The organism is Nonomuraea sp. B5E05, from assembly GCF_039880665.1.
In the GTDB taxonomy this organism is placed as follows: Bacteria; Actinomycetota; Actinomycetes; order Streptosporangiales; family Streptosporangiaceae; genus Nonomuraea.
The window spans coordinates 56,598-144,301 of sequence record NZ_JBDPMJ010000025.1 but is presented as its reverse complement, the minus strand read 5'-3'; the positions used below and the strand labels follow the sequence as shown (position 1 = coordinate 144,301).

Annotated in this window: 83 protein-coding genes (1 of these 83 only partly in view); 38 read left to right on the top strand and 45 right to left on the bottom strand. The window is 70.6% G+C overall.

Annotated features, from left to right (window positions below; all coding sequences use genetic code 11):
* Nucleotides 1–122 precede the first annotated feature (122 nt).
* Entirely contained in the window at nt 123–479 is a 357-nt protein-coding gene (locus ABGB01_RS35785) for a hypothetical protein (RefSeq protein ID WP_347778009.1), read from the bottom strand.
* 88 nt (nt 480–567) lie between these two features.
* Here ABGB01_RS35785 and ABGB01_RS35780 point away from each other — a divergent pair, with 88 nt between their 5' ends.
* Complete coding sequence (locus ABGB01_RS35780; protein WP_347778004.1) at nt 568–1,416, top strand: helix-turn-helix transcriptional regulator; 849 nt, start codon at nt 568–570, stop codon at nt 1,414–1,416.
* Nucleotides 1,417–1,815: 399 nt separating this feature from the next.
* Here the strand turns inward: ABGB01_RS35780 and ABGB01_RS35775 are convergent, their stop codons facing one another.
* A complete protein-coding gene (locus tag ABGB01_RS35775) occupies nt 1,816–2,667 on the bottom strand; it encodes a HAMP domain-containing sensor histidine kinase (protein WP_347778003.1) in 852 nt (283 codons plus the stop codon).
* A gap of 476 nt (nt 2,668–3,143) precedes the next feature.
* On the opposite strand from ABGB01_RS35775, the gene ABGB01_RS35770 reads away from it, so the two are divergent.
* Nucleotides 3,144–5,990: an AAA family ATPase gene (locus tag ABGB01_RS35770; protein ID WP_347778002.1), complete on the top strand. Its 2,847-nt coding sequence runs from the start codon at nt 3,144–3,146 to the stop codon at nt 5,988–5,990.
* Nucleotides 5,991–6,211: 221 nt separating this feature from the next.
* Nucleotides 6,212–10,249, top strand: a complete 4,038-nt coding sequence (locus ABGB01_RS35765) for a S8 family serine peptidase (protein ID WP_347778001.1) — start codon at nt 6,212–6,214, stop codon at nt 10,247–10,249.
* A gap of 37 nt (nt 10,250–10,286) precedes the next feature.
* On the opposite strand, the gene ABGB01_RS35760 is transcribed toward ABGB01_RS35765, so the two are convergent.
* Together ABGB01_RS35760 and ABGB01_RS35755 are read right to left on the bottom strand one after the other, a co-directional pair.
* Nucleotides 10,287–10,454 carry a helix-turn-helix domain-containing protein gene (locus ABGB01_RS35760; protein ID WP_347778000.1) on the bottom strand — a complete coding sequence of 56 codons (168 nt, stop codon included), beginning with the start codon at nt 10,452–10,454 and terminating at the stop codon, nt 10,287–10,289.
* Between the two features lie 202 nt (nt 10,455–10,656).
* Nucleotides 10,657–11,295 carry a helix-turn-helix domain-containing protein gene (locus ABGB01_RS35755; RefSeq protein WP_347619633.1) on the bottom strand — a complete coding sequence of 213 codons (639 nt, stop codon included), beginning with the start codon at nt 11,293–11,295 and terminating at the stop codon, nt 10,657–10,659.
* Between the two features lie 68 nt (nt 11,296–11,363).
* Here ABGB01_RS35755 and ABGB01_RS35750 point away from each other — a divergent pair, with 68 nt between their 5' ends.
* From ABGB01_RS35750 to ABGB01_RS35740, 3 genes are all read left to right on the top strand, one after another.
* Nucleotides 11,364–12,128 carry an SDR family oxidoreductase gene (locus ABGB01_RS35750; RefSeq protein WP_347777999.1) on the top strand — a complete coding sequence of 255 codons (765 nt, stop codon included), beginning with the start codon at nt 11,364–11,366 and terminating at the stop codon, nt 12,126–12,128.
* A 732-nt stretch (nt 12,129–12,860) separates the two neighbouring features.
* Nucleotides 12,861–13,220: a DoxX family protein gene (locus ABGB01_RS35745; RefSeq protein ID WP_347777998.1), complete on the top strand. Its 360-nt coding sequence runs from the start codon at nt 12,861–12,863 to the stop codon at nt 13,218–13,220.
* Nucleotides 13,221–13,278: 58 nt separating this feature from the next.
* Nucleotides 13,279–13,854 (top strand): TetR/AcrR family transcriptional regulator, encoded by a 576-nt coding sequence (locus ABGB01_RS35740; protein WP_347619637.1) that lies wholly within the window; start codon nt 13,279–13,281, stop codon nt 13,852–13,854.
* Between the two features lie 133 nt (nt 13,855–13,987).
* Here ABGB01_RS35740 and ABGB01_RS35735 read toward each other — a convergent pair whose 3' ends face one another.
* A complete protein-coding gene (locus ABGB01_RS35735) occupies nt 13,988–14,704 on the bottom strand; it encodes a DNA alkylation repair protein (protein WP_347777997.1) in 717 nt (238 codons plus the stop codon).
* Nucleotides 14,705–15,021: 317 nt separating this feature from the next.
* Between ABGB01_RS35735 and ABGB01_RS35730 the strand changes: the two genes are divergently transcribed.
* Entirely contained in the window at nt 15,022–15,189 is a 168-nt protein-coding gene (locus tag ABGB01_RS35730; RefSeq protein WP_347777996.1) for a hypothetical protein, read from the top strand.
* A 14-nt stretch (nt 15,190–15,203) separates the two neighbouring features.
* Here the strand turns inward: ABGB01_RS35730 and ABGB01_RS35725 are convergent, their stop codons facing one another.
* Nucleotides 15,204–16,643: an NAD(P)/FAD-dependent oxidoreductase gene (locus tag ABGB01_RS35725; protein ID WP_347777995.1), complete on the bottom strand. Its 1,440-nt coding sequence runs from the start codon at nt 16,641–16,643 to the stop codon at nt 15,204–15,206.
* A gap of 1 nt (nt 16,644) precedes the next feature.
* On the bottom strand, nt 16,645–17,202 hold the full coding sequence (locus tag ABGB01_RS35720; protein ID WP_347777994.1) for a hypothetical protein: 558 nt from the start codon (nt 17,200–17,202) through the stop codon (nt 16,645–16,647).
* A 159-nt stretch (nt 17,203–17,361) separates the two neighbouring features.
* Here ABGB01_RS35720 and ABGB01_RS35715 point away from each other — a divergent pair, with 159 nt between their 5' ends.
* Nucleotides 17,362–17,961 (top strand): TetR family transcriptional regulator, encoded by a 600-nt coding sequence (locus tag ABGB01_RS35715; protein WP_347777993.1) that lies wholly within the window; start codon nt 17,362–17,364, stop codon nt 17,959–17,961.
* Nucleotides 17,962–18,064: 103 nt separating this feature from the next.
* On the opposite strand, the gene ABGB01_RS35710 is transcribed toward ABGB01_RS35715, so the two are convergent.
* Nucleotides 18,065–18,658 (bottom strand): TetR/AcrR family transcriptional regulator, encoded by a 594-nt coding sequence (locus ABGB01_RS35710; protein ID WP_347777992.1) that lies wholly within the window; start codon nt 18,656–18,658, stop codon nt 18,065–18,067.
* 235 nt (nt 18,659–18,893) lie between these two features.
* The gene (locus ABGB01_RS35705; protein ID WP_347777991.1) at nt 18,894–19,208 is read right to left on the bottom strand and encodes an Ohr family peroxiredoxin; all 315 of its coding nucleotides are present in this window, start codon (nt 19,206–19,208) and stop codon (nt 18,894–18,896) included.
* A gap of 217 nt (nt 19,209–19,425) precedes the next feature.
* Between ABGB01_RS35705 and ABGB01_RS35700 the strand changes: the two genes are divergently transcribed.
* Entirely contained in the window at nt 19,426–20,841 is a 1,416-nt protein-coding gene (locus ABGB01_RS35700; RefSeq protein WP_347777990.1) for an MFS transporter, read from the top strand.
* A gap of 34 nt (nt 20,842–20,875) precedes the next feature.
* Here the strand turns inward: ABGB01_RS35700 and ABGB01_RS35695 are convergent, their stop codons facing one another.
* Nucleotides 20,876–21,553, bottom strand: coding sequence for a response regulator transcription factor (locus ABGB01_RS35695; RefSeq protein ID WP_347777989.1), 678 nt, complete (start codon nt 21,551–21,553; stop codon nt 20,876–20,878).
* Nucleotides 21,554–22,738 (bottom strand): histidine kinase, encoded by a 1,185-nt coding sequence (locus ABGB01_RS35690; RefSeq protein WP_347777988.1) that lies wholly within the window; start codon nt 22,736–22,738, stop codon nt 21,554–21,556.
* A 176-nt stretch (nt 22,739–22,914) separates the two neighbouring features.
* Between ABGB01_RS35690 and ABGB01_RS35685 the strand changes: the two genes are divergently transcribed.
* Nucleotides 22,915–24,348: an alpha/beta hydrolase gene (locus ABGB01_RS35685; protein ID WP_347777987.1), complete on the top strand. Its 1,434-nt coding sequence runs from the start codon at nt 22,915–22,917 to the stop codon at nt 24,346–24,348.
* Nucleotides 24,349–24,376: 28 nt separating this feature from the next.
* Here ABGB01_RS35685 and ABGB01_RS35680 read toward each other — a convergent pair whose 3' ends face one another.
* The 3 genes from ABGB01_RS35680 to ABGB01_RS35670 form a co-directional block, all read right to left on the bottom strand.
* Nucleotides 24,377–24,829 carry a DUF1801 domain-containing protein gene (locus tag ABGB01_RS35680; RefSeq protein ID WP_347777986.1) on the bottom strand — a complete coding sequence of 151 codons (453 nt, stop codon included), beginning with the start codon at nt 24,827–24,829 and terminating at the stop codon, nt 24,377–24,379.
* A gap of 143 nt (nt 24,830–24,972) precedes the next feature.
* Entirely contained in the window at nt 24,973–25,584 is a 612-nt protein-coding gene (locus tag ABGB01_RS35675) for a glyoxalase (RefSeq protein ID WP_347777985.1), read from the bottom strand.
* Nucleotides 25,585–25,661: 77 nt separating this feature from the next.
* The gene (locus ABGB01_RS35670) at nt 25,662–26,021 is read right to left on the bottom strand and encodes a VOC family protein (RefSeq protein ID WP_347777984.1); all 360 of its coding nucleotides are present in this window, start codon (nt 26,019–26,021) and stop codon (nt 25,662–25,664) included.
* Nucleotides 26,022–26,198: 177 nt separating this feature from the next.
* Between ABGB01_RS35670 and ABGB01_RS35665 the strand changes: the two genes are divergently transcribed.
* Together ABGB01_RS35665 and ABGB01_RS35660 are read left to right on the top strand one after the other, a co-directional pair.
* Nucleotides 26,199–29,039, top strand: a complete 2,841-nt coding sequence (locus tag ABGB01_RS35665) for a LuxR C-terminal-related transcriptional regulator (protein ID WP_347777983.1) — start codon at nt 26,199–26,201, stop codon at nt 29,037–29,039.
* Complete coding sequence (locus ABGB01_RS35660) at nt 29,036–29,344, top strand: hypothetical protein (protein WP_347777982.1); 309 nt, start codon at nt 29,036–29,038, stop codon at nt 29,342–29,344. Before ABGB01_RS35665 ends, ABGB01_RS35660 begins: the two co-directional genes overlap by 4 nt.
* Nucleotides 29,345–29,497: 153 nt before the next feature.
* Here ABGB01_RS35660 and ABGB01_RS35655 read toward each other — a convergent pair whose 3' ends face one another.
* The 4 genes from ABGB01_RS35655 to ABGB01_RS35640 form a co-directional block, all read right to left on the bottom strand.
* On the bottom strand, nt 29,498–30,139 hold the full coding sequence (locus tag ABGB01_RS35655) for a class I SAM-dependent methyltransferase (RefSeq protein WP_347777981.1): 642 nt from the start codon (nt 30,137–30,139) through the stop codon (nt 29,498–29,500).
* A gap of 223 nt (nt 30,140–30,362) precedes the next feature.
* Nucleotides 30,363–30,569, bottom strand: coding sequence for a hypothetical protein (locus ABGB01_RS35650; RefSeq protein ID WP_347777980.1), 207 nt, complete (start codon nt 30,567–30,569; stop codon nt 30,363–30,365).
* Between the two features lie 48 nt (nt 30,570–30,617).
* Nucleotides 30,618–31,055, bottom strand: a complete 438-nt coding sequence (locus ABGB01_RS35645) for a glutaredoxin domain-containing protein (RefSeq protein ID WP_347777979.1) — start codon at nt 31,053–31,055, stop codon at nt 30,618–30,620.
* A gap of 115 nt (nt 31,056–31,170) precedes the next feature.
* A complete protein-coding gene (locus ABGB01_RS35640) occupies nt 31,171–32,040 on the bottom strand; it encodes an alpha/beta fold hydrolase (RefSeq protein ID WP_347777978.1) in 870 nt (289 codons plus the stop codon).
* Between the two features lie 95 nt (nt 32,041–32,135).
* On the opposite strand from ABGB01_RS35640, the gene ABGB01_RS35635 reads away from it, so the two are divergent.
* Together ABGB01_RS35635 and ABGB01_RS35630 are read left to right on the top strand one after the other, a co-directional pair.
* On the top strand, nt 32,136–32,642 hold the full coding sequence (locus ABGB01_RS35635) for a CGNR zinc finger domain-containing protein (protein ID WP_347777977.1): 507 nt from the start codon (nt 32,136–32,138) through the stop codon (nt 32,640–32,642).
* 323 nt (nt 32,643–32,965) lie between these two features.
* A complete protein-coding gene (locus ABGB01_RS35630) occupies nt 32,966–34,501 on the top strand; it encodes a polysaccharide lyase family 1 protein (RefSeq protein WP_347777976.1) in 1,536 nt (511 codons plus the stop codon).
* Nucleotides 34,502–34,643: 142 nt separating this feature from the next.
* On the opposite strand, the gene ABGB01_RS35625 is transcribed toward ABGB01_RS35630, so the two are convergent.
* From ABGB01_RS35625 to ABGB01_RS35590, 8 genes are all read right to left on the bottom strand, one after another.
* Complete coding sequence (locus ABGB01_RS35625; RefSeq protein ID WP_347777975.1) at nt 34,644–34,895, bottom strand: hypothetical protein; 252 nt, start codon at nt 34,893–34,895, stop codon at nt 34,644–34,646.
* 73 nt (nt 34,896–34,968) lie between these two features.
* Nucleotides 34,969–36,354 carry a tannase/feruloyl esterase family alpha/beta hydrolase gene (locus tag ABGB01_RS35620; RefSeq protein WP_347777974.1) on the bottom strand — a complete coding sequence of 462 codons (1,386 nt, stop codon included), beginning with the start codon at nt 36,352–36,354 and terminating at the stop codon, nt 34,969–34,971.
* 151 nt (nt 36,355–36,505) lie between these two features.
* On the bottom strand, nt 36,506–37,174 hold the full coding sequence (locus tag ABGB01_RS35615) for a TetR/AcrR family transcriptional regulator (RefSeq protein WP_347777973.1): 669 nt from the start codon (nt 37,172–37,174) through the stop codon (nt 36,506–36,508).
* 522 nt (nt 37,175–37,696) lie between these two features.
* Nucleotides 37,697–38,305 carry a TetR/AcrR family transcriptional regulator gene (locus tag ABGB01_RS35610; protein ID WP_347777972.1) on the bottom strand — a complete coding sequence of 203 codons (609 nt, stop codon included), beginning with the start codon at nt 38,303–38,305 and terminating at the stop codon, nt 37,697–37,699.
* Nucleotides 38,302–38,982, bottom strand: a complete 681-nt coding sequence (locus ABGB01_RS35605; protein ID WP_347777971.1) for a DUF4166 domain-containing protein — start codon at nt 38,980–38,982, stop codon at nt 38,302–38,304. Before ABGB01_RS35605 ends, ABGB01_RS35610 begins: the two co-directional genes overlap by 4 nt.
* Nucleotides 38,979–39,674 carry a hypothetical protein gene (locus ABGB01_RS35600; RefSeq protein ID WP_347777970.1) on the bottom strand — a complete coding sequence of 232 codons (696 nt, stop codon included), beginning with the start codon at nt 39,672–39,674 and terminating at the stop codon, nt 38,979–38,981. Before ABGB01_RS35600 ends, ABGB01_RS35605 begins: the two co-directional genes overlap by 4 nt.
* Before the next feature lie 107 nt (nt 39,675–39,781).
* Nucleotides 39,782–40,465, bottom strand: a complete 684-nt coding sequence (locus ABGB01_RS35595) for a response regulator transcription factor (protein ID WP_347777969.1) — start codon at nt 40,463–40,465, stop codon at nt 39,782–39,784.
* Entirely contained in the window at nt 40,462–41,646 is a 1,185-nt protein-coding gene (locus ABGB01_RS35590) for a histidine kinase (RefSeq protein ID WP_347777968.1), read from the bottom strand. Before ABGB01_RS35590 ends, ABGB01_RS35595 begins: the two co-directional genes overlap by 4 nt.
* Nucleotides 41,647–41,772: 126 nt before the next feature.
* Here ABGB01_RS35590 and thyX point away from each other — a divergent pair, with 126 nt between their 5' ends.
* A complete protein-coding gene (gene thyX, locus ABGB01_RS35585; protein ID WP_347777967.1) occupies nt 41,773–42,555 on the top strand; it encodes an FAD-dependent thymidylate synthase in 783 nt (260 codons plus the stop codon).
* Nucleotides 42,556–42,657: 102 nt separating this feature from the next.
* Here thyX and ABGB01_RS35580 read toward each other — a convergent pair whose 3' ends face one another.
* The 3 genes from ABGB01_RS35580 to ABGB01_RS35570 form a co-directional block, all read right to left on the bottom strand.
* Complete coding sequence (locus tag ABGB01_RS35580) at nt 42,658–44,049, bottom strand: hypothetical protein (RefSeq protein ID WP_347777966.1); 1,392 nt, start codon at nt 44,047–44,049, stop codon at nt 42,658–42,660.
* Nucleotides 44,050–44,165: 116 nt separating this feature from the next.
* A complete protein-coding gene (locus ABGB01_RS35575; RefSeq protein ID WP_347777965.1) occupies nt 44,166–44,954 on the bottom strand; it encodes a MerR family transcriptional regulator in 789 nt (262 codons plus the stop codon).
* Nucleotides 44,955–45,058: 104 nt separating this feature from the next.
* Nucleotides 45,059–45,919 (bottom strand): SDR family oxidoreductase, encoded by an 861-nt coding sequence (locus tag ABGB01_RS35570; protein WP_347777964.1) that lies wholly within the window; start codon nt 45,917–45,919, stop codon nt 45,059–45,061.
* 135 nt (nt 45,920–46,054) lie between these two features.
* Here ABGB01_RS35570 and ABGB01_RS35565 point away from each other — a divergent pair, with 135 nt between their 5' ends.
* The gene (locus ABGB01_RS35565) at nt 46,055–46,666 is read left to right on the top strand and encodes a TetR/AcrR family transcriptional regulator (protein WP_347777963.1); all 612 of its coding nucleotides are present in this window, start codon (nt 46,055–46,057) and stop codon (nt 46,664–46,666) included.
* On the opposite strand, the gene ABGB01_RS35560 is transcribed toward ABGB01_RS35565, so the two are convergent.
* From ABGB01_RS35560 to ABGB01_RS35545, 4 genes are all read right to left on the bottom strand, one after another.
* A complete protein-coding gene (locus ABGB01_RS35560; protein WP_347777962.1) occupies nt 46,660–46,995 on the bottom strand; it encodes a hypothetical protein in 336 nt (111 codons plus the stop codon). The two genes, ABGB01_RS35565 and ABGB01_RS35560, sit on opposite strands and share 7 nt — an antisense overlap.
* A gap of 626 nt (nt 46,996–47,621) precedes the next feature.
* Nucleotides 47,622–48,950 (bottom strand): alpha-L-fucosidase, encoded by a 1,329-nt coding sequence (locus ABGB01_RS35555; RefSeq protein ID WP_347777961.1) that lies wholly within the window; start codon nt 48,948–48,950, stop codon nt 47,622–47,624.
* A gap of 59 nt (nt 48,951–49,009) precedes the next feature.
* Nucleotides 49,010–50,398: an alpha-L-fucosidase gene (locus ABGB01_RS35550; protein WP_347777960.1), complete on the bottom strand. Its 1,389-nt coding sequence runs from the start codon at nt 50,396–50,398 to the stop codon at nt 49,010–49,012.
* 1,141 nt (nt 50,399–51,539) lie between these two features.
* Entirely contained in the window at nt 51,540–52,253 is a 714-nt protein-coding gene (locus tag ABGB01_RS35545) for a TetR/AcrR family transcriptional regulator (protein ID WP_347777959.1), read from the bottom strand.
* Nucleotides 52,254–52,371: 118 nt separating this feature from the next.
* Between ABGB01_RS35545 and ABGB01_RS35540 the strand changes: the two genes are divergently transcribed.
* From ABGB01_RS35540 to ABGB01_RS35520, 5 genes are all read left to right on the top strand, one after another.
* Nucleotides 52,372–53,106 carry an SDR family oxidoreductase gene (locus ABGB01_RS35540; RefSeq protein WP_347777958.1) on the top strand — a complete coding sequence of 245 codons (735 nt, stop codon included), beginning with the start codon at nt 52,372–52,374 and terminating at the stop codon, nt 53,104–53,106.
* 31 nt (nt 53,107–53,137) lie between these two features.
* On the top strand, nt 53,138–53,647 hold the full coding sequence (locus ABGB01_RS35535) for a DUF1097 domain-containing protein (protein WP_347777957.1): 510 nt from the start codon (nt 53,138–53,140) through the stop codon (nt 53,645–53,647).
* A gap of 67 nt (nt 53,648–53,714) precedes the next feature.
* Nucleotides 53,715–54,890, top strand: coding sequence for a PQQ-dependent sugar dehydrogenase (locus ABGB01_RS35530; protein WP_347777956.1), 1,176 nt, complete (start codon nt 53,715–53,717; stop codon nt 54,888–54,890).
* 27 nt (nt 54,891–54,917) lie between these two features.
* Nucleotides 54,918–55,832: an SDR family NAD(P)-dependent oxidoreductase gene (locus ABGB01_RS35525; RefSeq protein ID WP_347777955.1), complete on the top strand. Its 915-nt coding sequence runs from the start codon at nt 54,918–54,920 to the stop codon at nt 55,830–55,832.
* Between the two features lie 147 nt (nt 55,833–55,979).
* Nucleotides 55,980–57,422, top strand: a complete 1,443-nt coding sequence (locus tag ABGB01_RS35520) for a S41 family peptidase (RefSeq protein WP_347777954.1) — start codon at nt 55,980–55,982, stop codon at nt 57,420–57,422.
* A gap of 32 nt (nt 57,423–57,454) precedes the next feature.
* On the opposite strand, the gene ABGB01_RS35515 is transcribed toward ABGB01_RS35520, so the two are convergent.
* Nucleotides 57,455–58,060 (bottom strand): cysteine hydrolase, encoded by a 606-nt coding sequence (locus tag ABGB01_RS35515; protein ID WP_347777953.1) that lies wholly within the window; start codon nt 58,058–58,060, stop codon nt 57,455–57,457.
* Between the two features lie 308 nt (nt 58,061–58,368).
* Here ABGB01_RS35515 and ABGB01_RS35510 point away from each other — a divergent pair, with 308 nt between their 5' ends.
* Entirely contained in the window at nt 58,369–58,713 is a 345-nt protein-coding gene (locus ABGB01_RS35510) for a hypothetical protein (protein WP_347777952.1), read from the top strand.
* 12 nt (nt 58,714–58,725) lie between these two features.
* On the top strand, nt 58,726–59,169 hold the full coding sequence (locus tag ABGB01_RS35505) for a YbaB/EbfC family nucleoid-associated protein (RefSeq protein ID WP_347777951.1): 444 nt from the start codon (nt 58,726–58,728) through the stop codon (nt 59,167–59,169).
* 209 nt (nt 59,170–59,378) lie between these two features.
* Here ABGB01_RS35505 and ABGB01_RS35500 read toward each other — a convergent pair whose 3' ends face one another.
* On the bottom strand, nt 59,379–60,641 hold the full coding sequence (locus ABGB01_RS35500) for a hypothetical protein (RefSeq protein ID WP_347777950.1): 1,263 nt from the start codon (nt 60,639–60,641) through the stop codon (nt 59,379–59,381).
* Nucleotides 60,642–60,804: 163 nt separating this feature from the next.
* Nucleotides 60,805–61,809 carry a LacI family DNA-binding transcriptional regulator gene (locus ABGB01_RS35495; RefSeq protein ID WP_347777949.1) on the bottom strand — a complete coding sequence of 335 codons (1,005 nt, stop codon included), beginning with the start codon at nt 61,807–61,809 and terminating at the stop codon, nt 60,805–60,807.
* Nucleotides 61,810–62,034: 225 nt separating this feature from the next.
* Between ABGB01_RS35495 and ABGB01_RS35490 the strand changes: the two genes are divergently transcribed.
* Genes ABGB01_RS35490 through ABGB01_RS35475 form a run of 4 tightly spaced genes read left to right on the top strand, consistent with a single transcriptional unit; the run spans nt 62,035 to nt 66,778 of the window.
* Entirely contained in the window at nt 62,035–63,522 is a 1,488-nt protein-coding gene (locus tag ABGB01_RS35490; protein WP_347777948.1) for an extracellular solute-binding protein, read from the top strand.
* A 5-nt stretch (nt 63,523–63,527) separates the two neighbouring features.
* Nucleotides 63,528–64,460 carry a sugar ABC transporter permease gene (locus ABGB01_RS35485; RefSeq protein WP_347777947.1) on the top strand — a complete coding sequence of 311 codons (933 nt, stop codon included), beginning with the start codon at nt 63,528–63,530 and terminating at the stop codon, nt 64,458–64,460.
* Nucleotides 64,457–65,311 (top strand): carbohydrate ABC transporter permease, encoded by an 855-nt coding sequence (locus tag ABGB01_RS35480; RefSeq protein ID WP_347777946.1) that lies wholly within the window; start codon nt 64,457–64,459, stop codon nt 65,309–65,311. Before ABGB01_RS35485 ends, ABGB01_RS35480 begins: the two co-directional genes overlap by 4 nt.
* Nucleotides 65,312–65,335: 24 nt before the next feature.
* Nucleotides 65,336–66,778 carry a sulfatase-like hydrolase/transferase gene (locus ABGB01_RS35475; RefSeq protein WP_347777945.1) on the top strand — a complete coding sequence of 481 codons (1,443 nt, stop codon included), beginning with the start codon at nt 65,336–65,338 and terminating at the stop codon, nt 66,776–66,778.
* A 32-nt stretch (nt 66,779–66,810) separates the two neighbouring features.
* Here ABGB01_RS35475 and ABGB01_RS35470 read toward each other — a convergent pair whose 3' ends face one another.
* Nucleotides 66,811–67,704: an alpha/beta hydrolase gene (locus ABGB01_RS35470; protein ID WP_347777944.1), complete on the bottom strand. Its 894-nt coding sequence runs from the start codon at nt 67,702–67,704 to the stop codon at nt 66,811–66,813.
* A gap of 382 nt (nt 67,705–68,086) precedes the next feature.
* On the opposite strand from ABGB01_RS35470, the gene ABGB01_RS35465 reads away from it, so the two are divergent.
* Both ABGB01_RS35465 and ABGB01_RS35460 read left to right on the top strand, forming a co-directional pair.
* Nucleotides 68,087–69,241 (top strand): histidine kinase, encoded by a 1,155-nt coding sequence (locus ABGB01_RS35465; protein ID WP_347777943.1) that lies wholly within the window; start codon nt 68,087–68,089, stop codon nt 69,239–69,241.
* Nucleotides 69,238–69,897, top strand: a complete 660-nt coding sequence (locus tag ABGB01_RS35460; RefSeq protein WP_347777942.1) for a response regulator transcription factor — start codon at nt 69,238–69,240, stop codon at nt 69,895–69,897. Before ABGB01_RS35465 ends, ABGB01_RS35460 begins: the two co-directional genes overlap by 4 nt.
* Before the next feature lie 38 nt (nt 69,898–69,935).
* Here the strand turns inward: ABGB01_RS35460 and ABGB01_RS35455 are convergent, their stop codons facing one another.
* Complete coding sequence (locus tag ABGB01_RS35455; RefSeq protein ID WP_347777941.1) at nt 69,936–70,754, bottom strand: alpha/beta hydrolase; 819 nt, start codon at nt 70,752–70,754, stop codon at nt 69,936–69,938.
* Nucleotides 70,755–70,811: 57 nt separating this feature from the next.
* On the bottom strand, nt 70,812–71,486 hold the full coding sequence (locus ABGB01_RS35450; protein WP_347777940.1) for a TetR family transcriptional regulator: 675 nt from the start codon (nt 71,484–71,486) through the stop codon (nt 70,812–70,814).
* A gap of 86 nt (nt 71,487–71,572) precedes the next feature.
* Here ABGB01_RS35450 and ABGB01_RS35445 point away from each other — a divergent pair, with 86 nt between their 5' ends.
* On the top strand, nt 71,573–72,967 hold the full coding sequence (locus ABGB01_RS35445) for an MFS transporter (protein ID WP_347777939.1): 1,395 nt from the start codon (nt 71,573–71,575) through the stop codon (nt 72,965–72,967).
* Nucleotides 72,968–72,989: 22 nt separating this feature from the next.
* Here ABGB01_RS35445 and ABGB01_RS35440 read toward each other — a convergent pair whose 3' ends face one another.
* Complete coding sequence (locus ABGB01_RS35440; protein ID WP_347777938.1) at nt 72,990–73,568, bottom strand: NAD(P)H-dependent oxidoreductase; 579 nt, start codon at nt 73,566–73,568, stop codon at nt 72,990–72,992.
* Between the two features lie 356 nt (nt 73,569–73,924).
* Here ABGB01_RS35440 and ABGB01_RS35435 point away from each other — a divergent pair, with 356 nt between their 5' ends.
* Both ABGB01_RS35435 and ABGB01_RS35430 read left to right on the top strand, forming a co-directional pair.
* The gene (locus ABGB01_RS35435) at nt 73,925–74,734 is read left to right on the top strand and encodes an SAM-dependent methyltransferase (protein ID WP_347777937.1); all 810 of its coding nucleotides are present in this window, start codon (nt 73,925–73,927) and stop codon (nt 74,732–74,734) included.
* A 252-nt stretch (nt 74,735–74,986) separates the two neighbouring features.
* A complete protein-coding gene (locus ABGB01_RS35430) occupies nt 74,987–77,593 on the top strand; it encodes a heparinase II/III family protein (protein ID WP_347777936.1) in 2,607 nt (868 codons plus the stop codon).
* A gap of 20 nt (nt 77,594–77,613) precedes the next feature.
* On the opposite strand, the gene ABGB01_RS35425 is transcribed toward ABGB01_RS35430, so the two are convergent.
* Nucleotides 77,614–78,537, bottom strand: coding sequence for an RNA polymerase sigma-70 factor (locus tag ABGB01_RS35425; RefSeq protein WP_347777935.1), 924 nt, complete (start codon nt 78,535–78,537; stop codon nt 77,614–77,616).
* A 133-nt stretch (nt 78,538–78,670) separates the two neighbouring features.
* On the opposite strand from ABGB01_RS35425, the gene ABGB01_RS35420 reads away from it, so the two are divergent.
* The 3 genes from ABGB01_RS35420 to ABGB01_RS35410 all read left to right on the top strand — a co-directional run bounded on the left by ABGB01_RS35420 (nt 78,671) and on the right by ABGB01_RS35410 (nt 81,286).
* Nucleotides 78,671–79,414 (top strand): SDR family NAD(P)-dependent oxidoreductase, encoded by a 744-nt coding sequence (locus tag ABGB01_RS35420; protein WP_347777934.1) that lies wholly within the window; start codon nt 78,671–78,673, stop codon nt 79,412–79,414.
* A gap of 110 nt (nt 79,415–79,524) precedes the next feature.
* Nucleotides 79,525–80,004, top strand: coding sequence for a MarR family transcriptional regulator (locus tag ABGB01_RS35415; protein WP_347777933.1), 480 nt, complete (start codon nt 79,525–79,527; stop codon nt 80,002–80,004).
* A gap of 808 nt (nt 80,005–80,812) precedes the next feature.
* Nucleotides 80,813–81,286, top strand: coding sequence for an aldo/keto reductase (locus ABGB01_RS35410; protein ID WP_347777932.1), 474 nt, complete (start codon nt 80,813–80,815; stop codon nt 81,284–81,286).
* An 87-nt stretch (nt 81,287–81,373) separates the two neighbouring features.
* Here ABGB01_RS35410 and ABGB01_RS35405 read toward each other — a convergent pair whose 3' ends face one another.
* From ABGB01_RS35405 to ABGB01_RS35390, 4 genes are all read right to left on the bottom strand, one after another.
* Nucleotides 81,374–82,378 (bottom strand): MBL fold metallo-hydrolase, encoded by a 1,005-nt coding sequence (locus ABGB01_RS35405; protein ID WP_347777931.1) that lies wholly within the window; start codon nt 82,376–82,378, stop codon nt 81,374–81,376.
* A 194-nt stretch (nt 82,379–82,572) separates the two neighbouring features.
* Complete coding sequence (locus ABGB01_RS35400) at nt 82,573–82,734, bottom strand: hypothetical protein (protein WP_347777930.1); 162 nt, start codon at nt 82,732–82,734, stop codon at nt 82,573–82,575.
* Between the two features lie 77 nt (nt 82,735–82,811).
* Nucleotides 82,812–82,988, bottom strand: coding sequence for a hypothetical protein (locus tag ABGB01_RS35395; RefSeq protein ID WP_347777929.1), 177 nt, complete (start codon nt 82,986–82,988; stop codon nt 82,812–82,814).
* On the bottom strand, nt 82,985–84,022 hold the full coding sequence (locus tag ABGB01_RS35390; RefSeq protein WP_347777928.1) for a DUF5994 family protein: 1,038 nt from the start codon (nt 84,020–84,022) through the stop codon (nt 82,985–82,987). Before ABGB01_RS35390 ends, ABGB01_RS35395 begins: the two co-directional genes overlap by 4 nt.
* A 377-nt stretch (nt 84,023–84,399) precedes the next feature.
* Here ABGB01_RS35390 and ABGB01_RS35385 point away from each other — a divergent pair, with 377 nt between their 5' ends.
* From ABGB01_RS35385 to ABGB01_RS35375, 3 genes are all read left to right on the top strand, one after another.
* Nucleotides 84,400–85,920, top strand: a complete 1,521-nt coding sequence (locus tag ABGB01_RS35385; RefSeq protein ID WP_347777927.1) for a PQQ-dependent sugar dehydrogenase — start codon at nt 84,400–84,402, stop codon at nt 85,918–85,920.
* A gap of 407 nt (nt 85,921–86,327) precedes the next feature.
* Nucleotides 86,328–86,945, top strand: a complete 618-nt coding sequence (locus ABGB01_RS35380; RefSeq protein ID WP_347777926.1) for a hypothetical protein — start codon at nt 86,328–86,330, stop codon at nt 86,943–86,945.
* A 75-nt stretch (nt 86,946–87,020) separates the two neighbouring features.
* On the top strand, nt 87,021–87,704 hold the beginning of the coding sequence (locus ABGB01_RS35375; RefSeq protein WP_347777925.1) for a DUF4331 domain-containing protein. 693 nt of this gene lie beyond the right edge of the window; only the first 684 of its 1,377 coding nucleotides appear in the window; its start codon is at nt 87,021–87,023; the stop codon falls past the right edge of the window.

Genomic DNA, 87,704 nt, shown 5'->3' with positions numbered 1-87,704 from the left:
GAACGATTGACGCTCACGTTGTCGCCGGGCACGAACCAGGCCAACCCCAAGACCAGCCCTGAAGATCATGGACATCATCCATGTCGCCCATCAGGCCCTACGTGCTCAGAAAGAACGTCGTCCTACAACAGTGCGGCGAACGTCGCACGGCCGGCCGGACCCGTCGCGGACACCGATATCGGCTGATATCCCTGCGCGAGGTAGTCGTCGAACCGCGCCTTGAAGGCCGCTTCGGACATCGCGCTCCGGGAGATCCAGGCTCCACCCCCGCCCTTGACCCAGACAGCCGCATACCTCGGCCCTTCCGAGACGCTCACCGTGATCGGCCGGTAACCCCGGCTGCGCAGGCTCTCGAAATGGGCCTGGTGCGCGCTCTGGCTCGCGCCGGAATATGCGCGGAAGGCCACCCCCGTGGCGGCGTGTGCCGGCGCCACGACACCGCAACTCCCCATGGCGACCGCAACCACCGCCGCGAACATCCTCTTCACTCGTGCCTCCTCAGACGGCTGACTTGTCCAGCACGGCTCATCCTTGTCACGCTTTGATTGATCACCACCGATCAGATGTTTGATCAACAAGGCAGGGCAAATGGGCAGGCCAGAACGGAAACTCGATCCTGACAGCGGGTTGATCGAACGCTTCGCGCATGACTTACGCCAGCTGCGCGTCGCGGCAGGGCAGCCGACCTACCGGATCATGGGCTCACGGGTCGGTTGCTCGCCGAGCAAGCTCTCAGAAGCCGCGAAAGGGCTCCGGCTGCCCAGCCTGGCGGCGACCCTCGATTACGTACGTGCCTGCGGCGTGACGGACACGGCCGAGTGGGAGCAGCGCTGGCACGAGATCAACGGCCAGGTCCAGCAGCATGCCCAGACCACCGGCGAACCCCGGCCCAGCGAGTCAGCCATAGCGGACGAAGCCCATGGCCAGGGGCAGAGACCACGCGCTCTCTGGAAGGTCGCGGCGGTCGTCGGTACGGCGCTGGCACTCGTCACGGCCAACGCGGCGTTCATCTGGGCCTCGGGCGATGCCGTACCTGACGTACCCACGCGGTGCCGCACGCCCCTCGTGACGGCGCGCGTGCCGATATCGATGCAACCGTGTGTCGCGGTGACCGACGGCGCCGTGGTCGCATCCCTCGACCTGCGCACGGTCGGCGCGGTCGACGGCGCGGTCGCCTACGTCTGGTTGCACAACGTCAAGTCCCGCGCACCGCTGGCGAAAACCCTCCGTACGTGCGAACTCAGTGCGTTGGCAGCAGGTCAGGCGCGTACGTGCGGACCGTTCCCGCACGAGGTGCCGCCTGGACGCTACACCACCGCGGTCGCGGTGGAGCTGGGCCCGCGGCAGAGCGAACCGCCGCACTGGCGCCGCGGCGCCACCGGAACGCAGAGCCAGCAGGTCGACACCGAGCCCTGAGACCGCCACGCATTGCCAGCACGGCCATGGTGCGGTCACGGGCGCGCAGGGAGCCGCCGGTCTCGCCGAAGACGGTGGGAATGTGCTGGTAGGCGGGGGTGGTCGAGGGCCGAGGGAGGAGGCTGGGCGGCCGGTTCGCTGGGACAGGATCCTCCCCGGCGAGGGCGATGAGAGTCTTGCGGCTGATCCGCAGGTGCTCGATCGCCTCGCTGAGCTCGCCCAGAGGCGCGGTAAGAGCCTCGATCTCCGCCTGGGCCTGCTCGATTTGAGGTGTCCCGCGTCCTCCGGACGGTTTCCATCACTTCATGATGCGAGCTGTCGGCTCAGGTACTCGTGTTGACCTCAAGTGGGCGAAAGGACCCGTGAAGCGCGCCAGCCCTTGAGACCGCCACGGGATGCTCAGGTTCCTGGTCTCGAGGGAGGCACGAGGGGCAACTGAACGACGAAGCAGGCGCCGCCGCTCGGGGCGGATTCGACCCATGCGGTTCCGTGGTGCGCTCTGGCGATTTCCCGGACGATGGCCAGGCCAAGGCCGGTGCTGGTACTGCCGGGCTGGGGGATGGTTCTCAGCCGGTACAGCCGGTCGAAGATGCGTTGCCTGTCCTTTTCCGGCACGCCGGGGCCGTCGTCGCGGACCGCCAGGTGTGCCATGCGGTCGGTGTGGTCGACTTGGATCTGCACCTGCTGTATGGCGTAGCGTTGAGCGTTGTCCAGCAGGTTGGTCACGATTTCGCAGATCTGAGTGGGCATCGCCTTGACCAGCACGCCGGGAGTGCAGATCACTTCGACCGGGATGGGGTCGGTCCGAGTCGCGACTTCTCGTCTGACCAGCCGGCACAGGTCGACCTGTTCCCACCCTATTTCGCCGGCGCGGCTGCGAGCGATCAACAGCAGATCAGCGGTCAGTGCCTCCACCCGATCCACCCCGCGTAGCACTCCTTCGAACACCCTGGAATAGTCGACCTGGTCAGGATCGGCAAGCGCGTCTTCCACCACCAGGCGTATTCCGGCCAGCGGAGAGCGGATCTCGTGGGCGATGGTGGAGGCGAACCGCCGCTCACGCTCTAGCATGTCCAAACTCACGTTGATGTTCCCGACCAGTTGCGCCACCTGTGCCAGGTCACGCTGCTGGACGATCTGGCCGTACTCATCGCTGACGTTGATCTTAGCGAGGTCACCGGAGATGCTGCCCACCCGTCGCAGCAGCCGGACCGTTATCCGGCCGGCCGCCATAGCGGCCAACATGCTCATCCGATTGCGCAACCGCTTCCAAAGACCGCTGACCCGTGAGCCCGCCCGATTAACCCCCCTGCGCAGTGTCGACATACCTATCGCATGTCCTGGATAAGGGCCCTAATAACCACTCTGGCTGCGGCGCTGTACAACAACCCATGCAAATCTACGATTTTTAGATCCCCTCAAGGGAGCCACGCGCCGTTCGTTTGGCGCTCGTTTGCATTTGGGCGGAGGAGGAAAACGTTGATCAAGCCTGCAGTGCCATGTTGAACGCATTTCAACGCGGCGGCCTCCGACGGGAGTGGCCTGTCGGCGTACCGGATCGTCCAGGAGGCGCTCACCAACACGCTCGAGCACGACGGCCGACCGAGGTCGCGGTGACGGCCGCGCAAGCTCATCCTGGAGGCCGTGGACGCGGGGCCGGCCGTCTTCCCGCCGCGGCCGGGGGGGGTGGCGTTGATCTGTGAGTTCGTGTGCAGTTGAATGAGCGGGTGCGTGCTGGGCGGGTGGTCTCCCCGGTTCTGGTGGGGCGGGAGAAGGAGCTCGCCCGGCTCGTCGCGCTGGTCGAGAGGGCTCCCGCCGTCGCCGTCGTCGAGGGCGAGGCCGGCATCGGGAAGTCGCGGCTGGCCGCCGAGCTGCTCGGCGGTCCCGCGGTGGCGGGCCTGCGGGTGCTGGCCGGGGCCTGTGTGCAGATCAGGGAGCCGTTCCCGCTGGGCCCGATCGTCGAGGCGCTGCGCGGTCGCGCGGCCGAGCTGTCCGGGGCGGCGCTGTCGCCGGTCGCGGGGGCGCTGCGCGAGCTGTTGCCGGAATTGGCCGGGGAGCTGCCGGAGACGCCGCCGCCGCTCGACGACCGGGCGGCCGAGCGGCACCGGGTGTTCCGGGGGCTCGCCGAGGTGCTGACCGCGCTCGGTCCCGCCGTCCTGGTGGTGGAGGACCTCCACTGGGCCGACGGCCAGACGGTGGAGTTCCTGACGTACCTGATGTCCGTGCTGCCGGACACGTTGCGGGTGGTGCTGACGTACCGGGGCGAGGAGGCGTCGGAGGCGGTGCGGGCGATCACGGCGCGCGCCCCCGACACGATCAAGGCCGAGCATCTGGTGCTGCCGCCGCTCGACGCCGCCCTGACGCGGGTGATGGCCTCGGCGATCCTCGAGGCGGAGGAGGTGACGGCCGAGTTCGCCGAGCACCTGTGCCTGCGGGCGTCCGGCCTGCCGCTGGCCGTGCAGGAGTTGCTGGCGCTGCTGCGCGACCGCGGCACGCTTATCCGGTGGGAGGGCGGCTGGGCGCGGCGGGCGCTGGAGGAGCTGGACGTGCCGAGCGGCGTGCGCGCCTCGGTGCGTGAACGCGTGGCCCGGCTGTCCCCCGGCGCCAAGGAGGTGGCAGAGCGCGCCGCCGTGCTGCAGCTCCCGGTGCCGGTCTCCCTGCTGTCGGGGCCGGATGTCGGGGCGATCGACGAGGTGCTCGGCTCGGGGCTGTTCGCCGACACGGGCGGGCTGGTCGGGTTCCGTCACGTGCTGGCGGCGCAGGCGGTCTACGAGGCGATCCCGCTCGGTCGCCGGCAGGTGCTGCACGCCGCCGCCGCCGACACCGTACGCGGCCTGCGCCCGGTGCCGCTGGGCCGCCTGGCTCACCACCTGCGCCAGGCGGGCCGGGCCGGGCAGTGGGTCGAGGCCGCCATCGAGGCGGCCGAGCAGGCGTCGCGGCTGGGCGACGACGCCGAGGCCGCGCGCCTGCTGGAGGAGGTGCTGCGCGACGCCGACCTGCCGGCGGCGCGGCGGGCGGAGCTGACGGTGAAGCTCGGCTGGGCCGCCCTGGAACTGCTGCGCCCGCCGCCGGTCGCCGACCTGGTCACCGGCGCGCTGGAGCAGGACGTGCCGCCGTCGCTCCGGGGTCACCTGCGCATGCTGCTCGCACTGCACCTGGAGCGCACCCGCACCGACAGCGCCCGCATCGGCGAGGCCTTCGCCCGGGCGGCCGAGGACCTGGCCGGCGAGCCGGGGCTGGCCGCGTGGGCCATGGCCGGGGTGGGCCGCCCGCCGAGCGGCCTGCCGCCCGAGGAGAGCAGGTCGTGGCTGGAGCGGGCGCTCGCGACCCTGCCCGCCGTGGCCGATCCGGCCATGCGCATGCTGGTGCTGGGCAAGATCGCGATGATCTTCGTGGTGATGGGCGACCCGCGCTGGGCCGCCCTGGCCGGCGACCTGCTGCGGGAGACCGGCGGGCGGCGGCTGCTGCGCCGCGAGGTCAACGCCTACCGCTCGATCGGGGGCGCGGCCCTGTTCAGCGGGCACCACCGCGAGGGCCGCCGCCTGCTGACCGCTGCCGTCGAGGAGGGCGCCGAGCCCGACCTGCGCGAGCGGCTCGAACTGCGCTGCCTGGTCAACCTGGCCGCGGCCGACTACTTCGAGGGCTCCTGGCGCGGGCTGCCGGCCAGGATGCAGGAGCTGCGCGATCAGTTCGGCGACGAGCCGCACGAGCGCATCCTCGTCGACATCGTGACCGCCTGCCTGGCCGCGGTGCAGGGCCGCCAGGAGGCCGCGCTTCCGCCGCTGCTCGACGCCGCCGCCGAGGCCCGTGCCCGCGGGCAGTTCGACGATCTCGTGCTGCCGCTGACGATGCTGCTCAGGCTGGCCGCCGCGCGGGGCGAGCCGGAGCCGGCGATCGAGACGGCCGTCGAGGCGGGCCGCCACTGGGAGGCGAGCGAGCTGTGGCCGGTGGCGGTCCGGGCGCTGCCCGCGCTGACCGAGGCGCTGCTGGCGGCGGGCCGTCCCGGCGAGGCCGCCGACGTCGTCGCCCGGCACGCCGCCCGGCTGGCGGAGCTGGACGCGCCGCTGGCCGCGCCCGCGCTCGCGCACGCCCGCGGGCTGCTGGCCGCGGCGGACGAGCAGTGGGGGCGGGCGGCCGCGGAGTTCGCCGCCGCCGCCGACGCCTTCGAGCTGATCCCGGCACGGTACGAGGCCGCGCAGTCCGCCGAGCGGGCGGCCGCCTGCCTGTTCGCCCTCGACGACCCGGAGGCCGCCGTCCGGCTCGGCCGGGCCGTCGCGACGTACGCGGACCTCGGGGCGCGCTGGGACCTGGACCGCGCTACCGGGCTGGGCCGCAGGTGGGGCGTCCGCCCGGCGGCGCAGAGCGCGCCCGCGCCGGCCGGCAACGACCACGCGCTGTCGGCCCGGCAGGAGCAGGTGGCCCGGCTGGCGGCCGAGGGGCTGACGAACCAGCAGATCGCCAGGGAGCTGTTCCTGTCGCCGAAGACGGTGGACAAGCATGTGAGCGCGGCCATGCGGAAGGTCGGGGCACGGTCGCGGACGGAGCTGGCCCGCCACCTCCTCCCCAGCGACTAAATCCCCAGATTGGGGATTTCTCCCCATGGGGCACCCCATACCCCACCCCATGCGGCTGCACGACACTTTCGGCATGTCCGAAACCACCGACGAACCCGGGCAGCCGGACCCGGACGACCCCTCCCTTCCCCCCGAGCTCGAGGAGCCCCCTGAGCCTCCTCGCCCGCCGGACGGCTTCCAACCCGTCTGACCGCCTCCCCTCCCCCGCCAGAAAGGCCACCATGGCACTGCCCCGCCCCCCGCTGGCGCGCCGGACAGCAGTCCTGCTGACCGCGCTCACCACGCTCGCCGGCGTGCTGACCGCCGGACCGGCGACAGCCGCGACGCCGGACACCCCCGCCGCCTCCACCGCGCAGGCCACCAAGGACGTCACCCTCTCCGGGTTACGCGCCCAGAAGGTCGCCGTCACGCTGATCACCGGCGACAAGGTCCAGCTCACCCGGTCCCCCGCCGGCCAGTACCGCGTCGAGGCCGCCCCCGGCACCCGCCAGGACGGCCGCCGCGTCAACCTGTTCACCCAGTTCACCCCGGACGGCGTCTTCGTGCTGCCGGACGACGCGATCGCCGCCGTCCAGGCCGGACTCGTGGACAGACGGCTGTTCGACGTCAAGTACCTGGCCGAGAACGGCTACGCCGACGACGTGGCCAAACGGCTGCCGGTGATCGTGCAGTACCCGGGCGACCAGGCCGAGGCCGCCGTCAAGCGCTCGGCCGCCGCCGTCCCCGCCAGCGAGCCCACCCGGACGCTGGAGAGCATCCACGCCTCCGCCCTCGACGTCACCAAGGCGGAGGCGGGCGCGTTCTGGGAGGCCGTACGCGGCGGGCAGAGCGCCGGACAGGGCACCGGGCAGGGCCTGGCGAAGGCGCCCGGCACGCTGCGCGGCGGCATCGCCAAACTCTGGCTGGACGCCAAGGTCAAGGCGGACCTGGACGTGAGCGTTCCGATGATCGGCGCCCCCCAGGCGTGGGAGCGCGGCCAGGACGGGTCCGGCGTGAAGATCGCCGTCCTGGACACCGGCGCGGACACCGGCCATCCCGACCTGGCCGGGAAGATCGCCGACAGCAGGTCGTTCGTCCCCGACCAGGCCGTCCAGGACGGGCACGGGCACGGCACGCACGTCGCCTCGACCATCGCCGGCACCGGCGCGGCCTCGGGCGGCAAGCGCAAGGGCGTCGCCCCCGGCGCGCAGCTCGTCGTCGGCAAGGTGCTCGACGACACCGGCTCCGGCCAGGAGTCGTGGATCATCGAGGGCATGGAGTGGGCCGCGCGCAGCGGCGTCAAGGCCGTCAGCATGAGCCTCGGCGGCTCGCCCAGCGACGGCACCGACCCGCTCAGCCAGGCCGTGAACGACCTGACCGCAGAGACCGGCACGCTGTTCGTGATCGCCGCGGGCAACCTGTACGAGGCCGAGACGATCAGCACGCCAGGCGCGGCCGACGCCGCGCTGACCGTGGGCGCGGTGGACAAGCAGGACCAGCTCGCCGGATTCTCCAGCCGCGGACCGCGCCCCGGCGGCGGCCTCAAGCCCGACATCGCCGCGCCCGGCGTGGACATCGTGGCCGCGCGGGCCGCCGGCACCGCCATGGGCGCCCCGGTGGACGAGCACTACACGGGCTCCTCCGGCACCTCCATGGCCACGCCGCACGTCGCCGGCGCCGTCGCGATCATGGCGCAGCGGCACCCGGACTGGACGGCGCAGCAGCTCAAGGCCGCCCTGATGTCCACCGCCAAGGACGACGGCTTCACCGTCTACGAGCAAGGCGCCGGCCGGGTCGACCTGGATCGCGCGACCCGGCAGCAGGTGTTCGCCGACAGCGGCGGCGTGGACTTCGGCCTGCTGGAGGGCGGCAGCGCGCCGAAGACCGGCCAGATCTCCTACCGCAACCTGGGCGACCAGCCCGTCACGGTGACGCTGGAGGCGGCGATGAGCGGCGGCGCGAAGCCGGTGCTCGCCGACGCGACGCTGACCGTCCCCGCCGGCGGCACCGCCGGCACCACCGTCACCCTCGACCCGGCCGAGCTCCCCATCGGCACCTACAGCGGCGCCGTGACGGCCGAGGCCGACGGCGTACGGCTCACCACGCCGCTCGGCGCGGTGCGGGACGTCCCCAAGTACGACCTGACCGTCCGCACCCTCGACCGGGACGGCAAGCCGCGCACCCCCACGGCCATGAGCGTCCTGGACGTCGAGGGTGGCAAGGGTGAACTCGGCCCCCACCGCATCGACGACGTCGGCGTGATCGTCACCCGGGTCCCTGCGGGCACCGTCAGCCTGCTGCAGGTGCTCGACTGGGTGGACGGCGACGACCGCGCCAACCGGGCCTGGCTGTTCGAGCCCGAACTGACCGTCACCGGCGACACCGAGGTCACCATCGACGCCCGCAAGGCCACCGAGATCAGCTTCAGCGCTCCGAAGACCGCGCAGCCGCTGAACAACACCTACGAGCTCTTCTTCCAGCGCACGCTGGCCAACGGCAAGGTCTTCGGCGGCACGCTGCTGTCGAACCGCCCGCTCGGCGGGTGGGAGAAGGTGTGGGCGCTGCCCACCGAGAAGGTCACCAAGGGCGCCTTCCGCTTCACCGGCCAGTGGGAGCTGGGCGTCCCCGAGGTCACCATGACCATGCGCGCATCGGGCCGCGCGTCAAAGCGCACGACCCTGCACCCGGTCTCCCGGGTCCACATGATCGACTCGGGCGAGCTGCATCCCGGGTACGTCCCGTTCGACGGCGTCAAGAACCTGCGGGTGGTCGACGCCGGCAAGGGCCGCCCCGAGGACCTCGCGGGCAAGGACCTGCGCGGCGCGCTCGTCCTGATCGACGCCGAGCCCGCGGAAGGGCTCTTCGGAACGGCGTGCGGCCTGCAGATCGAGCGCGTGGGCCCCATCAGGGACGCGGGCGCCGCCGGCATCCTGGCCTTCAACGAGAAGGCTTCCGTCTGCCCGATCCCGCTGCCCATCACGCAGAAGCCGTTCAGCGGCCCGTACCTGCCGGTCAACATCCCCGTCGCCTACGTCTCCAACGCCGAGGGCACGAAGATCCGTGAGGCCGCCGGCCGGGGCGAGGTGACCGTACGGGCCGAGGGCACGCCGAACACGCCGTACTCCTACGTGTTCAAGCCGTACGCCGACGGGCGCATCCCGGCGTCGATGCGCTACAAGGTGACCGAGCGCCAGCTCCACCGGGTCGACTTCGACGTGCACGCCGGCCCGTACACGAAGTACGCGAACTGGCGCAGCACCTGGAAGACCGACGACATCACCTACACGGGCACCGGCACCAACATGCTGCACTGGTCGTCCCCGATGCCGGAACGCAGGTCGCAGTGGGTCTGGCCGCTCGATCCCGAGATCGTGAGCGTCGCGGGCATGTCCGCGCTCGTCTCGTCCGAGCCCGGCGCCGAGGTCCAGGAGACCCGCTACCGCCACGACGTCTTCGACCGGCCGGGACGCACCCGGCAGAAGTGGTTCGCCACCCCGAGCACGCCGGGCGCCTCGACGGCCTCCGGCAAGCTGTACGCGCTCGGCGGCGACCCGGACGCGACCCCGCTCCAGCAGCTCGTGATCGGGGTGCCGTGCGCGATCTGCGTGCACGACGGCAACCTGTGGGTGACTCCGTCCATGGTCAACGGGGTCCGTGAGCAGCGCGACGACGGCACAGGGTTCGGCGACCTGGCGCCCCAGTACGACCTGCACCTCTACCGCGACGGCAAGGAGATCCCGAACGCCCCCGTGGAGTGGTTCGACAAGCTGCCGCGTTACCCGCTGCCCGAGGAGCAGGGCGTCTACCGGCTGACGGCCAAGAACGCGCTGCATGACATCGAGTGGACGTTCACCGCCCCGCCGGCCAGGGAGCAGGTGAGGCCGGGCGTCAACTGCTACGCCTGGTTCATCGACGGACCGGTCGAGCAGTGCCGCACCACCCCGGCGGTCTACGTCAGCTACGACCTCGGTCGCAGCCTGTCCTCCGCGAACACGGTCGCGGCCGGGCGCCGGCACACGTTCGAGCTGGAGGCCTACCACGGGCCGTCGGCGGCGAAGATGCCGAAGATCGCGGGCGTGCGGCTGTGGACCAGCACCGACGACGGCGCCACCTGGCAGCCCGCCGACCTCAAGCGGGGCCCGGACGGCGTCTACACCGCCCGGGCGAAGTACCCGGCCTACCACGCCACCAAGGGCGCGGTGAGCCTGAAGGCGGAGGCGTGGGACGCGGCGGGCAACCGCGTCAAGCAGACCACCCTGCGCGCGTTCAACCTCCGCTGACCGACGTGACCGCGGCCGCCCCGCCCAGCGGCCGCGCTCAGTCGCCGGCCAGGCTCTCGCCCAGAGGGGTGCGCTCGTAGTGCACGGATCGGCCGGTCCGCGTCCGCGTGACCAGGCCGGATTCGCGCAGCACGGCCAGGTGGCCGCCGACCGCGCCCAGGCTGAGACCCAGCTGGCGGACCAGCTGCGTGGTCGTCGCCGGCACCGCGAGCGCCCGCACGCTGGACGCGGCGCGGGGTCGTCGGCGCGGCGGGCGCGGCGTCCCTGCTGACCGTACTGGGTCTCTGGCGCGTGCTCGCGTCGCCGAGGGCGTAGCAGCGAGTCCGGATCGGGCAGGGCGAGAGGCGATGCGGCCACCCACTCCTCGACGAACTGGTCGAGGTATCTGATCTGCCGGTTGAGGGTGATCAGTCCCCGGGCGAGCCGGGCGTTGGTGCGGGCCCGACGATGTCGTCGCCGAAGACGGCGGCGAGCGCCTTGCCGATCAGGCGGGGCAGGTCGGTCCGCCCGTCGTCCGCGGCCCAGCGCACCAGCGCCGTGTGCAGGGCCGCAAGGCAGGCACTGGCCGCCGCCTGAGCCTGGAACGCCGCGTCGGGATCGGTGGCGTCGTCCCCCAGGGCGCCGATGATGGCCTGCTGGAGGGCGTACTGGTTGTCCAGGTGTCTGGCCCGCAGCGCGGGCGTCGAGATCATGAGCTGGAGGCGGACGAGCACGAACTCCCGGTCCGCCGTCACGTCGTCGCCGCTCAGCACCGCTGCCGCGTCGATGAGCGCGCCGCCGATGCGGCGGACCAGGGGTTGCCCGGTGGACGAGGCGACGATCCGCTCGGCGATGAGCTCACCGTACTGGTCGACCAGCACGAGGTCTTCCTTGGTGGGGAAGTGCCGGTAGACGGTCATGGGCGACACGCCGGCCGCCTCGGCGACGTCGTTCATGGTCGTGGCGTCGTATCCGCGCTCGCTGAACAGCCGTATCGCGTGCGCCTGGATCGTGCGCTGCGTCTGTGCTCGTCGTCGCGCTCGCAGGGTTGAGTGCTGGTCGGGCATGTGATAGACACTATCACCTTGATAGTGACTACCAGATCGGTAGTGTCTACCAGTTGGGAGTGGCGAACATGAGCGATCTGACCGGCAGGGCGGCCCTGGTGACCGGAGCGTCCCGCGGCATCGGGCGGGCGATCGCGACCCGGCTGGCGGCCAGGGGAGCGATGGTGATCGTGCACTTCGGCGTGGACGAGGACGGCGCGATGGCGACGGTAGGCGAGATCGAGCGCGGCGGCGGGACCGCCTTCGCCGTCCAGGCGCAGCTGGGTGTGGACGGCGATGTCGAGAAGCTCTTCGCGGGAATCGAGGCGGGCCTGGCCGGACGGCCGCTCGACATCGTCGTCAACAACGCGGCGGCTCAGCCCGCCGGCCCGCTCGGAGCCACGACCCGGGCCGGGTTCGACCACCTCTTCGCGGTGAACGTGCGGGCACCGTACTTCATCATCCAGCGAGCGCTGCCTCTGCTGCGCGACGGCGGCCGCATCATCACGATCTCGTCCGTCGCGACCCGCATGGCCAACCCCGCCCAGACGTCCTTCGCCATGACCAAAGGCGCGATCGAGACGATGAGCCTGACCTTGGCCAACGAACTCGGAGTCCGGGGGATCACGGTGAACGCGGTCGCCCCCGGCGCCACCCGGACTCCCGCCAACGCCTCCTTCTTCGAAGCGCCGGGCCTGGCCGAATTCATCGCCGGATCGACGGCGCTCGACCGTCTCGGCGGCGCCGACGACGTCGCCGACGTGGTCGCGTTCCTCGCCTCCGACGCCGCCCGCTGGATCACCGGCCAGGTCATCGACGCCAGCGGCGGCCTGTTCCTGGGGCCGCGCACATAACGCGAACCCTTGTCGCCAGGGCCGTCCGTCGTCGGCCGTGGGGTTAGAGAGCTCGCTGGGATGTTCGGTCAACGTCCTGCGGAGGCTCTGGGACGGTCACCGGGCTCGCTCCTGGATGTCCATGTGATTCATGCGATGTCCCCCGACCCGTCATCGCGACGCTTCAACACGCTGGGAGCACTGCGGTTCGGCGTGCTCGGAACGCTGGCCATCTGGCGCGGTCCTGCCCGCGGGCGGGCTCGACGTCCTGAAGTTCGAGAGGTCGGTCGACATCGCGCGCGTCGCGCTCCACGCCGGCGCGTCCGAGAGCGCGGTCGGCGAGCTGACCCGGGCGCTCAACCTGTGGCGCGGGCCGGCTTTCGACGGCGGCCTGAATGCCGTGCCCGAAGACACGATGCGAGGTCACGACCTTCCACGGCCAGCCGGCGCGCCGGACGGCTGCGCGTCGCGTTCGAGAAGGTCTTCCGCGCGAACGGCCAGGTCTATTTCCAGCAGGACCGAGGGTGGTTGGGAGACCGCGCCTACGGCTATGTCTGGAGCCCCTTGAGAACTGACCTTTCGGATAGCCAGGGTTGCAGTTCTTGAGCTGCCTGGAACCATGATTTCCCGCTGACCCGCGAGACACGTGTGGGTCACTTCGTCAGGCCGCCATGGCGCAGCACTAGCCTCCATACCATACGGTATAGTACGGTTACTCCGACATCGTGCACCATTGATCGACCAAGGGAAAACATGTCAGCCTTACCCGATCCGGTCTGGCCGGTTGTCGCCCTGGCGATCATTCAGGCCGGCGACGCCGTCATGTGCATCAAGCCAGTTCCGTTCATCGCCCAGTGCTTCGAAGACGTGAACTGGCCGCGACGTTACTGGTGGATCATGCCACCGGTGAAGTTCGCCGCCGCGGCCGGTCTGATCCTGGGCATCTGGCTGCCGTATCTCGGCGCCGCGACCTGCGTGGCGCTCGTCCTCTACTTCATGGTCGCCATCGCGATGCACATCGCGGCCCGGGACTTCGGCCGCAACCTCTTCCTCAACGCCACCGCCATGCTGCTGATCTGCGTCGCGGTCGGCGTCTACAGCTTCGTGACATGAGGCTCGCCTGCGCCTCGGCGCGTGCCGGCCGCTCCATACCCGATGGTACGTTCGTCGGATGAGCACGGCACGAGACCGGTGGCTGAACGAAGGTTTGAAGGTCCTTGCGGAAGAGGGTGCGGCAGGGATTCGAATCGACCGGATCGCCGCACGGCTCAACCTGTCGAAAGGATCGTTCCATCATCACTTCGATGGTGCCGAAGGATATAAGAAAGCGCTTCTCGCCTATTTCGAGCACCTGTCGGTCGAAGCGCTCGAGAATGCCATTGCCGAAATAGGGGAATCGGCCGGTGCCCGGGTGGTCCTCGCACGGCTGACGGAACTCGTCCGCCCTGGCGGCACTGGGCTCTATCGCCCAGAAATCGACACCGCACTGCGGGCCTGGGCGACTTGGGATGCGGATGTGCGTGCCGTGCAGGCTCGCCTGGACGAGGCCAGAGTGTCCGCACTCCAGCGGGTGTGGAGATCAGCCGTCGACAGCGACGAGGAGGCCCGGACGGCGGCTCTGTTGCCCTACCTGCTGGCGGTTGGAGCAACCGTCGTCTTTCCCCCCGTCGAAGCCGACCAACTTCGCGACCTCTACGAAATCCTCCTACCACTCGTACCGGATGGCTCCGGCCAGGCACAGGGGTGAGCGCGACCGCTGGCGTGGTGGCCGTCCGAAGCCCGGCTCATCTGGCAGGGCGTACGCCCTGCCGCATGGCCCCCGCACCGCCCGCCAGTGACATCATCCTGGTCGGCCAGGGGACGTAGCGACGGCCCGCCCTTCATGGGAGCGGGCCGTCAGGTCCGGGAGACTGCCGTGCCAGGCCCATGTAGTGCGCCTTGAGGTCACCGTCGAGATGTTCGACGGCGTAGCGCAGGGCCGTGCGGGGCATGGTGGCGGCGTACCGGTCCAGGAAGCCGAGCAACAGCGCCCGATCCCGCTTTCCTGCCTCACGGATCCAGCCGCCATAGGCCTTCTGCACCAGGGCAACCGGATCATCCACCAGGATCTCAGCGATGCCGAAGGTGTCGGCGAGATCGTTCTGGCGGATGAAGTAGGAGGTTGCGACGATGGCGGTGCGCCGCTCCCACCAGTGGGCAGAGCGGCCCAGCTCATACAGCGTGGAGCGGGATCTGCCGTACAGGTGGCCTCCCACGACGTACGGCGCGGCCAGGTCCACCAGGTCCCAGGTGTTGATGCGGTCGTGGCGGCCGAGGTAGAGGTCGTACAACTGCGCTCGGCGGGCGTCCGGTGTGCGCTTGCGGCGGGCCTGCTTGTCCATGATGCTGCACGCGCCGACCCTGATCTCGTGCACATCGTTGTCGAGCAGCTTGGCGATCTCGCCCGGCTCCATGTCGATGGATTCCTTGGCCAGTGCGAAGATGTCCCGCATGCGCAGGCCCAGCACGGTGCCAGGCCCGGACGGGCGGTACGTGCGTGTCTCCGGCACCGGCAGGGCCATCAACCGTTCGGTGAACGCGGCACTGGTGGGGGTCATCTCTTGGTTCCTCTCCCTTCTCCGGGGTGGCGGGCGGTCCTAAGGGCGGCATGTGCATGGCATGGGTTGCGGCCCTGCCTGCCGACCGATGTGGGCTGAGTCAGGACGGCCATGCCGACACAGGCGTTCCGTGTGCACCGTGATCTATGGTAGGGCCAGGAACAGCCCACCAGATCGGCCGCGCCGAGGCCCTCACCCCAGAGGAGATGGACAGCGTTCTGGACGAGCAGGAGACCCGTGGTCATCCCGCGCAGCCAGCCCCTGTGGGAACGGTCCCGGGCCACCGCGGAGACAACGCTGTCCTGGAACGAGCCGGCGTGGAGGCCGGCACCGCGCCGGACCAGGCGCCGGCGATGGCACGCGCCCTGTGCTGGATGATCGAGCGGAGTTTCTACCACGCCTCGCAGGAGTCCCGCGAGAAGTTGCAGCAGGTGTCCTCGACCTGCGAGCACATCCGGCTGATCAGCGCCGGCCTGACCGCCTGACAGGTCCGGCCCCTTCAGCGGCCGTAGGCTTCCAGCAGCCGCAGCCAGACCTCGCTGACGGTGGGATAAGCCGGAACCGCGTGCCACAGCCGGTCCAGCGGAATCTCGCCGACGACCGCGATCGTCGCCGCGTGCAGCAACTCCGCGACGTCCGGGCCGGCGAGGGTGAAGCCGACGACGACCTTCCGGTCCTCGTCGACGACCATGCGGGCGTGGCCGCGGTATCCCTCGGCCTGCAGAGCGGCCCCGGCGACGGCACCCAGGTCGTGGTCGACGACCCTGATGCGCAGCCCGGCGGCCTCGGCGGCGGCCGCGGTCAGCCCCACCGAGGCGATCTCCGGTTCGGTGAACACCACCTGGGGCACCGCACGCTCGTCGGCCGTCGCCGCGTGCCGCCCCCACCGGCCGTCCTCGACGGTTTCCCCCTTCGCGCGGGCCACGATGACGTCCCCCACGGCGCGGGCCTGGTACTTGCCCTGGTGGGTCAGCAGCACGCGCCGGTTGACGTCGCCGGCGGCGTACAGCCACCCGTCACCGATCGGCGCCCCGTCGTCCCCGAGGACCCGCAAGGTGTCGTCGACCGCGAGCCAGGAACCCGGGGTCAGGCCGACGGTGTCCAGCCCGAGGTCCTGGGTGTTCGGTGTCCGGCCGATCGCGACGAGGAGTTCGTCGGCCTCGATCCGCCCGCCGTCGGTGAGGGTGATGTGCACGGTCCCGTCGCCGGCGCGCTGCACGGCTCCGGCCTCCGCACCGAGGTGCACCGACACACCGGCGTCCCGCAGCGACTCGATGACCCGCTCGCCGGCGAACGGCTCCGCGTGCGGCAGCACGCCGTCGCGGGCCAGCATCGTCACCGACGCGCCGAGGCCGGCGAACGCGGTGGCCATCTCCGAGGCCACCACGCCACCGCCGATGATGGCGAGGCGGCGGGGGACTTCGTTCGCGGCGACCGCTTCCCGGCTCGTCCACGGCGCCGCCTCGCGCAGGCCGGCGATGTCCGGGACCAGCGCGCCGCTTCCTGTCGCGATGACGACGGCGTGCCGCGCGGTCAGCGAGGTCCTGACGGCGTCGCCTCCGGTCACCTCGACGGTCCGGGTGGACGTGATCCGCCCCTGTCCCCGGTACAGCTGAACCCCCGCCTGCTCGAGCCAGGCGGCCTGCCCGTCGTCCTTCCAGTGCGAGGCGAAGGCGTCGCGACGGCTGAGGACGGCGGCCACGTCCAGGTCGCCCGTCACGGCCTCACGTGCGCCGGGCACCTGGCGGGCCGCCCGAAGCGCCGCCGCGCTCCGCAGTAATGCCTTCGTCGGCATGCAGGCCCAGTAGGAGCACTCGCCTCCGACAAGCTCCCGCTCGACGATGGCGGCGCTCAGGCCGCCCCGCACCACCCGGTCGGCGACGTTCTCCCCGACCGGGCCCGCGCCGACGACGATGACGTCGTACGTGGTGGCGTCCATATCAGTTCCCCTTGGCGGCGCGGCCGAGGCGCAGTGCCGAGACGAGGAAGAACACACCGCCGAGGACGGCGTAGCCGGCCACGTTGGTCAGCATGGGGTTCGGCGCGGAGGCCCCCAGGAAGAACGACGTCCCGGCCAGCACGGAGATGCCCCCGCTGAGGATCATCGCCCACTGGCCACCCATCTTGCGACGGCCGACACCCACGATCAGCTGGACGAGCCCGGAGACGACCGCCCAGACACCCCACACGCGCAGGATCGCCGGGGCGCCGGAGGCGCCGGCGACCGCCAGGCCGACGGCGGCGAGAAGGCTGATCGCGATGTTCACGTAGAGCCCGTGAGGCGCTCCGGCGACACGGGAGGAGCGGGCGTCCACGATCGCCGCGGCGACGTCGAACAGGGGATAAAGGACGATCAGGGCGATACTGAGCGGCCCGAGCTGCGCCATGGTGGCGAACAGCAAGGCCGCCCAGACGATGGCGAACGCGAACCGCACGAAGTAGAGCCGGCGCAGCGCCAGAGCGATCCCGCTGGTGGAAAGTGTGTCAACGGTGGTCACGATGATCCTTTCAATGGTGTACGGCGGGCGCCGCGATCGTTTCCTCGACCGGGTACGCCCCACGCCGAACAATGAGACCGAACGTTCTATCGCGACTCAGCATGGCAACGAGACGCCGAACTGTCAAGACAGAACGTTCTATCTGATAGCTTGGCCACCATGGAGCGCAGCGAATCCGGAGGGCGACCGTCCGAAGCGCGGGCCCGCCTGCTCGACACGGCGACCAGGCTCTTCTACACGGAGGGGATTCACGCTGTCGGCATCGACCGCATCGTCGCCGAAGCGCAGGTCACGCGAGCCACTCTCTACCGGCACTTCCCCGGCAAAGAAGACCTCATCCTCGCCTACCTCAACGAGACCGACCAAGCCGTGCGAGGGGTGACCGACGCCGCCATCGCCGCCGGGCTTCCCGCCGCCGACACCGTTCGAGCCATCGGCAGATCCATCGCCCAGAGCATCCAGTCCCCCGGCTTCCGCGGGTGCGCCTTCCTCAACGCCGTCGCCGAATACCCCGACCCCGACCACCCGGTGCACCAGGCCGTGATCGCGCACCGGCAGTGGTTTCTGGACACCGTCACGGAACTGCTGGCCCGCATCCGGGAGACGCCCGCCGAGCCGGCCGCCCGGCACTTCGTGATGCTGCGCGACGGCGCCATGACCGCCGGCTGCCTGTCCGACCCGGCGCTGGTCGGCGACACCCTTCTACGCGGAGTCGAGGGACTCCTGCACGCTCACGTTTCACCGGCCGCAGGCGACTGACGGGACCGCCGCCACAGCCCCGGCACGACCGGTCTCGCAGGGGGGGGTCAGCGGCGCTTTGGCCCGCGGCGCCATCCTGGCCCGAGACGCCGAGACGTTGTCCCTAGGCCGACGCGGAAGTGATGCGGAACTGCAGGATCCCCTCGACCCCCTGCAGGAACGTGTCGCAGATCCCCGCCGGATCGGTCAGGCAACCCGATGCCATCGCACCGTCGCGGAGCATCACGAAATGCCGGCCCGCGAGCTCCGGCGGCGTCTGCCCGACTTGTGCGAGCAGGTCCGTGACGGTGCGCAGGAACCACTCGCGGTGGGCGAGAACGGCTTGGTGCACGGGATGCTCGGGGTCGGGATATTCCGCGACCGCGTTGAGGAAGGCGCATCCGCGGAAATCGGCCGACCCGATGCCCTCGGCGATCGACCTGGCGATGGCCCGCAGGACGTCGACCGCCGGCAGGCCGCCGGCCAGGGCTTCGCCGACCTGGTCGCGAACGGCCTGGTCGATTCCCTGCAGATACGCGACGACGAGCGCGTCCTTGCTGGGGAAGTGCCGGTAGAGCGTGGCACGGGTGACCTTGGCCTCCGCGACGATCCGGTCGATCCCGACGGAGTGCAGGCCTTCCGCGTAGAAGATCCGAGTGGCCGTCGCGAGCAGCCTTGATCGTGCTTCGGAGACCTGAACGCGAGTGTTGTCCACCATCCCGGCGAGCGTACCAGATAGAACGGTCAGTCTTCCTGCTGCGCGGCATCCGATGTGTTCGTCACTTCGCCGCCTCCGCCCTGTTCCAGGCGTCAGTGACCGGCGGTCGCACGCCGCCGAGAACCACGCTTCGAGGCGATCGAGCGGCGCCAGATCGTCGTACCCTCTTTCGCCGATGAGGGTGGCGCCGGACGGAAGGCCGGGCCGACGGTCCGCATCGGCCCGGCCACCGAGGTCAGGCGACGGTCGCGTCCACGGTCACCGGAATGTTGCCGCGTGTCGCGTTGGAGTACGGGCAGATCGCGTGCGCGGCGTCGACGAGCTTGTCGGCCGTCGCCTGCTCCACACCGGACAGTTCGACGTGCAGTGCGGCACTGAGGCTGAACCCGCCTTCCGGCGTCGAGTGCACCCGCACCTCGGCGATGACCGCGGAGTCTGCGATCTGGGTCTTCCGCTGTGCCGCGACAGCCTTCAGCGCCGAGTGGAAGCACGCGGCCCAGCCCGCCGCGAACAGCTGCTCCGGGTTGGTCGCGCCACCAGGGCCACCCATGTCCTTCGGGCGGCAAGGGATCACCTGCCGTCGGCTTCGGTAGTATCGGCGGCATGTCTGCAGCTTCGTGCGCGGCCGCCTGTGCCGCGGTGACGAGGACGCTCCGCTAGCGGCGGGGCGTTCGTCTCTCTTCTGGTGAACGGTCCGTCGCTCCGTGGTCGTAGCGGAGCGGCACGTTCGTGCTGCTCGGAACTTCTTCTGAGCAACGGAGCACTCGATGCTTTCAGGCATTCTCTTCTCGCGCCGGGACGGCTCGTCCCCGGTGCGCGCGTGGCTGGTGCTGTGCTGCATGGCCATGCTGCAGTTCTTCATCGCGGTTGACGTGACCGTCGTCAACGTCGCCCTGCCCTCGATCGGCGCCGCCTTCCACGTCGACGGTCACGCGCTGACCTGGGTAGTGGTCGGCTACACGATCACGGGTGGCGGGCTGCTGATGTTCGGGGGGCGACTGGGCGACATGCTCGGCAGGCGACGGGTCCTCCTGCTCGGCACGGCCCTTTTCGGCGCCGCGTCCCTGCTGGCCGGGCTCGCGCCCTCCTTCGCTCTCCTGGTGACGGCCCGGCTGCTGCAGGGAGCCGGAGAGGCGATCGCGCTTCCGGCGGCGATGGCAGTGATCGTGCTCATGTTCCCTGAGGGACCGCGCAGGTCGCGGGCGCTCAGCGTCTGGGCGGCCGTCGCGAGCTGTGGCCTCGTTCTCGGGTTCGTACTCTCCGGAATTCTCGTCGAGCTGCTGGACTGGCGGTGGATCTTCCTGGTGTCCGTGCCCTTCGTCGCGGTCGTGCTCGCCGCAGTGGTCTTCCTCGTGCCGGGTGAACGGCCGGCCGAGCCCTCACCTGTGGACCTTCTCGGTTCGCTTTTGCTGGTCGCCGCTCCGCTGCTGTTCACGTTCGGGGTCGTCGAGGGGGGAAAGACGGACGGCACGCTGCCATGGCTGCCGGCGGTGGCGCTGGCCGGTGCGGTAGCGGCCGGGGTCCTGTTCGTCAGGGTCGAGCGCCGTTCGCGGAACCCGCTCGTGCCGCTGCGGTTCTTCCGCAGCCGGCCTCGAGTCCTGGCCAACCTTGCCACCGCTCTGCTGAGCGCGGCACTGTCCACCTCGTTCCTGCTGTTCACCTACTACCTGCAGGACCGGTTGGGCGCCGGTCCGTTCCAGGCCGGCCTGATGATGCTGCCTCTGGCGGTGTTCCTGATCGCGGCCTCGGTGCTGCTTTCTCGGCTGCTCGGCCGGTGGGGCGCCCGGGCCTGCGTTCTGGCCGGGATCGGCTGCACCGTGCTGGCGATGGCGACCATCGCCCTGGTCTCCTCCCTCCAGGCCGGCGCCTTGGCGATGGTTCCGGCGATGATGCTCATCGCCGCCGGGATAGGGTTCGGGATCGTCGGGCTGCAGTACGTCGCGGTGACCGGCGTGACCGAAGACGACGCCGGCATCGCCTCTGGTGTCCAGCGAGCGGCCGACCAGCTGGGCGGTTCCACCGGGATCACGATCTACGTCGGTATCGGGTTCGCTCCCGCCTTGGACGGCATTGACCCGTTCCTCGCCAGTAGCTCCCTGGCCGTCGCCGGGCTCGCCGCAGCCGGCTTCGTCACCTGGCGGATCTCCATGCCCACCGCGGTGCTGGAAGAAGAAGCCGTGTGATCCCGGACAAGGCGTCCCCGCTGCGCCAGGCTGGTCATTCCTCCGCGTCGCGGACCAGGAGTGCGATCTGCACCCGATTCTCGACCGCCAGCTTGGCGAACAGGTTGCCCGTGTGCGCCTTGACGGTCGCGATGCTGATGTGCAGCCGCTGGGCGATCTCCGGGTTGCCCAGCCCGTCGGCGATGGCCCGAGCCGTATCGAGTTCTCGCTCGGTCAGTCTTGACAACCGTTGCCGAGCGGCTTCGCGGGAGGAGTCGCGAGCGGCAGAGGACTGTGGCCCGGTGGCTACGGCGATCACCCGTACCGTGGCCGCCGGAGACAGCGCGGGGTTCCCGTCCGCGACCGTCCGCACCGCGTCGGCGATCTTCGGCGGCGGGGTGTCCTTGAGGACGAACCCGAGTGCTCCGGCGCGCAGCGCGCCGAGCACCAGATCGTCGGAGTCGAACGTGGTCAGCATGAGCACCCGCGGCGGCGCCGGTCGGGTGAGAATTTCCCGGGTCGCGCTGAGACCGTCACGGCCGGGCATGCGCACGTCCATCAGCACGACGTCCGGCCGCTGCTCGTCCACCACAGTGATCGCGGCGTCCCCGTCGGCCGCCTCCGCGACGACGGTCAGGTCCGGCTCGCCGTCGATGACAAGTCGCAGCGCCATCCGTACCAACTGGTCGTCGTCGACGATGACGACACGCACCGGCGCCCGCTCGCTGTCCACTCACGTTCCCTTTTCGTGGTCGTCCCTTGGCCAGGGTAGTTGTGCCGTGAGGAGGTATCCGTTGTCGGGTGTCGGGTGGTGGTTGAGTCTTCCGCCGGCGAGAGTGATCCGCTCGGAGAGACCCAGCAGGCCGAATCCTGACGTCGGTGGTCGTGCGATGGTCGTGGTGGCCGGCGAGTTGTGGACGCTGACGTGCAGTTCGTCGCCGGCTGTTCCTGTGAGGGTGATGTGTGCGTGCGCGCCTGGGGCGTGTTTGGCGGCGTTGGTCAACCCTTCCTGGACGATCCGGTAGCAGGTTCGTCCCACGACGTCGGAGGGTGTTCCCGTCACGGTGGTGGTGAGCGTGACGTCCAGTCCGGATGCGCGGGCGTCGGCCACCAGGTCGGGGATGCGGTCGAGGGAGGGTTGTGGTGGCTCCGGGCGGCCAGGGTCGGCTCGAAGCACACCGAGGACGCCCCGTAGCTCTTCCAGTGCTTGGTGGGAACTGTCGGCGATGCCGCGGATCAGCACGCGGTTTTCCTTGGCCGTGAGGTCGCTGCGGTGGTCCAGCACTCCGGCTTGCATGGCGACCAGGGAGATGCGGTGTGCGAGCACGTCGTGCATCTCGCGGGCGATCCGGTTCCGTTCCAGGGCCCGTGCCTGCGCCGCTCGTGCGGTCTGCTCCCGTTCCGCGCTCTCCGCCCGGTCTCGCAAGGACCGCACTTCGGCGCGCCGCGCGCCGACGGCCATGCCCATGGCCACCGCGATGCCCGCGGTCAGCGCAGGAAACGCGAGTTCGGTCCACATCGGGCCGGGCGGGCTCTGGATCGAGTAGAGCCCGACGGTGAACTGTGACGCGGTCACGTACGCCAGCACGACGGCCCCGATCTCCGCCGGACGGCGGCGCGTGGAGATCGAGCCCAGCGCCAGCAGCGCGGCGCCGGTGGCGAGTGTGGACACGGTCGAGGCGATCGCGACCGTCATGGAGACGGCGAGCGGGAACCGCCGCCGCAGCAGCAGCACCGTCAGGCAGCCGATAGCCACCAGCGGATCGCCGGTGACGAACCAGGAGCCCGTTTCGGTGGCCTGCCCCCGCGGCAGCAGCACACCGGTATAGAGCCAGACCGGTATGCCCAGTAGGGCTGCCGCCGCCAGCCGCCATGCCTGTTGCCACCCCCCGAGGCGTGGCGCGACGTCTGCATTCACCTGGTCATTATCGCGAGGCCGTGCGGCCGGTACAGCAGACCGAGGGCTGCCGCGCCCTCGACCAGGGTCGAATCACCGCCTCGACTTCGGTCGGAGGTGATGCGAGCCGCCGGGCCGATGTGCCTGCGACGCCGAGTGGACAGACTCGTTCGCGTCGACCCTCAGGAGGACATCAGATGCACAGAGCCTTGTCCCTCGCCCTCGCCGCGGTGGCCACGATTGCGGGAGCGTCGCCGGCGGCGACGCCGGACACCGTACGGTGGGGCCCGTGCCCGCAGGAGGTCACCTCACCCCGTCTCGAGTGCTCGACGCTCAAGGTCCCGCTGGACTACCGGGACCCCGACGGCCGGAAGATCGAGATCGCGATCTCCCGGCTGGCGAGCGAGAAACCCGCGCGGCGCCGTGGCGTGCTGCTGACCAATCCAGGCGGCCCCGGCGTCTCAGGGCTCGACCACCCGGCCGCTCTCGCCGTCTCAGGGCTGCCGCGTGACGTGCTGGACTCCTACGACGTGATCGGCTTCGACCCGCGTGGTGTCGGCCACAGCACGCCGGTGACCTGCGATCTGACGCCGGAGCAGCAGGCACGCGGCCTCTTCCCGCCCTACGCGCACACCGCCGGCGAGGTCGCGCGGGAGGCGCGGAACGCGCGGACCGTGGCCGGCAAGTGCGCCGCCTCGCCGACATCGTGGATGTCGCCGCACACCACCACCGCGAACATCGCCCGCGACATGGACCGGATCCGGGCGGCGCTGGGCGAGCCGAAACTCTCGTATCTCGGTCACTCCTACGGCACCTACCTCGGTGCGGTGTACACGACGATGTTCCCGGAGCGCAGCGACCGGATCGTGCTCGACAGCAGCCTGGGCCCCGGCGGTTACGACGTCACGGCCATGCGGCTGTTCGCTCGTGGGATGGAGGAGCGGTTCCCGGACTTCGCGCGGTTCGCGGCGGCGCACCCCGAGTACGGTCTGGGCACCACATCGGCGCAGGTGACCGCGACGTTCTTCGATCTCTCGAAGCGGTTGGAGGCGAAACCGGTGCAGGGCATCGACGGGACGTTGTTCCGCGGGATCACGTTCGACCTCCTCTACAGCGATGCCCTCATGCCCCTGCTGGCCAAGACCTGGCAGGCACTCGACACAGACCGGCCGCTACCGCCCAGACCGCCGATGGCGAACCTGGAGAACGCCATGTCCGCCCGTCTTTCGGTGATATGCAGTGATACGCGCTGGCCGGGGACGGTTCGGGAGTACCAGCGGAATGTCGCGGTCGACCGGGTGAAATATCCGATGATGGGCGGGTCCACGGCCAGCATCGGACCGTGCGCGTTCTGGCCGGGCAAGCGCGTCGAGCCGCCGGTGCGCATCCGTGACCGGGGCCCGTCGAACGTGCTCATGGTGCAGAACGAGCGCGACCCGGGGACGCCGCTGGCCGGTGCCCGGAAGCTGCGGCGGGCGTTCGGGAAGCGAGCCACGATGGTGACGGCCGACCAGGGCGGGCACGGCGTCTATCCGTTCGGCCGCAACACGTGCGCGAAAGACACGGTGACGGCGTTCCTGGCCACCGGGCGGCTGCCGTCGCAGGACCTCGCCTGCGCGGCGGGCCAGTAACCGGCAGATGTGGGTCTTCACGAAGGTGCTAGCTCATCGCCTGCTCCACCAACGCTCCGACCCGCGCCTCCACCTCGGCCGTCACCTCGGTCAGGGCGAATGCGGCCGCCCACATGGGGCCGTCGTCCAGGTTCGCCAGATCACTGAATCCGAGCGTCGCATAACGTGTCCCGAACTTCGCCGCGGGCTGGAAGTGGCAGACGATTTTGCCGTCCAGCGCATAGGCGGGCATCCCATACCAGAGCTTCGGCGCGAGGGCCGGGGCGCCGGCCGTGATGACGGCATGGAGGCGCTCAGCCATGATCCGGTCCGATTCCGGCATCTCGGCGATCTTCGCGAGCACGTCCCGCTGGTCTTGCGCCGCCTTGTCGGCGCGTGAGCTGCGACGCGCCGCCTTCTTCCGCTCTTGGGCGTGCTCCTTCATCGCGGCCCGCTCCTCGGCCGTGAATCCCTCGTACGTGCTGTTGCCGGTGCTGCTCATGACGGGTCTCTCCTTCGTGGATCTTGACGTTCGGGATGGTGGAAAGGGCCCCGATGGCCCGCTGTTCGGTGGCGCCATGGGGCCGGGGCGGGCGGCATACTCGACCGCAGGCGTCGGACGACCAGGCGGGGCCGTCGCCTGTTTCAGGCGGACGAAGCCTCCCAGACGAAGCCGTCGGGGTCGGTGAAGGGGCCGGCGTCGCTGCCGATCACGATCCGGTGCGATCCGGCGCCCTCCTGGGAGAGGCCGGTGTCCTTGGCGAGGGCACGGCGCGGATAGAGCGCCAGCGTCACGGGCGCCGACGGGGTGTCGAACTCGACGTACTTACCGCCGAAGCTCTTGGCCACGGCCAGGCCGCGGTCGGCGTAGAAGCGCTTGCTCGCCTTGACGTCCGCCACTCCCAGCAGGAGCGCGATCTGGTCGACGTGCCGGGCGGCAGGGCCGGTGTCCTTCTTCTTCGACGTCGCGATCTTGCAGATCGTCCCGTCAGGGGCGCGTACGACGCCGCCGTAGCCCCAGAAGCTCTTCGTGGCCGGCTTCAGCAGCGTGGCGCCGGCGTCGAGGGCGGCGTCGATGAACGCGTCGACGTTGCCCGGCTGGGACACCACGAGGGACAGCGCGAACCCGCGGAAACCGGTCGTCGGCGCGTCCGTGGCCCGTACGTTCACGTACGAGCTCAGGCCGAAGGCTCGGTAGAAGGCGTCCGCGGCCGAGGGGTCGGGCACTTCCAGGGTGACGGATTCGAAGGAGGTCATAGCAGATCCTTTGAGCGAGGTGGGGTGGTCGTCGTGCCGGCGGCCGCTACGCCGCGGGCATGGCAGGGGCGTTCGCGCTACTCACCGTCCTGGATCAGCCCGAGGACGTTGCCATCGGGATCGATGACGGTGGCCACCAGGCGGCCGCCGCCGACCTCGTGCGCGGCCTCCTTCACGGTGGCTCCCGCGGCGACCACCTCGGCCAGCTTCGCCTCGATGTCCGCCACGTGCCAGTAGGCCACCGGCGAGGTCATGCCCTGCGGCCCACCGCCGGGCACCAGCCCGATGTGCTGGCCACCGGCTTCGAAGCCGACGTAATAGGGCGAGTCGTTCTGCGGAGGCACACCGAGCAGGGCCGCGTACACGGCCGTGGCCTTGCCCAGGTCGGACACCGGGTGCAGCACGGTCCTGATCGCCTGGGGGGAAGAACCGGTCATGGTCACTCCTGTGGTCGCGGGTCCTTCATGACCCGGTCTGTGTCACAGCATGACCTCCGGCACGGCAGACACGGATCCGTAGCGACCACGGACCCGGCCACGGAACCGACCACGGGCCCCGCGCACGGAGCCGAGGGCCGGGGCGGACGTGGAGGAGATTTACGACAGAATGGGACAGTGGTAGCAGCAGCGGATATCTCTCCTCGCGAGGCTGAAGTGCTGGCGCTGGTCGGCGAGCATCTCAGCAACGCCGAGATCGGGGCACGGCTGTTCATCGGGGTACGTACCGTGGAGACTCATGTCTCCTCGCTGCTGCGCAAGCTGCAGGTGCCGGATCGGCGGGAGCTCGCCCGCCGGGCGCCCGAGGTGACCGGCTCCGGTCCGTCGCACCCCGCACCAGTGTTGCCGGCCCCGCTGACGTCCTTCGTCGGTCGGGCGCGCGAGCGGACCGAGCTGGCCAGGATGCTCGATGCCCACCGTCAGGTGACCGCTGCCGGGCCGGGCGGAGTGGGCAAGACCCGTCTGGCGCTGGCGGTGGCCTCGGAAACGGCAGGCGAGTACGGCGACGGCGTGTGGTTCGTCGACCTGGTGCCGGTCACCGATCCTGGCATGATCGCCACCGCGGTCGCCGGGGCTCTCGGCCTCGGTGAGCAGCCGGGCCGCGACATCACCGAATCCGTGCTGACCGCGCTCGCCGACCGTCACGCGCTGCTGGTTGTGGACAACTGCGAGCACGTCGTGGACGGGGTGGCGCTGTTTCTCGAGCGGCTGCTGGGGGCGTGCCCCGGAGTGACGGTGCTGGCGACCAGCCGGGCACGGCTGATGGTGCCGTTCGAACGGGTGTATCCGGTCCCGCCGCTGTCGCTGGCCGCCGATGACGATTCGGATGCGGTCACGCTGTTCATGGAGCGGGCTGCCGCGGTCGGCCGGCCGCCGGATCCGCTGCCGCGTGAGACGATCGCCTCGATCTGCGAGCGGCTGGATGGCATGGCGCTGGCGATCGAACTGGCCGCGGCCCGGTATCCCGCCCTTGGGCTGGACGGCATCACCGCCGCCCTGTCCCACCCGCTCCGTATGCTCACCGGCGGCTCCCGCGCCGACGAACGGCACCGTTCGGTGCGGGCGGCCCTGGACTGGAGCCATGCCCTGCTGGAGCCGGACGATCGGGCGCTGCTGCGCCGGGTGTCGGTGTTCGTGGCGCCGTTCACCGCTGCCGCGGCCGCGCAGGTGACCGGGACGGGCGCGGAGGTTGCCGGGGAGTGGGAAGGCATCGTCGCCGACGGGCTGGCCCGGCTCGCCGAGCAGAGCCTGCTGGTGGTGACGGCCTCTCCGGGCGGGACCGAGTACCGCGCGTTGGAGACCATCCGCCAGTACGGCACGGAACGGCTCGCCGAGGCCGGCGAGCTGGTCGACATCCGGTCCCGGCACCTGCGCTGGTGCCTGGCCAAGGCCGCCGGTCTGGCGGAGGTACGAGCGGACTGGCGGGCCCGGTTCGACCAGGTGGCCGACGACCTCCGCGCGGCCCTGGCGTGGGCGGCCGACCGGCCGGAGCAGCGCACGGACGCGTACGATCTCGCCCGGCGCCTGGCCGAGCTGACCTTCACCCGTAACCTCACCGGCGAGTCCCAGCGGCGCTACGAGCAGGCGGCCGCGCTCGCGTCCGACCCCGCCGCCGGCGCGTCGATGCTCCGGCAGGCCGCGGCCGTGGCCGGCTGCCGGACGGCAGGTGATGACATGTACCGCCTCCGCCGGGAGGCCGCGGATGCCGCCCGCAGCGCAGGCGACACCGCCGGCGCCGCCGCCGACCTGGCGAGCGCCGCCACCATCGCGTTCCGGTTCTCGACCACGTTCGTACGGCTCCCGCCCCCGGAGGAGGCGCTCGCGCTGATCACAGAGGCGCGGGAGCCGGCCGGCGACGATCCGGCCGCGCAGGCAGCGGTGGCGCTGGCCGAGGCAGCGGTGCTCACCGACGCGTTCGGCGCCGCCCAGGGCCCGCCCGGCAACGCCGTACCGGAGACGATCGCGCGCGCCGAGCGGGCGGTCGAGCTCGCCCGCCGGACCGGCGACCCGCTCGCCGAGTCGGCCGCACTCGACGCCCTCACCGGCGCTCAGAGCTGGGCCGGCGACACGTTCGCCACCGCGACCACGACCCGGTGCCGGATCACGCTCCTGTCGTCCTCGCCGATCTCGCCGGCGGTAACCCACGAGCTGATCGACGCGCTCGGCATAGCCACCGAGGCGGGCCTCGGTGCGGGGGATGTGCCGGGCGCCCGCCGATGGGCACGCCAGCTGGCCGACCATCCATCGCTGGCGGAGGCCGGCCACCGCGCCACGTGCAGGCTGCTGATGGTGGACGCGCTGGCGGGCCACGTCGACGAGGTGCTCACCGGCAGCGTCCGGTTTCTCGAGGCGTGGCGGCGGGCAGGCAGCCCCGCCCTGTCGCTCCTCTGCCCGGCGGCGGCCGCTGTGGCGATGATCCATGGCCTCCGCGATGACCATGACGCCCAGCGCGAATGGCAGGAGATCCTGCATCAGCTCGGCACCCCACCGGAGCGTACCTACGGCTACGGGGCGGTCTTCGACGCGATCCTTCTGCTGCACCGCGGGCAGGCGCCGCAGGCTCTGGAGCGGATGGCCCCCGAGCCCAGGCAGGTGTGGAAGTGGGTCACCTGGATCTGGCACCACTGGTACGTCGCCCTGCGCGCCGAAGCCGCCGTGCTCGCCAGGAGCTCCGATGCCGGCGCCACCGTGGCCGAGGCCCGGACCGTCGTGGCCGGCAACCCGGTCGCCACCGCCCTGGTGGAGCGGGCCCAAGCGCTGCTCGACAACGATCAGGAGCGGCTGCTCGCCACGGCGGACGCGCTCGGCGCCGCCGGCTGCCGCTATCAGTCGGCGCGGACCCTGGCGCTCGCCGGAGGCGACCAGACCGCCCGCGGCGCCGCCGCGCTCGCCGGCCTCGGCCTCGGCCCGATGGGCCCCGATGACCTCGGCGCCGTGCGCATTACGCTGCACACGTGAACGCCGACGAAGTGCTCGCCGTTCACAACGGCTCCGCCGCCGAGGGCGTCCCCGTCTGGATCGATGGCGGGCAAGAGGCGCGGTGCATCGCTGCTGCCCCGACACAGGCCGTCCATGCCGCCGAAGTAGGTGTAGACGGCCATGGTCGACACGCCGGTTCCGGCCACCAGGGAGCGGAGCGTGACCGGCTGCCGGGCGGCGAAGCTGGGCGTCGACCCGGTCAAGCCGATCAACTGCTGGGCGTTGCGGCGCTAGGAGAGCCCGATCTGCTGGTCGAGATCGAGGCCACTGCCGTTCTCGACTGAGTCCGGAGCCTGGAAGGCCTCCGAGGCCAAGGCCGCGTGATCGGCTTCCAGGAAGTGCGCGGGAGCGCGGGTCCCGTAACCGCCGGCCCTGAGTGACGTCCTCCCTCAGGGCCGCGGTTTCTCAGGCTCGAAGGCCGGGCGCCGCGAGGCCGATCACCGGCGGTGCAGGGTGAACCAGTACGTCGGCACGGCGTTGGTGCCGGGCGTGACGTCGGTCAGATCCCAGCCGGTGAAGCGGGTACGCAGCTCATCGGCGGTGACGCCGCTCCAGCCGTCGTCGAAGCCCTCAGGGCCGTACCCGAACATCAGCAGCCGCGCTCCTGGCACGGCACGACGGGTGATGCCGGCGGCGTAGGCATCCCGGCGGTGGCGGGGAATGCCGCAGTAGCAACTCAGGTCGAAGAACAGGCTGAACCCGTCACCGACGGCGATCTCGTCCAGCCGGGTCACGTCGCCGCAGAGCAGCTTCGCCTGCTGGCCGGCGGCGTCGGCCTTGGTCCTGGCCTGCTCGATGGCGCGGTCGATCAGGTCCACGCCCACCACGTCCCAGCCGTGGCGGGCGAGGTAGACGGTGTTCGTGCCGGTGCCGCAGCCCAGGTCGAGCGCCCGCCCGGGCGGCAGCGCATCCTGCCCCTCCACCGTGTCGACGAGCTCGGGAGCCGGAACGCCGTTGTCCCACGGCGGCCTGCCGGACATGTAGTAGGCCTGCAACATCTCCTTGACGGCGACCTCCCTGCCATCGTCGTCGTCCCTTCCCTGGCTGAAGTGCAGCCACGCCGCGCGTTCCAGATCCATCACTGTCCCCCATTGCTAGAGTTGATTACTAGAGACGACATCTAGATATACAGTCCAGCACGACGGTTGTCCAGCCTGGAGTTCACGGGGAGAGCGGCGATCCTTGCCGTATCGACGCCGCCGGGGACGGAACCGGCGGCCTACAACTGCGGGTAGGCCCGGGGACGTTATCGGCCGATCGCCGTGCGGGATCCGGTGGCGGGTCCCGCCACCGATGCTCACGTCACGATGAGGCGGGCCCGCGCCCGAGCGTGCGAGCGAGGGCGATGCGGGTGAGCCGGCCCAGGCCGGCCGTGAAGAGCGGCGGCCACACGATCGGCCCGAAGGTGTAGCCGACCAGCACGGCGAGGGGGATCCACACGCGGTGCACGGCCCGGTGGGGAGCGCCCGGCGGGCGGATGCCCGCGAGCCGCGTCACATCGGGGAACACGAAGAAGCCCGCAGGCCTCGGCGATCGCCCTGACGGCCTCGCCACCGATCAATCAGGTGGGGAGAGCTGCCCGCGCAGCCATGCAGGATCGGGGTTGACGTGCACCTGGCCCGCCACCACAACGGTCGGCACGGTCTCATCGCCGTTGGTGGCCGCCCTCACCGCCGCCGCGCCGACCGGGTCACGCCAGATGTCGACCCAGTGCACCCGGCGTGCGCGGCGGCCCAGCCGGATCCGCAGTCGCAGGCAGTACTTGCACCCCGGTCTCCAGTAGACGATCGGCCGGCCGTCGACCGCGCTGCGGCGCTCCGCCTCCGCCGCAGCGATCGGCCGTGGGAAGGCCAGCGACGAGTTCAGCACGGCGAGGAGCCCGAACAACACCAGCGACAGTGCGACGGCCGCGCCGGGAGCACCCCTCGACACTTGGACGACCGCCACCAGCGAGCCGCAGACCGCGAGCACCACCGGCAGGACCCAAGCGCGCATGTGACGCAGGCTATCGGTGACGCGAATCAGGCTGACGGCCAGGGAGGCAGGTCGGGCACGTCCATCGCTCACATCAAGCGCACGGTGCAGCCCGTGTCCGGCGTGCCGGCGGGTCTCAGGCGTGGAGTTTCCGGCCGAGGAAATCCCTGATCAGCCGGGCCACTTCGTCGAGGGCGCTCTCCAGGAGGAAGTGGCCGCCTTCGAGGAGGTGGATCTCGGCCTCGGGCACGTCGGCGGCGAAGGCGCGGGCGCCGTCGGGACCGAAGATCTCATCGCCCTTGCCCCAGACGGCGAGCAGCGGTGGCTTGCGTTCGCGGAGGACTTCGTGCAGGCGGGGGTAGAGCGGCGGGTTGGTGGCGTAGTCAAGGAACAGGGCCAGTTGCACGCGGTCGTTGCCGGGGCGGGAGACCAGGGCGACGTCGTGGTGCCAGGTGTCGGGGCTGACGAGGGTCTCGTCGGGCACGCCGGTGAGGTACTGCCAGCGGATCGCGTCGAGGGTGAGCGCCTGCCGGACGGCCTTTTCGGTCTCGGGTGTCTGTTCGCGGTGGTAGTCCCAGACGGTGGTCCAGAAGCCGGGGACGAAGCCGGCTTCGTAGGCGTTGCCGTTCTGGGTGATGATCGCCGTGATCGCGTCCGGATCGTCCAGGACAAGCCGCCAGCCGATCGGGGCGCCGTAGTCCTGCACGTAGATGACGTAGCGGGAGACGCCGAGCTGGTCCAGCAGGCCCGACGTCAGCCCGGTGAGCGCGTCGAAGGTGTAGGCGAAGTCTTCGGCGGGCGGCGCGTCGGACAGCCCGAACCCCAGGTGGTCGGGAGCGATGACGTGGTAGCGGTCGGCCAGCGCCGGGATGAGTTCGCGGAACATGAACGAGCTGGTCGGGAAGCCGTGCAGCAGGACGATGGCGGGCGCGTCCTCGGGTCCGGCTTCGCGATAGAACAGCCGCCGGCCTTGCACGGTCGCGTAACGGTGGTGGACGTTCACCATGACTAACCCCTTCACTCCGAATGAATGGTTAGACTGAAACAGAAGAGGCTCTAACCTGTCAAGCACCGATCAGAGGTTAGGTAATGTTCGAGACGATGACATGGGCGGATGAAGACGTGCTGTTGGACCTGCTCAACAGCACTCCGGTCGTCGACGGGATCCAACAGGACCTCCTGGCCGACCCGGCCGAGGCGCGCACCTGGCTGCGGCAACGCGGAGGCGACGGGTCATCGCAGGAACGCGACGCCGTCCGGCAGGTCAGGGACACGTTGCAGCAGATCCTCCACGGCGACCTGCCGGGGAGCGCATTGGAGCCTTTCCTCGAAGGCGCCACCTACCGCCCGGCCATGTCGGAACAGGGCGTGGAATGGTCACTCGACGTAGCACCCGGGCGGGCGATGAGCGTCAGGGTGATCCTGGCCTGGGACGCGCTGGAGCGGACCCGGCCCGGGCGGCTGAGGCCCTGCGCCAACAGCGAGTGCGGGCTGTTCCTCCTCGATCGCAGCAAGACCAACAGGGCTCGCTGGTGCTCGATGGCCGTGTGCGGGAACCGGATGAAGGCCCGGCGGCACTATCAGCGCACGCACCAGCCGCCGGCCTGACAACGGACCCACGCGCATGTCGGCCCGCCCGGCCTCAGCGGCCTCACCCGTTCGAGCTTCGCGGCGGGCGACGAGATCCCGGCGCGGGGTTCCTGCGCATTTCGACGAACGTTTCTACACCTTCCTGCACAACACCATGTCCGATGCCGAGAGCGATGGCGTCGGCGTCTATGGGCCGGTCTTCGCTACCACGGGCATCGCCCGCCGCCCCGGTCACGACCGGGCGCCTCAGCCGGTACGGCGTGAAAGTTTCAGCGTTGATTGACAGGTGGAAAGCGCTTTCCTACGGTGTGGGCGTCCACGACGACGAAGGTGGTACGACAATGAGACGAGCAGTCGCGTTGCGACTCCATGCGGCGCTGGCCGCGCTGGCCACCGCGGCCGCGGTCGGTGTGACCTTACCGGTGACCCAGGCCTCGGCGGCGGCCGGCAGCGCCACCGGCTACGCGACCGGCAACGGCGGGACCACCGGCGGTGCGGGCGGGCAGACGGTGAGAGCCACCACCGGCACCGCGATCCACGCGGCCCTGTGCGGCCGGGCCAGCAGCAGCACCCCGATCACCATCGAAGTTGAAGGCACCATCAACCACGGCAACACCTCCAAGGTGTCGGGCGACAGCTGCAACACCGCCGCCGGCGTGATCGAGCTCAAGCAGATCAGCAACGTCACGATCATCGGCGTCGGCAACGGGGCCGTCTTCGACCAGCTGGGCATCCACATCCGCGAGTCCCGCAACATCATCATCCAGAACGTGACCGTCCGGAACGTCAAGAAGTCGGGCTCGCCCACGTCCAACGGCGGCGACGCCATCGGCATGGAGAGCAACGTCCGCAACGTCTGGGTCGACCACGTCACCCTGGAGGCCTCGGGCGGGGAGTCGGAGGGCTTCGACGGCCTCTTCGACATGAAGAACGACACCCAGTACGTGACCCTGTCCTACAGCATCCTGCGCAACTCCGGCCGCGGCGGGCTCATCGGGTCCAGCGAGAGCGACCGCTCGAACGGCTACGTCACCTTCCACCACAACCGGTACGAGAACATCGACTCCCGCACCCCCCTGCTGCGGGGCGGCATCGCCCACATCTACAACAACCACTACGTGGACCTGCACGAGTCGGGCATCAACTCCCGGGCCGGAGGCCGCGCCAGGGTGGACAACAACTACTTCGAGGACTCCAAGGACGTTCTCGGCACCTTCTACACCGACGAGGCCGGCTACTGGCAGGTCGGCGGCAACATCTTCGACAACGTGACCTGGTCGAGCCGCGGCGACGAGAACAACCCCGCCGGCCCCGACCCGCAGTCCAACACCTCGGTCAGCATCCCCTACTCCTACAGCCTCGACCAGGCCGGTTGCGTACCGGACGTCGTCCAGCAGACGGCCGGCGCCAACAAGGGCCTGCTGGTGTCGCCCGGCAACTGCTCCGACCCGCAGGAGCCCACGACGCCCCCGACCGATCCCACCGACCCGCCGACCACGCCGCCGCCCAGCGGGACCAACCTCAGCATCGGGGCCGGCTCCGACGGCTCCAGCAAAGCCGGCGGGACGAGCTACGGCAACGTGCGGGACGGCGACATGAGCACCTACTGGTCGCCTTCCGGCTCGACCGGCGACATCTCGGTCAAGTGGGGCTCCGCCACGACGGTCTCCAGGGTCGTCATCCGTGAGGCGTCGGGCTCCGCGGGCGCCATCGGATCCTGGCAGCTGCTCAACCACGACACCGGGGCCGTCCTGAAGTCCGGCAGCGGGGCGGGCACCATCACCTTCACCCCGACCTCACTGAGGAAGATCACTTTCAGGATCACCGGCGCGAGCGGCACGCCGCGGGTCGCCGAGTTCGAGACCTACGCCTCGTAGCTCCGTCTGCTGATCCGCGGGAACGTCCCGGAACCGCAGGCCGCTCCGTACACCGAACGCGAAGCGTGTCCCCCTCGTGCCGTGACCTTCCGGCACCAGGGGGACACCTCCAGGCGAGCCGGGCCAGGCGGACCGCCCCGCTTCACCACCACGCGAAGGCGAGCCAGGCGAGGAGAGGTGCGACCACGATCGAGATGAGGCCGTAGGTGAGCAGCCGGCGGAACAGGCGGGGCCGGACCGAGGGCTCGGCGGCGCCGAGGATGAGGCCGCCGGTGATGCCGAGCGGGTTGATGTCGACCAGCACCGACGCCAGGGCGAGGGCGAGCACGCCGCCGACCGGGGAGACGCCGGCGGCCACCAGCGGGGGCAGCAGCGGCATGACGGTCGCGAACACCGGCCCTCGCCGTCGGCCCTCATCGTCCAGCGGCTCATCCGCGCGAGGGCCGACGAGCTGGCCGGCGGTCCGGTCAGCTGATGGCGCAGGTGTTGACCACGTCCCCGGAGGTCTGGCGGGGAATGGTGGTACTAGGCGGGGGCCGGTGGCCGCCGGGGGCCGTCCAGCGTTCGAGGGCCTCGAACGCCGTCCGCATGCAGGGAAGCAGCGGCCGCATCCGGTCGGGGAACATGTCGTACTCGATGTCGAGGTGGGAGGCGCCCTCCATCCTGTAGTAGCGGTGCAGGGCGGCCCTGCCCCGCTTGCGCACCAGCGCGGCGTACGGGTCGCCGTGGACCGCGATCGGCAGCAGGGTGTCCAGCGTCCCGTGCACGGTGATCAGCGGCTTGCCGATGCGGCCGCTCATCGACGCCCGCCGCACCGCCTTGTGCACGCTCTTCGGGCGCGCGTAGTAGTCGTAGTCGGCGTCGCAGTTGGGCGTGCCGCTCTCGCAGAACGGGATGCCCGCCTCCAGGTCGCCGTCGTACTCCGGGTCGATCTCCTCGCGGGCGCGGCGCTGCGTGCCGTCCCAGATGTTGCGGTAGTTGAACTCCCACAGGAACTCCGAGCCGGGGGCGAAGCCGGCCCGCAGCATCGCGGCGTGCGCCTCGGGGTCGCCGTTCTCGGCGTACTTCGGGTAGTTGCGCAGCGCCACCGGCAGGTAGACCAGCGCGTTCGGGCCATTGTCCGGCGGCCAGTGCGTGCCTTCCGCGTCGACGCCGCCGTCGTACAACTCGGGGTGGTTCTCCAGCGCCCAGCGCACCAGCTGGCCGCCGTTGGAGATGCCCGCCGCGTACGTCCTGCGCAGCGGCTTGCGGTAGTGGCGGGCGACGGTGGCCTTGGCGGCGACGGTGATCTGGGTCATCCGGTGGTACCACTCGACGTAGGCGTCGCCTGGCCGCCTGCCGTCCTTGTAGAACTCCGTGCCGCCGTTGCCCTTGTCGGTCGAGGCGTAGGCGTAGCCCTTGGCCAGCACGAAGTCGGCGATCGTGAAGTCGTTGGCGTACTGGCGGCGGTTGCCCGGCGCCCCCGCGACGACCAGGCCGCCGTTCCAGCGCTGCGGGAGGCGGATCACGAACTGGGAGTCGTGGTTCCAGCCGTGGGTGGGGTTGCTCGTGGAGTCGTCACGGAAATAGCCGTCGATCTGGATGCCCGGCACCCCGCTGGGGTTGCGGGTGGCCGCGGAGTGCAGCCCCTGCCAGTCGGCGGCATCGGTGTGGCCCGACGCGACCGTACCGGCGGTGGTGAGGTCGTCCAGGCAGGTGGCGACCTGGTGTTGCGCGCCCGGTACGTGGACCTTGCCCATGTGGGAGCAGCGGGTGTCCGCCCGCGCGGGCGACGCCACCGGCACCAGAGGGACCGCCACGAGCGAGGCCAGCAGGGCCGAGAAGACAGCAGATCTGCGAAGGAGAAGGGGCATGTGCGACTCCCTGGGGTCCGGTCGGATGCGCTGACCGGGGTGGTTCAAGGCGCTGTGGAGGCCTTCTGTCTGACCACGGAGGTTACTAAGCGCATAGTCAGGTGCGGCGGGTCACTTGTCAACCGGTGACGCCTCCGCGGGGCGCGCGGGCCTACCTGCCCGCGGGGGTGACCAGTCGCAGCGCGAGACCCGCATAGAACTCTCCGAGTTGCTCCGGCGAGTCGGGGCCGTCGAGGCGGTACCAGCGGACCAGATCGATGCTGAGCGACAACATCGCGCGCGTGACCCGCTTGACGTCGACCTGCGCGAACGTCCCGTCGGCGACGCCGCGCGCGACCGCCTCCCTGAAGTATCCGTTCGTCTGGTGTCGCAGCTCCACGATCTCGCCGTAGTGCTCGGCCGTGAGGGAGTTCAGCTCCATCTGGCAGACCCGCGCGGTCACGTGGTGGCGGGCATGCCACACGGTGTACGCCGAGACGATGGCGCGCAGCCGGTCCGCCGAGCTCTCAAACGCCAGGACGGACGGGTCGCGTACGCTCTCCAGGACCCGCTCGTGGCCGACCCGGATGATCTCGAACAGGACGAGTTCCTTCGAGGGGAAGTGCACGTAGAGGGCGGCCGGGCTGAGCCCGACGCCCCCGGCGATGTCGCGCGTGGTCGTGGCGTGGAAGCCGTTCGTGGCGAAGCAGCGCACCGCCGACGACAACAGGCGGCGCTGCACCTCCCCCAGGTCCTGCCTCCACAGCTCGGGGGAATGGTCGCGCAGCCGGGGATCGTCCGCCAAGTCCTGTGCGGTGAATCGGGCCTGCCGTCTGGCCATCCGCGACCCTCGCCCCTTCGAGTGCATGGTTTCGATGCCGCCCGCCTGACAGGCCGGCCTTGCCCCGCCACGAGCATTCTATGAGCGACCATGCGCTCGCTCGCTTACCCGATTCCGTCAGGTGAGTGCCGGGACACCCGACGACGCCGAGCGGGCGCGACCGCGCGCGCCGTCGCCGTTCTACGGGCGGTCCAGCGGGCCGGAGGCACGCAGTGCGGCGCCCGGCCCGAGGGGGTTCCCAGAAGGCTTTTCCCGCCCGCTCCCGTCGCCCGGCGCGCACCTCAGCCGTGTCCATGCGGGATTCCTTGTCCGTCGGCCGTCTACCGTTCCGACGAGCGCCCGTCCCCGCGATCGACGACCTCGGCGAGGCGGGCGGCCAGAAAGTCGCGTTCGGCCTCGTTGTCGGCCAGGTCCATCGCGGTGCGGTAGGCGATGGCGGCCTCGCGGCGGCGGCCGAGCCGGCATCGACAGCGGCCCGGTCAAATCTTGGCGTACGTGCTCCGTGGGTCGCCCAGGAGCCCGTTAGCCGGGGGTGGGCGGCTGCGTGAGCCGGCCGAGTTCTTCCAGCGCCGTGACCAGGTCGGCGATCTGGTCGAGTGCGGCGAAGGCGTGGCCGGCCCCGGCCGGGTCGACGCCTTCGAACAGTTCCAGCCCGACGAACGCGGCGGAGACCGCCCTGGCCAGTCCGGCGACGTCGACGAGTTCCGCGAGCAGGCTGCCGGCCAGCACCCGTACGAGCACCTGCTCGATCTCCTCGGTCCACAGCGCGAGCCCGGCGGCGGTGGCGGGGGCCAGCCGTGGTTGCGTCTGCGCGCCGGCCAGCAGTTGGGCCAGGACGGCGACGTGGCCGCCGTCGCGCTCGGCGGCGTGCAGGTCCCGGCCCAGTGCCAGGAGCTCGCCGAGGGTGCGCACGCCGTTCAGGCGGTCGCGGTGGACGGCGACCCGCTGCTCGGCGCCGTGGCGGCAGGCGGCGGCCAGCAGCTCGTCGACGCTGCCGAAATGGTAGAAGACCAGCGCCTGGTTGACCCCCGCCGCGGCGGCGATCGTACGCGCGGAGGTCTTGGCGATGCCCTGCTCGGTGAGCGTCGTGAGCGCGCCTTCGAGCAGTTTCGTCCGCGTGTCGTTGCTCATGCTCGCGCTTCCTCGCGGACCGGCCGCAGATCGGCGCGTACGCCATGGGCGGCCACGTCGATGTGCTCGGCCGTGAAGGAGCCCTCGTAGCCGAAGAGCGGTCCGAAGTAGCGGTTGGAGACGGTGACCTGGATGCGGAAGCGCCCCGCCTCGTCGTCGTACGATTCCCTGACCACGGCGTCGCCCCTGATCAGGGCCGGCACGCGGGCGTCGACCGGGCCCTCGCGGAAACGCTGCTCGCCGGAGCGGATGACCAGGGCGCCGCTCCGGTCGGCCTGGACGTGCAGGTCGGTGGCGAGGTGCTGGTGCGTGCCGAGGTAGTCGACGACGCAGCCGCGTTCGGGGCTGAAGATCATCGTGGCGTCGAACCGTTGCGGCCGGCCGGGGAAGGCGAAGGTTCTGACGAAGGTGACCGTCTCGCGGCCGAAGGAGTCGCGGTAGGGGACGTTCTCGATGGCGAAGGGGATGTCGCGGCCGCTGCGCGGCACCAGAATGTGCCGTGTGCCGCCCAGTGCCAGGAACGGCCGCAGCCAGGTGCCTGCGTGCCAGACACGATCCATCACGCCGCGGCCGGCGCACGCCTCGCCGCTGCCGAGGCCGACGGAGAAGCGCCGCTGGATGCGCGGGTGGAGCCGGTCGAAGCCGGCGCCCAGGGCCCGCTGGAAGATCGAGGTCATGACCACCTCAAGGAGTTCAGGAGGGCGGGCGGGGTGGCGGCTGCGCGTCCGGGCGGGCGGCGCAGGCAGCGCCGGGCCGCCGGAGTGTCACGCGACGGCGGCAGCCAGAGCGCGGCGATCGCCACCGGTACGGCGGCCGGCGGCGCCACCGCCGCGGCCAACCCGATGGCCAGCGCGCGTGCCGCCACGTCGGCGAGCGCGTGCCGCAGCGACCGTTCGGGCGTGATGCCGCGCTCGCACCACAACCGCAGCCGGTCGAACGACCAGGCGGTGGCCCATCCCATCAGCGGGCGCACGACGAGGCGGTCGGCGATCCGGCCGGGGCGCCCCCAGCGTGGCTCGTAGTCGTAGCCGGTGAGGAAGCGGATGCCGTCCCCGCCGGGGAGGTAGCGCCAGTAGCCGCGGCCTCGCGCGATCGGTGAGAGGGGATGCGGGGAGGCGAAGCGGAGCGCCGAGGTGCGGGTGCCGTCGGGGCGCCGCTTCTCGCCCGCCGCGATGCCCGTTCCCGAGACGAGGAGGCCCGGCAGGAGGCGGACTCCGTACCTGAACCGCTGCGGCTCCCCCTCCGCGCGGGCCAGGTGGTCGATGCGGGTGAAGCGCAGGTCCCAGCGCTGGTGGTGTGCCGGATCCTGGGTGCGGCGCCAGAGCAGGTCCAGGTCGGCTCGTATGCGTGCCTCGACGTACAGCTGCATGGCCGCCCTCCGTTTTGAGCGATCGCTCAAAACCGAAGTGTACGATTTGAGCACCCGCTCAACAAGGGGGTGACCGCCGCTGACGGCGCCGCGACCCGGGGCGTGGCTCAGCCCGCGGAGACGAGCCCCACCCGGTAGGCGAGGACGACCGCCTGCACGCGGTCGCGCAGGTCGAGTTTCATCAGGATCCGTGACACGTAGGTCTTCACGGTCTCGACGGTGATGGACAGCTCCGCGGCGATCTCCGCGTTCGACAGGCCGGCGGCGATCTGTACGAGCACTTCGAGCTCACGGGGGGTCAGCGCGCGTACGACCTCCTGCCTGGCCGGGTTGGCGGTGTCGGCGGGGCGCAGGCGGGCTGCGTAGTGGCCGATGAGGGTGCGGGTGACGGCGGGGGCCAGCAGGGACTCGCCGCGGACGATCGTACGCACGCCGTTGGCCAGCTCCGCCGGTCTGGCGTCTTTGAGCAGGAAGCCGGCAGCCCCGGCCCTGAGCGCTTCGTAGACGTACTCGTCGACGTTGAACGTGGTGACGACCAGCACCTTCACCGGAGCGGCGATGCCGGGCCCGGCCAGCTGCCTGGTGGCCTCGATGCCGTCGAGGACGGGCATCCGGATGTCCATCACGACGATGTCCGGGCGCAGCCGCCGCGCCGCCTCCACCGCCGCGCGGCCGTCGGCGGCCTCACCGACCACCTCCATGTCGGGCTGGGCGGAGAAGACGGTGACGTAGCCGGCCCGCACGAGCTCCTGGTCCTCGCAGATGAGCACCTTGATCGGGGTGTCGGTCATGCCTGGCTCCTGGTGGGGATGAAGGCGCGGACACTGAACGTGCCGTCGGGCCCGCCCGCGGCGACCAGATCGCCATCGAGCATGCGCACCCTCTGGCGCAGCCCGTCGAGACCGCGCCCGCCCGAGGGCAGCGCGGGGGCCGCGCCGGCGGGCCCGTCGCTGGCCACCTCGATCGCGAGGCGATCGGGATCGTGGTGCACCGTGACCCGGGTGGGCCGTCCTGCCGCGTGTTTCATCGCGTTGGTGAGCGCTTCCTGCACCACCCGGTAGGCGGCCAGCTCCACGTCCACGGCCTGGGGCCGCGGCTCGCCGTACTCGGACAGCTCGACGGGCTGGCCGGACGCGCGGGCCTGCTCGACGAGGTCGCCGATCCTGCCCGGCGCCGGCGTGCGGTCATCCGCGGCGCCCGACTCGCCGGTCGCCTCCAGCACGCCGAGCAGGTGCCGCAGCTCCGTGAGGGCCCGCCGCCCGGTGTCGCCGATGGAGGCCAGCCCGGCCTCGGCCCGGTCGGGCGCCGCGCCGACCACGAACTGTGCCGCGTCGGCCTGGACCACCATGGCGGTCACGTGATGCGTGACCACGTCGTGCAGCTCGCGGGCGATGCGTGCCCGCTCGGCGGCCTTGGCCACGTCCGCGGCGAGCCGCCGGCGTTCGGCCTCCTCCGCCTGCCGGCGGCGCATCCCCGCGCCGGCCATCCAGATCACCACCAGCGCCAGGTAGAACGCGAGGAAGTCCTGGACACGAGTGGGCGACCCGAGGCTGCTCAGGACGACCGCCAGCGCGGCATAGGCGGCGCTCGCCGCCGCGGCGAGGCCGAGACGGAACCGCGCCTGGTGGGCTCCGGCCGCGTACACCGCCAGATAGAGGCCGATGCTGGCGAACGTCGGCGGGTAGGACAGCGCCTGGTGCGCGGCGAAGGCGGCGCCGATGACCGCCAGGCAGGCCGCGGGCCGGCGGCGGCGCACGGCCAGCGGCGCGGACTGGGCCAGGACCAGCACCACGGCCAGTGCGTCCGCCGGGCGTCCTGGCAGGTCGCCGAGCTGCGCCGAGATGGCGGACAGCGTCGGCACGAACGCCAGCAGCGTGAGCAGCACCGCCAGCGTGCCGTCCTTGGCGAACGTGGAGCGAGCACGCCAGGAGCGCGGCCAGGAGCGGACGGCGCTCGGGACGTTCGCGAACACCCGGCAAGACTAATGGCGGCCGCTGGGCACCGGGACACCGTGTTGCCGGGGTCAGCATGGGAAGCCGAGCCGGGAGCTGGTTGACTGGGGCCGTCACCACGCGGTCGCTCCAAACGGGGGATTTCCATGCGCACTGTCGAACCCCAGGTCTTCGTCGTCGCCCGTCCGTCGCTCGACTACGACGAGCTGGCCCGCTATCTCGCGGAGGTCGGCGGGGAGAGCTGGCTGGAGCGGCTCGACCGCGGCGACCTCGACGCCCAGAACCTCGCCGAGTTCGCCGGTCGGCTCTGCTACCGCTCCTTCGAGCCGGGGCTCAATCCCAACGTGGTCCGGATCAGGAAAGACCAGGACGACTACCTGCGTAACATCCTGGCCAGCGCGCACGGCTCGGTCCTCGAGCACATCAGCTTCAGCTTCGTGCTGCACAACGTAAGCCGCGTCCTCACCCATGAGCTGGTCAGGCACCGTCCCGGCGTGGCGATCTCCCAGGAGTCGCTGCGGTTCGTGCGCCTGGACGAGCTGCCGTTCTGGTTCCCTGAATGGGCGCAGGAGGACGACGAGCTGATGAAGCGGGCCACGGCCGTCCTGGAGCAGCTGGAGCAGTTCCAGCGGTGGATGGCCGGCCACTTCGGGCTCGACGAGGCAGGCGTGCCGTTCTCGGAGAAGAAGCACCGCACGTCGTTCATGCGCAGGTTCGCTCCCGAGGGCCTGGCGACCGGGCTGGTGTGGACCGCCAACGTGCGCACGCTGCGGCACACGATCGAGGCCCGCACCGCCGTCGGCGCGGAGGAGGAGATCCGCCTGCTGTTCCAGCGCATCGGTGAGCTCATGCGCGAGGAGGCGCCCGCCCTCTTCGGCGACTACGTGGTGGAGGACGGAGCCTGGGTGCCGGGCTGGCGCAAGGTCTGACCCGGCGGACGCTCCCCCGGCTGCACGAAGCTGCACGGCGCGACCCGAACAGCCCGGCGGCCCACCGGCACGGCGCCCGGGCAAGCCGGCGGTACGGCCGGGTCAGCCGCCGGCGGGCAGACGGTCGAGCGTGCGGGTGAGGGCGGCGCGGCCGGCGCGCAGAGCGGCGGCGGGATCGGTCCCGGCCGGGCCCTGCCAGCGGAGGTGGACCATGGTGGTGCCATGGCGCACGCCCACGGCGACGTGCGCGACCTCGTCGGGCGGGGTGGGACGGCCCAGCAGGTCGGTGCGGCGCGGCGGGTCGGGGCGGCTGATGGCGAGGGTCCTGATCTCGCCCTTCCACGGCCCCCGGTCGAACGGCTGCAGGGCGGGTTCGATGCTGAAAAGCATCCCGCTGTCGGCGTGGCAGGGCACGATCTCGCCCTCGTCGGTCGGTAAGCCTCCTCCGTCCCACCTGAGCGGCTGGGCGCGTGCCTGTTCGGCGGTCTGCTCGTCGGGCAGGAACAACACGTCCTCGCGGACGGAGACCTCGCCGATCAGGCGGCGGGTGACGCCGGGCGCGCCGTCGTAGGCGATCTGCTCGTGGGAGCTGTCCCCGCAGGTCAGTTCGTGCGAGCGGAGCATGTTTCCTGGGCTGGTCCACGCCGTCATGTTCCTGCCGTACGCGGACGGCGGAGGCAGGGCCGCGGCGATCTCGGCCGCAGCCGACCGCGTCGTGGCGGCGGCGGGTGCCGGCCCGGTGCGGTCGCCGCCCACGGCGGCCAGCACCGACGCCGCCGTCACGGCGCCCCGGAGCAGCGGGCGCCGGTCGGGCTCACCGCCTGGCTCGAACGGCCAGGCCCACGTCACCTCTGCCAGCAGCCCGCCACGCGCGGCCACGATCGTCGCGCCGGCACCCGAGTCACCGTGCTCCGTCCAGTATTCGGAGGTGACCAGGGTTTGCACGCCGCGCCAACCCCAGCGTTCGAAGTCGGTCACGTCCTTGAGCTTGTCGTCGTCGGAGTGGCCGCACTCCTCGGTGCCGCGGCGGGCCGCGGCCACCCCGCGGGCCGCCTCCTCCGGCGAGGTGATCCAGAATCTCGCCTTCAGCGGCTCGTCCATCTCCGGGAAGAGCAGCTCGCCGCTGTAGGCGGGCACGCCTTCGGGCGGCAGCCGCGCGTCGATGGTCTCCGGCCAGCACCACGGCAGGAGAGGGATGCCCGGGGTCGTGACATAGGGGGCGTAGGTGACGTCGTCGTCCACATGGCCGCGCAGGCGCTCGGCGATCTCCTCGACCGAGGCCACCGCCCGCTCAGGCATCGGCAGGGCGGGCGTCTTCAGCTGGTCGAAGGCGCCGAGGGTGAACAGGAGGGTGAAAGCCGCGACCGCGATACGCAGCCCCTGGCGCCTGGCAAGATCCACAGTCGGTATGACGCCGCGCACCCGGCAGAGGTTGGCCGCGACGCCCTCCTTGTGATCGCCGGGAGGGCCCGCGATCGCGATGGGAGCCGTCATCGGCGCGGGTCGGCCCCGGGCTCACCCGGCGGCGGGTGCCACCGGTTGCCTGAGCATCGTCCTGGGCCGAGTGACGTTCAGGCAGGTGACGGGCCCGTAGTGGACCACTTTCGGTGTCACGGCTCCTCCAGAGGAATCATCAGATGGGTGACCAGCCGATCGGGTGGGGTGGTCGCCGGGTCGGACACGTACACCTCGCGGATCGGGCCGCGGACGGGGAATTGCCGCTCTGCGCACCAGGACAGCAGCGCGTACGCGGTCAGCCCGATCTGGCCGTAGGGGCCGACGTGCGTGGCGCGGGCGAACCGGCCGCCTGGCAGCACGTCGAGCGCGGCCCCCGCCACCCGCTCCTCGCTGACCAGGGCGACGGTGATGGTGACGGGCTCGCCGAAGTCGAGCGGGAACAGGCCGATGAGCTCGGGAGCGGCGTCCGGCGGCCCGGCCCGCAGCAGCCCGGCGATGGCGGCCGAGGTGGCCGCGCCGATCTGTGACGGATCCGCCGCCGCCGTCGTGACCGCCGCCACGCGCCGCGCCGGTTCCGTGATCACCGTGACGGGGGTGGACGGCAGGCCCTCCGCCATGACGCGCTCCAGGGCGGCCAGCGTCGACCGGCGTCTGGCCAGCTCGGCTTCCAGCCGCTCGTGCACCTCCTCCAGGACGCCGGACGTGCCGGACAGCACCTGCGCGATGACGGCGAGCGGGACGTCGAGCGAGCGCAGCAGCCCGATCGACAGCGCGTCGCGCGCCTGCTCGTGCCGGAAGTAGCGATAGCCGGTGTGCTCGTCGACGTACGCGGGCACCAGCAGCCCGAGCTGGGCGTAGTGCCGCAACTGTTTGACGCTCAGCCGGCTGAGCCTGGCGAACTGCCCGATCGGCAGCAGTTCCTCGTCCATGCCCCCAAGCATGGTGGCTCCCTCTGTGGGAGGGTCCACCCGGGCGTGGCGGGTGGCCGGCCGGCGGTTCCTGCGCGGGCGCGGCGGCGTCGGTGCAGGAACGGCCGGACCGGTGGTCAGCCGGCGCTTCCTGGGGCGGGTACGGCGTGTTCGGCGGCGCGGCTGACCTGCTCCCAGGCGGCCCAGGTCTCCATGCGCCGCCGGGAGACGTCGAAGGCCAGGTCGTAGACCATGCTGCCGAGCAGCAGCCGCAGCGGCGGGTCCGCGCTGTCGACCAGCTTCAGCAGCGCTTCGGCGGCGAGCCGCGGCTCGCTGTCGATCGACCCCTCGGCCCACTGTTTCTCCAGCTCGGCGCGCAACGGGCCGTACTCAGGCGCGGGCGACGTCGTCGTCATGCTGGTGTAGAGGTCGGTCCAGTAACCGCCGGGCTGGACGATGCTGAGCTTGACGCCGAACGGCGCGGCCTCCATCGCCAGCGCCTCGCTCATGCCCTCCAGCGCGAACTTGCTCGCGCTGTACATCCCCGTGCTGGGGAAGCCGCCCAGGGCGCCGATGCTGGAGATCTGCACGATGTGGCCTGAGGCCTGGGCACGCAGGTGCGGCAGGACGGCCTGGCAGACCCACATCGCCCCGAAGAGGTTGACCTCCAGCTGGGCGCGCGCCTCGGCCTCGGTGAACTCCTCGATCATGCCCGAGGACATGGTCCCGGCGTTGTTGACCACGATGTCGAGCCGGCCGAAGTGCTCGACTGCGGTGCCGACGGCGGCGAACACCGCGTCGCGGTCGGTCACGTCGAGCGGCAGGGTGAGGAGCCGGTTTCCGTACCGGTCGTCGAAGTCCTGGCGCTTGATGGTCCGGGCGGCGGCGGCCACGTGATCGCCGCGTTCCAGCGCGGCGAGGGTGAACGCCCGGCCCAGGCCGCGGCTGGCTCCCGTGATGAACCAGGTGCGGGTGGAGACGGTTTCCTGGGTGCGCATATGGGGAGCTCCGATCGAGTTGCTTGGCCTGTCCAAGGCGAGACGGTCCGTCTCGTCTTGTGACGGGACAGTACAGGGCTCCCCCTCGCCGAGTCAAGACGGACCGTCTCGTCTCGATTTTGTTAGGTTGGCGGCATGACGACACAGCGCAAGCCGCCCTCCCCCGCGCCCCGCCGGAGCGAGGCATCCCGGCGGGCCATCCTCGCCGCGGCCTTCGAACTGGTGCAGGAGGTGGGATACGCCAGGCTGAGCATCGAGGGCATCGCGGCGCGGGCCGGTGTCGGCAAGCAGACGATCTACCGCTGGTGGCCTTCCAAAGGGGCGGTCCTCTTCGACGCCTTCCTCATGCTCAGCGAGCAGCCGGACGGCGGAGCGAGCGCCCTGCCCGACACCGGCGATCTGGAGGCGGACCTGAAGGCGGTGCTCAGGGCCACGATCGAAGAGCTCAACGACCCGCGCTACGACGAGCCGATGCGCGCCCTCAACACGGAGATCACGCACGATCCCGCGCTCGCCGCCCTCTACGCCGAACGGCTGGACGGCCCGATGAGAGAGCTGAAGAAGGGGCGGCTGCGCAGCGCCCAGCGGGCCGGGCAACTGGCCGAGGACCTCGACCTCGACGTGGCCGTCGACATGATCTGGGGGCCGCTGCTCAACCGCTGGCTCCAGCGCGCCGGAGGGCTGACCCCCGGCTATGCCGACAGCGTCGTCGAGACCGCCCTCAACGGGCTGCGCCCGCGTCACTGAGTCGTACGCCGGCTGGGACGTCCGGGGCGGAGCAGGCCGATACCTCCGCCGCCTGGGTGCGCCGCGAACGCCGGTGCGCCGCCCCGCTGGTGGACCTCTCCCTGCTGCTGTCCCTGGTCACCCGCTACGTGCAGACGCCCGAGCCGGCCGGGGGCCGCGGACCGGTTACCGGTGCCCGCGTTGGTGTTCATCGCGGCCGCGCGCAGCGACCGCCGCCACCTCTCCGGGGCGCCACGGCGCCGGCCGGACAGCGCATCGGTGATCAACGCCAGCATCGACAGACCGGGGGACAGCGTCACCGGCACCGGCACCCGATCGAGTGCTTCCACAACCAGACTTGTCCGCATCCCCGCTCCCCCGACGCGAGCCCCTTCCCGTGCAGCGACGCACGGGAAGGGGCTCGCGTTTTCCGTTCTTCTCGATCAGCTCTCATGCGCTCCGCCGGACGATGGATGCTCCGGCCAGGTCGCTGCGGTTGCCCGGTCTTGATGGCCGGGCGGCCGTCTCACCTGTCGATCGGCTTGTGGACGTCGTAGGTGAGCTGCACCATGCCGTTGCCGAACCGGCGCTCGCCCGTGAGGGAGAGAGCGGTTCGCAGCCCGTCCGGCAGGACCGGGGCCGGCCGAGAAGACGACCTTCTGGGCGGCCTGCCAGGTCGCCGCGAACGCCGCGGACTCCGGTGACTGGGCGGCCACCGCCGGATCGGTCTCCCACCCCGCCATCGCCTCATACGTCCGCCGCCCGTACAGGTAGGTGCTCACCGCGCCGGCGTCGGCGTTGAGCGCCGCGATGACCTCCTGGTCGGGGACGGCCCAGGAGTAGTCGCCGTGGGCGTCGGTATGGTAGCCGTCCAGGGACGAAGCAACCGAGTAGATCGAACTCTTCCTTTCCATCGGTTTCCCGGTTGAGACGACGACGGCACGCAAAACTCATCGGCGCGCGCCCGGGGCGCCGGTCAGCCGCCGATCGCGGAGGCCGGTGCGAGTCGTAGCGTGAAGGCCGGCTCGGGGTGCGGGATCTCCGGCAGCTCGACCCTGGCCCCGTGCGGGGTGGAGGTCCAGGGCAGGGCGAGGCCGTCCGCGCGCAGCCGTGCCTCGGCTCCGGGCTGCAGGGTGAGGTCGAGTTCGACGTGGGCGGCCGGTGGGGTGCCGAGCACGATGGCGTGCACGGCGTCGCCGGCGGCGGTGTAGCGGATCTCCAGGCCGTCACCGGTCTTGCCGGTCGGCCGCCGCCAGGGGCGGGTGCCGTAGATGGCGGCGCCGTGGTGGCGCAGCCACAGGCCGATCTCGGCCAGCCGTCTGGCCTGTGGCCAGGGGATCTCGCCGGTGCCGGTGGGCCCGACGGCGAGCAGGAAGTTCCCCCCGTGGGCGACGCAGTCGGCCAGCTCGTGGATCAGGTCGGTGGCGCTGTCGTAATGCTCCTCCAGCTCCTGCCGGTTGTAGCCGAAGGAGGTGCCCATGCCGCGGGTCGACTCCCACTTGCGCCCGGCCGGCGCCGAGCCGGCGTAGTCGCTGTCGAACTCCAGGGTCGCGAAGTCCGCGAGCTCCTCCTCCGAGCCGGTGGCCGAGGCGGTGAAGCGGTCGTTGACCACTCCGTCCGGCACCAGGGCGCGGTACCAGGCGATGAGGGCGGCCGGGTCGGCCTCGGCGGGGTAGCCCATGTCATTCCAGAGGATGGAGGGCCGGTAGCGCTCGATCAGTTCGCGCCAGTGGGCGTCGGTGTAGCGGGCGAAATCGGCCCGCTGGGCGGGGTTGGCGCCCATCTCTCCGGTGAGCGGCAGCCCGCCGAAGGTGTAGTCGACGCCGCCGGTGTACAGGGCGCCGAAGCGCAGGCCGCGCTCGCGTACAGCGGTGGCGAACTCGCCGGCCACGTCCCGTCCGGCGTGCCAGCCTGGACGGTCCGGCTCGATGGCGCTCGGCCACAGCAGGAAGCCGTCCTGGTGCTTGGCCACGAGCACGGCGTACCTGGCGCCGGCCGCGGCGAGCAGATCCGCCCACGGACCCGGCTCCCACCGGGCGGCGTGCCCGCGGAACTCATCGGCGAAAATGTCGTACGGCTGGTCGCCGTAGTGCTCGGCATGGTGGCGGGCGGTGGAACTGCCCGGGGTGAGCAGGGTGTTGAGATACATCTCCGCTGCGGGGAACTCCCGCATGAGCGTGTCGGTGTCCGGTACGTCCTCGCCGAACGACCACGGCGGCGCGTAGGCGGGGATCGAAGCGGGGGTCCAGACGACCATGACGCCGAATTTGGCATCGTCGAACCACTGCGGGGGCGTGCTAGCCATGGAAGGGATCCTTTCGGGGATATCGCGGGGGCTTGCCGCATGTTCCGCGGCGAGGTGGCTTAACCGTTCTCGGGCAGCGGATGGACCTGTTCCTTGGGCCAGAGCCGAAGGCTGACAGCGGGGCTGGGGTCGAGCTGGTCGGGCAGGCGCACGCTGACGCCGTACGCGGTGCGCTGCCAGGGCAGCCAGGTGCGGCGGCCGGCGAGCGTGACGCGGACGCCGTCCTCCAGCCGCAGGTGCAGCTCCAGCCGCCGTTCAGGTGGTGTGCCGAGGACGATGGCGTGGATGGCGTCGGTGGAGGCGGTGTAGCGGACCGGCTGGGCGTCGCCGGTCAGGCCCCTGGTCTGGGTCCAGGGACGAGCGCGGTAGATGGCTTCGCCGTTGTTTTCCAGCCAGTAGCCCAGCGCGAGCAGCCGTTCGGCCTGCAGCCACGGGATCGTGCCCGCGGCGGTGGGGCCGACGTTGAGCAGCAGGTTGCCGCCTCGTGACACGATGTCGGCGAACATGTGGATGAGTTGCTCCGCGCTCATGTGGCTGGCGGCCGTCTCCATGCGGTTGAAGCCCCAGGCGGTGCCGAGGGTGTGGCAGCACTCCCATTTCCGGTCCGGAGTTCCTTCGGTGGACTGTTCCGGTGTCAGGAAGTCGGAATATATTTCCGGTGCGCCGTCATCGCCGGATACGCCGTCCGCGAATCGGTCGTTTATCACACCGTCGGGCACCTGCCGCCAGTAATGCTCGAACAATTCTTGTACGTTCGAGGTGCCCGGATGGGAATAGTCATTCCACAGCAGGGACGGACGGTAGCGCTCGATCAGATCGTGCCAATGGTTATCGACGTAGGCGCGATAATTCTCGCCCTTCGGCATGCCGTTCATGAACGCGTCGAGGTCGGCCAGCGGCAGCCCGCTGAACGTCCAGTCCTGCCCGCCGCTGTAATAGGTGCCGAAGCGCAACCCCTGCCCCCGTACGGCCTCGGCCAGTTCGCCGACGACATCGCGGCGGGCCTGCCAGCCGTCGCGGAACGGATTGGGATGCCCGCTCGGCCACATGAGGAAGCCGTCGTCCATCTTGGTGGTCATGACCACGTACCGGGCTCCGGCACGGGCGAACAGCCGCGCCCATGGCGCCGGATCCCAAGCCGGCAGCACCTCCTCCCGAAAGGCGGTGACCAGGGCGTCGTAACCGGCGCCTGGGAAGTGCTGCTCGTGATAGCGCTGGGCCGGGCTGCCCGGTATGGCCATGCTGTTCCAGTGCATGTCGGAGTAAGGATTGAGGCGCATGCCCAGATTTCCCGTGGCGTCTTCTTCGAGGAGCCGTTCCAGGCTGATCACCGGGGCATACGCGGCCACGACGGCCGGATTCCAGTGGATGAAGATGCCCAGTTTCTCCTCGTCGAACCAGGTGGGGGTACGGCGCGCCGTCACCGTTTCGACGGCAGCATTGTCCACGTTCGCTCCTTTGTTGCATGCCGGATCGCCGGCGTGTGCCGCCGGATTCGGTGATTGATGGAATTTCTCCCGGACGTGTTACCGGCTTTGCCGGGCCGGCGGATTTCCCGTCCGCTCGGCAGCGATGCTACGAAAAAAATCGCGCTATACGCATATGCGATTTTGTGTGATGCTCGTCACAGCAGCCATAACGGTGCGGCCAGCCCGGGCCGCGAGAGCCTGATGGGTCCGGCACGCTACGAAGGTGTAGATCGCGAGGTGCTTCGACCTCGTACGCTCAGGGAGCATGGGTCACCGATTCTCACGTCGTGGCTTCCTGCCCCTGACCGATGCCGCGGATAAGGAGGTCGGAACCTTGGTGTTACGGCAGCAGTTGATGGTGTTGCAGCGGCAGGCGGGCAAAATGCGGCCGGCTCGGGGGAACGCTTCGTGGGGTTATCAGTGCATTCATGGTGAGCTGGCCGTACTCGGTATCTAGGTCGCCGCTTCCACCGTGTGGGAGATCCTCAAGGCGCACGGTATCGACCCGTCTCCGGAGCGGACCTCCGCGGCCTGGGCCGCGTTCCTGCGCAGTCGGGCAGGCGCCCTGTCGGCGTGCGACTTCTTCGCGGTCCATCCCCTCACCGACGTCCGCTGTACGCTCTGGCCTCTGACACTGCCCCAGCCCGGATCACGGCGCTCGACATCCATCGACGTGATCGACTCGGCGGCGTTCTGAGAGAGTGTCGACATGTGGCTTGACCTGGTCGGACGATTAACCGGCACCCCGCAACGCCAGTGACAGAGTGGTCAGACGGGTCTCTCCTGTTCCGGCCCAGACCGTGCACACGTGCCATCCTCCGTACCCCGGAAGAACCCGGCGGGCTGACCCCGGAACAGGGCCCACCAAGCATGGCCTTCGCCGTGACATGAGCGGCTCGGCTTCTCCGTTGTAACTCTGACGAGGCTGCAAGGTTCGCTTAACGCTACGGCCCGCGTGCTCGCTCCCTCCAAAGAGGCTCTTGACACCCCGCTCAGCCCGCCATATCTCCACGACGAACCGGGGCCTGCTACCGGGCGCTCCGATGCTTACCCGGACGGGACTTTCACCCGCAGGCCTGGACCAGCTTCCAGGACGCAACATGCCCCGGAGTCTCGGCGGCTAGCCCTCGATGATCCGGTCGAGCCAGTCGCCCAGCAGCAGGCTCTCGGAAGGGCTGAGGACCTTCAGGTCTCCGAGGGCGGCCTTCAGGGTGATGGCGCCGGCCACGACGTCGCCGCCGGCCCGCGCTGAGCCGGCCCGCGCGGAATCGGGGGCCGGGGCGGGCTCGGTGATCGCGTGGATGACGGCTTCGCGGACGATGCGGGCGGCCTCCATGTCGCGGTCGGCCTCAGGCGTGGCGATCAGGGCCAGCGTGGTGCCACGCCCGGCCGCGTGGACCACGCGCGCCGCCCGCTCCTCCGGGACGCGGAGCCGGCCGGCCAGGGCGACGCGGTGCACCAGCCCGGCGAGGATCTCCGCGGCCTGCTTGGCCCCTTCGGGTTCGGCGCCCGGTCGCGGGCTGCCGTAGATCAGCGAGTAGAGGGCGGGCTCGGCGAGACCGAATCCGATGTGCGCGTCCCAACCGCGCCGCAGGTCGTCCACGGGATCTCCGCTGGGCGTGATGCGGCGCTTCTCCGCGATGTACGACGTGAGCCCCCGGCTGGCCACGGCGTCCAGCAGGCCCTGCTTGTCGCCGAACAGCCGGTAGAGGATGGGCGCCTGCACGCCGGCGGCCTTGCAGACAGCCCTGGTCGAGACGGCGTCCCTGCCTTCACGCGCCAGCAGGTCCGCTGCGGCGTCGAGGATCGTGTCCCGCTTGCTCGAGCTAGCCATGTAGCGATGCTAACAGGCATTCCCTCCTACCGATAAATCGACTGCTAACAACATCTTGTTATCGTCTTCACGACAGTGCTAACTTGATGCTGTTAGCAGTTGAGCAAGGGGAATGTTCATGGACACCGCATCACGTACCGCCATCGTCACCGGGGGCTCGCGAGGGATCGGCCGCGCCGTCGCCGCCAGGCTCGCCGCGGCCGGCCAGGACGTCGCCGTCCTCTACGCCTCCAACGCCAAAGAGGCGGACGCCGCCGTCGGCGAGATCGAGGCGGCCGGAGCCCGCGGGATCGCGCTCAAGGCCGACGTGGCCGACGAGGACGCGATCGCCGGCGCCTTCGACACCGTCGAGCAGCGCCTCGGCCCCATCGACGTCGTCGTCAACGCAGCCGGGATCATGGCGCTGCAGCCGATCCGGGAGCTGGACCTGGCCCAGCTGGACCGGCAGTTGCGCACCAACGTGCGGGGCACGTTCGTCACGGCCAAGGAGGCCGCCCGCCGGATCCGTCCCGGCGGCGCCTTCGTCGCCTTCTCCACCAGCGTCACCCGCCTGCACCTGCCGGCCTACGGCGCGTACGCCGCGACCAAGGGCGCGGTGGAGGCCCTCATCCCGATCCTCGCCAAGGAAATGGGCGACCGCGACGTCACGGTCAACGCGGTCGCGCCCGGCCCCACGGCCACGGAGCTGTTCTTCAAAGGCAAGTCCCAGCAGGTCATCGACCGGATCGCCGGCCTCAGCCCGATGAACCGGCTCGGCACCCCGGACGACATCGCGGAGCTCGTCGCCTTCCTCGCCGGGCCCGGCCGCTGGATCAACGGCCAGATCGTGTTCGCCAACGGCGGCGCCGCCTGACGTCGCACGCAGCCAACGAGAAGGGACCACCATGGAGACGCACACCACCGCAGCGCAGCACACCGTGGACCGGCAACACACCGGCCGGTTCGTCACCTACACCGCAATCGCGGCCGTGGTGGCCGCGGCAGCCGCCTACACCAGCACCGCCCTGGGCCTGGAGGCCTGGGTCATGTTCGCGGGCTGGGTGGCGTGGTTCACCCGGCCCACCTCGGTCCGCCTCGGCATCCACGCCGTCATCTGCCTGTGGCTCGGCATGGCGCTCGCCGTGCTGGGGCACACGATCGTGGGGCTGGCCACGCCATTCGCCGGCGCCCTGGCGCTGCCGCTCGGGGTCTTCGTCCTGGCCTCCGTCGCGGTCGGCCTGCGTACGACACCCGTCGTCAACAACATGCTCGCGTGGTTCGTGGGCCTGGTCACCTTCTTCGCCGCGGAGCCCGAGCACGTGATCCCCGGGCTGCTCACCCTGGTCGCGGGCACCGCCCTCGGGGCCGTCGCCGGCTTCACCTGCCAGCGGTTGCAGCACCGGTTCGCCACGTAGCGGCCGCAGCCGGGGGCGTGCCGTCCCCGGCTCGCCGTGCCTGACCGACATGAAGGACGGATCAGCCATGCTCCTCATCCCACGTACCGGCGGGCGCCTCAGAGCCGCCACCGCTCTCCTCTGCGTCATGACCACGCTGCCCGGCTGCGCCCCACCGGAGCCCGGCGCCGGGCAGAACGGCGCCGCACAGAACAGCCCCGCACAGAACAGCACCGCTCAGGGCAGCACGGCTCGGGTCACGCGCGGGCTGGTCCCCGGCGCGGTCACCGAGATCGCCCGCGGCCTGGCCATGCCCTGGGGCCTGGCGTTCCTGCCGGACGGCTCCGCCCTGGTGTCCGAGCGCGCCTCGGCCCGGATCCTGCACCTCCGGCAGGGCCGCAACCCCACGCCGGTCGGCACGGTGCCCGGCGTCGAGGTGAGCTCCGAGGGCGGCCTCCTCGGACTGGCCGTCTCGCCGTCGTTCGAGCGGAACCACACCGTGTACGCGTACGTGTCCGCCTCGCCCACCAACCGCGTCGTCGCCCTGCGTCTGGCCCTCGACCTGCGCTCCCTGCGCCAGGAGCGGGTGATCCTCGAAGGCATCGAGACCGCCGACCGCCATCACGGCGGGCGCCTGCGCTTCGGGCCCGACGGCAACCTCTGGATCGGCACCGGAGACGCCTTCTCCCCCGAGAACGCGGCCGACGACGAGTCGCTGAACGGCAAGATCCTGCGGATCCGCCCCGACGGGTCCATACCTCCGGACAACCCCTCGGGCACCGCCATCTACTCCAGCGGCCACCGCAACGTGCAGGGCATCGCGTTCGGCCCCGACGGCACCGCCTACGCCTCCGAACTCGGCCACAGGACCTGGGACGAGCTGAACGTGCTGCGACCGGGACGCGACTACGGATGGCCCGAGTCTGAAGGGCAGGACGGCTCGCACGGCCAACGCCCGATCTTCACCGTCCATCCCGACGACGCCTCGCCGTCCGGCATCGCCGTCGCGGGCGGAGCGGTGTGGATGGGCGCGCTCGGCGGGCAGCGGCTCTGGCGCCTGCCCGTGGACGGACCCCGAGCGGCCGGCGACCCGGTCGCCTACTTCGCCCAGCGTTACGGACGGATCCGCACGGTGGAGGCGGCACCCGACGGCTCCTTGTGGATCACGACCTCCAACACCGACGAAGCGACGTGGGGCGGCACCGACCCCCGGCCGGGCGACGATCGCATCCTGCGCGTCGAGCTCGTCCGCCCCGCCTCCTGACCCTTGACCAAGAACGGAGAACCCGCCATGTCCACCGTCCTCATCACCGGCGCCGCCACCGGCATCGGCAACCTCACCGCCCAGGCACTCACCCGGGCCGGGCACACCGTGTGGGCCAGCATGCTCGATCCGTACGGGCGCAACGACGTCCACCGCCGTGAACTGCTCGACGTCACCGCCGAGTACGACGGCGCCCTGCGCGTCATCGAGCTCGACGTCACCTCGCAGGAGTCGGCCGACGCGGCGGTGGCCACCGTGCTGCGCGGCGGCGGCGACTTCGACGTCGTGATCCAGAACGCGGGCCACCTGTACGTCGGCTACACCGAGGCGTTCACCGCCGAGGACGTCACCCGGCTGTTCGACATCAACGTCATCGGCGCCCAGCGGGTGAACCGGGCGGCCATGCCCCATCTGCGCGGCCGCGGCGGCGGCACCCTGCTGTACGTCGGCAGCACCATCATCGTCACCACGCCGCCCTTCCTCGGCCCGTACGCGGCGTCCAAGGCGGCGTTCGACACCCTGGCGGTGGCCACGTCGTACGAGGCGAACCCGTTCGGCATCGAGACCTGCATCGTCATGCCCGGCGCGATCACCAAGGGCACCCAGCACTTCCCCAACGCCACCCGAGCCGGCGACACGACGGTCGCGGCCGCCTACGCCGAGCTCGACCCGATGGTGGCGCGCAACGAGGAGGTGACCTCCGCGCTGTTCGTCCCCGGGGTCGACCCGAGCCCGGTCGGGGTCGCCGAGGAGATCACCCGGATCCTGGCCCTGCCGCACGGCGCCAAGCCGTTCCGCAGCGTCGTCGACTACACCGAGTCCGGCGTGGACGCGGTCAACGAGGTCGCCCGCGGCACGCGCGAAGGTTTCGTGCACCGCATGGGGTTCGGCGAGCTGCTGACCCCGCGGCCACAGCGGAGCACCGGCACCGAATCCGAGTGACGGCCTTCATCGGCTCCGCACGATCCAGGGGCCGATGGGTTGTCCATGCCGGGCGGCGGACGTCTCCTGGCAGGTGTGCACACAACGGCGGCCGCTGTCAACCAACGGAAACGCCCTGGAAACTCGCCCACCGTGACGATACCGGCCATGAAGTTCACACAAAGAACTCGGGGAAGATCCGCGACGCGGCGCGCCGCCGTGGCGTCGGCCGGCGTGGCGAGCGCTCTGCTGCTCTCGGGCTGGACCGCGCCGATGGCGGGCCAGCCGGCCCAGTCACCCGCTGTCCAAGCCGCCGCTTCGCAAGCGGACGCCTGCACCCCCGGGCAGCCGCCGGAATCCCCGGAGCTCGAGCCCACCACGCCCGAGACGCTGGAGCAGGTCTACCACTGCATTCTCACCAACTCCTACGCGGGCCCGGCGATGGACCACCGGGACCTGCTGGCCGCCGCCTTCGCCGCCTTCACCCAGGAGCTTCACCGGCGCGGCATGGACCAGGCGGACGTCACCACGCCGCCCATGAGCGGCGACCGCGACCGCGACTGGCAGGCGTTCAGCGACGTCTACGAGCGGGTGGAGGCGGACGGCGACGTGCAGCAGGCGCTCGCCGCGGCGGTGGTGAACGGCATGGTCGCCAGCCTCGACGACAACCACGCCAAGTGGCGGCGCCCAGAGCCGGGCGGGGAAGGGCCGCACGGGCTCGGCCTCTCGGTGTCGGGGGCGCGCAGGACGAACCTCGACCCGGCCGCCACCGAACCGCTGTTCGTGACCGAGGTGATCGAGAACAGCCCGGCCGCCAAGAGTGGCGTGCGTCCCGGCGACGTGATCGTCTCGGTCGACGGCGCACCGCCCTTCCTCGGCGGAACGCTCTCCGAGGGCGTCATCACCCGGCTGTCCGCCACCGACGGCGAGCCGGTGCGGCTCACGCTTCGGGACCCGGCGAGCGGACGCGAGCGTACGGTGTCGGTCGAGTACGGTCTCCTCGACCCGCCACCGCTGAAGGCGTCGGGCAAGCTGGTGGACGGCGACGTCGCCTACGTCGAACTCCCCGGGTATTACCGGGGCTCGGCCGACGACACGCTGGCGGAGGTGGCGCGGCTGCGGGCGGACAAGGAGCTCCGCGGGCTGGTCCTGGACCTGCGAGGGAACATCGGCGGAGGAGTGGACGAGGTCACCCGGCTGCTCGGGGCCTTCGCCCACCGAAAGATCACCAGCTACCAGTGCGACGTCCACGACGAGTGCACCGCCAGCCGCACCGACGACAGCGTTCCCCTGCTGGGCCTTCCCCTCGTCGTGCTGGTCGACCGCGCCTGCGTCTCCGCCTGCGACGACTTCAGCGCCGCGGTCAAAGGGCTGGGCATCGCCCCGCTGGTCGGCACCCGCACCGCGGGCTTCGTGGCCGGCTCGGCGGTGACGTACCCGCTGAACGACGGCAGTGTGCTGGCGATGCCGACGCTGCACCACCGCGGACCCCATGGGGAACTGGTCAACACCATCGGCGTTCCCGCCGACCACCAGGCCCCGATGACCCCTCGCGATCTGTCCGCGGGCCGCGACCCCGCGCTCGCCAAGGCACTCACTCTGCTGAAATGAGGCCACTGCGCGGTGAGCGCCGGCGTCGAGCGTCAGGTGAGCCGGGCGAGGGCCTCCTCGGCGGGCAGGCCGCCCGCGGTGGCCAGGGCCAGGTTGGCCAGGGAGGCACGGTGGGCGTCGTCGTCAGCCGCGGCCACGCAGTCGGTGATCACGTGCACGGTGAAGCCGAGGTCGGTGCCGTGCCGGGCGGTCTGCTCGACGGTGAGGTTGGTGGCCACCCCGGTGATCAGTAGCGTGGTGACGCCGCGTGCGGTCAGCCTCTCGGGCAGGCCGTTGCCCGCCAGCCCGGAGAGCCGCTGGTTGTCCACGACGGTGCCCTGACCGGCCTGCGCGGTCATTTCGTGGATGATCCGCGTTCCGGCGGCGTCGGGCCGGAACGCGGTCTGCGCGTCGCCGACCGACCGCATGAACGGGGTGTTGCGGACGAGGGCGCCTTCGTCGTCGGGCACCGTGAAGCGGGTGAAGACGATGGGCACGCCGCGCGCCATGGCCGCGTCGTGGAACGCCGCGGCCCGGGCGACGACGCCGCTGCGCTCGACGGGTTCTGCGAGCATCCCGCCGAAGAAACCTTCGGGTTTGATCACGTTGACCTGCCAGTGCAGGGCCAGGACAGCGGTGGTGCCGAGCGAGAGAGACATGATCAGATTCTGCCCTGGCACCTGCCGGAACGGGCGGTTTCCGCTGGAACCGGTGCTTCGTGCGGTGGCGGTGGACCCGCGGTAGGCCATGGACACGGGCAGGACGACGTCCTCCGGCGACGTGGACGCGATGCGTTCGAGGAGGAGCCGGATGACGGCCGCATCGGGTGTCGGAATAGTCCCACTTGTCGATATTGATTTGTGACGGTCGCTCCGATGACGGGCCTCCACGCGTTATGTAACTTTTGGATCAAGGGCTCGTCGACTTGCACCGGTGAACAGCGGCACAATTCTCAGGAAGGGACGGTATGACTGAGCAGGGTTTCGGCTACGAGCATCGCCAACTGCACCGGTCCGGCGCCGACTACGCGGCCGCAGCACGGGCGCTGGCGGGACCCCTGGACGAATTCCGGGTCAACGCCAGGGCGGAGGCCACGACCTTCGGCCTCCTTCCGAAGGACTCCGAGGAGACGGCCGCCCAATACGCCAGCTTCCACGGGGAGATGGTCCACTACATGTCGACGCTCATGAAGACTTTCCACGGCGCCGGCGAGACGTTGCAGACCGCCGAAGGCAACTACGAGGCCGCCGACCCCGGCCTGGAGTTGCGCGGAGCGCTCATGTCGACGGAGTTCACCGGCCAGGCGGAATGAAGCTGATCGACGATGGGACATGAGTTCACGTTCGAGGAACTGGACAACGCCACGTACGCCATGGAGCGGGCGGCACGCCGGGTCGAGGACGCCAAGGCGGAACTCGACGCGATCGTCGGCGAGGGGGTGAGCGCCGGCGGGCACGTGCGGGTCACCACCGACGTGTCCGGGCGGATGCTGAGCATCCGTCTCGACCCTCGCGTCATGAAGCGGGGCAGCGGTGAGCTCGCTGATGAGCTGATGGTGGCCGTACGCCGGGCGCAGGACGACGGCGACGCGCAACGGGAACGGCTCATGTCCGGCGTGCTCGACGGGGCAGAACCATCGCTTGACGCCTTCGACGGGCGCTCTCGCCGGGGGTTCGACGGGATCGTCGACGCCCACAGCCGCGCCATGGACGAGAGCGAGGCCAAGCTGAACGAGGTCATCCGGCGTATCGAGAACGATCTCGACTAGGTGCCGGGGCCGACCGCCGGCTTCCCGTGGCCGGCGGTCTCCGGCGTCCTGGCCGCACCCATCGTCTCAGTTGTCGGGTCGGGTGCGGTCAACCGCCATCCGGAGACGAGAGTGTCTCGGTTGACGTCGCGGATGGTCCGCCACCCCGCCGGCGTCGCCGTACACGCGCGCCGCGCTGCCGACAGGGTCTCGGACGGCCGTTGGGTGACCTACTCGGGAACGGATGGGTCCTGCACGCCGGGGTGCCGCGGGGCGCGGTACGTGGTGTCGTACACCGACGGTTTCATGGAGTAGTCCGGCACCGGGCGGCTGTCGAGCGGCACCATGGCACGCAGCGCCGCGCCGGACGCGATGGAGCCGAACGATCCGAGGGCCAGTGTGAGCCCCGGATTGCTCCCACCGGGGATGAGCTTGCGCAGCGCAGCGCCCGCGCCGGTGTTGTAGACGCCGCCGACCGAGGAGAAGATCGCCGCGTTCCGCAGCGCCTCGCCCAGCGGCTTGCCCTGGCTGAGATCGATCACAAACTGCGGGCTCGCCGTCGCGATGACGCCCATGCCCGCGTCCATGATCACGCTGTTCTTGGGGGTCTTGCCGATCCACCTGGTGACCGCGCCCAGCCGGGTGGCCGCCGACAGCCCGGACACCATCTGCCCTGACTTGGCGAGCGCGACGTACGAGCCGCCCCATTGGGTCACGAAACCCTGGCCGTTGGTCAGATTGCCGAAGCCGTTCGCCACCCAGCCTCCGGCCATGGACAAGGCGCCCATGCCCCAGTAGTTCGCCATCGAGGACCACGCGGGGCGGAAGAACGAGCCGGCGAGCGTCGTGTTCGGCGACGGAGCGAAACCCTTCGGGAGCACCCCGCGGATGATCGGGCTCCGGCCCATCGCGGTCACGGCGTTCCCGAAACGCGAGAGCCCGCGCATCCGGCGCAGTTGCTCCATGACCCGGCCGATCTGGCCGAGCGCGCTGCCGACGCCGCGGAGCGCGAGCAGGTGCCTGCCGACGACCGCGCTGGTGGCCGCCGCTGCGGTTCCCGACGCGCGCGCGACCATCGCCCAGCGCGCCCAGAGGCCCAGCGCGCCCATGCCGGCGGAGATGGCGGCGGAGATCTTGAGGTTCGTCCACAACATCTGGCGAATGTCGATCATGGCCTGCCTGGACGCGGCGGACGCCTTGGCCGCCTCACGAAGTGCGAGCGATCCGTTCTCGAGATTCGCGACCGCTCTGGCGAGCTCCTGGCGGTTCAGATGCCGGAACTCCATGTCCTTGACGTGATCGGCAGCCGTACCGATCCAGCGGCGCGCGTCGGCCTTCGGGGGCAGCCGTTCGTACACCTTCCGCAGGTCTGCCCTGGTCCTGTCCACCGCCTCGGCCATCGTTTCGAGCCGGCGGATGTCCCGCTCGTCGCCTACCGACTGCCACGCCCTCATCATGACCTGCAACAGCTCGCTGATGTCACCAAGAATCACGACAATCTCCCTACAAGTCAGCACGCACTTCGATCATGCCTTTATGTACTGAAATTTCACAAGGAGTCTCTTTCCCTCTACCTAGCGGCGGCTGTGAAGGGGGACCGAGGGGTTACGGATCGCGGCTTGGCCGAAACGGGCGGTTTCCGCTGGAATCAGTGCTTCATGCTCCGGCGGGTGCGGTGGCGGTGGACGCGCGGTAGACCATGGACACGGGCAGGACCACGTCCGCCGGCGACGTGGACGCGATGCGTTCGAGGAGCAGCCGGACGGCGGCCGCCCCCGCGTCGGAGAACGGCATGTGGACGGTCGTCAGCGGCGGGATGGTCCTGGCGGCGACCGGATGGTCGTCACAGCCGACGACCGAGCAGTCGTCGGGGACGGAGAGCCCGCGCTCGTGCAGAGCGTTGAGCACGCCGACCGCCATGAGGTCGTTCTGGACGTAGATCGCGGTGATGCCGCGGGCCCGGTCGAGCAGCCGGTGGGTGGCGGCGTAACCGCCCTCGACCTCCCACGCGCCGTCCTCGACGAGGAGGGGGTCGTAGGGCAGGCCGTGCTCGGCCAGCACCTCGCGGTAGACGGCGGTGCGCTGCCGCGCACTGTGCCGCTGCTGGAGGCCGGTCACCATGGCGATCCGGCGGTGGCCGAGCGAGAGCAGGTGGCGGATCGGGAGCGCCGCGGTGCCCGCGGGCTCGGGGGTGACGGTCGGGACGCCGCCGCCGGCGATGTCGTGCAGGCTGACGGCGGGCGGCCCGGCGCGCAACAGCCGCCCGACCTCCTCGTCCTCCTCGGTGGCCGGCGCGTTCATGATGATGCCGTCGACCCGGCGCTCCATCAGCACGCGCAGGTAGCGCACGCAGTCGGAGCCGTCCGGCTCGAGACTGCTGAGGATCACGCTGAGGCCGTGCTTGCGTGCTTCGCGCTCGACGCCGACGAGGGACAGCGCCGGGGTCGCGTTGCTGAAGTCGACGGTGATCACGCCAAGGGTCAGGGAGCTGCGTGACTGCAGGCTGCGGGCCAGCGCGTTGGGGACGTAGCCGATCTCCTCGGCGGCCTCGATGATGCGTTGCCGGGTGGCGGGGGCGACGGCGCCCTTGCCGTTGAGCACCTTGCTCACCGTCTGGAAGCTCACGTTGGCACGCGCGGCGACGTCCCTGAGCGAGGCCACGAGGGGTCACCTCCGGAAGGCGAACGTTCGCATGTGGCGGTGCGGCACCACTGCCGGACAGCGCAATTCTGCCACATCGCCAGGTCTGGACGGCTGGTGATGGGGGGTTGACGGAGGCAGGCGGGGTGACACAGCATAGGCGAACGTTCGCCTAAAGATGTGAACGCGCTTGCCCCGCTTGTTCATCGCTCCCGCATCGGTCCCGGCGGGAAGGAGAGGACCTCCATGACGACGTTCGGCCGTCGGCGATTCCTCGGGCTGTCCGGTGCCGCTCTCGCGGGCGCCTTCGGCGTCGCCGGGTGCACCCGCAGCTCGGAGCAGGAGGCCGCCCCGGCGGCCGGAGGCGGCGTACTGCGCTGGTGGGATCACTTCCAGCCGCTGAAACCGCTGAACGAGCGCATCTTCGCCGAGTACGGCAAGGCCAACCCGGGCGTCCGGGTGGAGCACGAGGTGTACAACCCGAACGAGATGGGCCAGGCGCTGCAACTGGCGTTCAAGAGCGACCAGATCGCCGACGTGCACACGATCGCCGGCCTCGGATCGTCCGAGGCGTCCCTCGTCGCGAGCGGCTGGTTCGCGCCGCTGGCGGGACAGGACACGATCCGCGCCAAGTTCCCCGCCGACACCCTGCTCGAAGGGCTGCACGTCTTCGACGGCAAGCTCTACACCTTCCCCTTCTTCACCGCCCGGCAGTACGCCACGCTCAACTGGTTCAACCGCGAGCTGGTCGAGAAGGCCGGCGGCGACCCCGACAACGGCCCGGCGACCTGGGACGAGTTCCGCTCCCTCGCCGCGCGGATCACCAAGGACGGCGGCGGGCAGGCCTACGGCTGGATCCAGGGCCTGCAGTTCCACGAACGGCTGCAGAGCCACGTGATCGAGCTGGCGATGTCCGCCGGCGCCCCGCTCGCCATGACCCCGGGGGCGAACGAGATGGGCCTGGTGGACCCGCGGACCGGCGACTACGCCTACGCGGGCGACCCGTTCGTCCAGACGCTGGAATTCCTGCTGTCCCTGGTCCGCGACAAGCTCGTGTTCCCCGCGTCGACCTCGCTGGACGCCAGAACCGCCCGGGCGAGGTGGGCGACCGGGGTGGCGGGCATGTTCTTCGACGGGTCATGGAACATCGGCGTCGTCAACGGGCAGTTCCAGCAGTTCCTCGGCAAGGTCGGCGTCGGCCCCGTCCCGTCGCCGAGCGGCAGGCCGGTCCTCTACGGGGCTCCCGCCCCTGGCCAGCTGTTCGTGTCCAGCCAGTCCGAGCGCGTGGAGGCGGCCTCCGAGCTGCTCGCCCGCTTCACCGGCCCCGAGTTCTACAAGGCGCTCGCCACGTACATGGACCAGGTGCCCCTCGACCTGGAGGCCGTCGCGACAGCGGACGTGCACCCCACGTACAAGCGGGCGGTCGAGCTGTTCGGCCAGGCCGTACGGCTCGCGCCCAGCCCCATCGTCCGCAACCCCGCCGTCGCGCAGGTGCTGACCGAGATGAAGGAGCCGCGGCCCACGCTCGGCGAGATCACCCAGGGCATCCTCAGCGGCGAGCTCACCGACATTCGCAAGACCCTGCGTGAACACACCGGCAAGCTCGCCGCCGAGCGGGAGCGCGCCACGCAGGTCGTCTCCAAGAAGGGCGTGAAGGTGAGCCTGGACGACTGGAAGTTCCCGAACTGGCGGCCGGGCGAGGACTACACGGCGGAGATGTACCGGACGTCATGAGCAGCGTGACACGACAGGCCCCGGCCCGCCGGGGGCTCGCCGCCAGGATCTGGTCGGAGCGGTGGGCCTACGCCTTCCTGCTGCCCACCCTGCTGTTGTTCGGCGCGTACACGGTCTGGCCGATCATCTCCAGCCTGTACTACTCGATGCTCGACTGGAACGGGCTGGGCGCCGAGCGGCCGTTCGTCGGCCTGGACAACTACCGTGAGGCGTTCGGCGACCCGCTGTTCTGGAAGTCGCTCGGCATCACGCTGACGATCATCGCGGTGACCGTGCCGCTGCGGGTCGGGCTGAGCCTGCTGATCGCGCTCGTCCTCAACAATCCGAGGCTGCCGCTCGCCAAACTGTTCAGGACGGCCCTGTTCGTGCCCGCGGTGACGACGACGGCGATCATCGGGGTGGTGATGGGGTTCATCTTCGACCCCGCCGGCGGCCCGGTGAACCAGCTGCTGCTCGACCTCGGGATCGTCGACCAGCCGGTCGACTTCCTCGGCGACCCCGCGTCCTCCCTGTGGACGGTGATGGGCGTCCACATGTGGAAGTGGTTCGGCATCACGCTCGTCTACTGGCTCGCCGCGCTCCAGACGATCCCCACCACGGTCTATGAGGCCGCCAGGACGGACGGGGCAGGGAGCTGGGCGGCGCTGCGCCACGTGACGCTTCCGCTGCTCAGGCCCTTCCTCATCATCATCCTTCTTCTCACTGCCATCGAGACCATGCAGATCTTCGACCTGGTGCTGACGATGACCAACGGCGGGCCGTTCTTCTCCACCCTCGCCACGGAGGTCTACATCTACCAGCAGGCCTTCGCCACCTCCACGCCCCGGCTCGGCTACGGGGCGGCGCTCGGCGTGCTGTTCGGGCTCGTCACGCTCGCCTTCGCCGCGCTCCAGGCCGCCGGCATCCGCTACGCCAACCGCGTGAGGAGCAGCCAGTGAGCGCCCCCCGTGGCCGCCGGGCCACCCGCCGCCGTCTCGGGATCTGGGCACAGGTGATCCTGCTCGCCGTCATCTGCGTGGTGTGGATCTATCCGCTGCTCTGGATCGTCTCCGCCTCCCTGAAGGACTCGCTGGGCGTCTTCTCCGGCGGGCTCGGCCTGATCCCCGACGCGTTCCACTTCGAGAACTACGTACGTGCCTGGCGGGACGCCGACTTCGGGCTCTACACCGTGAACAGCGTGGTCATCACCCTGGGGACGGTCGCGCTGGTCGTGCTGCGCTGCGCCCTGGCCGGCTACGTCATCGCCCGCAGGACCTTCATCGGCAAGCGGGCGGTCGTCGCCGTGCTGGTCGCGACGCTGTTCGCGCCGCACGGGCTGACCATCATCCCGGTGGTCGAGCTCAGCGACCTCATGGGGCTGCTGAACTCCCGCACCGGCATCGTCCTCGCCCTCGCGGGCACCGGCCACGTCGCCGCCGTCCTGCTCTACGCCGGCTACTTCAGCCGCGTCCCACGCGAGCTCGAAGAGGCGGCGATCATGGACGGCGCCGGCTTCCTGCGCACGTTCTTCCGCGTCATGCTGCCGCTGGCCGGACCGGTCACCGCGACGGTGGGCGTCATGACGTTCCTGGCGGCATGGAACAACTTCTTCCTGCCGCTGGTGTTCACCTTCAGCCGCCCGGACCTTCGTACGCTCTCGGTGGGCATGCTCGCCTTCCGCGGCACCAACTCCACCGACTGGTCCGGCCTGGCCGCCGCGGGCACCATCTCGCTGATCCCGCTGCTCCTCGTCTTCCTCGCGCTCCAGCGTTACTTCGTCGAAGGCATCGCCGGGGCCGTGAAGTCCTGACGCGCCCACCCTCGAATGAGAGCCATGAACCGACCGAACATCCTGCTCATCTGCACCGACCAGCAGCGCTTCGACGCGATGAACGCCTACGGCAACGACGAGATCGACACGCCCAACCTGGACCGGCTGGCGGAGCAGGGTGTGCTGTTCGACAACTGCTACGTGCAGTCGCCGGTCTGTGGCCCGTCCCGCGCCAGCCTGATGTCGGGCCGCTACGTCCACGCGCACGGCGCCTGGGCGAACGGCGTCGGGCTGCCCGCGCACGAGCGCCTGTTCTCGCGCGCCCTGGCCGACCACGGCTACGACTGCGGCCTGGCCGGGAAGTTCCACATCGGCGGCGCGTGCTTCGGCGGCCGTCTCGAACCGCGGCTGGACGACGGTTTCCGCGTGTTCCGGTGGGCGCACGACCCCTACCCCGGGTCGTCCGAGAACGCCTACCACCGGTGGCTTCGGGCCGTGCGGCCGGACCTGTACGAGACCGCCGCCCGGGCCGGATCAGGGACCGGCTTCGACACGCTCCCGACGGAGTTCCACTACAGCCGGTGGATCGGCGACGAGACCATCGACTACCTGCGGCGCTCACGCGACGCGGACAAGCCGTTCTTCTTCGTGGCCAACTTCTTCGACCCGCACCACGCGTTCGGCGCGCCGCAGGAGTACGTCGACCGTTACCGCGGCAAGGCCCTGCGCGGCCCGGTCACCCGTGACGACGAACTGGCCGGCAAGCCGCCCGTGCTGACCGAGGCCTCGCACCGCTCCTACGCCGGCCACGCCCGCGGCTACACCGAATACACCGAGTCCGAGCTGCACGACGTCCGGGTCAACTACTACGCGATGGTGAGCCTCGTCGACGACGAGGTCGGCAGGATCCTCGCCGCCCTCGACGAGGAGGGCCTGGCCGAGGACACCCTGGTCGTCTTCACCAGCGACCACGGCGAGATGCTCGGCGACCACCAGCTCATGTTGAAGGGCCCGATGATGTACGAGTGCGCCGTCCGGGTGCCGCTCGTCATGCGCTGGCCGGCCGGGCTGCCCGCCGGTGCGCGCCGGGCCGAGCTGGTCCAGTGGATCGACCTGGCGCCGACGTTCCTCGCCGCCGCCGGAGCGCCGCCGCTCCCCCGCGGGCAGGGGCTCGACCTCCTGCCGATGGCCCGGGGCGAGCGGGACGCGCCGGTCAGGGACTGGGCCCTGTGCGAATACCGCAACAGCGGCCACCCGTACGACGAGCCGGTGCACACCACGATGCTCAGGCACGACCGCTGGAAGGTCGTCGTCTATCACGGCCCGCCGTCCACGACCCGCGCCCGCGCCGGCGAGCTGTACGACCTGGAAAGCGACCCGGCGGAGCTGGACAACCTGTGGGACGACCCGGCCCATGCGACGACCCGGGCCGCACTCCAGGAGCTCCTGCTCGACGTCCTGGTGGCCACCGAGGACCGCAGCCAGCCGCGGGAGGCGCACTGGTGACGGCCGGCCTGCGGGCGGTCGCCCCTGCGGGCTCATGCGGCCCGCTCGGCGACGCGCTCGATGGCCTTGACGGCGACGCCGGGCTGGTCGGTGTAGATGTAGTGCCCGCTCTTGGCGGCCGTGCTCAGCCTGCTCTTGCTGGAGATCGCGAGCCACTTGCGCTGGCCGGCGCTCCAGGCCTTCTCCAGGCGCCTGCCGTACGTGGGAATGGCGGCCAGGTAAGGCTGGCCGTGCTTGATCACCTCAACCGGGATCTTGCCGGCGGAACGGACCTTGCCGTCGGCGACGACGAGCTTCTCGGGGTTCTGGCCGGCGAAGATGGCGAGTTGCTGGGCGCGCACCTGGGCCGCCGGGCCCTTGGCCGACTTGGGGATCACCCGGGCGATGTCGGCGCCCATGGTGGAGGGGGTGGCGTCCAGGAGCACCAGGCCCTTGACGCGGTCCTTGTGGCCGGGGGCGTAGCGGGCGGCGATGAGCCCGCCGAGCGAGTGGCCGGCCAGCACGACCGGGCGGTCCCCCGCGATCTGGTCGAGCACGCCGGTGAGGATCCTGCCGGTGCTCGCGAAGCTCTGCGGGCCCTGCGGCTTGTCGCTGGCGCCGGCGCCCAGCCGGTCGTAGGAGCAGACCCGGTTCTTCGCGCTGAGCGTCTTCTGCAGGGCGGCCATCTTGGTCAGGTCGTCTCCGCCGCCGTGCATCAGCACGATGACCGGCTTGCCGTCGGCCGCCTCACCCGAGCAGGACACGTTGACCCTCTTGCCGGCGACCTTGATCTTCTTGGTCCCGGAGATCAGGTCGGCCTTGATCTGCCGCTCCACGACGGCGAAGGGGTCCCATTCCTGCGCCATCGCGCCTCCGCAGGTGACGACTCCCGCGCCGAGCGCGGTGGTGCACAGGGCGGCGACAACGGATGCCTTGATACCGAACATGACGTCCTCCGGGGAGAGCGAGTAGGGGAAGCGGCTTCGAGCGCCGCGGCTACGTCGGTAACGCTACGGATCGGAGGGGTCCCTCAGCGTCCCCGCACGGTGGACATTCGCCTGTAGCTCGCACGGGGGACAAGCCCGCGGCGGCGAGGCGGCCGTTCCGCCTGTCCCCCGTGCGAGCTACTCGGGAGTGTCCACCGTGCGGGGACGACTCCAGGCCGCCGGATCTCTAGCGTTCTGCGCACAGCCGCGGCGCTCCGGTCGCGCAAGCTCGTGAAGGAGTCGCCATGCGACCGTTGAAGCAGCCCGTGGCCGCCTGCGACCGCCGCCCCATCCCGATCCGGCGGCACAGCGCCAGGGCCGAGACGAGCGCTAGGCTTCCCCGATGATCCATCTCCGGCGGATCGCGGACCTGTGGCGGCGGTACGACGTCACGCTCCGGGATTTTCCGTTGGCGCTGCTGCTGCTCATCGGCTCGCTCCTGCCGGAGTTCCAGGGCCACGGAACCCAGATCGGGGTCCTGCCGACCCGCGACTACGACGCGCCGGCCGTCCTGGTGGTCGCGCTGGAGTGCCTCCCGCTCACCGTGCGCCGCCGGTGGCCGGGCGTCTGCATCGTCCTGGTGTCGCTCGGCTTCTCCCTCGACCAGCTCCTCGGCGTCCACGCGATGGCGGGCATCGCCCTGCCGATCGCGCTCGTCAGCGTGGGCGCCCATCTGGAGCGCCACCGCCGCGCCACCGCGATCCTCCTGTCCGTCGCTTTCGTACCGCTCATCGTCGCGCTCGACCAGCTCGGCTCGGGCGAGCCGCTGGCGGACATCGTGCTGCTCTACGTGGTGCTGGCCCTCGCCTGGGGCATCGGGTCCTGGCTGCGTTCCGCCCGCGCCGCCGAGGCCGAACGGCGCCGCCACGTCGCCGCGGCCACCCGGGCCGCCGAACGCACCCGCATCGCCCGCGAGCTCCACGACGTCGTGACCCACCACGTGACGGCGATGGTCGTGCAGGCCGAGGCCGCACGCTACCTGACCGCCGCACCCGAACGCCTCGACGTGACCCTGAGCGCCGTCACCGACACGGGCCGGCGGGCCATCGCCGACCTGCGGCACCTGCTCGACCTGCTCAACCCCGACCACGACACCGACGGCAGGACACCGTCCGCCGGCGACCTCCACGGCCTCATCGAGCAGACCCGGCAGGCCGGGCAGCCGGTCGACTTCGCCGAAGAGGGCAGGCCGCCGGAGTCGGCGGGCAGCGCCGAGTTCGTGGCCTACAGGGTCGTGCAGGAAGCTCTGACCAACGCACTCAAGTACGCCCACGGCAGCCGCACCGAGGTCCGCGTGCGCCATGCCGAAAAGGAGATCAGCGTGGAGATCAGCACCGACGGTTCCGGGACAGCCACCCGCTCCCCCGGCGGGAGCGGGCGTGGCCTGGCCGGGCTCCGTGACCGCGTCGACGCCCTGGGCGGCGAGTTCAGCGCGGGCCCGCGGCCGGACGGCGGCTTCCTCGTACGGGCCCGCGTCCCCGCCGGGAGCCCGTCGTGACCGCGCCGGTCAGGGTCCTGGTCTGCGACGACCAGGCGCTGATCCGCACCGGGTTCTCGACGATCATCGACGCGCAGCCCGACCTCGAGGTGGTGGGCGAATGCGGGGACGGCCGCGCCGCGATCGAGCTCACCCGCCAGGTGAACCCCGACATCGTCGTGATGGACGTGCGGATGCCGGTGCTCGACGGCATCGAGGCGACCCGCCGGTTGGCCGGCGCCGGGGTGACGCAGCCCGTCAAGGTGCTCGTGGTGACGACGTTCAACCTGGACGAGTACGTGTACAAGGCCCTGCGCGCCGGGGCCAGCGGGTTCCTGCTCAAGGACGCCCCACCCCAGCAGCTGCTGCACGGCATCCGCACCGTCGCCTCGGGAGCCGCGCTGCTGGCTCCCGAGGTCACCCGGCAACTCGTCGGCAGGTACGCGGCGCGGATCCGCCCCGCCGAGAGCACACCGGACGAACCCGCGCTGACCCCGCGCGAGCTGGAAGTCCTGCGCCTCATCGCCGACGGCCTGTCCAACAGTGAGATCGCCGCGTCACTGGTGATCAGCCAGGAGACCGTCAAGACGTACGTGTCGCGCATCCTCACCAAGCTCGACCTGCGCGACCGCGTGCAGGCGGTGGTGTACGCCTACCGCAGGGGCCTGGTGACCTGACGAGCGTGCGTACTCCGGCCTGGCTTAGCGTGGCCCGGTCAGGCGCCCGGGGGCAGCCAGGTGCGGATCTGGTCCGTCAGCGGGATGGGCGCGTCGTACTGCATCAGGTGGCCGGCGCCGTCGATCAGCGCCAGGTCGGCGCCGGGGATCAGGGCCTGCAGCCGGTGGCCGATGTCGCTGGAGAGCCAGGTGTCCTGGGCGCCCCACAGGATGCGTACGGGGATGTCGATGCGGCCCAGCTCGCGCTCGTTCTCTTCGAGGAAACGTTCGTCGTAGCCGGCGATCTGCCGGTAGAAGGCCGGCTGGCCGTCCTGCCCGATCCAGGGTTGGACGAGCTGGTCGAGATCGGCTTCGCGCAGGCCGCGGTGGCTGGCCCCCTGGATGTAGGCGCGCACGACGGCCTCGTGGATGTAGGCCGGCAGCTGGCCGAGCAGGTCGGGGTGCTCTCCGACGTACGTGAAGAACGGCGAACCGGCGGGCGGGATGGCGACGACGTCGACGAGCATGAGCGAGGCGTAACGAGCGCCCTCGTTCAGGTGGGCGCGCAGCGAGACGGCGCCGCCGAAATCGTGGGCGATCACGTGTGGCCGGTCGAGGCCCCAGTGCCCGAGCAGGGCCGCGAAGGCCTCGGCCTGCACGCCGAAGTCGACCGGATGCCCGGCATGTTTCGACGACTGGCCGTAGCCCGGCATGTCCCACAGGTGAACGGTGAAGTCGCGGCTCAGCGCCTCGGCGAAAGGCCGCCACACAAGCGATGAGAACGGTGTGCCATGGCAGAACACCACGGCGGGGCCGGATCCCGCCCGCCCCCAGGCGATCTGCCGTCCCTGCCAGTCGAAACGCTCAGTCAGCTTCATGCCCACCCACCCTAGTAATCGCCTCGGCGCGACGGTCACCGAGCACGCGGGACGCCCTCACTCAGCAGCCCCGCCCTCCTGCGGCGCCCACCTCATGGTGAACAGCTCGTAACCAGGGGCCTGGCCCGGCAACACCCCCGCTGGTGCGGCCCGCAGGCCGTCGAGCGCGATGGTGATGATGCGCTCTCGCGCGTTCAGCGCGGCGTCGTACAGCTCGGTCCGGCCCTGGCGCTGCAGCTGCTCCTGCAGGGGGGACTTCGAGAGTTGTTCGATGAGCAGTTCGAGGTCGACCGCGGTCACCTCGGCGCGGAGCACCCCTGCCATGTGGGCGCGTGCGACGAGCTCGGCCACCGCGCGATCGCCCCGCTCCGCCAGCTCGGTCATCTCTTCGGTGACGTCGAAGGTGCCGGCCACCGGCGCCAGCGAACCCGGGCCCGACCGGATGGACGCCATCGCGTAGTGGATCAGGCCCTCCCACGGATCGTCCATGGCCAGGCCCTCGTTCGCCGCGTCGAGGTATTCCCGCAGGGCGATCAGGCACAACCGCTGGAACAGCTCCTGTTTCGTTCGGTAGCGCCGGTAGAGCGAGCCCACTCCGACGCCCGCCCGGGCCGCGATCGCCGCCACCGACGCGTGGGCGCCGTCCGCCGCCAGCACCTCGCGGGCCGCACTCAGCAACGCCCGGTCGTTTCTGGCGACCTCCTCGCTGCGCCATGAACGCGAACGTGTCATGGCGGCAGTCTACCCATTTGCGGAGTGCTCCGCTCCGCGTTTATGGTTCGTTGCGGAGCGAATCACTCCGCAACTGAGGAGGCGCCATGGCAGCGAGCACATCCGACATCGAGGACAGCGAGCCGGCGCCCCGGCGCGGCCGGCTGCCCCGGCCTCTCCGGCCGTTCCGCACGGGTCACTACCGGCTCCTCTCGACATCGCTCGCCCTGAGCCTGGCCGGCAGCGGCATGTGGGCGGTCACGGTGGCGTGGCAGGTGATCGCGATAGGGGCGGGCCCGTCCGAGCTCTCCCTGATCGCCGCCGCGAGCGGCATCGGACTGGTCGGTACGGCCCTGCTGGGAGGTGTCGTCGCCGACCGAGCGTCCCGGCGGCGCATCATCCTGATCGCCCAGATCGCCAAGGCGGTGGCCATCGGCTCGGCCGCGGTCACCGGCTCCATGGGCCTGCTCACTCCGGCACAGCTCGTCGCGGTCGCCGCGGTCCTCGGGATCGCGGACGGATTCTTCTATCCCGCCTACTCGGCGCTCGTCCCCGTCGCGGTCGCCGAGGACGACCTGCTCGCGGCCAACGGGATCGAGAGCATGTTGAGACCGACGCTGATGCACGCGGTCGGGCCCGCCGCCGCCAGCGCGCTGATCAGCCTCTTCGCGCCGAGCATGGCCCTGGCGGGAATCGCCGGCGCGCATCTCCTCGCCGCGGCGTGCGCGATCGGCATACGCCGTTTCGAGCCGCGCACGACGACCGTACGCGGACCGGAGACGCGCACGACCACCGAACCCGATACACACGCGGCCACCGAACCCGGGCCGGGGACGCGCTTCCGCCTGGCGCGCGCAGGTGGTCACGTCCGGTCGGCGGTGGGCGACCTCGGCGCCGGGTTCGCCTACCTTCTCTCGACTCCGTGGCTGATCGCGACGCTCGTGTTCGCCGTCACGTTCGTCCTGGTGACCAACGGGCCTGTCCAGGTCCTGCTGCCGTTCGTCGTCCGCGACCAGGGAATGGGCGGGCCGCAGGAGTTCGCTCTCGCCCTCGCCTGCCGAGGTGTCGGCGGGGTGGCCGGCTCGCTCGCGATGTCCGCGCTGCCCCTCCCCCGCCGCTATCTGTCGGTCATGCTGCTGGCCTGGGCCGCGGGCTGCCTTCCGCTCCTCGCTCTCGGGTCGACCGACCGGCTGTGGATCATGATGGCCGCGCTGTTCGTCCACGGCGCCCTGACCTCCGCCGCAATGGTCATCTGGGGGACGCTCCTGCAACGCCGGGTGCCGCCCGCCATGCTCGGCCGGGTCTCCAGCCTCGACTTCTTCGTCTCGCTCAGCACGGCTCCCCTGTCGATGGCCCTGGCCGGGCCGGCGGCGGCCGCCTGGGGAAACCAGTGGATCTTCCTGGTGGCGGGCATCGTCCCCATGGTGGTCGCCGTGCTGGTCGTCACGCTCGCCCGCCTCCCGCGCGACGAGACCGACCAGCCGCTCGACCGGACGAGATGACCGTCCGCGGGGGCGCCGCCCGTCAGGTCCGTGCCGCCATCGTGCCGTCGCGCAGCGCCTTCAGCGCGCCGCCCCAGGCGACGACCTCATCGAGCATGGCGGTGGCGGCGTGCACCCGGTGAGCCGCCGGCTTGAACGTGCCGAAGTTCTCGAAGTCGCTGCCCAGGAACAGCGCGACCTGAGCGCCCACGCCCGCCACCTTCAGCTCGCCCATGATCAGGCGCAGGTGCTCCACCGCCCGCGTGCCGCCCACGCTCCCGTAACCGACGAATCCGGCCGCCTTGTTGTGCCACTCGCCATAGAGGAAGTCGATGGCGTCCTTCAACGCGCCGGAGATCGAGTGGTTGTACTCGGGCGTGACGAACACGTACGCATCGAAGGAGGCGATTTTGTCGGCCCACCTCCTGGTGTGGGGAAGGTCGCGGCGGCCCATCGCGGGCGGCATCGCCTCATCCAGGTGCGGCAGGCCGAAGTCCTTGAGGTCCACGAGTTCGAACCGGGCGTCGTCGCGTTCCGCGGCGAGATCGTGGATCCAGCGGGCCACCGCCTCCCCATTACGCCCCGGACGTGTGCTGCCAATGATGATCGCAACATCGATCATGAGTCGCCATTCCCTTCGGCCCAGACCCGCGTCTATCGGAGCGAATCGCTCCGATAGAGCGCCACACTATCCCGGAGCGTTTCGCTCCGCAATTGGGAACCGGCGGGGGCGGCACGGGCATGGCGGCGAGAGCCTGGGCGACGGCGTACAGGTTGGACGCCATGGCGCGGCCGGTCCTGTGGGACCAGTCGTCCTGTTCGAGCCGGCGCAGTGCCTCGCGCACGGCACCGCCTGGCCTCCGTCCCGGGGCTTGGGGGTCCGTTCCACCATGGTGGCGGCCGGGCAGACCCGCACGAAGATCCGAAGTCCGCCTAGACTGGGCACTCGGCATAATCTGGCCCGTAAAAGGATTGATCATGGCTGACGAGAGCCTGAGTGAACACAAACTCCAGCCGCACGTGCCCCACACGGCACGGATCTGGAACTACTGGTTGGGCGGCAAGGATCATTTTCCCGTCGATCGGGAGGTCGGTGACCGGGTCAAGAAGATCTTCCCGGTGGTGGTCGAGCTCGCGCAGGCCGACCGGCTGTTCCTGGGGCGGGCCGTGCGCTACCTGACCGCCGAGGCGGGCATCCGGCAGTTCCTCGACATCGGCACCGGGCTGCCCACCCAGGACAACACGCACGAGGTCGCGCAGCAGATCGCTCCCGAGACGCGGGTCGTGTACGTCGACAACGATCCGCTGGTGCTGGTCCACGCGCGAGCCCTGTTGACCAGTTCGGAGGAGGGCGCCACCTCCTACATCGACGCCGACGCGCATGACCCGTCCTACATCCTGCGCGAAGCGGCCAAGACGCTGGACTTCTCCCAGCCGGTGGCGATCATGCTGCTGGGCATCATGCACTTCATCAGCGACGACGACGAGCTGCAGCGGATCATCGACGAGCTGATGGCCGCGGTGCCGTCCGGGAGCTACGTGGCGGTGGCCAACACCACCACAGCGGTCAACGGCGAGGCCACGGCCGAGGCGGTGCGCGTGTGGAACATCGACGCCCAGCCGAAGTTGAAGCTGCGCACCCCCGAGCGGATCGCCGAGTTCTTCGCGGGCTACGAGATGGTGGAGCCGGGCTGGGTCTCCTGCTCGCGGTGGCGTCCCGAGCCGGAGTGGGACGGCAGCCTGCCGGTCGAGGTCGACCAGTGGTGCGGGGTCGTCCGCAAGGCGTAGACACCACGAAGGGGCCCGGCGCAGGTCACCGACATACTCCCGCTATACCGGGCGCTCCTACTCTTGCGGGCGTGTCTCTCAGCAGATCCTGGACCAGGACGTTCGCCGCGTTGGCTCTGGCCGCTCCGCTGCTCGTGCTGGGTCCGCAGGCCACCGCGGACTCCCTTTCGGATGTGGAGTGTCGGCAGGTGGAGCGACGGCGCCTGGGAAGTGGGGCCGCGGTTCTCCTACGCCCATGCGGGCCTTGAGAGCGTGCAGAGCGCTGTCAAGGCCGGCGACTACGCCCTGGCCAAGCGGAGGTTGCTCGACTACTACCGCGCGCGTCCGGCCGCGTCGGCGGGCAACTTCTCGCACACCGCCTGGCCGGGCGCCCTGGAGCTGACACCCGACCACATCTGGACGCTGGACACCGGCGAAATCTACATCGCGACGCTGACGGTAGGCCCTGAGGAGACGACGGTCACGGCCGACGTGACGGGCAGCGTCACCGGCGGAAGGACCGGATTCTTTCTGATGAGCCGGTACAAGGACGCGGTCGTCGCGCGTTTCAACAGCAAGTCGAAGGGGTCGGGCAAGCCCACGCTGCGCCTGACGCTGGCCGACGGCTCGGCGAAGACCCTTCACCCGTCGCACGACACCTACATCTGGGCGGGCAACCCCGGCACCGCGTACGGCGACAAGTACCTGATGCAGGTCAGCGACCAGGGCAAGGGCCCGTTCAGCGCGGCGACGCGGAAGGCGTACCTGCAGTTCGACCTCGCCGGCCTGCCCAAGGTGACGAAGGCCGAGCTGTCGCTGACCGGCTCGGCCGACGCGAAGAAGGACGTCATGCTGTACGGCAACGGCGACACCTTCACCGAGACCTCCCGTACCTGGTCCAACACCGTGCAGTACACCTACTCCTGGCAGGGCGACCCGGGAGGTTTCGACTGGAAGCAGCCGGCGGGGGCCGACAAGGAATATCTGGTGCAGCTGCCCCGCTTCTTCTTCGCCGGGCCGCTGGCGGTGGCCTACCGGGAGACCGGTGACGAGAAGCACGCGAAGGCGCTCATCGACCTGATGACCGACTTCGTCAAGGACGCCGACGCCTACGATCCCGACGAGGGGGCGGGATCGTACCCGAACAGCCTGTCCGTGGCGCGCCGCGTGCAGAACTGGATCGCGGCGTACGAGATCCTGCGCACGAGCCCGTCGCTGACGCCCGAGGCCAACACCGAGATCCTCAAGGCACTGAACAGATCCGGTGTGCACCTCGAGGAGAGCGTGCAGGGCGCCCCCAACTGGAAGCAGACCCAGAAGGTCGCACTGCTGCACACCGCCGTGTACTTCCCGGAGTTCTTCAGGGCGCCGAAGTGGCGCGCCAACGCGGTGGCCTTCCTTGAGGGGCAGCTCGACGATTCCACCTACCCCGACGGGGGCTACTGGGAGGCGACGGACGGCTATGCCCGCGCCTACGCCTCCCAGTACGTGGACATCGCCCTGTTCATGCGGGAGCACGGGATGGAGTTCAGCACCGCGACCAAGGCCAAGCTCCGCAAGCTGGCCCGGTTCCTCATGGACCAGGCCTTCCCGAACGGCCACGGCCCTGTGTACGGCGACAGCGAGCCCAAGGACCTGCGCTCGACGCTCAGAAGGCTCGGAGAGCTGCTCGGCGACGAGGAGCTGATCCATGTCGGCACCTCCGGCGCCTCCGGGCGGGAGCCCGCGCACACCTCGTCGCTGTATCCCGACACCCGCGTGGCGGTGTCCAGGTCCGGCTGGACCCCCGAGGATTCCTACCTGCGGCTCAATGCGGATCGGGGCAACCACAGCCATGCGGACGAACTGGCGATCACCGCCTACGCGTACGGCAGGCCGCTGCTGCCCGACATGGGGACGTTCAACTACAGCTCGGACCCGCGCGCGCAGTGGCTGCGGAAGAGCACGGAGGCGCACAACACCATCGAGATCGACAACCAGGCGCAGAACTCGAAGGCCGCCGGGGCGATCACCCACTGGATCTCCAACTCTGCCTTCGACCTGATCGGCGCGCACACCGAAGCCTCCAAGGGGGCGCTGCACGAACGGTCGGTCCTGTCGCTGCCGTCGGGCCTGTGGGTGGTCTCCGACCGGTTGAAGCCCTCGGACGGCGCGGCCCACCACTACGAGCAGAACTGGCACTTCGCCTCGGAGGCGAACCCCTCACTCAGGTCCGGGCAGAAGGCGGCGACCACGGCCTTCGGCGACGGCGCGAACATCAGCGTCGTGCCCGCCGACCCGGGCAAGCTCTCCGCCTCGTTGAGGGACGGCTCCTACGCCCCGGCCATGTACCGGGTGGAGGACGCCGAATACGCGTCCTATGTCAAGACGGCCGCGGGCAGGACGACCTTCGACACCCTTTTGCTGCCGTCCCGGGGAGCGGCAGACCCTTCCGTGGCGGTGGAGCGCATCCCGGTCGGCTCCATCCCGACGCACCAGGCGACCGCGCTCGGCCTGGGGCTCGGCGAGCGGGGCGACGCGATCTACTACAAGTCATGGACGACGCCGGCATCGCGCTCGTTCGGGTCGTACACCTTCGACGGGAAGCTGCTCTACGCCCAGACCGGCGCCGCCGGCCAGTCGATCGTGATGGTCGACGGCACGTCGATCGAACGTGACGGCGCGATCCTGGTCGCGTCTCCCGAGCCGGTGAAGGACCTGGCCGTGCAGGTCGGCGCGGACGGCACCGTACGCATCGACGGCAGCGGATTGGCGGCGAGCGTCGATCCGGCAGAGGCCATCGCGATCGCCGCGCCGGACGCCGCCGAGGTCGTGCTCAACGGCACGCCGGTGCCCTTCCACCGGAACGGCCGGCTGATCTACGCGGCCGCAGCACGTTGAGGATCGCCGGACGCGTGAGGTCATGTGGGTCGCCGGCGGACCTGCTTCTGTTCGCGGACGATCGCGCCGGTGTCCGCGACGGGGCCCAGGTGCCCGAGCTTGTCTGGATTGACCAACGAGCGGATGGTCTGGATGCGTTCGTCGAGGATGTCGAGGGCCCAGGCAGTGATGATCCTGCCGTCGCTGTCGCGGACGATCGCGCCCGGCTGGCCGTTGACCTCGCGCGGCTCGACCACGGCGCCGATCTGGGTGATGAACGACGGCACGGCGGCGGCCAGCACCCTGATGACCTTGTCCATGCCGGCGACGCGGCGCGGGCCACCGACCTTGCCGCCGCCGTCGTTGACCAGCTGAACGTCGGCGGCGAGCAACTCGCGCAGCCGGTCGACGTCCCCTTCCTTGAGCGCGTCGAAGAAGCGCCCGGCGAGCTCCTCGCGCTTCCTCCGGTCGGTCTCGAACCGGGGCTGTCCCTCCTGCATGTGACGGCGTGCCCGCGACACGAGCTGCCGGCAGGCCGCCTCGGAACGGCCCACCGCCGAGGCGACCTCCGCGAACTCGAACCTGAACACGTCCCTGAGCACGAACACGGCGCGTTCGAGCGGGCTGAGCCGCTCCAGCAGGAGCAGTGCCGCCATCGACACCGAGTCGGCCAGCTCCGCGGAGCGTTCCGGGTCGTCGTAGGGGTCGGCGAGCAGCGGTTCGGGCACCCACGGCCCGACGTACTCCTCCCGGCGGACCCGGGCGGAACGCAGCACGTCGATCGAGATCCTGGTGACCGTCGCCGACAGGAACGCCTTGGTGGATCGCGGCTGCGACGAGGAGGTCGCGTAGCGCAGCCAGGCCTCCTGGACGGCGTCCTCGGCCTCGGTCACGCTGCCCAGGATCCGGTAAGAGATCGAGAACAGCAGCGGTCGCAGCTCCTCGAATTCCTGCTCTCGCGTCATCACAGTCCACTTCGTGTTCGGCTTCGGCGTTGGGCCTCGTACATGAGACGAGAGGGCCGGCCGGTCTGTGACATCGCAGCGTGCGGCCGCTCACCCGTGTCACAGCAGCGCGGACCACATCGTCTCAGAGGGCATGACGAACGCGGAACAGACCTCGGTGTTGATCACCGGAGGCAACAAGGGACTCGGTTTCGAAGCGGCCCGGCGGCTCGGGGAGCTGGGCTGGACGGTCTTTCTCGGCTCGCGCGACGAAGGGCGAGGACGGGAGGCCGCCGCCAAGCTCGCCGCCGGTGGCGCGAACGTGGTCATGGTCCCGCTGGACGTGACCTCGGACACGTCGGTGGCCGACGCCGCACGGCTCGTCCGCAAGCACACCGACCGGCTGGACGTGCTGATCAACAACGCCGGCGCGCCGGGAAGATTCATCGCGCCGGCGGACGCGACAGCCGAGGAGATCCACTCCGTCTACGACACCAACGTGTACGGGCCGGTCAGGGTCACGCACGCGTTCCTCCCCCTGCTGAGGGCGGCGGAGCATCCGCGGGTGGTGATGGTGTCCAGCGGCGGCGGTTCCTTCGCGGTCGTGACCGACCCGGAGCAGCCCGTGTCGAAAATGCACGAGCTCGCCTACAGCTCGTCGAAGGCGGCACTGAACATGATCACCGTCCGGTACGCCCAGGCGCTCCCGCAGATCAAGTTCAACGTCGCCACGCCCGGCGAGGTCGCCAACCGCAAGTTCGCCGCCACCGACATGAACCGTCACACCGGCGAGCTGACCGTCACCGAGGGCACCGACTCCATCGTGAGGCTCGCGACGGCCGGGCCCGACGGGCCGACGGGGATCTTCGTCGATCGTCTCGGCCCCGTAGCCTGGTGACGGCGGCGCGCCCCCTCGGGCACGCGCAAGGCGTCGGCGGCTGAGCGTTCACCGGTTGGCGTTTCAACCGAGATAGTTTCAGGCGCAACGATATTCGGTAGCCTGTCGCCATGACCGCCGATGTTCCCGACAGGGCCTCCACCCCGCGCGCGACCGACCGTCCGGGCGACACCTCACCCTTCGCTCTCGGCCTGCTCCTGCGCCAGGCGCACTGGCGTGCCGGCACGGTGATGACGGAGGCGCTCCGGCCGCTCGGCATCGAGTTGCGGCACTTCGCCGTGCTGATCGTGCTGGTGAACCGCGGGCCCACGGTTCAGCGCGACCTGGCGGCGGCGACAGGGTCGGACAAGGCCGGAATCATGCGGGTCGTGGACGACCTGGAGCGCAAGGGGCTGGCCGTACGCAAGGCGGTTCCCGGCGACCGGCGGGCGCGGGCGGTGGAGATCACCCCGCAGGGCGTCGAGCTGTTCGACGCCGCCCATGTGGCGGCGGAGCCGCAGGCCGAGCGGCTGGTCGCCGATCTGGAGCCCGGCGAGGCCGAGCAGTTGAAGGAGTTGCTGACCCGGATCGCCTATCCCGGGGGCGCGTGAGCAGGCCCGTCCGCCCTCTCACCCCAGATCGTATTGAATGAAACTGTATCATTTGATACCATCGTAGATGTAACCAAGAGAGCCGAGGGAGCGGCGATCATGGATGTCTACGAAACGGTCACGAGCCGGCGGGCGGTGCGCGGCTTCACCGACCAGCCCGTCCCGATGGAGGCGCTCAAGCGCGTGTTGTCAGCCGCCGCCTGGGCGCCGTCCGGGTCGAACCTCCAGCCCTGGCACGTCTACGTGGTGACCGGCGAGCCACTGGCCGAGATCAAGAGGCGCGCCGGCGAGCGCCTGGCCGCCGGCGACCCCTGGGACGAGCGGGAATACGAGATGTACCCTCCCGCGCTGAAGTCCCCCTACCGCGAGCGCCGATCCGCCTTCGGCCGCGAACGCTACGGCGCGCTCGGGATCGAACGCGACGACTGGGAGGCGCGCCAGCGGGCCGCGGCCGGAAACTGGGACTGCTTCGGCGCGCCCGCCGCCCTGTTCTGCTACATCGACCGCGAGATGGGCCGGCCGCAATGGGCCGACGTCGGCATGTACCTGCAGACCGTCATGTTGCTGCTCCGGGCCGAGGGGCTGCACAGTTGCCCGCAGATGGCCTGGTCGGTCTATCGCGAGACCGTCGCGGAGGTCCTGCACCCTCCGGACGGGCTCATCCTCTTCTGCGGCGTCTCCATCGGCTTCGAGGACGTCACGGTCGACCACGTCCGCACGGGCCGCGCACCGCTCGAGGAGACGGTCACGTTCGTCGGGGGTTCCAGCCCCGCGATCGCGTGCGGCACGCCCCAAAGGATCCCCTGGAGTGGTGGTCGCCGGCCGGCGCCGGCCACGGTCCCGGCCCGCCGGGCACGGACACCGCTCCAGCGCGCCGCTGCGGCCGATCCACGCGTACGAGCAGCTCAGGGCAGGGCACATCCGCTCCAGCCAACCGCGCCGAGGCCGGCCCCGCCTGCCCAGCGTCGCAGCCGTCCAGAACCACTTCAACATCGCCGGCCGCGACGACGTGGCCCTCCTGGACACCTGCGCCCGGGCCGGCATCGCCTTCGTCCCCTTCTTCCCCCTCGGGGGCGGGAGGACCGGGATCGACCACCCCGCCGTGGTCAAGGTCGCCGGACGCCACCACGCCACCGTCCACCAGATCGCCCTCGCCTGGCTCCTGGCCAGGTCACCCGCGATTCTGGCCATCCCCGGCACCGGCTCGGTGGCCCACCTGGAAACCAATCTCGCCGCCCGAGCCATCACCCTCACCGAGGAAGATCTCGCCGACCTCGCCTGAATCCGAGCCGCTCGCGGTGTTCGGCCACGGGCGTCTGGATGTGCTCCTGCCGGACGCCGGCGCGCGGAAGGCGGGAGCTCCCCGTCGTCAGGAGACCTTCTCGCAGATGCGGTAGGTCATCATCACGCAGATGCGGTGGAGCTGGCGGCACATGCCGAGGAAGTCCTCGTGCGCGGGCGCCGGAGGGCTGGGGTAGGCGTCGAGCCTGGCCGCGAACTCCGGGTCCAGCCCGCCGGCCCACGGGTCGGTGCAGCGGGCGTAGACCTCGTCGATCGGGACGCCCGCCTGGTGGGCGGTACTCACCTCGTCCTGGAGGCGTTCGAGGTAGGCGAGCAGCGCGTCGATCGCCTGCGGCCCGTCGCCGATCGGGCCGTGGCCGGGGACGATGGTCTCCAGCTCGGGCAGGCCCGCCTTCAACGCGCGCAGCCCTTGGATGTAGGGCACGGGACCGCCCTGCAACATCATGTGCGCCGAGCCGGCCGCGCACAGGTAGTTGCCGGTCCAGGCGGTACGCGCCGAGGGGACGTAGACGATCGTGTCGCCGGGGCCGTTGCCGGGGCCGAAACGGTGCAGTTCGACGGTGGTGCCGCCCAGGTCGATCTCGGCGTGGGTGTCGAAGACGACGTCCGGCAGCCGCCAGGTGGTGAAGGCGTCGAACTCGGCCTCGGCGCCGTACATGTTCTTGGAGCGCATCTCCTTCTCGTAGGCCAGGTCGTGCATGTTGTCGCGGTTCTCCCGCGAGGTGATCACGGTCACGTCGTCGGGGAAGGCGATGTTCCCGAACGTGTGGTCGCCGTGGTAGGTGGTGTTGGCCAGGTAGCGCAGCGGCCGGCCGGTCACCTCTTTCGCCGCGCGCTGGACCTGCGCGCCGACCGCCGGGGTCACGCCGGAGTCGATGATCAGCGACGCCCTCGTGCCGGCGACGACGCCGTTGTTGTCCTTGGGCGGGACGGTGGCCATGAGCGCGTGCACGCCCGTGCCCAGTTCCTGCGCCCTGAATTCCAGGCCGACCGGGCTGAGGTTGGGGCCGTAGTAGTCCGGCGGGCGTTCCTTGGTCTCGCGGTCGAGCAGGTGGTGGGAGAGCTCGGACATGAACGGGACTCCTGTCCTCGTGGCCACCGCGTGCCGGCGGCGTACTCCTCGATATTAAGCAAACGATCGATTAATTTACAACCGAGGGCGCCGAGAACCAAGAGGGCTCATGACCTCTGCTCCGGCACGCGGGGTCGTCATGGTCGCGAGGAGCGTGCGCGCCGGGAAGCGGCGACTCTAAGGGCGGTGCGCACCTAAGCGTCGAGGTAGCGCTGCACGTTGTCGCCGACCGTGCGCGCGCTGCGCCGCGGAGCTCCGGGCACCGCGGCCGTCGCGCTGGAGCGCGCGGCGTGGCTGACCGCCTCGGCTCCTGACCGGGCCGCCCTGCTCGTCTCCGCGGCGGAGGCCGCTGGCACGTCAGGCAACCCCGCGCTCGCCGGCCAGGCGGAGCGCGCCGGCGCCGACCTCGCGGGCCAGGCCAGGATCGGCCTGCTCAGCGCGAGCCGGCTGAGGTGGGTTCGCTGGAGAACGGCCAGCCCAGGTGGGCGTGGGCCAGGCCGCGCAGTTGCCCGCCAGGACCGGTGCCGTAGCGGTAGGGGGAGTGCGGGTCGCCGGGCTGGTCGGTGAAGGCGCCGTCGTATGCCGGGGCCTGGGCGCGCACCCCGGTCACGCCACCATCGGCAGGCTGCGGTCCAGGCCGGTGATGTGCAGCAGCCGGGACATGAACGGGCGGGGCGCTTTCAGTGCCAAGGTGATGCCCATCGACCGGGCGCGGCGCTGGATGCCGACCAGGACGCCCACGCCGCCGGCGTCGCAGAAGGACACCTGCGACAGGTCGAGGATGAGCAGGCTCGTGCTGTAGTGCAGCGTGCTCAGCAGTTGCCGGCGGAGCGCTGCGCTGGTGAAGATGTCGATCTCGCCGGACAGATGAACGGTGGTCGGCTTTGACCGGTCGGCCACGCCAAGTGGCGCGGTGTCGATGACGGTTATGGCGGATTCCTTTGGAGAAGCTGGAATGGGATGAGATGCCTGCCGGCTGGAGATCGGTCCGCCGCCGGAACGGGCGGGTCCTTCTACCGTCTGATCCGGTCGGCAGACGGAACGCGGGTCACGCCGGTGCTGATGGCCGTCTGGTGGGGAGGGCGGCTGCTGGTCGGTGACCGACCCGCCCTCGTTCTCCCAGCGGGCCGTGCCGTCGGCGGCCGTCCCGCGCAGAGGCGGAACAGGATCGGGCGGCAAGCGCGCGCCGGCGAGAGCGTCGTCGACGCTCAAGCCGGCGGTGTCCTGGGCGGTGAGCTTGAGCGTGGCCTCAGCGGCACCGGCGGCGGTGTCCGGCGGGATGACCAGCAGGACGATCGGCTCACCGGCCGCGAAGATGAGAGTGATCAGGCGCGGGTCGGTGTGGCGGAACCAGCCGACGCGGACCTGACGCCCGCGTGCCGGAATGCGGTGCGGGATGCTCTGCCACGCATCGCCATGCAGCCCGATGCGGAGCGTGACACGGCCAAGCAGCCGGTCGACGGCGGCGATGAGGCCGGGCAGTTCGGTGGCCGCGTCGCGGGAGTAGGGCCACCAGGCCCCGTCCACCACAGCTCGCCGATCCAGCGCCGGATGGAGACCGAGCCGTAGCGCGGAATCGACCCGGGGGATCGCGGATGAGGTGGAGCTGAGCGGTGCGGGTGGAGAAAGAAGTGTCGGCGTCATGGTCGCCTGACCTGTCCGGGCCTCCGAAGAGGCCGGTGGTGGTTCGCCGGGGGCGACGCAGACCTGAGTGCCAACGCTCGAAAAGTCCTCGGTACGTTTAGCCTACCTCCTACTTCCGGAATTCCCCAATTCCGGCATTAGTCCGGTCACCCGGCGGTCTCAGCGCCTCGAACGGGCGGCCACGCGCGCGCTGGGCGATGTACGTTTCATGCGGCCGGTGGCGGCCCCTGCCGGAGGATGTCGCATCACCGCAGGTGAGATGGTGTCAACGGCCTGGCGCGTCAGCTCCGCGCGTACATCTTGATCGCCGCCCTGGTTGGGACGGCGGGCGAGCCTATACCGTCCGATCCGACGACGCCTCGCCTCTGGAGTCCCTCATGCCAGGTAAACGCTGGGCCGCCCCCGCACTGCTCGCCCTGACCCTGCCGCTGCTCGCCCCCGTGGGCGTGCTCACCCCACCGGTCGCCGCGGCGACGTCCGTCTCCGAGGTGCCGCTGGAGGAGATCAACACGGTCACCACCCAGGTCGCCTTCGGTTTACGCCGCCCCACCGCCATCGCCGCACCCGATGACGGGACGGACAGGCTGTTCATCACCGAGAAGCGCGGGACCGTGCGGGTCTACCACCCGGACACCGGTCTCGGCCAGACCCCGATCATCGACATCACGGCGTCGGTGGACGAGTCCGGCAACGAGCGCGGGCTGCTCGGCATCGCCCTCTCTCCCGACTTCGCCGAGAGCCATGACGTGTACCTCGCCTACACGGCGCTGCCGGACGGCGCGGTGACCCTGGCACGGTACGGGCTGGACGACGCGAGCCTCGAACCCCTGCTCTCCCAGGAGCACGCCGAGAACAGCAACCACAACGGCGGCCAGATCACCTTCGGCACCGACGGCAACCTGTACATGAGCATCGGCGACGGCGGCGGCTCAGGTGACCCCTTCGACTCCGGGCAGCGCGTGGACACCCTGCTGGGCAAGATCCTGCGCATCGACGTCAGCCGGAGCTGCGGCGACCTGGCCTACTGCGTACCGGAGGACAACCCGTTCGCCGGCGTCGCGGGCGCGCGCGAGGAGATCTGGATGTACGGCGGGCGCAACCCCTGGCGCTTCTCCGTCGACCCGGCGGACGGCTCGATGTGGATCGCCGACGTCGGCCAGGGCAGGTGGGAGGAGATCAACCACATCAAGCCCGGACGGCAGGCCGGCGCGAACCTCGGCTGGTCCTGCTACGAGGGGCTGGAGGTGTTCGACGAGACCCAGTGCGACTCCGACGCCGACTACACCGAGCCGGTCTTCACCTACTCCCCGCACACCGGCGGCTGCGCGGTCATCGGCGGGCAGGTCTACCGCGGCGAGGAGTTCGCCGACCTGGTCGGCGGCACCTACATCGCCACCGACTACTGCTCCTCCACCGTGTGGGCGCTGCGCGAGGACGGCGCGGGCGGCTATCTCCAGGCCGAGATCGGCCAGACGCCGACGCAGGTCACCGCGTTCGGCGCCACGGTGCAGGGCGAGTTGTACGTCGTCAACGACCTTCCCGGTGGCCTGCACCGCGTCTCGTTCGAACGCGCGGAGCCGACCTGCCTGATCGGGCACACCACGCGGACCTGGGGCGGCGGCATGACCGTCGACCTCACCGTCACCAACACCGGCACCACGCCGATCGACGGATGGACGCTGCGCTTCCCCCTTCCGCGCGGGCAGAGCATCGTCTCCGACTGGAACACCGACCTCACCCAGAGCGGCGACATCGTCATCGCGGTCAACGCCGGCCACAACGCGTCGATCGCGCCCGGCGGCAGCGTCACGCTGGGCTATCTCGCCAACCACACGGGCGACACGTCCCTGCCGAGCAGATTCTCGCTCAACAGGGACACCTGCGCCGTCGACCGCTGACCGAGGCGCTGCGTAATGGTATAACTACACTATGTGATCGAGGCGTCACCGGCGCCGCCCCCGCTGCGTCTCCCCGCCACCCCCCAAGGAGCAACCAGCATGCACGCGACCCCCACACCCACCGTCCCACCCTCCCCGGCCACCGGAATCTGAGCCCACCACAAGGCGCCCCCCAAATCGGGCGCCTTTCTCTTTTCACGCCCCATACAACCGACCTCGCCGCGCATTTTTTTTGTGCACCCGATTTACGGGTGCGAGCCTTTCGACGACTGCGTTGACGCTCCCTTTACAAAGAGTGACATCTTCACTACCTTGAGCAGTCATTGCAGGTCAGAGGCGTTCGATCGTCTCGTGACAACGAAAGGCCGACCGCCATGCGCACCCTTTCCCGCATTACCGGAACACTCATGATCGGCGCCGCGATAATCGCGGCGACGGCCGCGCCTGCGGGGGCCGCTCCCACGATTCCCGGCAGCCCGTCCATTCAGCCACCGAGCGCCACGTGTTTCGAGTTCCCCTACTTCGGCCCGAAGGGGCACGCGAACTTCGATTTCGGCAACGACATCGTCAGGCTCCTCGACGAGCGCGGCATCCGGGTGGAGGGCCTCGCCCCCATGCAGGCCAAGCCCGGCAACAGGGGCATCTACGTGCCCATCGGGTGGAAGCAGGACCACATCGACCCGTGCAACGGCGTCTACTACCCCGGCGGGTTCGCCATCAACGACGTCAAGAGCGGGCACAGGGCCGCCATCCACGACATCTACCTGCGCCCCGACGGCGCGCACGCTCAGGTCGAGATCGACGGCCGGCCCCAGGGCGAGCAGCTCGTGGCCACCTACCGGCTGTCGGAGTTCGCCCCGTACGTTCCCACGCCCCGGCCGCTCGAAGGCGGCATCGGGCCCAAGCACTGGCCGTTCTACGTCAGCCCCTACCTCAGCCGGACCGTCAGGCGGCTCACCGGCATCCCGCTGAACGAGGGCGCCTACCTGGCCAACCTCGACGCGGTCGTCCAGTACGTGCCGTAGGGCGACCTCCCCTGACCTGAGATCCGCCCGGCCGTGCCCGCGGGCACGGCCGGGTGCCGGCGAAACGAGAGACAGATGCGAGTGACCAGCGCGAGAAGCCGGTGGACGTGGGCCGCCGCCGGCGGCGCCGCCATAGCCATGCTGACGACCATGGTGCTGCTCGGCCCCTCCATGCGGCCGGGCACAGCGACCAGCCACTGGGACGCCCCCGCGACCACCCGGGACAAGCAGGTCGACGCGACCGACCTGTACGCCTTCACCAGCCCCGAACGCCAGGACACGGTCACGATCGTGGCCAACTACATCCCCTTCCAGGTGCCGAACAAGCCCTACCAGTTCGACACCGGCGCCCGCTACGAGGTGCACATCGACAACACCGGCACCGGCCAGGCCGCCGTCACCTACCGGTGGACGTTCACCACCAAGCGGCTGCCGGTGCCCTCCTTGGTCCGCAAGCACCAGGCCGGGCCGGCCGACGCCCTGGTCGAGCAGAGCTACACGCTGACCAGGCTGCGCGACGGCAAGTGGCAGACGCTCGTCCGCGACGGTTATGTCGCTCCCACCGATATGGGCGCCCTGGCCACGCCCGACTATCCGCAGCTGCGCCGCAAGGCCGTCGGTGACCTGCCGGGAGGGGGCAAGGTCTTCACCGGCACGGCCGCCGACCCGTTCTACTCCGACAACCACGCGGTCAACCTGCTCAGGTTCGGGCTGCCGTTCTTCCCGGTCAAGACGGGCGTGCCGCTCAACGTCAGTTCG

What these genes read in the sequence shown, in the direction of transcription:
- ABGB01_RS35600 (WP_347777970.1), bottom strand. Translation starts at nt 39,674, where the DNA reads ATGCAGCTGTACGTCGAGGCACGCATACGAGCCGACCTGGACCTGCTC.
- ABGB01_RS35510 (WP_347777952.1), top strand. Translation starts at nt 58,369, where the DNA reads ATGACTGAGCAGGGTTTCGGCTACGAGCATCGCCAACTGCACCGGTCC.
- ABGB01_RS35645 (WP_347777979.1), bottom strand. Translation starts at nt 31,055, where the DNA reads ATGCGCGCTTGGGTCCTGCCGGTGGTGCTCGCGGTCTGCGGCTCGCTG.
- ABGB01_RS35465 (WP_347777943.1), top strand. Translation starts at nt 68,087, where the DNA reads ATGATCCATCTCCGGCGGATCGCGGACCTGTGGCGGCGGTACGACGTC.
- ABGB01_RS35540 (WP_347777958.1), top strand. Translation starts at nt 52,372, where the DNA reads ATGGACACCGCATCACGTACCGCCATCGTCACCGGGGGCTCGCGAGGG.
- ABGB01_RS35680 (WP_347777986.1), bottom strand. Translation starts at nt 24,829, where the DNA reads ATGAGCAGCACCGGCAACAGCACGTACGAGGGATTCACGGCCGAGGAG.
- ABGB01_RS35620 (WP_347777974.1), bottom strand. Translation starts at nt 36,354, where the DNA reads ATGCCCCTTCTCCTTCGCAGATCTGCTGTCTTCTCGGCCCTGCTGGCC.
- ABGB01_RS35755 (WP_347619633.1), bottom strand. Translation starts at nt 11,295, where the DNA reads ATGCCCGACCAGCACTCAACCCTGCGAGCGCGACGACGAGCACAGACG.
- ABGB01_RS35420 (WP_347777934.1), top strand. Translation starts at nt 78,671, where the DNA reads ATGACGAACGCGGAACAGACCTCGGTGTTGATCACCGGAGGCAACAAG.
- ABGB01_RS35520 (WP_347777954.1), top strand. Translation starts at nt 55,980, where the DNA reads ATGAAGTTCACACAAAGAACTCGGGGAAGATCCGCGACGCGGCGCGCC.
- ABGB01_RS35565 (WP_347777963.1), top strand. Translation starts at nt 46,055, where the DNA reads ATGACGACACAGCGCAAGCCGCCCTCCCCCGCGCCCCGCCGGAGCGAG.
- ABGB01_RS35555 (WP_347777961.1), bottom strand. Translation starts at nt 48,950, where the DNA reads ATGGCTAGCACGCCCCCGCAGTGGTTCGACGATGCCAAATTCGGCGTC.
- ABGB01_RS35635 (WP_347777977.1), top strand. Translation starts at nt 32,136, where the DNA reads ATGACATGGGCGGATGAAGACGTGCTGTTGGACCTGCTCAACAGCACT.
- ABGB01_RS35530 (WP_347777956.1), top strand. Translation starts at nt 53,715, where the DNA reads ATGCTCCTCATCCCACGTACCGGCGGGCGCCTCAGAGCCGCCACCGCT.
- ABGB01_RS35750 (WP_347777999.1), top strand. Translation starts at nt 11,364, where the DNA reads ATGAGCGATCTGACCGGCAGGGCGGCCCTGGTGACCGGAGCGTCCCGC.
- ABGB01_RS35785 (WP_347778009.1), bottom strand. Translation starts at nt 479, where the DNA reads ATGTTCGCGGCGGTGGTTGCGGTCGCCATGGGGAGTTGCGGTGTCGTG.
- ABGB01_RS35435 (WP_347777937.1), top strand. Translation starts at nt 73,925, where the DNA reads ATGGCTGACGAGAGCCTGAGTGAACACAAACTCCAGCCGCACGTGCCC.
- ABGB01_RS35570 (WP_347777964.1), bottom strand. Translation starts at nt 45,919, where the DNA reads ATGCGCACCCAGGAAACCGTCTCCACCCGCACCTGGTTCATCACGGGA.
- ABGB01_RS35445 (WP_347777939.1), top strand. Translation starts at nt 71,573, where the DNA reads ATGGCAGCGAGCACATCCGACATCGAGGACAGCGAGCCGGCGCCCCGG.
- ABGB01_RS35470 (WP_347777944.1), bottom strand. Translation starts at nt 67,704, where the DNA reads ATGTTCGGTATCAAGGCATCCGTTGTCGCCGCCCTGTGCACCACCGCG.
- ABGB01_RS35535 (WP_347777957.1), top strand. Translation starts at nt 53,138, where the DNA reads ATGGAGACGCACACCACCGCAGCGCAGCACACCGTGGACCGGCAACAC.
- ABGB01_RS35525 (WP_347777955.1), top strand. Translation starts at nt 54,918, where the DNA reads ATGTCCACCGTCCTCATCACCGGCGCCGCCACCGGCATCGGCAACCTC.
- ABGB01_RS35405 (WP_347777931.1), bottom strand. Translation starts at nt 82,378, where the DNA reads ATGTCCGAGCTCTCCCACCACCTGCTCGACCGCGAGACCAAGGAACGC.
- ABGB01_RS35700 (WP_347777990.1), top strand. Translation starts at nt 19,426, where the DNA reads ATGCTTTCAGGCATTCTCTTCTCGCGCCGGGACGGCTCGTCCCCGGTG.
- ABGB01_RS35745 (WP_347777998.1), top strand. Translation starts at nt 12,861, where the DNA reads ATGTCAGCCTTACCCGATCCGGTCTGGCCGGTTGTCGCCCTGGCGATC.
- thyX (WP_347777967.1), top strand. Translation starts at nt 41,773, where the DNA reads ATGCGCACTGTCGAACCCCAGGTCTTCGTCGTCGCCCGTCCGTCGCTC.
- ABGB01_RS35505 (WP_347777951.1), top strand. Translation starts at nt 58,726, where the DNA reads ATGGGACATGAGTTCACGTTCGAGGAACTGGACAACGCCACGTACGCC.
- ABGB01_RS35705 (WP_347777991.1), bottom strand. Translation starts at nt 19,208, where the DNA reads ATGGGTGGCCCTGGTGGCGCGACCAACCCGGAGCAGCTGTTCGCGGCG.
- ABGB01_RS35775 (WP_347778003.1), bottom strand. Translation starts at nt 2,667, where the DNA reads ATGAGCATGTTGGCCGCTATGGCGGCCGGCCGGATAACGGTCCGGCTG.
- ABGB01_RS35595 (WP_347777969.1), bottom strand. Translation starts at nt 40,465, where the DNA reads ATGACCGACACCCCGATCAAGGTGCTCATCTGCGAGGACCAGGAGCTC.
- ABGB01_RS35725 (WP_347777995.1), bottom strand. Translation starts at nt 16,643, where the DNA reads ATGGACGCCACCACGTACGACGTCATCGTCGTCGGCGCGGGCCCGGTC.
- ABGB01_RS35380 (WP_347777926.1), top strand. Translation starts at nt 86,328, where the DNA reads ATGATCGGCGCCGCGATAATCGCGGCGACGGCCGCGCCTGCGGGGGCC.
- ABGB01_RS35710 (WP_347777992.1), bottom strand. Translation starts at nt 18,658, where the DNA reads ATGGTGGACAACACTCGCGTTCAGGTCTCCGAAGCACGATCAAGGCTG.
- ABGB01_RS35575 (WP_347777965.1), bottom strand. Translation starts at nt 44,954, where the DNA reads ATGCTTGGGGGCATGGACGAGGAACTGCTGCCGATCGGGCAGTTCGCC.
- ABGB01_RS35390 (WP_347777928.1), bottom strand. Translation starts at nt 84,022, where the DNA reads ATGACGCCGACACTTCTTTCTCCACCCGCACCGCTCAGCTCCACCTCA.
- ABGB01_RS35735 (WP_347777997.1), bottom strand. Translation starts at nt 14,704, where the DNA reads ATGACCCCCACCAGTGCCGCGTTCACCGAACGGTTGATGGCCCTGCCG.
- ABGB01_RS35490 (WP_347777948.1), top strand. Translation starts at nt 62,035, where the DNA reads ATGACGACGTTCGGCCGTCGGCGATTCCTCGGGCTGTCCGGTGCCGCT.
- ABGB01_RS35515 (WP_347777953.1), bottom strand. Translation starts at nt 58,060, where the DNA reads ATGTCTCTCTCGCTCGGCACCACCGCTGTCCTGGCCCTGCACTGGCAG.
- ABGB01_RS35715 (WP_347777993.1), top strand. Translation starts at nt 17,362, where the DNA reads ATGGAGCGCAGCGAATCCGGAGGGCGACCGTCCGAAGCGCGGGCCCGC.
- ABGB01_RS35425 (WP_347777935.1), bottom strand. Translation starts at nt 78,537, where the DNA reads ATGACGCGAGAGCAGGAATTCGAGGAGCTGCGACCGCTGCTGTTCTCG.
- ABGB01_RS35455 (WP_347777941.1), bottom strand. Translation starts at nt 70,754, where the DNA reads ATGAAGCTGACTGAGCGTTTCGACTGGCAGGGACGGCAGATCGCCTGG.
- ABGB01_RS35670 (WP_347777984.1), bottom strand. Translation starts at nt 26,021, where the DNA reads ATGACCGGTTCTTCCCCCCAGGCGATCAGGACCGTGCTGCACCCGGTG.
- ABGB01_RS35615 (WP_347777973.1), bottom strand. Translation starts at nt 37,174, where the DNA reads ATGGCCAGACGGCAGGCCCGATTCACCGCACAGGACTTGGCGGACGAT.
- ABGB01_RS35765 (WP_347778001.1), top strand. Translation starts at nt 6,212, where the DNA reads ATGGCACTGCCCCGCCCCCCGCTGGCGCGCCGGACAGCAGTCCTGCTG.
- ABGB01_RS35605 (WP_347777971.1), bottom strand. Translation starts at nt 38,982, where the DNA reads ATGACCTCGATCTTCCAGCGGGCCCTGGGCGCCGGCTTCGACCGGCTC.
- ABGB01_RS35450 (WP_347777940.1), bottom strand. Translation starts at nt 71,486, where the DNA reads ATGACACGTTCGCGTTCATGGCGCAGCGAGGAGGTCGCCAGAAACGAC.
- ABGB01_RS35655 (WP_347777981.1), bottom strand. Translation starts at nt 30,139, where the DNA reads ATGGATCTGGAACGCGCGGCGTGGCTGCACTTCAGCCAGGGAAGGGAC.
- ABGB01_RS35610 (WP_347777972.1), bottom strand. Translation starts at nt 38,305, where the DNA reads ATGAGCAACGACACGCGGACGAAACTGCTCGAAGGCGCGCTCACGACG.
- ABGB01_RS35475 (WP_347777945.1), top strand. Translation starts at nt 65,336, where the DNA reads ATGAACCGACCGAACATCCTGCTCATCTGCACCGACCAGCAGCGCTTC.
- ABGB01_RS35740 (WP_347619637.1), top strand. Translation starts at nt 13,279, where the DNA reads ATGAGCACGGCACGAGACCGGTGGCTGAACGAAGGTTTGAAGGTCCTT.
- ABGB01_RS35545 (WP_347777959.1), bottom strand. Translation starts at nt 52,253, where the DNA reads ATGGCTAGCTCGAGCAAGCGGGACACGATCCTCGACGCCGCAGCGGAC.
- ABGB01_RS35385 (WP_347777927.1), top strand. Translation starts at nt 84,400, where the DNA reads ATGCCAGGTAAACGCTGGGCCGCCCCCGCACTGCTCGCCCTGACCCTG.
- ABGB01_RS35640 (WP_347777978.1), bottom strand. Translation starts at nt 32,040, where the DNA reads ATGGTGAACGTCCACCACCGTTACGCGACCGTGCAAGGCCGGCGGCTG.
- ABGB01_RS35685 (WP_347777987.1), top strand. Translation starts at nt 22,915, where the DNA reads ATGCACAGAGCCTTGTCCCTCGCCCTCGCCGCGGTGGCCACGATTGCG.
- ABGB01_RS35630 (WP_347777976.1), top strand. Translation starts at nt 32,966, where the DNA reads ATGAGACGAGCAGTCGCGTTGCGACTCCATGCGGCGCTGGCCGCGCTG.
- ABGB01_RS35580 (WP_347777966.1), bottom strand. Translation starts at nt 44,049, where the DNA reads ATGACGGCTCCCATCGCGATCGCGGGCCCTCCCGGCGATCACAAGGAG.
- ABGB01_RS35675 (WP_347777985.1), bottom strand. Translation starts at nt 25,584, where the DNA reads ATGACCTCCTTCGAATCCGTCACCCTGGAAGTGCCCGACCCCTCGGCC.
- ABGB01_RS35440 (WP_347777938.1), bottom strand. Translation starts at nt 73,568, where the DNA reads ATGATCGATGTTGCGATCATCATTGGCAGCACACGTCCGGGGCGTAAT.
- ABGB01_RS35415 (WP_347777933.1), top strand. Translation starts at nt 79,525, where the DNA reads ATGACCGCCGATGTTCCCGACAGGGCCTCCACCCCGCGCGCGACCGAC.